The 115,343-nt window shown below is 66.0% G+C and carries 101 protein-coding genes and 1 tRNA gene (1 of these 102 cut by a window edge); 39 read left to right on the plus strand and 63 right to left on the minus strand.

Translation table 11 applies throughout. The features are described 5' to 3' along the window. From nuoN to E1956_RS13300, 21 genes are all read right to left on the minus strand, one after another. A protein-coding gene (gene nuoN / locus E1956_RS13200; RefSeq protein ID WP_134749510.1) for an NADH-quinone oxidoreductase subunit NuoN crosses the window boundary here: on the minus strand, window positions 1–1,212 show its 5' portion. The gene continues 261 nt to the left of window position 1, outside the view; the window shows 1,212 of its 1,473 coding nt (coding positions 1–1,212); the start codon lies at window positions 1,210–1,212; the stop codon falls past the left edge of the window. A gap of 24 nt (window positions 1,213–1,236) precedes the next feature. Next, the gene (locus E1956_RS13205; protein WP_134749512.1) at window positions 1,237–2,736 is read right to left on the minus strand and encodes an NADH-quinone oxidoreductase subunit M; all 1,500 of its coding nucleotides are present in this window, start codon (window positions 2,734–2,736) and stop codon (window positions 1,237–1,239) included. A gap of 20 nt (window positions 2,737–2,756) precedes the next feature. Next, window positions 2,757–4,811 carry an NADH-quinone oxidoreductase subunit L gene (gene nuoL, locus E1956_RS13210; RefSeq protein WP_134749514.1) on the minus strand — a complete coding sequence of 685 codons (2,055 nt, stop codon included), beginning with the start codon at window positions 4,809–4,811 and terminating at the stop codon, window positions 2,757–2,759. Between the two features lie 12 nt (window positions 4,812–4,823). Beyond that, window positions 4,824–5,129, minus strand: a complete 306-nt coding sequence (gene nuoK, locus E1956_RS13215) for an NADH-quinone oxidoreductase subunit NuoK (protein WP_006052894.1) — start codon at window positions 5,127–5,129, stop codon at window positions 4,824–4,826. A gap of 17 nt (window positions 5,130–5,146) precedes the next feature. After that, a complete protein-coding gene (locus E1956_RS13220) occupies window positions 5,147–5,830 on the minus strand; it encodes an NADH-quinone oxidoreductase subunit J (protein WP_134749516.1) in 684 nt (227 codons plus the stop codon). 174 nt (window positions 5,831–6,004) lie between these two features. After that, entirely contained in the window at window positions 6,005–6,493 is a 489-nt protein-coding gene (gene nuoI, locus E1956_RS13225; RefSeq protein WP_028218511.1) for an NADH-quinone oxidoreductase subunit NuoI, read from the minus strand. Between the two features lie 14 nt (window positions 6,494–6,507). Further along, entirely contained in the window at window positions 6,508–7,572 is a 1,065-nt protein-coding gene (gene nuoH, locus E1956_RS13230; RefSeq protein WP_028218512.1) for an NADH-quinone oxidoreductase subunit NuoH, read from the minus strand. After that, entirely contained in the window at window positions 7,573–9,906 is a 2,334-nt protein-coding gene (nuoG, locus tag E1956_RS13235) for an NADH-quinone oxidoreductase subunit NuoG (protein WP_134749518.1), read from the minus strand. 102 nt (window positions 9,907–10,008) lie between these two features. Next, window positions 10,009–11,337 carry an NADH-quinone oxidoreductase subunit NuoF gene (nuoF, locus tag E1956_RS13240; RefSeq protein ID WP_028218514.1) on the minus strand — a complete coding sequence of 443 codons (1,329 nt, stop codon included), beginning with the start codon at window positions 11,335–11,337 and terminating at the stop codon, window positions 10,009–10,011. Next, a complete protein-coding gene (gene nuoE, locus E1956_RS13245) occupies window positions 11,334–11,819 on the minus strand; it encodes an NADH-quinone oxidoreductase subunit NuoE (protein ID WP_028218515.1) in 486 nt (161 codons plus the stop codon). Before nuoE ends, nuoF begins: the two co-directional genes overlap by 4 nt. Window positions 11,820–11,971: 152 nt before the next feature. Next, window positions 11,972–13,225: an NADH-quinone oxidoreductase subunit D gene (locus E1956_RS13250; RefSeq protein ID WP_028218516.1), complete on the minus strand. Its 1,254-nt coding sequence runs from the start codon at window positions 13,223–13,225 to the stop codon at window positions 11,972–11,974. Window positions 13,226–13,234: 9 nt separating this feature from the next. Next, the gene (locus tag E1956_RS13255) at window positions 13,235–13,840 is read right to left on the minus strand and encodes an NADH-quinone oxidoreductase subunit C (protein WP_028218517.1); all 606 of its coding nucleotides are present in this window, start codon (window positions 13,838–13,840) and stop codon (window positions 13,235–13,237) included. Between the two features lie 22 nt (window positions 13,841–13,862). Continuing rightward, the gene (locus E1956_RS13260; RefSeq protein WP_027819582.1) at window positions 13,863–14,342 is read right to left on the minus strand and encodes a NuoB/complex I 20 kDa subunit family protein; all 480 of its coding nucleotides are present in this window, start codon (window positions 14,340–14,342) and stop codon (window positions 13,863–13,865) included. Between the two features lie 72 nt (window positions 14,343–14,414). Beyond that, complete coding sequence (locus E1956_RS13265) at window positions 14,415–14,774, minus strand: NADH-quinone oxidoreductase subunit A (protein WP_133199550.1); 360 nt, start codon at window positions 14,772–14,774, stop codon at window positions 14,415–14,417. Between the two features lie 161 nt (window positions 14,775–14,935). Then, window positions 14,936–15,020 (minus strand) — tRNA-Leu (locus tag E1956_RS13270). Between the two features lie 110 nt (window positions 15,021–15,130). Next, window positions 15,131–15,523 carry a preprotein translocase subunit SecG gene (gene secG / locus E1956_RS13275; RefSeq protein WP_134749521.1) on the minus strand — a complete coding sequence of 131 codons (393 nt, stop codon included), beginning with the start codon at window positions 15,521–15,523 and terminating at the stop codon, window positions 15,131–15,133. Between the two features lie 101 nt (window positions 15,524–15,624). Continuing rightward, complete coding sequence (tpiA, locus tag E1956_RS13280; protein WP_134749523.1) at window positions 15,625–16,407, minus strand: triose-phosphate isomerase; 783 nt, start codon at window positions 16,405–16,407, stop codon at window positions 15,625–15,627. A 178-nt stretch (window positions 16,408–16,585) separates the two neighbouring features. After that, window positions 16,586–17,602 (minus strand): NAD(P)H-quinone oxidoreductase, encoded by a 1,017-nt coding sequence (locus E1956_RS13285; protein WP_134749525.1) that lies wholly within the window; start codon window positions 17,600–17,602, stop codon window positions 16,586–16,588. A gap of 114 nt (window positions 17,603–17,716) precedes the next feature. Beyond that, the gene (gene pnp, locus E1956_RS13290; protein WP_134749527.1) at window positions 17,717–19,864 is read right to left on the minus strand and encodes a polyribonucleotide nucleotidyltransferase; all 2,148 of its coding nucleotides are present in this window, start codon (window positions 19,862–19,864) and stop codon (window positions 17,717–17,719) included. A 353-nt stretch (window positions 19,865–20,217) separates the two neighbouring features. Beyond that, window positions 20,218–20,487, minus strand: a complete 270-nt coding sequence (gene rpsO, locus E1956_RS13295) for a 30S ribosomal protein S15 (protein ID WP_027795476.1) — start codon at window positions 20,485–20,487, stop codon at window positions 20,218–20,220. A gap of 188 nt (window positions 20,488–20,675) precedes the next feature. Beyond that, the gene (locus E1956_RS13300; RefSeq protein ID WP_134749529.1) at window positions 20,676–21,971 is read right to left on the minus strand and encodes a branched-chain amino acid ABC transporter substrate-binding protein; all 1,296 of its coding nucleotides are present in this window, start codon (window positions 21,969–21,971) and stop codon (window positions 20,676–20,678) included. A 198-nt stretch (window positions 21,972–22,169) separates the two neighbouring features. Between E1956_RS13300 and E1956_RS13305 the strand changes: the two genes are divergently transcribed. Next, window positions 22,170–22,712 carry a hypothetical protein gene (locus tag E1956_RS13305; RefSeq protein WP_197732791.1) on the plus strand — a complete coding sequence of 181 codons (543 nt, stop codon included), beginning with the start codon at window positions 22,170–22,172 and terminating at the stop codon, window positions 22,710–22,712. Window positions 22,713–22,872: 160 nt separating this feature from the next. On the opposite strand, the gene E1956_RS13310 is transcribed toward E1956_RS13305, so the two are convergent. The 6 genes from E1956_RS13310 to E1956_RS13335 form a co-directional block, all read right to left on the minus strand. Next, window positions 22,873–24,417 carry a 2-isopropylmalate synthase gene (locus E1956_RS13310; protein ID WP_134749531.1) on the minus strand — a complete coding sequence of 515 codons (1,545 nt, stop codon included), beginning with the start codon at window positions 24,415–24,417 and terminating at the stop codon, window positions 22,873–22,875. Window positions 24,418–24,731: 314 nt separating this feature from the next. Next, a complete protein-coding gene (pssA, locus tag E1956_RS13315) occupies window positions 24,732–25,610 on the minus strand; it encodes a CDP-diacylglycerol--serine O-phosphatidyltransferase (RefSeq protein WP_134749533.1) in 879 nt (292 codons plus the stop codon). Between the two features lie 11 nt (window positions 25,611–25,621). Next, entirely contained in the window at window positions 25,622–26,275 is a 654-nt protein-coding gene (locus E1956_RS13320; protein ID WP_133199542.1) for a phosphatidylserine decarboxylase, read from the minus strand. 138 nt (window positions 26,276–26,413) lie between these two features. Continuing rightward, a complete protein-coding gene (gene ilvC, locus E1956_RS13325) occupies window positions 26,414–27,430 on the minus strand; it encodes a ketol-acid reductoisomerase (RefSeq protein WP_028218528.1) in 1,017 nt (338 codons plus the stop codon). A gap of 121 nt (window positions 27,431–27,551) precedes the next feature. Next, entirely contained in the window at window positions 27,552–28,043 is a 492-nt protein-coding gene (gene ilvN, locus E1956_RS13330; RefSeq protein ID WP_134750605.1) for an acetolactate synthase small subunit, read from the minus strand. Window positions 28,044–28,158: 115 nt separating this feature from the next. Further along, window positions 28,159–29,934, minus strand: a complete 1,776-nt coding sequence (locus tag E1956_RS13335; RefSeq protein ID WP_134750607.1) for an acetolactate synthase 3 catalytic subunit — start codon at window positions 29,932–29,934, stop codon at window positions 28,159–28,161. 434 nt (window positions 29,935–30,368) lie between these two features. On the opposite strand from E1956_RS13335, the gene E1956_RS13340 reads away from it, so the two are divergent. The 10 genes from E1956_RS13340 (at window position 30,369) to E1956_RS13385 (ending at window position 38,626) form a co-directional block, all read left to right on the plus strand. Beyond that, a complete protein-coding gene (locus tag E1956_RS13340) occupies window positions 30,369–30,932 on the plus strand; it encodes an RNA polymerase sigma factor (protein ID WP_134750609.1) in 564 nt (187 codons plus the stop codon). Then, window positions 30,929–31,366: a DUF3619 family protein gene (locus E1956_RS13345; RefSeq protein ID WP_028218532.1), complete on the plus strand. Its 438-nt coding sequence runs from the start codon at window positions 30,929–30,931 to the stop codon at window positions 31,364–31,366. Before E1956_RS13340 ends, E1956_RS13345 begins: the two co-directional genes overlap by 4 nt. A gap of 17 nt (window positions 31,367–31,383) precedes the next feature. Further along, window positions 31,384–32,196 (plus strand): DUF3106 domain-containing protein, encoded by an 813-nt coding sequence (locus E1956_RS13350; protein ID WP_134749535.1) that lies wholly within the window; start codon window positions 31,384–31,386, stop codon window positions 32,194–32,196. A 300-nt stretch (window positions 32,197–32,496) separates the two neighbouring features. Continuing rightward, window positions 32,497–33,027 carry an RDD family protein gene (locus tag E1956_RS13355; RefSeq protein WP_134749537.1) on the plus strand — a complete coding sequence of 177 codons (531 nt, stop codon included), beginning with the start codon at window positions 32,497–32,499 and terminating at the stop codon, window positions 33,025–33,027. Between the two features lie 309 nt (window positions 33,028–33,336). After that, complete coding sequence (locus E1956_RS13360; protein ID WP_134749539.1) at window positions 33,337–34,290, plus strand: UDP-2,3-diacylglucosamine diphosphatase; 954 nt, start codon at window positions 33,337–33,339, stop codon at window positions 34,288–34,290. A gap of 68 nt (window positions 34,291–34,358) precedes the next feature. Next, the gene (locus tag E1956_RS13365) at window positions 34,359–35,390 is read left to right on the plus strand and encodes a glycosyltransferase family 4 protein (RefSeq protein ID WP_134749541.1); all 1,032 of its coding nucleotides are present in this window, start codon (window positions 34,359–34,361) and stop codon (window positions 35,388–35,390) included. Between the two features lie 157 nt (window positions 35,391–35,547). Beyond that, window positions 35,548–36,204, plus strand: a complete 657-nt coding sequence (locus tag E1956_RS13370; protein ID WP_134749543.1) for a diacylglycerol kinase — start codon at window positions 35,548–35,550, stop codon at window positions 36,202–36,204. Between the two features lie 202 nt (window positions 36,205–36,406). Continuing rightward, window positions 36,407–37,138, plus strand: coding sequence for a TetR/AcrR family transcriptional regulator (locus E1956_RS13375; protein ID WP_134749545.1), 732 nt, complete (start codon window positions 36,407–36,409; stop codon window positions 37,136–37,138). Window positions 37,139–37,143: 5 nt separating this feature from the next. Next, window positions 37,144–37,728, plus strand: coding sequence for an LOG family protein (locus tag E1956_RS13380; protein ID WP_134749547.1), 585 nt, complete (start codon window positions 37,144–37,146; stop codon window positions 37,726–37,728). A gap of 151 nt (window positions 37,729–37,879) precedes the next feature. Further along, the gene (locus E1956_RS13385) at window positions 37,880–38,626 is read left to right on the plus strand and encodes an SDR family oxidoreductase (protein ID WP_134749549.1); all 747 of its coding nucleotides are present in this window, start codon (window positions 37,880–37,882) and stop codon (window positions 38,624–38,626) included. 69 nt (window positions 38,627–38,695) lie between these two features. On the opposite strand, the gene E1956_RS13390 is transcribed toward E1956_RS13385, so the two are convergent. The 5 genes from E1956_RS13390 to E1956_RS13410 form a co-directional block, all read right to left on the minus strand. After that, window positions 38,696–39,316, minus strand: coding sequence for a DUF924 family protein (locus E1956_RS13390; RefSeq protein ID WP_134749551.1), 621 nt, complete (start codon window positions 39,314–39,316; stop codon window positions 38,696–38,698). Next, complete coding sequence (locus E1956_RS13395) at window positions 39,313–40,056, minus strand: alanyl-tRNA editing protein (RefSeq protein WP_134749553.1); 744 nt, start codon at window positions 40,054–40,056, stop codon at window positions 39,313–39,315. The genes E1956_RS13390 and E1956_RS13395 overlap by 4 nt, the downstream gene beginning before the upstream one ends. Before the next feature lie 146 nt (window positions 40,057–40,202). Further along, window positions 40,203–40,613: a group II truncated hemoglobin gene (locus E1956_RS13400; RefSeq protein WP_134749555.1), complete on the minus strand. Its 411-nt coding sequence runs from the start codon at window positions 40,611–40,613 to the stop codon at window positions 40,203–40,205. A 129-nt stretch (window positions 40,614–40,742) separates the two neighbouring features. Further along, window positions 40,743–41,054, minus strand: coding sequence for a Zn-ribbon domain-containing OB-fold protein (locus tag E1956_RS13405; protein ID WP_134749557.1), 312 nt, complete (start codon window positions 41,052–41,054; stop codon window positions 40,743–40,745). Further along, window positions 41,051–42,211, minus strand: a complete 1,161-nt coding sequence (locus tag E1956_RS13410) for a thiolase family protein (protein WP_134749559.1) — start codon at window positions 42,209–42,211, stop codon at window positions 41,051–41,053. The genes E1956_RS13405 and E1956_RS13410 overlap by 4 nt, the downstream gene beginning before the upstream one ends. Before the next feature lie 380 nt (window positions 42,212–42,591). Here E1956_RS13410 and E1956_RS13415 point away from each other — a divergent pair, with 380 nt between their 5' ends. The 5 genes from E1956_RS13415 to E1956_RS13435 all read left to right on the plus strand — a co-directional run bounded on the left by E1956_RS13415 (window position 42,592) and on the right by E1956_RS13435 (window position 47,927). Beyond that, on the plus strand, window positions 42,592–43,602 hold the full coding sequence (locus E1956_RS13415; protein WP_134749561.1) for a PDR/VanB family oxidoreductase: 1,011 nt from the start codon (window positions 42,592–42,594) through the stop codon (window positions 43,600–43,602). A 75-nt stretch (window positions 43,603–43,677) separates the two neighbouring features. Continuing rightward, entirely contained in the window at window positions 43,678–44,997 is a 1,320-nt protein-coding gene (locus E1956_RS13420) for an aromatic ring-hydroxylating dioxygenase subunit alpha (protein WP_134749563.1), read from the plus strand. 17 nt (window positions 44,998–45,014) lie between these two features. Beyond that, on the plus strand, window positions 45,015–45,506 hold the full coding sequence (locus E1956_RS13425; RefSeq protein WP_134749565.1) for an aromatic-ring-hydroxylating dioxygenase subunit beta: 492 nt from the start codon (window positions 45,015–45,017) through the stop codon (window positions 45,504–45,506). A 38-nt stretch (window positions 45,507–45,544) separates the two neighbouring features. After that, entirely contained in the window at window positions 45,545–47,173 is a 1,629-nt protein-coding gene (locus tag E1956_RS13430) for an AMP-binding protein (RefSeq protein WP_134750611.1), read from the plus strand. A gap of 31 nt (window positions 47,174–47,204) precedes the next feature. Beyond that, window positions 47,205–47,927, plus strand: a complete 723-nt coding sequence (locus E1956_RS13435) for an SDR family NAD(P)-dependent oxidoreductase (protein ID WP_134749567.1) — start codon at window positions 47,205–47,207, stop codon at window positions 47,925–47,927. Window positions 47,928–47,973: 46 nt separating this feature from the next. Here the strand turns inward: E1956_RS13435 and E1956_RS13440 are convergent, their stop codons facing one another. From E1956_RS13440 to E1956_RS13525, 18 genes are all read right to left on the minus strand, one after another. Then, a complete protein-coding gene (locus E1956_RS13440) occupies window positions 47,974–48,507 on the minus strand; it encodes a MarR family winged helix-turn-helix transcriptional regulator (protein ID WP_134749569.1) in 534 nt (177 codons plus the stop codon). Window positions 48,508–48,648: 141 nt separating this feature from the next. Next, window positions 48,649–48,876: a hypothetical protein gene (locus tag E1956_RS13445; protein ID WP_134749571.1), complete on the minus strand. Its 228-nt coding sequence runs from the start codon at window positions 48,874–48,876 to the stop codon at window positions 48,649–48,651. Window positions 48,877–48,946: 70 nt separating this feature from the next. Further along, window positions 48,947–51,196 carry a xanthine dehydrogenase family protein molybdopterin-binding subunit gene (locus E1956_RS13450; RefSeq protein WP_134749573.1) on the minus strand — a complete coding sequence of 750 codons (2,250 nt, stop codon included), beginning with the start codon at window positions 51,194–51,196 and terminating at the stop codon, window positions 48,947–48,949. 2 nt (window positions 51,197–51,198) lie between these two features. Continuing rightward, the gene (locus E1956_RS13455) at window positions 51,199–51,651 is read right to left on the minus strand and encodes a (2Fe-2S)-binding protein (RefSeq protein ID WP_134749575.1); all 453 of its coding nucleotides are present in this window, start codon (window positions 51,649–51,651) and stop codon (window positions 51,199–51,201) included. 12 nt (window positions 51,652–51,663) lie between these two features. Next, window positions 51,664–52,956: a cytochrome c gene (locus tag E1956_RS13460; RefSeq protein WP_232071151.1), complete on the minus strand. Its 1,293-nt coding sequence runs from the start codon at window positions 52,954–52,956 to the stop codon at window positions 51,664–51,666. 472 nt (window positions 52,957–53,428) lie between these two features. Beyond that, window positions 53,429–55,948: an ABC transporter permease gene (locus tag E1956_RS13465; RefSeq protein ID WP_134750613.1), complete on the minus strand. Its 2,520-nt coding sequence runs from the start codon at window positions 55,946–55,948 to the stop codon at window positions 53,429–53,431. Window positions 55,949–56,127: 179 nt separating this feature from the next. Next, complete coding sequence (locus tag E1956_RS13470; RefSeq protein WP_134749579.1) at window positions 56,128–56,742, minus strand: DUF4126 domain-containing protein; 615 nt, start codon at window positions 56,740–56,742, stop codon at window positions 56,128–56,130. 197 nt (window positions 56,743–56,939) lie between these two features. After that, window positions 56,940–57,260: a quaternary ammonium compound efflux SMR transporter SugE gene (gene sugE / locus E1956_RS13475; RefSeq protein ID WP_134749581.1), complete on the minus strand. Its 321-nt coding sequence runs from the start codon at window positions 57,258–57,260 to the stop codon at window positions 56,940–56,942. A gap of 115 nt (window positions 57,261–57,375) precedes the next feature. Then, complete coding sequence (kdpE, locus tag E1956_RS13480; RefSeq protein ID WP_134749583.1) at window positions 57,376–58,074, minus strand: two-component system response regulator KdpE; 699 nt, start codon at window positions 58,072–58,074, stop codon at window positions 57,376–57,378. Further along, window positions 58,067–60,991, minus strand: coding sequence for a sensor histidine kinase (locus E1956_RS13485; RefSeq protein WP_134749585.1), 2,925 nt, complete (start codon window positions 60,989–60,991; stop codon window positions 58,067–58,069). The genes kdpE and E1956_RS13485 overlap by 8 nt, the downstream gene beginning before the upstream one ends. A 214-nt stretch (window positions 60,992–61,205) precedes the next feature. Continuing rightward, window positions 61,206–61,784, minus strand: coding sequence for a potassium-transporting ATPase subunit KdpC (gene kdpC / locus E1956_RS13490; RefSeq protein WP_134749587.1), 579 nt, complete (start codon window positions 61,782–61,784; stop codon window positions 61,206–61,208). Between the two features lie 34 nt (window positions 61,785–61,818). After that, window positions 61,819–63,930, minus strand: a complete 2,112-nt coding sequence (kdpB, locus tag E1956_RS13495; RefSeq protein WP_134749589.1) for a potassium-transporting ATPase subunit KdpB — start codon at window positions 63,928–63,930, stop codon at window positions 61,819–61,821. Window positions 63,931–63,946: 16 nt separating this feature from the next. Beyond that, the gene (kdpA, locus tag E1956_RS13500) at window positions 63,947–65,752 is read right to left on the minus strand and encodes a potassium-transporting ATPase subunit KdpA (protein ID WP_134749591.1); all 1,806 of its coding nucleotides are present in this window, start codon (window positions 65,750–65,752) and stop codon (window positions 63,947–63,949) included. Then, window positions 65,749–65,841 carry a K(+)-transporting ATPase subunit F gene (kdpF, locus tag E1956_RS13505; protein WP_028218560.1) on the minus strand — a complete coding sequence of 31 codons (93 nt, stop codon included), beginning with the start codon at window positions 65,839–65,841 and terminating at the stop codon, window positions 65,749–65,751. The genes kdpA and kdpF overlap by 4 nt, the downstream gene beginning before the upstream one ends. Further along, window positions 65,838–65,963: a potassium ABC transporter ATPase gene (locus E1956_RS13510; protein ID WP_133199443.1), complete on the minus strand. Its 126-nt coding sequence runs from the start codon at window positions 65,961–65,963 to the stop codon at window positions 65,838–65,840. The genes kdpF and E1956_RS13510 overlap by 4 nt, the downstream gene beginning before the upstream one ends. 258 nt (window positions 65,964–66,221) lie before the next feature. Further along, window positions 66,222–67,196 (minus strand): quinone oxidoreductase family protein, encoded by a 975-nt coding sequence (locus E1956_RS13515; RefSeq protein WP_134749593.1) that lies wholly within the window; start codon window positions 67,194–67,196, stop codon window positions 66,222–66,224. A gap of 47 nt (window positions 67,197–67,243) precedes the next feature. Next, window positions 67,244–67,633: a methylglyoxal synthase gene (locus E1956_RS13520; protein ID WP_028218563.1), complete on the minus strand. Its 390-nt coding sequence runs from the start codon at window positions 67,631–67,633 to the stop codon at window positions 67,244–67,246. A 99-nt stretch (window positions 67,634–67,732) separates the two neighbouring features. After that, a complete protein-coding gene (locus tag E1956_RS13525) occupies window positions 67,733–68,512 on the minus strand; it encodes an SDR family oxidoreductase (RefSeq protein ID WP_133199448.1) in 780 nt (259 codons plus the stop codon). 362 nt (window positions 68,513–68,874) lie between these two features. Here E1956_RS13525 and upp point away from each other — a divergent pair, with 362 nt between their 5' ends. The 10 genes from upp (at window position 68,875) to mnmH (ending at window position 79,149) form a co-directional block, all read left to right on the plus strand. Beyond that, complete coding sequence (upp, locus tag E1956_RS13530; RefSeq protein ID WP_028218566.1) at window positions 68,875–69,525, plus strand: uracil phosphoribosyltransferase; 651 nt, start codon at window positions 68,875–68,877, stop codon at window positions 69,523–69,525. A 603-nt stretch (window positions 69,526–70,128) separates the two neighbouring features. Then, the gene (locus E1956_RS13535; protein ID WP_134749595.1) at window positions 70,129–70,857 is read left to right on the plus strand and encodes a YebC/PmpR family DNA-binding transcriptional regulator; all 729 of its coding nucleotides are present in this window, start codon (window positions 70,129–70,131) and stop codon (window positions 70,855–70,857) included. A 177-nt stretch (window positions 70,858–71,034) separates the two neighbouring features. Continuing rightward, window positions 71,035–72,309 (plus strand): phosphoribosylamine--glycine ligase, encoded by a 1,275-nt coding sequence (purD, locus tag E1956_RS13540; RefSeq protein ID WP_134749597.1) that lies wholly within the window; start codon window positions 71,035–71,037, stop codon window positions 72,307–72,309. 411 nt (window positions 72,310–72,720) lie between these two features. Further along, window positions 72,721–73,683 carry an oxygen-dependent coproporphyrinogen oxidase gene (hemF, locus tag E1956_RS13545; protein WP_134749599.1) on the plus strand — a complete coding sequence of 321 codons (963 nt, stop codon included), beginning with the start codon at window positions 72,721–72,723 and terminating at the stop codon, window positions 73,681–73,683. Window positions 73,684–73,687: 4 nt separating this feature from the next. After that, window positions 73,688–74,476: a nicotinate-nucleotide adenylyltransferase gene (locus E1956_RS13550; RefSeq protein ID WP_232071153.1), complete on the plus strand. Its 789-nt coding sequence runs from the start codon at window positions 73,688–73,690 to the stop codon at window positions 74,474–74,476. A gap of 2 nt (window positions 74,477–74,478) precedes the next feature. Next, complete coding sequence (rsfS, locus tag E1956_RS13555) at window positions 74,479–74,946, plus strand: ribosome silencing factor (protein ID WP_134749601.1); 468 nt, start codon at window positions 74,479–74,481, stop codon at window positions 74,944–74,946. 101 nt (window positions 74,947–75,047) lie between these two features. Then, window positions 75,048–75,518, plus strand: a complete 471-nt coding sequence (gene rlmH / locus E1956_RS13560) for a 23S rRNA (pseudouridine(1915)-N(3))-methyltransferase RlmH (protein WP_028218572.1) — start codon at window positions 75,048–75,050, stop codon at window positions 75,516–75,518. A 95-nt stretch (window positions 75,519–75,613) separates the two neighbouring features. Further along, entirely contained in the window at window positions 75,614–76,237 is a 624-nt protein-coding gene (locus E1956_RS13565) for a Maf family protein (RefSeq protein ID WP_134749603.1), read from the plus strand. 9 nt (window positions 76,238–76,246) lie between these two features. Further along, window positions 76,247–77,716 (plus strand): ribonuclease G, encoded by a 1,470-nt coding sequence (rng, locus tag E1956_RS13570; RefSeq protein ID WP_028218574.1) that lies wholly within the window; start codon window positions 76,247–76,249, stop codon window positions 77,714–77,716. Window positions 77,717–78,063: 347 nt separating this feature from the next. Next, window positions 78,064–79,149 carry a tRNA 2-selenouridine(34) synthase MnmH gene (gene mnmH, locus E1956_RS13575; RefSeq protein WP_134749604.1) on the plus strand — a complete coding sequence of 362 codons (1,086 nt, stop codon included), beginning with the start codon at window positions 78,064–78,066 and terminating at the stop codon, window positions 79,147–79,149. Between the two features lie 331 nt (window positions 79,150–79,480). Here mnmH and E1956_RS13580 read toward each other — a convergent pair whose 3' ends face one another. Together E1956_RS13580 and E1956_RS13585 are read right to left on the minus strand one after the other, a co-directional pair. Continuing rightward, window positions 79,481–79,792, minus strand: coding sequence for a DUF4148 domain-containing protein (locus tag E1956_RS13580; protein ID WP_028218578.1), 312 nt, complete (start codon window positions 79,790–79,792; stop codon window positions 79,481–79,483). 232 nt (window positions 79,793–80,024) lie between these two features. Beyond that, the gene (locus tag E1956_RS13585) at window positions 80,025–81,110 is read right to left on the minus strand and encodes a glycosyltransferase family 4 protein (protein ID WP_134749606.1); all 1,086 of its coding nucleotides are present in this window, start codon (window positions 81,108–81,110) and stop codon (window positions 80,025–80,027) included. A gap of 339 nt (window positions 81,111–81,449) precedes the next feature. Between E1956_RS13585 and E1956_RS13590 the strand changes: the two genes are divergently transcribed. Then, window positions 81,450–82,721 carry an O-antigen ligase family protein gene (locus E1956_RS13590; protein WP_134749608.1) on the plus strand — a complete coding sequence of 424 codons (1,272 nt, stop codon included), beginning with the start codon at window positions 81,450–81,452 and terminating at the stop codon, window positions 82,719–82,721. A gap of 173 nt (window positions 82,722–82,894) precedes the next feature. Here the strand turns inward: E1956_RS13590 and msbA are convergent, their stop codons facing one another. Further along, window positions 82,895–84,646, minus strand: coding sequence for a lipid A export permease/ATP-binding protein MsbA (msbA, locus tag E1956_RS13595; RefSeq protein WP_134750617.1), 1,752 nt, complete (start codon window positions 84,644–84,646; stop codon window positions 82,895–82,897). 355 nt (window positions 84,647–85,001) lie between these two features. Here msbA and E1956_RS13600 point away from each other — a divergent pair, with 355 nt between their 5' ends. Then, window positions 85,002–85,826 (plus strand): glycosyltransferase family 2 protein, encoded by an 825-nt coding sequence (locus E1956_RS13600; protein WP_134749610.1) that lies wholly within the window; start codon window positions 85,002–85,004, stop codon window positions 85,824–85,826. A gap of 102 nt (window positions 85,827–85,928) precedes the next feature. Here the strand turns inward: E1956_RS13600 and dnaE are convergent, their stop codons facing one another. Further along, complete coding sequence (dnaE, locus tag E1956_RS13605; protein ID WP_134749612.1) at window positions 85,929–89,504, minus strand: DNA polymerase III subunit alpha; 3,576 nt, start codon at window positions 89,502–89,504, stop codon at window positions 85,929–85,931. Window positions 89,505–89,872: 368 nt separating this feature from the next. On the opposite strand from dnaE, the gene E1956_RS13610 reads away from it, so the two are divergent. Together E1956_RS13610 and gluQRS are read left to right on the plus strand one after the other, a co-directional pair. Further along, window positions 89,873–90,760 carry a sulfurtransferase gene (locus E1956_RS13610; RefSeq protein ID WP_134749614.1) on the plus strand — a complete coding sequence of 296 codons (888 nt, stop codon included), beginning with the start codon at window positions 89,873–89,875 and terminating at the stop codon, window positions 90,758–90,760. Between the two features lie 7 nt (window positions 90,761–90,767). Beyond that, complete coding sequence (gluQRS, locus tag E1956_RS13615) at window positions 90,768–91,703, plus strand: tRNA glutamyl-Q(34) synthetase GluQRS (protein ID WP_134749615.1); 936 nt, start codon at window positions 90,768–90,770, stop codon at window positions 91,701–91,703. A gap of 234 nt (window positions 91,704–91,937) precedes the next feature. Here the strand turns inward: gluQRS and E1956_RS13620 are convergent, their stop codons facing one another. From E1956_RS13620 to purT, 6 genes are all read right to left on the minus strand, one after another. Next, window positions 91,938–93,428, minus strand: coding sequence for a DEAD/DEAH box helicase (locus tag E1956_RS13620; protein ID WP_134749617.1), 1,491 nt, complete (start codon window positions 93,426–93,428; stop codon window positions 91,938–91,940). A gap of 512 nt (window positions 93,429–93,940) precedes the next feature. Then, a complete protein-coding gene (locus E1956_RS13625) occupies window positions 93,941–95,377 on the minus strand; it encodes an aldehyde dehydrogenase family protein (RefSeq protein ID WP_134749619.1) in 1,437 nt (478 codons plus the stop codon). Between the two features lie 89 nt (window positions 95,378–95,466). Further along, entirely contained in the window at window positions 95,467–97,113 is a 1,647-nt protein-coding gene (locus E1956_RS13630) for an acetolactate synthase large subunit (RefSeq protein WP_134749621.1), read from the minus strand. A 171-nt stretch (window positions 97,114–97,284) separates the two neighbouring features. Then, complete coding sequence (locus tag E1956_RS13635; protein ID WP_134749623.1) at window positions 97,285–97,743, minus strand: MliC family protein; 459 nt, start codon at window positions 97,741–97,743, stop codon at window positions 97,285–97,287. A 148-nt stretch (window positions 97,744–97,891) separates the two neighbouring features. Beyond that, window positions 97,892–98,080, minus strand: a complete 189-nt coding sequence (locus E1956_RS13640; RefSeq protein WP_084688008.1) for a DUF6726 family protein — start codon at window positions 98,078–98,080, stop codon at window positions 97,892–97,894. 251 nt (window positions 98,081–98,331) lie between these two features. Further along, window positions 98,332–99,555, minus strand: a complete 1,224-nt coding sequence (purT, locus tag E1956_RS13645; protein WP_134749625.1) for a formate-dependent phosphoribosylglycinamide formyltransferase — start codon at window positions 99,553–99,555, stop codon at window positions 98,332–98,334. 288 nt (window positions 99,556–99,843) lie between these two features. Between purT and E1956_RS13650 the strand changes: the two genes are divergently transcribed. Next, window positions 99,844–100,512, plus strand: a complete 669-nt coding sequence (locus E1956_RS13650) for an META domain-containing protein (RefSeq protein WP_197732793.1) — start codon at window positions 99,844–99,846, stop codon at window positions 100,510–100,512. Between the two features lie 309 nt (window positions 100,513–100,821). Beyond that, window positions 100,822–106,017 carry a DNA translocase FtsK gene (locus E1956_RS13655; RefSeq protein WP_134749629.1) on the plus strand — a complete coding sequence of 1,732 codons (5,196 nt, stop codon included), beginning with the start codon at window positions 100,822–100,824 and terminating at the stop codon, window positions 106,015–106,017. A gap of 97 nt (window positions 106,018–106,114) precedes the next feature. Here E1956_RS13655 and E1956_RS13660 read toward each other — a convergent pair whose 3' ends face one another. After that, entirely contained in the window at window positions 106,115–107,404 is a 1,290-nt protein-coding gene (locus tag E1956_RS13660) for a lactonase family protein (RefSeq protein ID WP_134749631.1), read from the minus strand. 238 nt (window positions 107,405–107,642) lie between these two features. Between E1956_RS13660 and E1956_RS13665 the strand changes: the two genes are divergently transcribed. The 4 genes from E1956_RS13665 (at window position 107,643) to E1956_RS13680 (ending at window position 111,410) form a co-directional block, all read left to right on the plus strand. Continuing rightward, the gene (locus E1956_RS13665) at window positions 107,643–107,801 is read left to right on the plus strand and encodes a DUF3096 domain-containing protein (protein ID WP_134749633.1); all 159 of its coding nucleotides are present in this window, start codon (window positions 107,643–107,645) and stop codon (window positions 107,799–107,801) included. Window positions 107,802–107,973: 172 nt separating this feature from the next. Further along, window positions 107,974–109,851: a glycoside hydrolase family 15 protein gene (locus E1956_RS13670; RefSeq protein ID WP_134749635.1), complete on the plus strand. Its 1,878-nt coding sequence runs from the start codon at window positions 107,974–107,976 to the stop codon at window positions 109,849–109,851. Window positions 109,852–109,924: 73 nt separating this feature from the next. Continuing rightward, complete coding sequence (locus E1956_RS13675; protein ID WP_134749637.1) at window positions 109,925–110,119, plus strand: hypothetical protein; 195 nt, start codon at window positions 109,925–109,927, stop codon at window positions 110,117–110,119. A gap of 13 nt (window positions 110,120–110,132) precedes the next feature. Continuing rightward, entirely contained in the window at window positions 110,133–111,410 is a 1,278-nt protein-coding gene (locus E1956_RS13680) for a polyhydroxyalkanoate depolymerase (protein ID WP_134749639.1), read from the plus strand. A gap of 128 nt (window positions 111,411–111,538) precedes the next feature. Here the strand turns inward: E1956_RS13680 and E1956_RS13685 are convergent, their stop codons facing one another. Next, on the minus strand, window positions 111,539–112,171 hold the full coding sequence (locus tag E1956_RS13685; protein WP_028219382.1) for a TetR/AcrR family transcriptional regulator: 633 nt from the start codon (window positions 112,169–112,171) through the stop codon (window positions 111,539–111,541). A gap of 359 nt (window positions 112,172–112,530) precedes the next feature. Between E1956_RS13685 and rsxB the strand changes: the two genes are divergently transcribed. The 3 genes from rsxB (at window position 112,531) to E1956_RS13700 (ending at window position 114,769) form a co-directional block, all read left to right on the plus strand. Further along, window positions 112,531–113,508: an electron transport complex subunit RsxB gene (gene rsxB / locus E1956_RS13690; RefSeq protein ID WP_134749641.1), complete on the plus strand. Its 978-nt coding sequence runs from the start codon at window positions 112,531–112,533 to the stop codon at window positions 113,506–113,508. A gap of 43 nt (window positions 113,509–113,551) precedes the next feature. Next, complete coding sequence (nth, locus tag E1956_RS13695; RefSeq protein ID WP_134749643.1) at window positions 113,552–114,196, plus strand: endonuclease III; 645 nt, start codon at window positions 113,552–113,554, stop codon at window positions 114,194–114,196. A gap of 138 nt (window positions 114,197–114,334) precedes the next feature. Then, window positions 114,335–114,769 (plus strand): DUF1841 family protein, encoded by a 435-nt coding sequence (locus E1956_RS13700; RefSeq protein WP_134749645.1) that lies wholly within the window; start codon window positions 114,335–114,337, stop codon window positions 114,767–114,769. Window positions 114,770–114,944: 175 nt separating this feature from the next. Here the strand turns inward: E1956_RS13700 and E1956_RS13705 are convergent, their stop codons facing one another. Further along, the gene (locus E1956_RS13705) at window positions 114,945–115,340 is read right to left on the minus strand and encodes a c-type cytochrome (RefSeq protein ID WP_134749647.1); all 396 of its coding nucleotides are present in this window, start codon (window positions 115,338–115,340) and stop codon (window positions 114,945–114,947) included. Window positions 115,341–115,343 lie beyond the last annotated feature (3 nt).

The following is a 115,343-nucleotide window of genomic DNA, read 5'->3' on the forward strand; positions in this document are numbered from 1 at the left end:
CACGGCGAGCTTCGCGTAGAAGCCAACCGTCGGCGGGATGCCGGCGAGCGAGAACATCATGAGCATCATGACGAAGGCAAACACCGGGCTGCGCTGGTTCAGGCCCTTGAAGTCGTCGATCGTTTCCGCTTCGAAGTCGCGGCGGGTGAGCAGCATGACCACGCCGAACGCGCCGAGCGTCGTGATCAGGTAGACGATGCTGTAGAACATCGCCGAGCTGTACGCACTGGCCGCACCGGTCGCCTTGTTGTCGACGATGCCGGCGAGCAGGCCGAGCAGCACGAAGCCCATGTTCGAGATGGCCGAGTACGCGAGCATGCGCTTGACGTTGCGCTGGACGATACCCGTGATGTTGCCGACGATCATCGAGAGCGCGGCCAGGATGATCAGCATTTCCTGCCAGTCCACGGCCAGCGGCAGCAGACCCATGACGAGGAAACGCACGGCCCACGCGAACGCCGCGACCTTCGGTCCACCGCCGGTGAGCAGCGTCATGGCCGTAGGCGCACCCTGATAGACGTCGGGCACCCACATGTGGAATGGCACCGCGCCCATCTTGAACGCCACGCCCGCCACGATGAACACCACGCCGAACAACAGCACGATGTCGTTGATGTGGCCCGAGGCCACGGCCTTGAACACGTCGCCGAGATCGAGCGAGCCGGTCGCGCCGTACAGCATCGAGATGCCATAGAGCAGGAAGCCCGATGCGAGCGCGCCCAGCACGTAGTACTTCATGGCCGCTTCGTTCGACTGCGTCGCGTCACGGCGCAGCGCGATGACCGCGTAGAGCGAGAGCGACATCAGCTCGAGGCCGAGGTACAGCGTGAGGAAGTTGTTGCCCGAGATCATGACGATCTGGCCGAGCAGCGAGAACATGCCAAGCAGGAAGAACTCGCCCCTGAACATGTCCCGGTCTTCGAGGTACTTGCGCGAGTACACGATCGAGACCGCGTAGCCGAGCGTGACGACTGCCTTCATGGCGCTCGCGAACGCGTCCACCACGTACATGCGCGTGAAGTAGTAGTACACGTGCGGATCGAACGCGATCACCGCGAACCAGATGCCGGCTACGAGCGCCGTGAGCAGCGCGATGAAATAGGTCGTGCGCCGGCCCGAAGGACCGGTGAACGTGTCGTTGAGCCACGCAACGACGGTACCGGCCATCAGTAGCGCGTCGGGTAGCAGAGCGTTCAAAGGGGCGTTTGGCATGATCTATTAGTCCTCCGCTCGGTATTACTGTGACAGCGGCAGTTTGGACACTGCGACGTGGGAGAGGAGGTTTTCCACGGAAACGTGCATCACATCGGTAAAGGGCTTCGGGTAGACGCCCATGAGAAGCGTGAGCAGCGCGAGCACCCCGAGAATCAGGTATTCGCGGCTGCTGATGTCCTTCAGCTCGCGAACATGATCGTTCGCGACGGCGCCGAAGTACACGCGCTTGTACATCCACAACGTATAGGCCGCGCCCAGGATCAGCGTGAACGCCGCCCCGAAAGCGATCCAGAAGTTGAACTTCACTGCCGCCAGAATCACCATGAATTCGCCGACGAATCCCGAGGTGCCCGGCAGGCCGCAGTTGGCCATCGCGAACAGCATGGCCAGCGCCGCGAATTTAGGCATCGTGTTGACGACGCCGCCGTAGTCGGCGATGTCGCGCGTATGCATGCGGTCATACAGCACGCCGATACAAAGGAACATGGCGCCCGAGACGAAGCCGTGCGAGATCATCTGGATGATCCCGCCTTCCATCGCAAGCTGGCCCGACGGGCCGAACATAAAGAAGCCGAGCGTGACGAAGCCCATGTGGGCAATCGACGAGTACGCGACCAGCTTTTTCATGTCCGACTGCACCATCGCCACGAGGCCGATGTAGATCACGGCGATCAACGAAAGCGTGATGATGACCGGCGCCAGGTAATGACTCGCGTCCGGCGTGACCGGCAACGAGAAACGCAGGAAACCGTATGCGCCGAGCTTCAGCATGATCGCGGCCAGCACGACCGAGCCGCCCGTGGGCGCTTCGACGTGCGCGTCCGGCAACCACGTGTGGACCGGCCACATCGGCACCTTGACGGCAAACGCGAAGAAGAACGCGATGAACAGCAGGATCTGCGGCGTCATCGCAAGCTTGGCGTTTTGCCAGGTGGCAAGATCGAAAGTCCCGGTCTCGCGGTACAGGTACAGCAACGCGACCAGCATCAGCAGCGAGCCGGCCAGCGTGTAGAGAAAGAACTTGAACGCTGCGTACACGCGGTTCGGGCCGCCCCAGATGCCGATGATGATGTACATCGGAATGAGCGTGGCTTCGAAGAACACGTAGAACAGCAGGCCATCGGCAGCGCAGAAAACGCCGATCATCAGGCCCGACAGGATGAGGAACGCCGAGTAATACTGCGCGACGTTCTTCTGAATGACCTGCCAGCCCGCGATCACGACGATCACGGTGATGAACGCCGTGAGCACCACGAACCACATCGAGATGCCGTCGATGCCGAGGTGATACGAAATATTGAACCGATCGATCCAGACCGACTTCTCCTCGAACTGCAGCGCAGCCGTGGTGGTGTCGAAGCCCGAAACGAGCGGAAGGGTGACGAGGAAACTAAGCACCGAACCGATGAGCGCGATCCAGCGGTCCGCGCTCGAGCTCCGCAGGGAACCCACTACAAGAACGATGATGCCGAAAAGAATTGGCATCCAAATCGCAATACTGAGAATCGGAGTTGCGTGCATGCGTTTTTTTCCTCGCCTTCTTATTTGCCGCCGAGCGTTACAAACAGGGTAAGGAGGCCAAGCATGCCGATGATCATGGCAAATGCGTAGTGGTAGATATAGCCGGATTGCAGGAAACGAATCACAGTTGCAAACCAGCCGATAAACTTGGCGCTCCCGTTGACGACGCCGTCGATCACGACGACATCACCCTCCTTCCACAGACCACGACCGATAGCAACCGCTCCGCGCGCGAAGACGAATTCGTTGATCTTGTCGAGGTAATACGCATTTGCCAGCAGCTTGTAGACCGGCGAGAACGTGCGCGACACGACGGCCGGCAGATCCGGGCGCTTCATGTAGAAGAACCACGCCACGATCACACCTGCAAGTGCGAGCCACACCGGCAGACCCGAGAACGCGTGCGCGCCCATTGCGGCCCAGCCATGGAACTCTTCGCCAATCTCGGCAAGCGCCGGATGGTTCTGGCCGATGAAGATGACGTCCTGGAACGCCACGCCGTGCGAGAAGAAACCACCGTAAAGCAACGGCTGGATCGCGTAGGCGCCGGCAATTACCGAAGGAATCGCGAGCAGGACGAGCGGCACCCAGATCACCCACGGCGACTCGTGCGGCACGTGCACGTGGTGCTCGTCGTGGCCATGACCATGACCGCTGTGAGCCGCTTGCGCTGCTTCGATGCCCATCGGCGACTCGGGATGCTTCGGATTACGGAAGCGCTCTTCACCGTGGAACACGAGGAAGTACATGCGGAACGAGTACAGCGCCGTCACGAAGACGCTCGCGACCACAGCGAAATAAGCGAAGCCCGAACCGCCCAGGTGCGAGGCCTTCACCGCATCGATGATCGAGTCCTTCGAGTAGAAGCCCGAGAAGAACGGCGTGCCGATCAGCGCGAGCGAACCGACGAGCGAGGTGATCCACGTGATGGGCATGTACTTGCGCAGGCCGCCCATGTTGCGCATGTCCTGGTCGTGGTGCATGCCGATGATGACCGAGCCGGCGCCGAGGAACAGCAGCGCCTTGAAGAACGCGTGCGTCATCAGGTGGAAGATCGCGACCGGATACGCCGAGACGCCGAGCGCCACGGTCATGTAGCCGAGCTGCGAGAGCGTGGAGTACGCGACCACGCGCTTGATGTCGTTCTGCACGACGCCAAGGAAGCCCATGAAGAGCGCGGTAATCGCACCGATCACGACGATGAACGAAAGCGCGGCGTCCGAAAGCTCGAACAGCGGCGACATGCGCGCGACCATGAAGATACCAGCCGTCACCATGGTGGCGGCGTGGATCAGTGCCGAGATCGGCGTCGGGCCTTCCATCGAGTCCGGCAGCCAGACGTGCAGCGGGAACTGCGCCGACTTGCCCATCGCACCGACGAACAGGCAGATGCACGCGACCGTGAGCAGGTTCCACGAGGTGCCCGGGAACGTCAGCGCGGCGATTTCGTGGCCCTTCGCGAACACGTCGTTGTAGTTCAGTGAGCCACCGTACGCGAGCAGCAGACCGATGCCCAGCAGGAAGCCGAAGTCGCCCACGCGGTTCACGAGGAACGCCTTCATGTTCGCGTAGATGGCGCTTTCACGCTTGAAGTAGAAGCCGATCAGCAGGTACGAGACGAGACCCACCGCTTCCCAGCCGAAGAACAGCTGCAGGAAGTTGTTGCTCATCACGAGCATCAGCATCGAGAACGTGAACAGCGCGATGTACGAGAAGAAGCGCTGGTAGCCCTCTTCGTCCGCCATGTAGCCAATCGTGTAGATGTGCACCATCAGGGACACGAAGGTCACGATGACCATCATGAGCGCCGTCAACGAGTCGATCAGGAAGCCGACTTCGAATTTCAGGCCGCCAACCGACATCCATTCGTAGACGGTCGCGTTGAAGCTCGCGCCGTTCATCACGTCGAACAGCGTCATACACGAGAGCACGAACGCAATCGCGACGCCAAGAATGGTGACCGTATGCGCGCCCGCGCGCCCCACCGTCTTGCCAAACAAACCGGCAATGAGAGAACCGGCGAGAGGGGCCAGCGGTACCGCCAGCAATAAGGTTTCGTTGAGTGTCGTTGCCATATACAGCCTGCCTTAGCCTTTGAGCTGATCGAGGTCCTCGACATTGATCGTGTCGAGGCTGCGGAACAGAGTCACAAGAATAGCCAGACCAATCGCGGCTTCCGCTGCCGCAACAGTTAGCACGAAGAACACGAAAATCTGTCCGTGAACGTCACCGAGGTAATGCGAGAACGCGACGAAGTTCGTGTTCACCGCTAACAACATCAGCTCAATCGCCATCAGGATGATGATGACGTTGCGCCGATTGAGAAAAATGCCAACGATCGAGATCGCAAAGAGGATCGCGCCGAGGACGAGGTAATGGGCTAGTGTCAGCATGGTTCGCTCCTTCGCGCTTAGCTCTTCGTTGCCGGCGCGGCGCCCTGGGCAGCGGGGGCCGCTTCGGCCTCCACGGCCTCGGGTGCTTCCGGCACTTCCACGACGGCTTGCATCTTCACGAGGCGCACGCGGTCCTCACGACGCACGCGGACCTGCTTCGAAACGTCCTGGCGCTTGGAGTCCTTGGGTTCGCGCACGGTCAGCGAAATGGCCGCGACGATCGCCACCAGCAGCACGAGGCCGGCAACTTCGAACGCGAAGATGTAGTCGGTATAAATGATCTTGCCGATCAGGTGCGTGTTCGACACCGATGCAGCGGCCGCGGCCGAAGTGTCCGGCACGGGCGAGGTGGTCGCGCCGTAGCCGTGCCACAGGATCAGCGCGGTCTCGATCACGATGATCGCGCCCACGATGGTCGCCACCGGGACGAAGCGCTTGAAGTCGCGGCTCAGCACGTCGATGTTGATGTCCAGCATCATCACCACGAACAGGAACAGCACCATCACCGCGCCCACGTAGACGAGCACCAGCAGGATCGCGAGGAACTCGGCCTCGAGCAGCATCCACACCGCGGCCGCGTTGAAGAACGCGAGCACGAGGAAGAGTGCGGACGAGACAGGATTGCGCGAGGTGACCACCTTCAGCCCTGATAGCGTGAGCAGCAGCGCGAAGATGTAGAACAGGACGGTCGTGAATTCCATGATTACTGGTTCATCGTTGAGGCCATCGTAAGGCGGATTGCGCGGCGCAGACTGGCGGCCAGACCAGGGAGCGTCGCGCCGCGGTTCCCGGGCTGCGGCGGCGCGGTGTTTTCAGGCACACGCGTTCCCCACAGCCGGCCCGAACCGCGGGCCGATGCAGCGTCAAACTGAAGATCAACGGTACGGTGCATCTGCTGCCTTATTTGCCGCGATCTGCGCTTCGTAGCGGTCGCCCACGGCCAGCAGCATTTCCTTCGTGAAATACAGATCGCCGCGCTTCTCGCCGTGATACTCGAGAATGTGCGTCTCGACGATCGAGTCGACCGGGCAGCTCTCTTCGCAGAAACCGCAGAAGATGCACTTGGTCAGGTCGATGTCGTAACGCGTCGTGCGGCGCGTGTTGTCTTCGCGCACTTCAGACTCGATCGTGATGGCGAGCGCGGGACACACGGCCTCGCACAGCTTGCACGCGATGCAGCGCTCTTCGCCGTTCTCATAGCGGCGCAGTGCGTGCAGGCCGCGAAAGCGCGGCGACATCGGGGTCTTCTCTTCCGGGAACTGCACCGTGAACTTGCGCTTGAAGGCGTAACGGCCCGTCAGCGCAAGACCCTTGAGCAGCTCGGTCAGGAAGAACGTCTTGAAGAAGTTTTGGATAGCGGTCATGTTTCGTTCGCCCCTTATTTCCAGATGCTCAGCGGCGACATATACCAGAAGCCGATCACGATCAGCCACACGACGCAGACCGGAATGAACACCTTCCAGCCAAGACGCATGATCTGGTCATAGCGGTAGCGCGGGAACGTCGCGCGCGCCCAGATGAACACCGACAGGAGACAGAAAACCTTCAGTACGAGCCAGAATACGCCCGGGATGAAATCGAGGAAGCCGAACGGTGCGCTCCAGCCGCCGAGGAACAGCACCGAAGCCAGCGCCGAGATCACGATCATGTTGATGTACTCGGCGAGGAAGAAGAGCGCGAAGCCCATACCCGAGTAATCGACCATGTGACCCGCGACGATCTCCGACTCCCCTTCCACCACGTCGAACGGGTGGCGGTTCGTTTCCGCGATGCCCGAGATGAAGTAGACGACGAACATCGGCAGCAGCGGCAGCCAGTTCCACGAAAGGAACGTGATCCCGAAGTTCGCGAACATGCCACGCATCTGGCCTTCGACGATGTCCGAGAGGTTCAGGCTGCCCGAAACCATCAGGACCACGACGAGCGCGAAGCCCATCGCGATTTCATACGAGACCATCTGCGCCGCGGCGCGCATCGCGCCGAGGAACGCGTACTTCGAGTTCGAGGCCCAGCCCGCGAGAATCACGCCGTACACGCCGAACGACGAAATCGCCATCACGTAGAGCAGACCCGCGTTGATGTTGCCGAGCACCGCGCCCGCCTGGAACGGAATCACCGCCCAGACCGCGAAGGCCGGCACCACCACCATGATCGGCGCGACCATGTAGACCCAGCGGCTCGCCTGGGTCGGCTGAATGACTTCCTTGAGCAGCAGCTTGAGCACGTCGGCGATCGGCTGCAACAGACCCGCGGGACCGACACGGTTCGGGCCGAGACGCACGTGCATCCAGCCGATCAGCTTGCGCTCCCACAGGATCAGGTACGCCACGCACAGCAGGATCACCACCGCGACGACGAGAATGCGCACCAGCGCCCAGACGGTGGGCCACGCCACGCCGAGCAACTGGCTGCCGCCTGCATTGATCGTATCGAACAAGCTCATTTACGCCTTCTCCACCAGCAGTTCACCGAACAGGCTGCCGAGCTGCGCGGCGGCCGGCGTTGCCGCCGACACGCGCACCACCGTCGGCGCAAGATTCGCATCACGCGTTGCGGGCGCAGTCACCGAGAGCTCGCCCTGGCGCACGCGCACGGCGTCGCCTTCCTTCAGGCCGAGCTGGTCGAAGAGCGCGGCCGGCAGGCCGATGGCGTTCGCCACGCGGGCCGCCGTCGTGAGTTGCAGCGCTTCGCCGCGGCGCACGAGTTGATCGGCGCGATAGATGGGCACGTCCGAGATGCGCTCGAAGCGGCCATCGGCTGCCTTCGCGAGGCTGCCGCGTGCCACGGTGGCGCCGGTCTTGTTCGACAGACGCGCTGCGAAGCTGCCGTCGCCGAGCGCCTTGCGTCGCACGTCTTCCGACGTCTCGTACTCGAAGCCCTTCGCGCCGAGCAGCGTGCCGAGCACGCGCAGGACCTTCCAGGCCGGACGCGTTTCGCCGAGCGGACGCACGACGCCGTTGAACGTCTGGACCGTGCCTTCGGCGTTGACGAACGTGCCCGAGGTCTCCGTGAACGGCGCGATGGGCAGCAGCACGTCGGCGTAGTCGAGACCCGTCTTGAACGGCGAGAACACGGCGACCATCTCGGCCTGCGCGAGCGCGGCACGCGCGGCGGCCGGATTGGCCGTGTCGAACTCGGGTTCGAAGTTGAACAGCAGATAACCCTTGCGCGGCTGCTCGAACACTTCGCGAGCGTTCAGACCGTCGCGGCCCGGCAGTGCGCCCACGAGGTGCGCGCCGACCGTGTTGGCGGCTTCCGTGAGGAAGCCCAGCGTGGCACCGGTCGTTTCCGCAATGAGCTGCGCTGCGGCGTGCAGGCGCGAGAATTCCGGATGCTGGACGGCACCGTTGCCGAGCAGCACGAAGCGGCGCTCGCCACTCGCAAGCGATGCGGCCACCTGCTTCGCGGCGTCGTTCGCCTGTGCGCCTGCAAAGCCCTCCGGCAATGCAACGCCCTTCGCTTCAGCAACGGCGGCGGCGATCGAAGCCAGCTCGTCGAACCAGGCCGAAGGCGCGGCGACGATGCGCTGGGCATTCGGGATCAGCGAGCCGTCAGCCGATGCCTGGAGGAACGAGACTTGCGCGCCACCCTTGGCCGCCTGGCGCAGACGTGCGGCCAACAGCGCGTGATCGCGGCGCAGGAACGAGCCGATCACGAATGCCGAGTCGGCATACGAAAGGTCGGCGATCTTGGCGCCGAGCCACGGCGCACCCTCGAGCGGCGCCGAGAAGTCGTTCTGGCGCAGGCGGAAGTCGACGTTCGGCGTGCCGATCGCGTCCGCGAACTGCTTCGCGAGATAGAGCTCTTCGCTCGTGCTATGCGGGCTCGCGAGCAGCGCGAGCTGGTTCTCGCCATGCTCGTCGGCGATACCCTTGATGCCCTTGACCACGTAATCGAGCGCGGTCTGCCAGTCGGTCTCGACCCACTGGCCGCCCTGCTTGATCATCGGGCGCGTGAGGCGGTCTTCGGCGTTCAGGCCTTCGTACGAGAAGCGGTCCTTGTCCGAGATCCAGCACTCGTTGATGGCTTCGTTCTCGAACGGCAGCACGCGCATCACGCGGTTGTTCTTCACCTGCACGACGAGGTTCGCACCCGTCGAGTCGTGCGGGCTCACCGACTTGCGGCGCGAGAGTTCCCACGTGCGCGCGGAGAAGCGGAACGGCTTGCTCGTGAGCGCACCGACCGGGCACAGGTCGATCATGTTGCCCGAGAGCTCCGAGTCCACCGTCTTGCCGACGAACGAGGTGATTTCCGAATGCTGGCCGCGGCCGAGCATGCCGAGCTCCATCACGCCGGCGATCTCGTCGCCGAAGCGCACGCAGCGCGTGCAGTGGATGCAGCGCGTCATCTCTTCCATCGAGATGAGCGGACCGACGTTCTTGTGGAACACGACGCGCTTTTCTTCGCTGTAGCGCGACGCCGACTTGCCATAGCCAACCGCGAGATCCTGAAGCTGGCATTCGCCGCCCTGATCGCAGATCGGGCAATCGAGCGGGTGGTTGATCAGCAGGAATTCCATCACGGCTTGCTGGCCCTGCACGGCCTTATCCGACATCGTGCGCACGACCATGCCTTGCGACACCGGCGTCGCGCACGCAGGCACGGCCTTCGGCATCTTCTCGACATCGACGAGACACATCCGGCAGTTGGCCGCGATGGACAGCTTCTTGTGATAGCAGAAGTGCGGAATGTACGTGTCGACCCGCTGCGCAGCCTGGATCACCATGCTGCCCTCGGGCACCTGCACCTTCTTGCCGTCTATTTCAAGTTCAACCATGATGGTTAATCGTCCCTAACCTGTTACCGCTCAATTTCACAGCGGCTCACCCCGTTGCTTCGTGCCACGCGGCCCCGCACACAACGCGCTCTCGCTACACCCTCAGGCGGCCACCGTTTCCGAGGCCGCGTGCGAGCCGGCATGTCCGCCGACGAGGCAACGCTTGTTGTGCACGTGATATTCGAATTCGTCCCAGTAATGCTTGAGCATGCCGCGCACCGGCATGGCCGCCGCGTCGCCGAGCGCGCAGATCGTACGGCCCATGATGTTGCCGGCCACCGAGTTCAGCAGATCCAGGTCTTCCTGGCGGCCCTGGCCGTGCTCGATACGGTTCACGACGCGATACAGCCAGCCCGTGCCTTCGCGGCACGGCGTGCACTGGCCGCACGACTCTTCATAGTAGAAGTACGACAGGCGCAGCAGCGAGCGCACCATGCAGCGCGTTTCGTCCATGACGATGACCGCGCCCGAGCCGAGCATCGAGCCCTGCTTCGCGATGGAGTCATAGTCCATGTCGGTCTGCATCATCAGGTCGCCCGGAATGACCGGCGCCGACGATCCACCCGGAATCACGGCCTTGAGCTTCTTGCCGCCACGCACGCCACCGGCGAGCTCCATGAGCGTCGCGAACGGCGTGCCGAGCGGAATTTCGTAGTTGCCCGGACGCTCGACGTCGCCCGAGATCGAGAAGATCTTGGTGCCGCCGTTGTTCGGCTTGCCGAGCTCCATGTACGTCTGCGGACCGACGCCCAACAGGAACGGCACCGCAGCAAAGGTCTCGGTGTTGTTGATCGTGGTGGGCTTGCCGTACACGCCGAAGCTCGCCGGGAACGGCGGCTTGAAGCGCGGCTGGCCCTTCTTGCCCTCGAGCGACTCGAGCAGCGCCGTTTCTTCGCCGCAGATGTACGCGCCATAACCGTGGTGCGCGTGCAGCTGGAACGAGAAGTCCGTGCCGAGAATGTTGTCGCCGAGATAGCCCGCCTGGCGCGCTTCTTCAAGCGCGGCCTCGAAGCGGCGATAGACCTCGAAAATTTCGCCGTGGATGTAGTTGTAGCCCACGGTGATACCCATCGCATACGCGCCGATGGCCATGCCCTCGATCACCGAATGCGGATTCCAGCGCAGGATGTCGCGGTCCTTGAACGTGCCCGGCTCGCCTTCGTCCGAGTTGCAGACGAGATACTTCTGGCCCGGGAACTGACGCGGCATGAAGCTCCACTTCAGGCCCGTCGGGAAGCCCGCGCCACCGCGGCCACGCAGGCCGCCGGCCTTCACGTCGGCAATGACCTGCTCGGGCGTGATCTTCTCTTCGAGGATGCGGCGCAGCTGCTTGTAGCCGCCACGCGCGACGTAATCTTCGAGATGCCAGTTCTCGCCGTTCAGGCCCGCGAGAATCAGGGGTTTGATGTGACGGTCGTGCAACGAAGTCATTTCGAAAGCTCCTCGAGCAACTGGTCGATCTTCTCGCGGCTCATGAAGCTGCACATGCGATGGTTGTTCACGAGCAGCACCGACGCGTCACCGCATGCCCCCATGCACTCGCCCTCTTTCAGCGTGAATTTGCCGTCGGGCGTGGTTTCGCCGAAGTCGATACCGAGCTTCTGCTTCAGATAGTCGGCGGTCGCTTCCGCGCCGCCATCCGGGCCGAGCTGGCACGGCAGGTTCGTGCAGAGCGTGATCTTGTACTTGCCGACCGGGCGGGTCTCGAACATCGTATAGAAGGTGGCGACTTCCTGGACCGCGACAGGCGGCATGCCGAGGTAGTCGGCCACGAACTGCATGAGTTCGGGCGACAGCCAGCCATGCTCTTCCTGAGCAACGGCCAAAGCCGCCATCACGGCGGACTGTTTCTGATCGGCGGGGTACTTCGTCAACGCGCGATCGATTTCTTTCAGGCCTTCAGCTGAGATCATTTTCAGACACGACTCTTTCATTTCCTACCGTTGCAATTCCCGCCACACAAACACCCACCGCGCGTTAGCCTACCTGCTCGCTGCGACAGACGTGGCGTTCCCGGTATTTCGCCGTGCGCCCTTCTTGACCGGGCGCACAGGCAACTTGCTGCTTAGCGGTCGATTTCGCCGAACACGATGTCCTGCGTGCCGATGATCGTGACCGCGTCGGCAATCATGTGACCGCGCGCCATTTCATCGAGCGCGGACAGATGGGCATAACCTGGCGCACGGATCTTCAGACGATACGGCTTGTTTGCGCCATCCGACACCAGGTAGATGCCGAATTCACCCTTCGGATGCTCCACGGCTGCGTAGGCTTCGCCCTCGGGCACGTGGAAACCTTCGGTGAAGAGCTTGAAGTGGTGAATCAGCTCTTCCATGTTCGACTTCATGTTCACGCGCGACGGCGGCGCAACCTTGTGATTGTCGATCATCACGGGGCCGGGATTCTTGCGCAGCCACTCAATGCACTGTTTCGCGATGCGAGTGGATTGGCGCATTTCCTCGACGCGCACGAGATAACGGTCGTAGCAGTCGCCGTTCACGCCCACCGGGATATCGAAATCCATCTGGTCGTAGACCTCGTAGGGCTGCTTCTTGCGCAGGTCCCACTCGATGCCCGAGCCGCGCAGCATCGCGCCGGTCAGACCCAGTTGCATGGCGCGCTCGGGGCTCACCACGCCGATGCCCACGAGACGCTGCTTCCAGATGCGGTTGTCGGTGAGCAGCGTTTCGTACTCGTCGACGCAGCCGGGGAAGCGCGTGAAGAAGTCGTCGATGAAGTCCAGCAGCGAGCCCTGGCGCGCCTCGTTCATCTTGGCGAGCGCCTTCTCGTTGTGGATTTTCGACGCCTTGTATTGCGGCATCGCGTCGGGCAGATCGCGGTACACGCCGCCCGGACGATAGTAGGCCGCATGCATGCGCGCGCCCGAGACCGCCTCATAGACGTCCATCAGGTCTTCGCGCTCGCGGAACGCGTAGAGGAACACCGCCATCGCGCCCACGTCGAGCGCGTGCGAGCCGATCCACATCAGGTGATTGAGCACACGCGTGATTTCGTCGAACAGCACGCGGATGTACTTCGCGCGCACCGGCACTTCGATGCCGAGCAGCTTCTCGATCGCGAGCACATAGCCATGCTCGTTGACCATCATCGACACGTAGTCGAGACGGTCCATGTACGGCACCGACTGGATGAACGTCTTGTTCTCGGCGAGCTTTTCGGTCGCGCGATGCAGCAGGCCAATGTGCGGATCGGCGCGCTGGATCACTTCGCCGTCGAGCTCGAGCACGAGGCGCAGCACGCCGTGCGCTGCCGGGTGCTGCGGGCCGAAGTTGAGCGTGTAGTTCTTGATCTCTGACATGCGACCCTCTTAGTGTTTCCTCAGACCACCGTAGCGATCCTCGCGGATCACGCGCGGCGTGATTTCGCGCGGCTCGATCGTGACCGGCTGATAGACCACGCGCTTCTGTTCCGGGTCGTAACGCATTTCGACGTAGCCCGAGATCGGGAAGTCCTTGCGGAACGGATGGCCGATGAAACCGTAGTCGGTCAGGATGCGGCGCAGGTCGGGGTGACCTTCGAAGACGATGCCGAACAAGTCGAACGCCTCGCGCTCATACCAGTTGGCCGAATTCCAGATCTCGACGAGCGAGGAGACGATGGGCACGTCGTCGTCCGGCGCGAACACGCGCAGGCGCAGACGCCAGTTGTTCGTGATCGAGAGCAGATGCGACACCGCCGCGAAGCGCGGGCCTTCCCATGCGCCGTCGCCGTACGTCTGATAGTCGACGCCGCACAAGTCAATCAACTGCTCGAAGCGGAGCGACGGATTGTCGCGGAGCTCCGTGGCGACGCTGAGGTAATCTACTGATTTTATGACCAAGGTCAACTCACCGAGCGATTCGGTGAGGCTGACGACGCGCGCACCAAGGGCCGCTTCGAGGTTCGCTTTCAGGGTCTCGAGTTTGCTTGCCATATTGTGGGGAGGCGCTCGGCCTTTATTGACGGGCGATGGTGCTAGTGCGGCGAATCTTCGCCTGCAGCTGGATCACCCCGTACACCAGGGCTTCCGCTGTCGGCGGGCAACCCGGCACATAGACGTCGACCGGCACGATGCGATCACAACCGCGCACGACCGAATACGAATAGTGGTAGTAGCCGCCGCCGTTGGCGCACGACCCCATCGAGATCACCCAGCGCGGCTCGGCCATCTGGTCGTAGACCTTGCGCAGCGCGGGCGCCATCTTGTTGCACAGCGTGCCGGCCACGATCATCACGTCGGACTGGCGCGGGCTCGGGCGGAACACCACGCCGAAGCGGTCGAGGTCATAGCGGGCCGCGCCCGCGTGCATCATCTCGACCGCGCAACACGCAAGCCCAAACGTCATTGGCCACAGCGAGCCAGTGCGCGTCCAGTTGATCAGCTTGTCAGCCGTGGTGGTGACAAACCCTTCCTTCAAGACCCCTTCGATACTCATGTGCTTTCCACTCCAGACGGACGGCCTGCAGTGTGTCCGCAGTGCCGCCCATGCTATCCGGCGATTAACCCCTTATTCCCAGTCGAGACCGCCCTTCTTCCAGATGTAGGCGAAGCCCAGCAGGAATTCGAGCAGAAACAGCATCATCGACAGGAAACCGGGCCAGCCGATGTCGCGCAGGGCAACGCCCCACGGAAACAGGAATGCCGTTTCGAGGTCGAAGATGATGAAGAGAATGGCCACGAGGTAGTACCGTACATCGAACTTCATGCGCGCGTCTTCGAACGCTTCAAAGCCGCACTCGTACGGTGAATCTTTTTCGCTGTTGGGCCGGTTGGGACCGAGGATCTTGCCAATTGAGACCAGCGCTACGCCCAGACCAATACCTACCAGAAGGAACAACAGGACGGGGTAATAGGTAGCGAGATTCAAGGCTATCCTCTATCGGTTGGTTCTGAGGTTCCGCAGGAACTTCAAGTCGCTCTGCGGGAATCACTTTACGTACTTCGCGCTGCGATCGAAACGAACACGACGTATAAAGCAAAAATGCCAGCCGAAGCTGAAGCAAGCGGCTGGCATTTTTTAGATAACATTGGTGCCGACGGCGAGACTCGAACTCGCACAGCTTTCGCCACTACCCCCTCAAGATAGCGTGTCTACCAATTTCACCACGTCGGCACTACATGCAATCCGGGACAACATTTACTGAAACCCGCGAATCGCTTCAAGACTTAAATTCTAACTTGTTCCCGCTGTTTGTTCAACGCACAAAAACAAGTTTTTCAGAATTATTTCGGCACATCATTACCGGGGTTCGACGCCGCCGCAGCCGGCGCTGCCGCCGGAGCGCTTGCCGCGGAAACCGCAGGAACCGATGCAGCAACGGGAGCCGAAGCAACGACCGGAGCCGCGGCGCCAAGCAAGCCTGCCGAAGGCTTCGAATGATACGACCCCAAGTAAGTTAATGCAAGCGTCGAGACGAAAAAGACCGTTGCGAGGGCTCCCGTAGTGCGCGACAGGAAGTTCGCGGAGCCGCTCGCGCCGAACAGGCTGCCCGACGCGCCACTGCCGAACGCGGCGCCCATATCGGCGCCCTTGCCGTGCTGCAGCAGAACGAGGCCGATCACCCCGAGCGCCGACAGAATCTGGACGACGATAATCAACGTTTTCAAATACAGCATCACACTCACCTGAGTCCTTGTTGAACGCCGCCTCCCCGGAGGCATGCGCAAATGCAGCCGGCACGGGCCTCACGTGAGGCGCCATGCCCAAGCCTTGTTTTTTATCCCGCGACGCTCGCGCCCGCCGCAGCGGCCACGCAAATCGCGAGGAAATCCCCTGCCTTCAGCGCCGCACCACCAATCAGGCCGCCATCGATATCGGCCTGACGGAAGAGCTCCGCCGCATTCTCCGGCTTCACGCTGCCGCCGTACAGCAGCGGCACGTCCGCCACCTGCGCGCCCTTCGCGGCAAGCCGCGCACGCAGGAAAGCGTGAACCTGCTGGGCCTGCTCCGAAGTTGCGCTCTTGCCCGTGCCGATCGCCCAGACCGGCTCGTAGGCGACGACGATGCGCGCCGCCTCCTGAACCGACAACGCCGCCAGCACTGCATCGAGTTGCGCGCCGACCACCTGCTCGGTCGCGCCGCTTTCACGCTGCTCCAGCGTCTCGCCCACGCAGACGATCGGCGTGAGGCCGGCCGCAAGCGCGCGCTGCGCCTTCAGGGCGACGAGCTCGGAGCTTTCACCGTGGTAAGCGCGACGCTCCGAGTGACCGACGATCGCGAGACCTGCTTCGAAGTCGGCGACCATGCCTGCAGCGACTTCGCCCGTATAGGCACCCTGCTCGTGCGCCGACACGTCCTGCGCGCCCCAGACCACCCGGCTGCCGCCGAGCAGCGCCTGAGCCTGCGCAAGATACGGAAACGGCACGCACACGCCAACACGCACATCCGACGGCAGCGCCTGCGCGCCCTGCGCGACGCCTTCGAGCAATGCAGCATTGGCCGCGAGGCGGCCATGCATCTTCCAGTTACCGACTACGAGCTTCGATCGTTGATTCGTCATTGTTCCGGTTGCTGTTAAAAGCGGACGCAAAACATGGAATTTTACTGCGTGAAATCGAAGTGGGTCAAACCGGGCCGCTCAGAACGCGCAAAAAAGACGTCAAAAAAGCCCGAAAAATCAAGCACGAACCCGCTGCGAAACCGTGCAACCGGCTACAGCGGGCCTGCTGGCAGCGTCATCAGGCCGTCTGGCCCCAATCGAGCATGATCTTGCCCACGTGCTCGCTGCTTTCCATCAACGCGTGCGCCTCGGCGGCCTGCGCAGCGGGAAAGACGCGGAATACGACCGGCTTGATCCGGCCCTCTTCGAGCAGCGGCCAAACTTTCGCCTTCAGTTCCTGCGCGATCTGTGCCTTGAACTCGACCGAGCGTGCGCGCAGGGTCGAACCGGTGATCGTCAGGCGCCGGCGCAGGATCTCGCCCATGTTGACCTCGGCCTTCGAGCCGCCGAGCGTCGCGATCAGCACGATGCGGCCGCCGGTGGCGAGCGCGGAGAGCTCGCGCGGCACATAGCCGCCCGCGACCATGTCGAGGATCACGTCCACGCCACGGTCGTTCGTGAGCGCCTTCACGACATCCACGAAGTCCTCGGTGCGATAGTTGATCGCACGTTCCGCGCCCAGTTGCTCGCAGGCCCGGCACTTGTCGTCCGACCCCGCGGTCGCGAAAACCCGAAAGCCGAGCGCATGCGCGATCTGGATCGCCGTCACGCCGATCCCGCTCGAGCCGCCCTGCACGAGCAGCGTCTCGTTCTCGCCGCCCTCGCCCTTGCCGAGCAAAGCACGCTGAAACACATTGCTCCAGACCGTGAAAAAAGTCTCGGGCAACGAAGCCGCTTCGATGTCGGTAAGGCCTTTCGGCACCGGCAGGCACTGGCCGAGCGGCGCGACCGCATACTCGGCGTAGCCGCCGCCCGCGATCAACGCGCACACGCGATCGCCAACCTTCAGCCCGAACGGATTGTTCTTTTCGTCGAGCGTCCCGCCGATGATCTCGCCCGCCACCTCGAGCCCCGGCAAATCGGAAATGCCCGGCGGCGGCGCGTACGAACCCTTGCGCTGGAACACGTCAGGGCGATTCACGCCGGACGCGCTCACCTTGATCAGCACCTCGCCGGCCTTCGGCTCGGGCATCGGGCGTTCGGTCAGCTTCAGCACGTCCGGTGCACCGAATTCGGTAATCTCGACAGCCTTCATCTCACGTCTCCGTAGGGCCTGCAGTTGCCTTCAATTACACCTGTCTCAATCCCACATTTTCATAAAAAAACGGCCGGCGCGCTCATCGCGTGCCGGCCGTTTCTGTGAACCGTCTTACTGCTGCGGTTCGCCCTGCGGTGCGCCGTTAGCGGCTGCTTCATTGAGCAGCGCCTTGGCGGACAGGCGCACGCGGCCCTTCTCGTCCGTCTGGATGACCTTGACCTTCACGATCTGGCCTTCCTTCAGGTAGTCGTTGATGTCCTTGATGCGCTCGTTGGCGATTTCGGAGATGTGCAGCAGGCCGTCCTTGCCCGGCAGCAGGTTCACGATCGCGCCGAAGTCGAGCAGCTTGAGGACCGCGCCTTCGTACACCTGGCCCACTTCCACTTCGGCCGTGATGTTCTCGATGCGCTTCTTCGCTTCGGCCATGCCTTCGCTCGACGTCGAAGCGATGGTCACAACGCCGTCGTCCGAGATGTCGATGGTCGTGCCGGTTTCTTCGGTCAGCGCGCGGATCACCGAACCACCCTTGCCGATCACGTCGCGGATCTTCTCCGGGTTGATCTTGATGGTGATCATGCGCGGAGCGTACGCCGACATCTCGGTGTTCACACCCGCAACCGCCGAGGTCATCTTGCCGAGGATATGCATACGGCCTTCCTTCGCTTGCGCGAGGGCGACTTGCATGATTTCCTTGGTAATGCCCTGGATCTTGATGTCCATCTGCAGCGCGGTCACGCCAGCTTCCGTGCCCGCGACCTTGAAGTCCATGTCGCCGAGGTGATCTTCGTCGCCAAGGATGTCGGTCAGCACCGCGAACTTGTTGCCTTCGAGGATCAGGCCCATCGCGATGCCCGCGACGTGCGCCTTCATCGGCACGCCGGCGTCCATCAGCGCGAGGCAGCCGCCGCACACCGAAGCCATCGACGACGAACCGTTCGACTCGGTGATTTCCGAGACCACGCGGATCGAGTAGCCGAATTCTTCGGCGCTCGGCAGGCAGGCGACGAGCGCACGCTTGGCGAGACGGCCGTGGCCGATTTCACGGCGCTTGGGCGAGCCCACGCGGCCCGTTTCGCCGGTCGCGAACGGGGGCATGTTGTAGTGGAGCATGAAGCGGTCGCGGTACTCGCCTTCGAGCGCGTCGATGATCTGCTCGTCGCCCTTGGTGCCGAGCGTCGCGACAACCAGCGCCTGCGTTTCGCCGCGCGTGAACAGCGCCGAACCGTGAGTGCGCGGCAGGACGCCCGTGCGGATCTCGATCGGACGCACGGTGCGCGTGTCGCGACCGTCGATACGCGGCTCGCCGTTGAGGATCTGCGAGCGGACGATCTTCGCTTCGAGGTCGAACAGGATGTTGCCGACCGAGGCCTTGTCGGCCGCCGTCGTGCCGGCCGCCGATGCTTCTTCTTCGAGCTTCGCCGAGGTCGACGCGTAGACTTCCTTCAGCTTCGTCGAGCGTTGCTGCTTGTCGCGCAGCTGGTAAGCCGCGTGGAGGTTGCCGTGGGCGATGTCCGTGACGCGCGCGATGAGCGCTTCGTCCTTCGCCGCCGGCTGCCAGTCCCATTCGGGCTTGCCGCCGTCGCGCACGAGTTCGTGGATCGCGTCGATGGCCGTTTGCATCTGCTCGTGGCCGAACACCACGGCGCCGAGCATCACGTCTTCGGGCAGCTGGTCGGCTTCCGATTCCACCATCAGCACTGCGCGCTCGGTACCGGCCACGACGAGATCGAGGCGCGATTCCTTGATCTGTGCGCGCGTCGGGTTCAGCACGTACTCGTTGTTGATGTAGGCAACACGCGCCGCGCCCACCGGGCCGTTGAACGGCAGACCCGAGATCGCCAGCGCAGCCGATGCGCCGATCAGCGCGGGGATGTCAGCCGGGACTTCCGGATTGATCGACAGGACGTGGATCACGACCTGGACTTCGTTGTAGAAGCCTTCCGGGAACAGCGGACGCAGCGGACGGTCGATCAGGCGCGAGATCAGCGTCTCGCCTTCCGACGGACGGCCTTCGCGACGGAAGAAGCCGCCCGGGATCTTGCCGGCCGAATAGGTCTTTTCGATGTAATCGACGGTGAGCGGGAAGAAGTCCTGACCCGGCTTCGCGGTCTTCGCGCCAACGACGGTCGCGAGCACGACCGTATCTTCGACGTCGACGATGACGGCGCCGCCCGCCTGACGGGCGATCTCACCGGTTTCGAGGCGCACATTGTGCTGGCCCCATTTGAATTCCTTCGCGACTTTATTGAACATGGTCATGGTCACTCACTCCTTACTCATTTGTTATGCGTTGCCCGCACACGCGGGCGACACGGCAAGACAGAATCCGGCACCGCGCAGGTAGAGGAGTGTTATGCCATTCCAGCGGATCGCGCGGCTGCGACGATAACGCTGCACGTGCGTGACCTGTTGTCGCGCACGATTCGATGGAATGACACAAAGCTCTGCCCCGAGGCCCGGCCCTGCTGCTTTTACGGCTATTTACAGCTATCGACTGCGTTCTTTGCTGCTGGTGCTGCTATGCGGCACGCATCGCATGAAGCGTACCGTTCAAAAACAAAATGCCTGCATCAGTGGAACTGACACAGGCATCTTTTTGCAAGACCTTGCGATTACTTGCGCAGACCCAGCTTCTCGATCAGTGCGCGGTAACGATCTGCGTCCTTACCCTTCAGGTAGTCAAGCAGCTTGCGGCGGCGGCTCACCATGCGCAGCAGACCGCGGCGGCTGTGGTGATCCTTCGCGTGCGACTTGAAGTGGCCGGTCAGTTCATTGATACGCGACGTCAGGAGTGCAACCTGAACTTCGGGCGAACCCGTGTCACCGGTGCCGCGCGCGAATTGCGCGACGATGTCGGACTTCTTGATATCTGCTACGGACATTTGCTTTTCCTTTAAAACAAACAAGCGGTCACGGAAGAAAGGCCGTGCCGTGATTGGTTGTTGCTGACTTGCCGTGGATTACGACAAGGGGCGTATTGTAGCACAGGCCCGATTCGCCGCGAAACCGGCCTGTGCGAACCAGTTCGTGGGGCGGTGCAGGAACCGTTCCGCCCCCACCCCGGCCGTGCTCACGGACGCTTCATCTTGCAGACGGTCGCCGGCGCCGTGCGCTCCGCCGGCAGCGCCAGCACGGTGCGAAAGCCATAGCCCGAGCCCTCGTTGTCGTAGCGCACACCGGGCGTGCCCTGCTTGTCCATCTGCATCACGTAAAGGGGCTGGATCACCTGGTGATCGTCGGCGCGCATCCACATCGGATGGAAGCCATTGTCGAAACGCATGCCCTCGAGCGCCCTCGCGACCGCCTCCGGTTGAGCCGATCCCGCCTTCGTCATCGCCTGGGCGAGCATCTCGACGAGCATCTCCATGCGCAGCACCGGATAGTCGTCCTGCGCCGCCGGGTAGCGGGTGCGGAACGCCGCATACCAGGCGTCGGAGGCTGCGCCGCCCGCGTTCGGGTGCCAGTCGGCCACGGCGATCACGCGCTTGACGCCCGCCTCGCCGAGCGCCGCCGGCGCGCCGAGGCTGTTGCCGTAGAACGTGTAGAACTTGGTGTCGAGGCCCTGTTCGCGCGCGGCCTTCACGAGCAGCGTGAGGTCGTTGCCCCAGTTGCCGGTGATGACGGCGTCCGCGCCCGCCGCGCGAATCTTGGCGATATACGGCGCAAAATCCTTCACGCGGCCGATCGGATGGAACTCGTCGCCCACCACCGCAATGTCCGGACGATCTTTCGCCAGCGCCGCGCGCGCAAGCGTGCTCACGTCGTGGCCGAAACTGTAGTCCTGATTGAGCAGGTAGACCTTCTTGATGGACTGATCGGCGGCGATCACATCGGCGAGCGCGTCCATGCGCATGCCTGCGTGCGCGTCGAAGCGGAAGTGCCAGAAGCTACAGTTCGCGTTGGTGAGCGCAGGGTCGTCCGCCGAGTAGTTGAGGAACACCTCGCGGTTCTCGGGCTCGCGCGCGTTCTGGCGATCGATGGCCGCCACGAGCGCCGCCGCCACCGCCGAGCTGTTGCCCTGCAAGATGAAGCCGATGTGGCGGTCGGCGGCCGCGCGCAGTTGCATCAGCGCCGCTTCGGTGCTGCCCTTGCTGTCGAGCACGACCAGTTCGAGCGGATGGCGGCCGTCCGCCAGCGTCACGCCACCGCGTGCGTTCACGCGATCCACGCCGAAACGCAGATTGCGCTCGACGGCCGCGCCCGCGTCCGCGAACGGTCCGGACATGCCCTCGATCAGCGCGAGCTGGATCGGCTTGCCCGCGCTCGCCGGCGTGCTCGCGGCGTGCGCGCCGCCGGTCGTCAGTGCCGCGCCCAACCCTAGCGCCGCCAGCACGGCCACCGCCGCGCGCGTCCATCGTCCCTTCATGGGCCTGTTCCTCTTCTGTGTGAGCCGTATCGTATGAAGCGCGGATCATAGGACGGGCATGCGCACGGCCGCAAGCCGCCGCAACCCCGACGTGTCAAAATAACGGTTCCAGAGAGGGTTCGAGGCACTTCGATCCCAGCTTCGCATCCGCACGGCGCCCATCGCACACGTGCACAGACGTGCAATCGGGGGGACTTCATGCTCAACCGTCTTTCATCCGCCATCGCGACGCGCCTGCCGCGCGCCACGCGCCGGGCGCTCGTCGCCGGCATGGGCGCGCTCGCCCTGGCCGGCTGCGTGCAGCCGTGGCAGCAATTCCATGCGGGCGACGACGCCCAGGCCGTGATCGCCCGCTTCGGCCAGCCGCGCGAGGTCTACGACCTGCCCAACGGCGGCAAGCGCCTGATGTGGCCCACCCAGCCGATGGGCGAAACCACCGTGGCCGCCGACATCGACGGCAGCGGCAAGGTCGTCAGCGTGCGCCAGGTGCTGCAGCCCAACGAGTTCTATAAAGCCGAGATCGGCACATGGACGCGCACCGACGTGCTCGTGAACTTCGGCCGCCCGGAAGAGACCGCCTACTTCCCGCTGATGAAGCGCGAGGCCTGGACCTATCGCTACCTCGAGGACGGCGTCTGGTACATGCTCTACAGCTTCTATTTCGACGACCAGGGCATCCTGCGCCTCACGCAAAAGACGCCCGATCCTCTGCACGATCCCGACCGGCGCAGCATTTTCTGAGCGCCAAAGGCGTTGGCACGCATCGCCAGCCAGACGCCAGACAAGACAAAGCCCCCGCGCTCTCGCGAGCACGGGGGCTTTTCATTTGACCGGCGCGAAGCTGGACAAAGCGGCGCAAAGCGTGGGCAAAGCGGGACGGAACGCCCCGCTGCCCTTGCGCTTACGAGCGCTGCGGGTTGAGCTTGTCGCCCGAGTAGAGCTTGTTGAGCGCCGAGATATACGCCTTGGCCGAAGCCGCGACGATATCCGGATCGGTGCCCACGCCGTTGACGATACGCCCGGCCTTCGACAGACGCACCGTCACTTCGCCCTGCGCCTGGGTGCCCGTCGTGATCGCGTTCACCGAGTACAGCAACAGCTCCGAGCCGCTGCCCACTTCGGTTTCGATGGCGTTGAGCGTCGCGTCCACCGGGCCGTTGCCCGCCGCTTCGCCCGTCACTTCCTTGCCGTCCGCCGAGAACACGACGCGTGCGTGCGGACGCTCGCCCGTCTCCGAGTGCTGCGCGAGCGAGACGAACTTGAAGTGCTCCTTCTCCTGCGCCTCGGCCGATTCCTCGGTGACGATCGCGATGATGTCTTCGTCGAAAATTTCCGACTTGCGGTCGGCCAGCTCCTTGAAGCGCGCGAATGCCTGGTTCAACTCGGCTTCGCTGTCGAGCTGAATGCCGAGTTCCTGCAGGCGCTGCTTGAATGCGTTGCGGCCCGAGAGCTTGCCGAGCACGATCTTGTTCGCGGTCCAGCCCACGTCTTCCGCGCGCATGATCTCGTAGGTGTCGCGCGCCTTGAGCACGCCGTCCTGGTGGATGCCCGACGCGTGCGCGAACGCGTTCGCGCCCACCACGGCCTTGTTCGGCTGCACGACGAAACCGGTGATCTGCGAGACGAGCTTCGAGGCCGGCACGATCTGCGTGGTGTCGATGCCAAGGTCGAGGCCGAAGTAGTCCTTGCGCGTCTTCACGGCCATGACGATCTCTTCGAGCGAGGTATTGCCCGCGCGCTCGCCCAGACCGTTGATCGTGCACTCCACCTGGCGTGCGCCGCCAATCTGCACGCCGGCCAGCGAGTTCGCCACCGCCATGCCGAGGTCGTTATGGCAGTGCACCGAGAACACGGCCTTGTCCGAGTTCGGGATGCGCTCGCGCAGCGTCTTCACGAGGTTGCCGTAGAGCTCCGGAATGCCGTAGCCGACCGTATCGGCGATGTTGATCGTGGTTGCGCCTTCGTTGATCACGGCTTCCAGCACGCGGCACAGGAAGTCCATGTCCGAGCGGCTGCCGTCTTCGGGCGAGAATTCCACGTCGTTCGTGAACTTGCGCGCGTAGCGCACGGCCAGCTTCGCCTGCTCGAGCACCTGCTCGGGCGACATGCGCAGCTTCTTCTCCATGTGCAGCGCCGAGGTGGCGATGAACGTGTGGATCCGGAAATGGTCGGCGGGCTTGAGCGCGTCGGCGGCGCGCTGGATGTCCTTGTCGTTCGCGCGGGCGAGCGAGCAGATCGTGCTGTCCTTGATCATGCCGGCGATCGTCTGGATCGCGTCGAAGTCGCCGTTCGAGCTGGCTGCGAAGCCCGCTTCGATGACGTCGACCTTCATGCGCTCGAGTTGCTTCGCAATGCGGATCTTCTCTTCTTTCGTCATCGACGCACCGGGCGATTGTTCGCCGTCACGCAACGTCGTATCGAAAATGATGAGCTTGTCTGCTGCCATTTCGGGTCTCCAGGGGGACTTGTTCAGTGTCTAAAAACGGATTTTGGGTGTTCGCGCCACCGGTGGCGACGCTGACAATGAACGAAGCTAACGGAGGGCGAGCGAGATCAGCGCGGCAGGCGCGCTAGCGCTAGCGTGCTTAGCAGCGCGCCGGCTTGAAGAAGAGAGGGGGAGAACTGGATGGTGTCCATGCCGCCGACTATAGCCGGAATCCGGCGATAGCGCAATTGGCGCGGGCCTGCACTCGCGGTGGACAAAATAAAAAGGGCCGCGCTCGCGCGCAGCCCTTCGTCCGTTTGCCTGACTTCGGCGCCCTAGCGCTCGCGCGGCGAGGAGCGCGCCGGGTTCGTGCGCCCGCGCACGCCCTGCCAGGCCCAGAACACATAGCCCGAGAGACCATAGAGCACGAACAGGCCAAACAGCATCAGCGGCGGATCGGACGAGACCAGCACGAACGCCACCACCACGAGCAGCGTGGCCGCGAACGGCACGCGGTGCCGCACGTCGAGCGCCTTGCCGCTATAGAACGGCGCGTTCGAGACCATCGTCACACCTGCGTAGATCGTCAGCACGAAGGCCACCCACGGCAGCCAGGCGAGCTTCACGGGCACGCGGTTGTCGGTCGTGAGCCAGACGAAGCCGGCGATCAGCGCCGCCGCGGCCGGACTCGGCAGGCCCTGGAAGAAGCGCTTGTCCACCACGGCAATATTGGTGTTAAAGCGCGCGAGGCGCAGCGCGGCGCCCGAGCAGTAGACGAAGGCCGCAAGCCAGCCCCAGCGCCCGAGGTCCTTGAGCACCCACTCGTACATCACGAGCGCGGGCGCGACGCCGAACGAGACCATGTCCGACAGGCTGTCGAACTGCTCGCCGAACGCGCTCTGCGAATGCGTCATGCGCGCGACGCGCCCGTCCATGCCGTCGAGCACCATCGCCACGAAAATGGCGATGGCCGCCACTTCGAAGCGCACGTTCATCGCCTGCACCACCGCGAAAAAGCCGCAGAACAGCGCCGCGGTCGTGAACGCATTGGGCAGCAGGTAGATGCCGCGCTTTTTCAGGAAGTCCTGGCGCGCGGCGCGGCGGCTCGCCGCCGCGCCCACCACGGGCTCCTGCACCGCCTTGTTGCGGCGAAACGGGCGCGGTAGCGGCGCGCCAGCGGGATTACGGGGTCGACGCGGTTTGAATCCGGCCATCGCTGCCCTCCTTATGCGGATTGCGTAGGCAGTTCGGCGAGGATCGTCGACGAGGCGGAGACCTTTTCGCCGATCGACACGCGCGGGCGGCTGCCCACCGGCAGATACACGTCCACGCGCGAGCCGAAGCGGATGAAGCCGTAGCGCTGGCCGCGCGAGAGCGGCTCGCCGGCGCGCACGTAGCAGAGAATGCGGCGCGCGATGAGGCCGGCGATCTGCACCGAGGTGACGGCCGTGCCATCGGCCATCGTGAGCACGACGGCGTTGCGCTCGTTCTCGGTCGAGGCCTTGTCGATGGCGGCGTTCAGGTAGGCACCCGGGAAGTATTCGACCTTCGCGACGGCGCCGTCCACGGGCGAGCGCTGCGAGTGCACGTTGAACACGTTCATGAACACGCTGATCTTGAGCGCTTCACGGTTGGCGTACGGGTCGTGTGCGGTTTCGACCGCAACGATGCGGCCGTCGGCCGGGCACAGCACGGCGTTGGCCTGGGTGGGAATCGGGCGCGGCGGATCGCGGAAGAACTGGACGACGAAGACCAGGATCAGCCAGAACGGCCATGCAAGGCCGAAGCCTGCGACCGCATGGATCAGGAGCGCGACGACGGCCGCAATGGCGATGAACGGCCAGCCTTCGCGCGCGATGATCGGATGAGGGTAATTCATGGTGGCTTCGCTGTTATTTTAAAAACCGTAGGATAGCAAAAGCCGCCCAGGGTTCATCCCACCTGGGCGGCTTTCTTTGATACTGCGTGCCGTGCGACGGGAAAAACCCGCACGCACGGGCAGAACGGCACCGTCAGATTAGTTCTTCGACTGGTCGACGAGCTTGTTTGCGGCGATCCACGGCATCATCGCGCGCAGCTTGGCACCGACCGTTTCGATCTGGTGCTCGGCGCCCAGGCGGCGGCGCGATTGCAGCGTCGGCGCGCCAGCCTTGTTTTCAAGGATGAAGCTCTTCGCGTATTCGCCGGTCTGGATGTCCTTCAGGACGTCCTTCATGACCTTCTTCGTCTCGGCCGTGACAACGCGCGGGCCCGTCACGTACTCGCCGTACTCGGCGTTGTTCGAGATCGAGTAGTTCATGTTCGCGATGCCGCCTTCGTAGATCAGGTCGACGATCAGCTTCAGTTCGTGCAGGCACTCGAAGTACGCCATTTCCGGCGCGTAACCTGCTTCGACCAGCGTTTCGAAGCCAGCCTTGATCAGCTCGACCGTACCGCCGCACAGGACGGCTTGTTCGCCGAACAGGTCAGTTTCGGTTTCTTCGCGGAAGTTCGTTTCGATGATGCCGGCACGGCCGCCGCCGTTCGCTGCTGCGTACGACAGGGCGATATCACGCGCTGCGCCCGACTTGTCCTGGTGGACAGCGATCAGGTGGGGCACGCCGCCGCCTTGCGAGTAGGTGCCGCGAACCGTGTGGCCCGGCGCCTTCGGGGCGATCATGATGACGTCCAGATCCGCACGCGGGATCACCGCGCCGTAGTGCACGTTGAAGCCGTGTGCGAACGCGAGCGCTGCACCGTTCTTGATGTTCGCGTGGACTTCCTTCGCGTAGACGTCGGCGATCTGCTCGTCCGGCAGCAGCATCATGACAACGTCGGCGCTCTTCACCGCTTCGGCCACTTCCTTGACCTGCAGACCGGCGTTCTCAGCCTTGCTCCACGATGCGCCGTTCTTGCGCAGACCGACCGTCACGTTCACGCCGCTGTCCTTCAGGTTCAGCGCGTGGGCGTGGCCTTGCGAGCCGTAACCGATGATCGTGACCTGCTTGCCCTTGATGAGGGAGAGATCGGCGTCCTTGTCGTAGAAAACTTTCATGTTGGTTCCTTGGCGAGAGTCTGGGTGAATTCGTTACTGCTATTAGCTTTGCTGCACCGGATGCCGCGCCCGGGGGCGCAGCATCCGGTCAAGTTCCGGTGCAAGATCGACTGGGGTCGGGTCACACCTTCAGAATGCGCTCTCCGCGCCCGATGCCCGAGCCGCCCGTACGGACGGTTTCGAGAATGGCGGCGGCGTCCATCGCTTCGATGAACGCGTCGAGCTTGTCGCTCGCCCCCGTCAGTTCGATCGTATAAGTCTTTTCGGTGACGTCGATGATGCGGCCGCGGAAAATGTCCGCCATCCGCTTCATCTCCTCACGTTCCTTGCCGACCGCCCTTACCTTGATCAGCATCAGCTCGCGTTCGATGTGGGCGCCCTCGGTAAGGTCGACCACTTTCACCACCTCGATCAGGCGGTTCAGATGCTTCGTGATCTGTTCGATCACGTCGTCCGAGCCAATGGAAACGATGGTCATGCGCGACAGCGAATGGTCTTCGGTCGGTGCCACCGTCAAGGTTTCAATGTTGTAGCCGCGTGCGGAGAAGAGGCCGACCACGCGCGAGAGTGCGCCCGGCTCGTTTTCCAGCAAAACGGAAATAATGTGTCTCATGATGGGTTCCACGATTTATCCAGTTTGACGAGGCTGCCGCCCTTCCCCGCGAACCCGCGCGCCCGTTGTGTGGACGCGCGCCGCGCGAGGTTGCTGCGGCGCCGTGCAAATACCGTTAGAGGTCTTCCGAGCCGAGCAGCATCTCGGTGATGCCCTTGCCGGCCTGTACCATCGGCCAGACATTCTCGGAAGGGTCGGTCTGGAAATCGAGGAACACCGTGCGGTCCTTCAGGCGCAGCGCTTCCTTGAGCGCCGGCTCCACATCAGCCGTCTTTTCGATCCGCATGCCAACGTGGCCATACGCTTCGGCGAGCTTCACGAAGTCGGGCAGCGCATCCATGTACGAATGCGAATAGCGCTTGCTGTATTCGATCTGCTGCCACTGGCGAACCATGCCGAGGTAGCGGTTGTTCAGCGAAATGATCTTCACGGGCGTGTCGTACTGCTTGCAGGTCGACAGCTCCTGAATGCACATCTGGATCGAGCCTTCGCCCGTGATGCACAGCACGTCGTCGTCGGGGTGCGCCATCTTCACGCCCATCGCCGCCGGCAGGCCGAAGCCCATCGTGCCGAGGCCACCGGAGTTGATCCAGCGGCGCGGCTGGTTGAAGCGGTAGAACTGCGCGGCCCACATCTGGTGCTGGCCGACGTCCGAACACACGAACGCATTGCCGCCCGTGAGCTCCCACGCCTTTTCCACCACGTACTGCGGCTTGATGATTTCGCTCGAACGGTCGAACTTCAGGCAGTTCTTCTCGCGCCAGCCTTCGATGTCCTTCCACCAGTCGGCGAGCGCTTCCGTATCGGGGCCGTGCTCGGCGTGCTGGAGCTGCTCGATGAGCTCCTTGAGCACTTCCTTGACGTCGCCGACGATAGGAATATCGACCTTCACACGCTTCGAGATCGACGAAGGGTCGATGTCGATGTGAATGATCTTGCGCGCACGCGAGGCGAAGTGCGCCGGGTCGCCGATCACACGGTCGTCGAAGCGTGCGCCGATTGCGATCAGCACGTCGCAGTGCTGCATCGCCATGTTGGCTTCGTAGGTGCCGTGCATGCCGAGCATGCCGAGGAACTTGCGGTCGCTCGCGCGATAGCCGCCCAGACCCATCAGCGTGTTCGTGACCGGGTAGCCGAGCAGGTCGGCGAACTGGTTCAGCTCGCGCGACGCATCCGCGAGGATGATGCCGCCGCCGGTGTAGATGTACGGACGCTTGGCCGAGAGGAGCAGCGAGACCGCTTTGCGGATCTGCCCCGAGTGGCCCTTGGTGACCGGGTTGTACGAGCGCAGCGAGACGCTCTTGATCGGTTCATACGTGCACGGCGTCTTCGACACATCCTTCGGAATGTCGATCAGCACGGGGCCGGGACGGCCGGTGCGCGCAATGTAGAAAGCTTTCTTGACGGTGGCGGCGAGATCGCGCACGTCCTTCACGAGGAAGTTGTGCTTCACGCAGGGACGCGTGATGCCGACCGTGTCGCACTCCTGGAAGGCGTCCTGACCAATCGCGGCGGTAGGCACCTGGCCGCTGATGATCACCATCGGGATCGAGTCCATATAGGCCGTCGCGATGCCCGTCACCGCATTGGTGACGCCAGGCCCCGAGGTCACGAGACACACGCCGACCTTGCCGGTCGAGCGCGAGTAGGCATCGGCCGCGTGCACGGCTGCCTGTTCGTGGCGCACGAGAACGTGCTGAATTTTGTCCTGCTTGTACAGCTCGTCGTAGATGTAGAGTACCGAGCCGCCGGGGTAGCCCCAAATGAATTCGACCTGCTCGTCGGCGAGCGCCTTCATCAGCACGGTTCCGCCGATGGACGTATGAGCTTGGGGGTCAGATTCTTGCGAAGGGGGGACCGACGTGGAGAATTCCGCGCTGGGCATATTCATCATTCACCTTTCGAATTTTCGGCAAAAAATTGATCGGGTGCTCTCTGCCGGGCTTGTGGCTCGGGTTCAAGCGGCGCGTCCAGTTGACAGATGAGCCTCATGGGCCACACCTGAATTGAGACAAGTCACTTATGTTGCGAACCATCGACGATATCGTTTCATCATGGTTCGGTCAAGCGATAATTGCCGCTTTTTAGAGCAGCGGGCATAAACGTTGCGTATATGCCCAACTCGCGCGCAACCCGCTCGCCGGCTTGCGCGAGCGATGCCCGCAACAGCCCGTCCAGCGGCTTTCGCGCGGCGCACGGCACGGTAACTTGATGTAGCGCACATGCCGCCGGCTACCCCTCTCGCGCGAAAATTTGCTAGCATCCGCGAGTTTTACGACATTTTTCAAACGATTACGCGTCCCACCTGGCGGCGCCCTGCAACGGATGGCATCAGATAAGGAACTCGCCGATTTTCTGGCGGGCGTCGAAAGACGCGCGTTCAAGCAAACGGTCTACGCCGTGCGCGACGACGACGCGTCGCTCGATATCGTGCAGGACGCGATGATCAAGCTCGCGGAAAAATACGGAGACCGCCCCCCCGCCGAACTCCCCCTGCTCTTCCAGCGTATTCTGCAAAATACGATGCACGATTATTTTCGTCGGCAGAAAGTACGCAATACTTGGGTGAGCCTCTTTTCCTCGCTCGGCAACTCGGAGGACGAGGAATTCGACATCCTCGAGACCTTCGAGGCAGAATCGGGATCGGCGGGCGCGGAAAGCAGCGAGCAGCAGCTCGAGCGCGCGCAGGTGCTCAACCTGATCGACGAAGAGATCCAGAAATTACCGGCACGTCAACGGGAGGCGTTTCTCATGCGTTACTGGGAGGATATGGATGTCGCCGAAACCGCCGCCGCCATGGGTTGTTCCGAAGGGAGCGTGAAAACGCACTGCTCGCGGGCCACCCACACGCTGGCTCAAGCGCTCAAGGCCAAAGGAATCACGCTATGAGCTCCGCCCTCGAAAATAAAGATTTAGAGTTCGTGCAGGCGATGCGCCGCGCGCTCGACGAGAGCGCCGCGAGCCTGCCTGCCGCCACGACTGACCGTCTCGCCGCCGCCCGCAAGGCCGCGCTTGGCCACAAGAAGGCCGAGCAGCCGGTGTTCGTGCGCGTGCCGTCGTTTGCCGCCGCGGGCGTGGGCACGCTGCCCGGTGCCGCGCAGGGCGGTCTCAAGGCGCCGCGCCGGCGTTCGGCGCTTGCGCGCTTCGCGCTCGCCTGGCCGCTCGCGGCACTCGTGGCGGGCCTGTTCGCCATTGCGTATTTCGAAGACCAACAACGCACTGCGGAACTCGCCGATATCGACGCGGCCATGCTGAGCGACGACCTGCCGCTCACGGCCTACCTCGACCACGGGTTTAACGCGTACCTGTCACGCGCGCACTGAAGCGGGAGATTCACGGGGTGAGTTACAAGCGCGGCCTGGCCGTTGTCATTGGATCTGTGGTCGCGGCACTCGTGTCGTATGCGGCGACGTATCCGCGCTTTCATCCCGAGCCGGCGGCCGAGCCCGCTGCGGCAGCGGCGCCCGCGCAAGCCCAGGCGCCCACCGCTGAAGCCACGCCTGCCATACCGTTGCCCGGCAGCGTCAGCCCGCTGTCCTGGGCGCGCCTCTCGGACGCGCAGCGCGTCGCGCTCGCGCCCTTCGTCAGCGAATGGGATACCTTCAGCGACGCACGGAAACGTAAATGGCTAAAGATCGCCGCGCGTTACCCGAAGATGTCGCCTGATGAGCAAAAGCGCCTGCAGGAACGCATGACCGAATGGGTACGCATGACGCCTGAGCAACGGCGCGTCGCGCGCGAGAACTATCAGGCGTCCAAGGAGATGACCGCCCAGGCGCGTCAGCGCGCCTGGAAGGCCTACCAGCAACTCTCCGAAGAACAGAAAGAGCGCCTCGCCGCCAGCGAGCGCAAGCGCCGGACCGTGGTCAGTGCGCCGCCGAGCGGCAACAAGAGCGAAATCCGCGACATCGAGCGGCTCGTGAACGAACGCGAGCACCGCGTGCGTGCGCGCACGGCTTCCGGCGCCTCGGGTGCGCCTGGCGTGCCCTCGTCCGCGCCCGCGATGCCGGGGCAGCCCGGCACCTCCGGACAGCTCGCCACGCCGCCCGCCTCGGCCTTCGCAGCCAGCATCCCCGCGGCAGACAGCTTCGAGCCGGCCATTCCCGTGCCCGTGTCGCCCGCCGAGGCGCCCGCGGCGTTCAAGGGGTCCTGAGCGCACAGCGCTTCGGCTTGCGTTGCTCCGCGCGCGGTGCGCTTGCGCGTTTTCGGGCTCGCCCGGGCGCATCGTCGCTCGCGCCGCCCCAGCGCGTTTTCCTGCATTTTCCCGCGTTACTCATCGCCGCCCTTCGCGGTGGCCGCCACTTGCGGTTATCCTCACGGTGTCCCGTCCCTTATCGCCTCTCCGCCAGTGCGACGCCGCCCCGTGACCGAACACGTCAGTGCCACCGAGACCGCCGTGAGCCTTGCGCAACGCTCGCCATCCGCAAACGGAGCGCCGCCTGATGCATCGCCCGTGGCACACGCAGAGACCGGCTTCCAGGAGCCAGCCGAAACACCCGCCTCTGCCCTGGCGCCCGTCACCGTGCGCCGCAGGCTCGCCGCGCTCCTCTACGAGAGCGTGCTGCTCTTCGGCGTGATCTTTGTCGCCGGCCTCGCGTTCAGCCTCGTCCTGCAGCAACGCAACGGCTACACCCACCATCGGCTGATGGCTGCGTGGATCGCTCTCGTGGCCGGTGTCTATTTCGTCGGCTTGTGGCATCGCGGCGGGCAGACCCTGCCGATGAAGACGTGGCGCCTGCGCGTGATCGGCCCCGACGGCGCCCCGCCCTCGCTCGCCCGCGCCACGCTGCGCTACCTCGCTGCGTGGCTGTGGTTCCTGCCGCCGCTCGCGCTGCACCCGCTCCTGAACCTCACGGTGCCGCACACGCTCGTGCTCGAAGCCTTCTGGTTCGCGGCGTGGACCGCCAGTGCGCGCTTCACACCCGGGCGCCAGTTCCTGCACGATCGCATCGCCGGGACGCGCATCGTCTCCGTGCCGAGGTAAGCAAAGAGGGCCGCAGGGCCAGCCCGGATCGCCACGCGCAATCAAGGGCAATAGAGAGCGATCACGCGCACTCACACGCAATAGCGCGCAGTCGAGCGTCTGCGCGCCGCAACGTCATCAAATCGTCACGTCACAGCGCGAGCGCGCCGCCGTTCGCGCGAGGCAGCCACGCCGGCGCCAGCCCCCACGCGGCTTCGCGCCCCCTCCTCGCATCTCGCAAGGACTGCGTAACAAGACCTTCTTGTGACTGTCACGGCGACGTCATGCCCCCATGGCGCAATGCGCGTATTGCAACCTGCCGCGCGAGCCATGGCCCAGAAGACGTCCGCGACCTCATTACTCCGGCAGACCACCGGTCCGGGCGCCGATCCCGCCGCCTTCCATCCCGGTCCGGGCGCCGCGACGCCCACCCTGCCCCTGCCATTGCCGCTGAATGACGCGCCTTCCCCGAGCGCCCGCGACGACGATCATCCCGCCCCGCATCGTTACCGCACGATCTGGCTCTCCGACATTCATCTCGGCACCAACGGCTGCCAGGCGAACTATCTGCTCGACTTCCTGCGCCACAACGAGTCGGAGTATCTGTATCTGGTGGGCGACATCATCGACGGCTGGCAGTTGCGCAAGGGCTGGAACTGGCCTCAGGCGCACAACGACGTCGTGCAAAAGATCCTGCGCAAGGCGCGCAAGGGCACCCACGTGACCTACATCCCCGGCAACCACGACGAAGGCGCGCGCCAGTTCTGCAACCTCGCGTTCGGCGACATCCACGTGCGCGAAGAAGCGTTCCATACGACTCTCGCCGGCAAGCGCCTGTGGGTCGTGCACGGCGATCTGTTCGACGGTGTGATTCAGCACGCCAAGTGGCTCGCCTATCTCGGCGATTCGGCCTACACCGTGATCCTCGTGCTGAACCGCTGGTTCAACCGCGTGCGCGCGAGGCTGGGATTCCAGTACTGGTCGCTCTCGCAGTACCTCAAGCACCAGGTCAAGAACGCCGTGAACTTCATCTCGTCATTCGAGCGCGTGATGACCGACGAGGCGCGCCGGCGCGGCTGCGACGGCGTGGTCTGCGGCCATATCCACAAGGCCGAGATCCGCGAGATCGACGGCATCCTCTATTGCAACGACGGTGACTGGGTGGAGAGCCTCTCGGCGCTCGTCGAAACCTTCGAGGGCGAACTGCGCATCGTCTACTGGACGGTGATGCAGGCCCCCGAGGCGCAGGGCGTGACGCGCAAGACCCGCGTGAGCGCGGCCTGAATCACCTGAGCCGCCTGAGTGAATCACGCGAGCCATCCCAACACACCAAACCCGAGGGCCGACGACCGATGAAAGTCATGATCGTGACCGATGCATGGGAGCCGCAAGTCAATGGCGTGGTACGAACGCTGAAGAACACGACGCGCGAGCTCATCGCGCTCGGGCATCAGGTCGAACTGCTCACGCCGCTCGAGTTCCGCACCATACCGTGCCCGACCTACCCGGAAATCAAGCTCTCGCTGTTTCCGAAGCGCCATCTGCACACGCGCATCAACGCCTTCCGCCCCGACGCGATCCATATCGCCACCGAAGGCCCGCTCGGGCTCGCCGCGCGCCGCTACGCGATCGACCACGACCTGCCGTTCACGACCGCCTATCACACGCGCTTTCCCGAATACGTGCAGGCGCGCTTCGGCATTCCGCTCTCGGCCACCTACCGCTTCCTGCGCTGGTTCCACAAGCCTTCGCTCGCGGTGATGGCGCCCACGCCCGTCGTGAAGACCGACCTCGAGAAGTTCGGCTTCACGAACGTCGTGCTGTGGACGCGCGGCGTCGATCTCGAGATCTTCGAGCCGATGGAGTCGAAGGTGCTCAACACCGCGCGCCCGATCTTCCTCTACGTGGGGCGCGTTGCCGTGGAGAAGAACGTCGAAGCCTTCCTCAAGCTCGATCTGCCGGGCTCGAAGTGGGTCTGCGGCGAAGGCCCCGCGCTCGCCGAGCTCAAGTCGCGCTACCCCCAGGCCAATTATCTGGGCGTGCTGAGCCAGCCCGAGCTCGCCAAGGTCTACGCCGCCGCAGACGTGTTCGTGTTCCCGAGCCGCACCGACACGTTCGGCCTCGTGCTGCTCGAGGCGCTTGCCTGCGGCACGCCGGTGGCCGCCTACCCCGTCACGGGTCCGATCGACGTGCTCGGCGCGGGCGGCGCCGGCGCGATGAACGAGGACCTGCGCGAAGCCTGTCTCGAGGCGCTCAAGATCGACCGCGGCACGGCGCGCGCATGGGCCGAGCGCTTCTCGTGGACGGCCGCGTCCGAGCAGTTCGCGTCGCACCTGAAGCCGCGCGCGCACACGACGATGCAGGAATCGGGCGCAACCGCCTGAGCGCGGCCTGCGGCCAGCAACGAAGCCGATGACACGCCCCACCCCCGCTCCCGGCACCGAAGACGAAGACAACGGCGATGCCGCAGTATCGCTTGCAGCCACGCCCCGCGCAGTGGGGCAGGACGCATGCGATACTGCGGCATCGACTCCGATTGTTATGGCCCCACGTCCTTCGTCACCCTCCAAAGCGTCCGCAGCGCCGCGCGATAGCGACGCGCCGCAACCCGCTCGCCCCGATGCACGCCAGAGCGCACACGGCGGCGCGGCGCCCGTGCATGCGGGCGCCGCCGCGAACGCGCCGCGCACGAGCGCCAGCGTGCCCCAGCAGCAGCCCGGACCGCCCGAGCCGCCGGAACCCGCGCATCTGCACGAGCCGCTCGGCCCGGACGATCCGCTGGCCCCGCTGCCGTTCAACCCCTACAAGGGCAACCGCGGCATCATGCGCGCCTGGAACGCGCTCAAATATTCGATCAAGGGTTTTCGCGTCGCCATCCGCGAAGAAAGTGCGTTTCGCCAGGAGCTCACGCTCGCGGCCATCCTCGTGCCCATCGGCGTGTTCGTGCCGGTCGAACCGGTCGAGCGCGTGCTGCTGCTGGGCTCGGTCATGCTGGTGCTGATCGTCGAGCTGCTCAATTCGAGCATCGAAAACGCCGTCGACCGCATCGGTCTGGAGCGCAACGAGCTTTCGGGCCGCGCCAAGGATCTCGGCAGTGCCGCGGTGACGGTCGCCCTCCTCACCTGCGTGATGGCATGGGGCTTGATCCTCGTGCCGCGCTTCGGCCCCGCCCTGCTGCACTGGCTCGGCCTGCGCTGAGCCCCAGGCCTCCCGCCAACGCCAGGGGACGCGCCTCGCAGCGCTCATACCCTGCGTTCCAGACAGGCTGGCTTGGCGCCGGGATCGTCGGTTTATAATCGAACGACAGTCTTAAAAAACGACCACCCGCGTCCGGGCCGGCGGCGCTTCGCAGATGCGGCAGCGTTGCAGGCCCGACGCCGCACCTCCAAGGCCGGACGACATGGATTCCAAACCTCCCCGCCGTACACGCGAACGGATTCTTGAGCTGTCGTTGAAGCTGTTCAACGAGATCGGCGAGCCCAACGTCACGACGACGACCATCGCCGAGGAAATGGAGATCAGTCCAGGCAACCTGTACTACCACTTCCGCAACAAAGACGACATCATCAACAGCATCTTCAGCCAGTTCGAGCAGGAGATCGAAAAGCGTCTGCGCTTCCCGGACGACCATCGCGCCACCATCGACGAGATGTGGGCGTATCTGCAGTACATGGTCGATTTCACGTGGCGCTACCGCTTCCTCTATCGCGACCTGAACGACTTGCTCGCGCGCAACCGCACGCTCGAGATGCACTTCAAGCAGATCATCAGCCACAAGGTGCACTTCGCGAAGCAGTTCTGCGAGCAGCTCGTGGAAGACGGCGAGATGGTCGCCACGCCCGCCGAGATCCACGTGATCTCGACCAATATCGGCGTGATTGCGACCTACTGGCTCTCGTACCAGTTCGTGATGAATCCGCGCAAGTACAACGACCAGGAAGCGATCCAGGAAGAGCTGCACCAGGTGAGCGTGCAGATCGTCTCGCTGATGGCGCCTTATCTGCGCGGGCGCGCGCGCCAGCTGTTCGACGACCTCGTCTCGGGCAAGCTCGAAAAGCGCGAGTTCTACGACTACCTGCCGCCGCGCGAGGGCACGACGGGGGGCGCGAGCGCGAAGGACAACAAGGATTGATGCGAATGAAAGCAGTCTGCGTATATTGCGGCTCCTCGATGGGAGCCCGACCGGTCTACAACGAGGCGGCGCAGGCGTTCGGCCGCGCGCTCGTCGATGCCAACCTCGCGCTCGTCTACGGCGGCGGCAAGGTGGGCCTGATGGGCGTGATCGCCGACACCGTGATGGCGCATGGCGGCCGCGCGATCGGCGTGATTCCCGAGCTGCTGGTGGACAAGGAAGTGGGCCACAACGGCCTCACGGAGCTGCACGTCGTGCCCGACATGCACCAGCGCAAGAAGATGATGGCCGATCTCTCCGATGCCTTCGTCGCGATGCCTGGCGGCGTGGGCACGCTCGAAGAGCTGTTCGAGGTCTACACGTGGGCGCAGCTCGGCTATCACCACAAGCCGGTGGGCGTGCTCAATATCGACAGCTTCTACAACCCGCTGATCGCGCTGCTCGAGCACACCGTGAGCGAAGGCTTCATGCGCCAGGCCTATCTCGATCTGCTGCAGATCGATAGCGATCCCGCCGCGCTGATCGGCAAGCTCAAGCGCTACCACGCGCCCGCCAAGGACAAGTGGGCGGATCTGCGCGAGAACGTTTGAGCCCGGGTGACTCTGCGGCTGCGCGCCCTTCGCTTCGCGAGGCGCGCGTCCAGAAGCTTTGCGTGGGGCCCGGTGTTCCGCCGAGGCTCGGAGGCAACACTCCGGCCGGCACCTGAAGCACCCGGTCCCGTCGACAGGAGGTGACACACAGATGGGCAAGGTCGTTCTCATCACCGGCGCGAGCCGCGGCATCGGCCGCGCGTGCGCGCAGCTGCTCGGCGCGCACGGCTGGACCGTGGGCGTGAATTATCTGCATAACGAACCAGCTGCCGAAGAAACCGCGGCCGAGGTCGGCCGCGCGGGCGGCCACGCACGCGTGCTGCGCGGCGACGTGGCCAGCGAAGCCGATGTGCTCGCGATGTTCGACACGCTCGAATCGGCGTACGGACGCATCGATGCGCTCGTGAACAACGCCGGCATCGTGGCGCCCTCGTCGCGCGTCGCGGACATGGACGCCGAGCGCCTCAAACGCATGTTCGACGTGAACGTCTACGGCGCCTTCCTGTGCGCGCGCGAAGCGGCGCGGCGCATGTCGAAGGACCGTGGCGGCGATGGCGGTGCGATCGTCAATGTGTCGTCGGCGGCCTCGCGGCTCGGCTCGCCCAACGAGTACGTCGACTACGCGGCTTCCAAGGGCGCCATCGACACGATGACGATCGGTCTCGCCAAGGAGCTCGGCCCGCAGGGCGTGCGCGTGAACGCGGTGCGGCCAGGACTCATCGACACGGAGATCCACGCGAGCGGCGGCCGGCCCGAGCGCGCGGCCGTGCTCGGCGCGCAAACGCCGCTCGGACGCCCGGGCAGCGCCGACGAAGTGGCACAGACGATCGTGTGGCTCTTGAGCGATGCGGCATCGTACGTGACGGGCGCCCTGCTCGATGTGAGCGGAGGGCGCTGAGCGAGCGCCGGGAAAAACGCCGGGCAGTTGCGAAAACCGCGCGGCGCGCCGCGTCACGGCGCGTTTTCGCTAGAACGACGAGCCCGGCTCGCGCAGGAATGCGGCTTCGGCGTCGCTGCTCGGGCGGCCAAGCTGCGCGTTGCGGTGCGGGAAGCGCCCGAAGCGCTCGATGACGGCGGCGTGGCGCAGCGCGTAATCGTAGTACCCCTTGGCTTCCGGATCCTTCGCAAGCTCGCCGAAGAGCCGCAGCGACTCGCGCTGCGCATCGGCCGATTCCGCATGCTCGAACGGCAGATAGGCGAACACGCGATGCTGGAGGCTCGGCAGGCGCAGATCGGCGCCGCTCGCCACCATCGCGCGCGCGATGCCAAGCGCCTTGTCGTCCGCCGAAAACGCGTGCGGCGTGCCACGATGGCAATTACGCGAGAACTGGTCGAGCAGGATCACGAGGGCCAACGCGCCTTCGGGCGTGCCGCTCCACGCATCGAGTTCGCCTGAGCGCGCGGCGTCGAGCAACGCACCGAAGCGCTCGCGCAAGGACGTGTCAAACGCCTTGTTCTTGCGGAACCACATCTTGCGCTCACGGCCGAACGCTTCCGAACCTGGCACACCGAACCAAAAGTCGAGCACCTCGCGGGCGCGCGGATCGAGCGCCTCGTGAACGTGGGCGGGGTTCGGCGCGACGCTCATTCGGCCAGTTCCAGCACGAGCCGGCGCGTGCGTGCACTCTTCTTCTCGAGCTTCGCCACACGCAACCGGCCGATTTCTTCGGTATTGCGCACGTGCGTCCCGCCGCACGGCTGCAGATCGATGCTCTCGATGCGCAAGAGGCGCACGCGCCCGAGCCCCATCGGCGGCTTCACGCTCATCGTGCGCACGAGCTCGGGGCGCTGCAGCATTTCGTCGTCGGTGATCCATTCGGTGGCGACGGGATGCGCCCCCGCCACCAGCTCGGCCAGACGCGCCTCGACCATTTCGCGCTCGATCGGCTCGACGGTCGCGAAATCCAGACGCGCGTAGTCCGTCGTGATGCTGCAGCCGTCCACCGCGTAGGGCAGCACCGCGCACATCAGATGGCTCGCCGTGTGCAGGCGCATGTGCCGATGACGGCGGGCCCAGTCGATCTCCGCGCGCACGCGCTCGCCGGCAACGAGGCGCGCGAGCAGCGCCTCCTGGCCGGGCGCGGGGACGTGCAGCGCGTCGTCGGGCGTCGCGCCTTCGAACTTGGCCTTGCGCGTGTCGGCGATCTCGATGCGCGTGCCGTCGGCGAGCACGAGTGCGCCGGTGTCGCCGGCCTGGCCGCCGCCGAGCGGGTAGAACACGGTCTGGTCGAGCCGCACGCCGTCCTCGCCTATGGCGATCACCGTGGCGTCGCACTGCGTGAGATAGGCGTCTTCGCGAAAGAGTGCACGGGTGGGAGATGTCGTCATGGTGATCTGATCCTCGCTTGGGTCCCGAATCCTGCATTATGGCGACGCACGCACCGGCCCAAAATGCAGACTGTGCGCGCGGCACCACCGGACTGTACCAGCGCTTTTACCGGAACAATCGGTTCAATCGCTGCTCAGGCCCTGCATCAGCCCGGACGATTGCGCATCCAGTCCGCCGTATCGAAGAACGAATTCAGCAGGTGCTCGCGCAGCGCCTCGGGCAGCCCGACGTCGTCCATCGCCCAGGCCATGCAGCGCAGCCACTGGTCGCGCTCGGATGACGCGATAGCGAACGGCAGGTGACGCGCGCGCAGGCGCGGATGGCCGAAGCGCTCGATGTAGTGGTCCGGGCCGCCGAGCCAGCCGCACAGGAACCAGAACAGCTTGTCGCGCGAGCCGTCGAGCGTCTGCGGGTGCATCGCGCGGATGCCGGCAAACTCGGGCTCGAGGTCCATCAGGTCATAGAAGCGGTCGACGAGCTCGCGCACGCGCGCCTCGCCGCCGACGAGTTCGAAGGCCGTGGGCTGCTGCGGCGCTTCGTCGGCTGGATCGGTCATACGGTTCAATCGCTACAAAAACTCAGGCGGCAAGACGCGTGGCGCCTTGCCGGGGAAAGCTGCATTTTCGCACGGCGGCGCAGACGCCGCGCGCGCTGCCCTTTCCCGCGCCATGCGCGCCACGGGCGTCTAGCGCACTCGCGCCCACACCCGCATGGCGTCGTCGATGGCGAGCGCCACCGGGTCGCCCACACGCAGCGCCGTTTCGCTGCGCGCGATCACCACCGGTCCCGCCTGCGTGCGCACGCTGACGAGGTACACGTCGCCCGCGCCCTCCGCTCCCACGCGATGCCGCACCACCGTGCATTCCTCCACGGTGCCACCGGCCGCGGGTTCGCTCGACCAGTGCGCCGCGCCGCAGCGCGGGCAGCGGTACCGCGCCGGAAACACGGCCTCGCCGCAGGCATTGCAGCGCTGAATCGCCAGAGCCGTCTCGCTCATGCTGGCCTCCTCTCGAGCACGACGGCATTCGCACACATGCCGTAGCGATACTGCACCATGCCATAGCCGCTCACGAGCGCGAGCCGCGCCTCGTCCACCTGACGCGCGCCCGCCTCGCCCTGCAACTGGCGGATCGCTTCCACGAGCCCGTGCATGCCGGCCGCCGCGCCCGCCTGCCCTGCCGAAAGCTGACCGCCCGAGGTGTTCACCGGCAATTCGCGCGACGCGATGCGCGCAATCAGCGCGCGCAGATCGCCGTCGGGCGCGAAGCCCAGATCGGCGAGCTGGATCAGCGTCATCACCGGATAGTCGTCGTAGACCGAGATCACGTCGATGTCGGCGGGCGTGGCTCCGGCCTGCGTCCAGAGCGGCTCGGCAAGCGCGGCGAGGCCGGTCTCCAGGCCGTCGCCCGCTTGATGATCGGGGTTGTAGCGGCATTGCAGCGCGCGCACGTGGAGCGGCGCACGCGCCTGCGTTTTCACGAGATCCGCGCGCGCCACCACGACGGCGTTCGCGCCGCACACCACGGGCACGCAATCGAAGCGCCCGAGCGGGTCGGCCACGCGCGGCGCCGCGAGATAGTCCTCGAGCGTGAGCGGCGTGCGGTACACCGCGCCCGGATTGAGCCCGGCCCACTCGCGCTGCGCCACGCACAACGCGCCGTAGTCGCGCGCGTCCAGCCCGTGGCGCCGCGCGTGGCGCTGCGTGAGCATCGCGAAGAGGCTGTTCGGTCCGCCGTTCTCGAGCGGCCGCAGATACGTGCGCGTCGTGAGGTTGTAGTGCTCGACCAGTTGCCGGAAGTCGGCGGCCTCGAAGCGGTCGCCGGACAGCAGGACGATGACCGAGGCATCGCCGTGCTGCACCGCGCGAATCGCGTGCTGCAACAGGTTGATCGCGCTCGCGCCGCCGTGGCAGTCGTCCATGCACCAGCGCGGGCTGATGCCCAGCCGCCAGGCCATGTCGATCGCGTGATCGGGCGCGAGCGTGAACGACGCCACGCCGAGCCCATCCACCTCACGCGCATCGAACCCCGATTGCGCGAGCGCCAGTGCAAACGCCTGTGCGAGCAGGTCGCCGGTCGTGTGCTCCGGCGCCTGGCGGCGGTAGGGCACCTCCACGCCGCAGACCACGGCCGCGCCGTCGAAATCAGATTGCATGTCCCCTCCTCGCGCGGCATGCCGCCGTGCGCATCCTGTCCCTGTTCATCTTGCCTCGACTCCTCCGCGGTTGCCCGCCGTCTCCACGTTGTCCGACGCGTCGCACTGCTTCGCCTCGGGAGCGCCCGCCTTGACAGCCGGTTTTTTTCATTATCCAATAAAACACATGAATTTTCATATTTTCGAATCTAAAGGGTTTACGCGCAGACCGCTTTCGCGACGCGCCAGTCCCGACGATCGAAACACGTAGCGCCACCTCGCCACGCGAGCCGCACACGGCGGCCGCCACGGCTTCGTGGACCGCTCAGGAGACACCGCATGACCACTTTCATGACACCCCGAACTGCCCGCTGCCGCGCTTGCGCACAAGGAGCCTCGAAATGAGCGCCGCGCCCGTCACCGATGCGTTCGACGTCATCGTCGAGTCCGTGGAGCCGCTCAGCTCGCACATCACCTCGTTCCGCCTGCGCGCGCCCGACGGCCGCGCGCTGCCCGGCTTCGCCGCGGGCGCGCATATCCGCGTCCAGGTGGGCGAAGGCAGCGACGAGTGGCGCGCCTATTCGCTCGTCAATCTCGCGTCCGACGCCTGCGCCGCGTGCGAGCGCGCGCCCGATCACTACCTGATCGCCGTGCGCCGCGAGGACGCGGGCGCGGGCGGCTCGCTGTGGATGCACTCGCAGGTGCGCGCGGGCAACACGCTGCGCATCGCGCCGCCCGTGAACGCGTTCGCGCTCGAGCACGGTGATGCGGGCGCCAACGCCGTGCTGATCGCAGGCGGCATCGGCATCACGCCAATCGCCTCGATGGCCGCCGCGCTCGCCGCGCGCGGGTGCCGCTACGGCTTGCACTACACCGGGCGCTCGATCTCGCAACTCGCCTTCGTCGACGCACTGCGCGCGCTCGCCGGCGAGCAGTTGCATCTCTACGGCGACGACGAAGCGAGCGAGGCCAGCCGCTTCGACCTCGAGCGCCTGTTCGCCACGCTGACGCCGGGCCAGCCGCTCTATGTGTGCGGCCCGCAAGGCCTGATCGACGCGGTCATCGCGCTCGCCACGCAACGCGGCTGGCCGCGCGAGCGCATCCGCTCCGAGCTGTTCGCGGCCGCAACGCCCCAGGCCGGCGACGCCGCGTTCGAAGTCGAGCTGCGCCAGACCGGCATGACGCTCAGCGTGGCCCCCGCGCAGACGATCCTCGACGCGATGCTCGACGCCGGCCTCGATCCGCTCTACGACTGCAAGCGCGGCGAATGCGGCGTGTGCCAGGTGGGCGTGATCGAAGGAGAGGTCGAGCACCGCGACTATTGCCTGAGCGAGACGGAAAAGCGCTCGGGGAAGGTCATGCATATCTGCGTGTCGCGCGCCCGCGCGGCGCGCCTCGTCATTGACGCATAGGCGCGACGCATAAACCCGACGCATAAACGCGCGACCCGCAACACAACGCACCCAGCCCCAGCCAAGGAGCCCACCATGCCCCGCTATCGCGAAGACGCCGCAGCGCTTGCCGCGCTCGTCGAGCCCGATCAGGTTCACCGCGACGTCTATCTGGATCAGGAAGTGTTCGACCTCGAGATGGAGCGGCTCTTTCACCGCACCTGGGTCTATCTCGGCCACACGAGCCAGGTGCCCAACGCAGGCGACTACCTGACCGTCGATATCGCGAAGGAGCCGCTCGTGATGGTGCGCCAGGCAGACGGCAGCGTGCGCGTGCTGAAGAACCGCTGCGCGCACAAGGGCGCGAAGCTCGTGAGCGCACCCAACGGCAACACCGGCAAATTCTTCCGCTGTCCTTACCATGCGTGGACCTACAAGACCGACGGCAAGCCGCTCGCGATTCCGCTGAAGAACGGCTACGAAGGCACGCGCATGAGCGAATGTCCCTCGGGGCAAGGCCTCGCCGCCGTCGCGAACGTAGAGACGTATCGCGGCTTCGTGTTCGTGCGCCTGTCCGACGAAGGCCCGACGTTCAGCGAGTATTTCGGCGACTCGCTCTCGTCCATCGACAACATGGCCGACCGCTCGCCCGAAGGCGAGCTGGAAATCGCAGGCGGCTGCCTGCGCTACGTGCACAACTGCAACTGGAAGATGTTTGTCGAAAACCTCAACGACACGATGCATCCGATGGTGGCGCACGAGTCGTCGGCGGGCACGGCGAAAAAGCTCTGGGACGGCAAAGGCGCCGACGAGCCGAAGCCGATGGCGATCGAGCAGTTCGTGCCGTTCGTGTCCGACTACGGGTTCTTCGACGGCATGGGCGTGCGCGTGTTCGAGAACGGGCACAGCTACACGGGCGTGAACTTCTCGATCCATTCGAGCTATTCGGCGCTGCCCGAGTACGAGCAAAAGCTCACCGCCGCCTGGGGCGAAGAAAAGGCGAAAGAAGTGCTCGGCACCGCGCGGCATAACACGGTCTACTACCCGAGCCTCACGATCAAGGGCGCCATTCAGGCGATTCGTGTGGTGCGCCCGATTGCACCGGACAAGACGCTGATCGAATCGTGGACCTTCCGCCTGAAGGGCGCACCCGACGTGCTGCTGCAACGCACGCTCACGTATTCGCGCCTCATCAACTCGCCGATGTCGGTGGTGGGCCACGACGACCTGCATGCGTACCGCGCGATCCAGGAAGGGCTCGCGGCGAACGGCAACGCATGGGTGAGCCTGCACCGCGACTATCGCGCCGACGAAAGCGAGGCGCGTGACCTCACCGTCAATGGCACGAGCGAGATCTCGATGCGCAACCAGTTCCGTGCATGGGCGCGCTACATGGCGCCGCAAGCGGCGAAATAATTCCAGGGGACCCAGCAATGACGACCGCAACACATGACCCCGCCCTGCGTGAGACGCTGATCGACTTCGTCTACCGCGAGGCGCGCCTCATCGACGAGAAACAGCTCGACGCGTGGTACGAGCTGTTCGCCGAAGACGGCCTCTACTGGATCCCGCTCGCGCCCGATCAGCGCGACGGCCTCAATCATGCCTCGCTGATGTACGAGGACCGCCTGCTGCTCAAGCTGCGCATCGAACGCCTGAAGCAGCCGCGCGCCTACTCGCAGCAGCCCGAGAGCCGCTGCCAGCATGTGCTGCAACGCCCTGAGATCGAATCGGCCGGCGCCGATGGCTATCGCGTGCGCACGCCGTTCTTCTACGCCGAAGCGCGCGGCGACGAGCAACTGGTCTTCACCGGGGTCGTGCGCCATCACCTCGTCGAGGAGGGCGGCGCGCTGCGCATCCGCGAAAAGCGTATCGACCTGCTCAATTGCGACGCGGCGCTGCCGTCGGTCCAGCTCTTCATGTGAGGCACGCGGTGAACCACGAACCACGCCATCCCGATCCGTTGCCTTATCCGTCCGTGTATGGAGCCTTTGCAGCAAGCGCCGCGCGTTATCCCGATCACGACTTCCTCGTTGTCCTGCCCGAAACCGCGCAGATCTACGGCATCGACGCGCAAACGCTGCGCTACGGCGTTGCGCTCGCCCGCGTGGACGCCCTCGCCGCGCGCTACCGTGCCGCGGGCTTCGGGTCCGGGCATCGCGCGGGCCTGATGCTCGAGAACCGCCCCGCGTTCTTCCTGCACTGGCTCGCGCTGAACGCGCTCGGCGTCTCGGTTGTGCCGCTCTCCACTGAGCTGCGCGCGGCCGAACTCGAATACATCACGGGCCATAGCGAGCTCGATCTCGCCATCGCGCCCGCAGCACGTCATGCCGATTTGCGCGCGGCCGCGCAGGCCGCACAACGCAGCGTCGCGATCTGCGCAGGCGATGCCGATGGCACAGCCATCCCGCACGCCGCCACCGCACCGCGCGCGCACACACCCGACGCCGATACCGAATGCGCGCTGCTCTACACCTCGGGCACGACGGGCCGCCCGAAAGCCTGCGTGCTGCCCAACGAGTACTTCCTGCTCGCGGGCCTCTGGTACAACCGCATCGGTGGCCTGTGCACGCTGCGGCCCGGCGTCGAGCGCCTCATCACGCCACTGCCGATGACGCACATGAACGCGATGGCCTACTCGACCATGGCAATGATCCTCGCGGGCGGCGCCATCGTCGCACTCGACCGCTTTCATCCGCGCAGCTGGTGGGAAAGCGTACGTGACGCGCGCGCGACCGTGATCCACTATCTCGGCGTAATGCCGGCCATGTTGCTCGGTGCGCCGCAAAGCGCGCACGACCGCGAGCACGCGGTGCGCTTCGGCTTCGGCGCAGGCGTCGACAAGACCCTGCATGCACCGTTCGAAACGCGCTTCGGCATTCCGCTGCTCGAAGCGTGGGCGATGACCGAAACCGGCGCGGGCGCCGTGGTGATCGCCAACCGCGAGCCGCGCAACGTTGGCATGTCGTGCTTCGGCAAGCCCGAGGCGGAGCTTCAGGCGCGCATCGTCGGCGACGATGGGCAGCCCGCGCCCGCAGGCGAGCCTGGCGAGCTGCTCGTGCGTGCAAACAGCGATAACCCGCGCCGCGGCTTCTTTCGCGAATATCTCAAGGATCCCGAAGCAACGGCGGCAGCGTGGGAAGGCGGCTGGTTCCATACCGGCGACATCGTCCGGCAGGACGCCGACGGCCAGATGTATTTCGTCGACCGCAAGAAGAACGTGATTCGCCGCAGCGGCGAGAACATCTCGGCGGTCGAGGTCGAGAGCGTGCTGCGCAAGCATGCATGTGTGGCCGACGTGGCCGTCGCGGCCACGCCCGATGCGGTGCGCGGCGACGAAGTGCTCGCCTGCGTCGTTACACGCGAGCCGCTGCGCGAAGCCGAACGCGCCGCGCGCGCCGCCGAGCTCGTGCAGCTCTGCCTCGAGCAACTCGCCTATTTCAAGGCACCCGGCTATGTCGCGTTCGTCGATGCGCTGCCGCTGACCGGCACGCAGAAGGTCCAGCGCGCCGCGCTCAAGGACCTCGCGCGCACGCTGCCGGGCACGCCGCGCTGCATCGACACGCGCGCCATGAAGAAGCGCCAGGACTGATATGACGCACACTCTCGCCAAGGAAAACGCCATGAACCGCGCAGCCATCGTCACCGGCGGCAATGCCGGCATCGGCCGGGCGATTGTCGAGCATCTGCTCGAAGCCGGCTATGAAGTGATCTCACTCGACCTGCGCGCCGACGCGCCGAGCCACGCGCGCCTGTCGACCGTCGAGGTCGATCTCTGCGACGCGGCCGCCACGCGCGAAGCCGCGGCCGAGATCGCCGCGCGCCATGCGCCCACCACGCTGATCCACAACGCCGGCGCGATCCGCCCTGCGCTGCTGCCCGACGTCGCGCACGAGGACCTGCTCGCGCTCACGAACCTGCATCTCGCCGCGCCCATTGCGCTCGCGCAGGCGATGCTGCCCGCGATGCGCGCACAGCGCTTCGGCCGTCTCGTGCTGGTTTCGTCGCGTGCGGCGCTCGGGCTCGCCACGCGCACGGCCTACTCCGCGACGAAGGCAGGCATGCTCGGCCTCGTGCGCACCTGGGCGCTCGAGCTCGGGCCGCTCGGCGTGACCGCGAACGCCATCGCGCCCGGCCCGATCCAGACCGAGATGTTCCACGAGATCGTGCCCGCCAACAGCCCGAAGGTCGCGCAAATCGCCGCCGGCATCCCGGTCGGGCGCCTCGGCCAGCCCGACGACATCGCGCGCGCCGCGATGTTCTTCGCGGCGCCGGAAAACGGCTTCGTCACGGGGCAGACGCTTTACGTGTGCGGCGGCACGAGCACGGGCAGCCTCGCGCTCTGATGCGCATGTGATGGACCAAACCCGCGTGCCCGCTTTGGCGCGCGCCTTACTTCGAATGCTGCGCGATCAGTTGCCGCAGAACGTCGAGAAAGATCTTCGCGGTCTCGGGCGCAAATGGCAGCAGCACCGATGCCTCGTGCTCCAGTGCGAGCACCACGAGATCCGCGGCGAGCTCGCTGCCACGCGGCGTGAGCGCGACGAGCGTGCGGCGGCGGCTCGCCGGATCCTCCTGGCGCTCGACCAGCCCCGCAGCCTCCATGCGATCGATCAGCTTGCTCACGGTGGGCTGCTTCGCGAGGATCACGCGGCCAAGATCGCCCATCGGCAGCGAACCGTCGGAGAGGCAGGCAAGCACGCGCCATTGCAGGACCGGAATCTTCTTGCGCGCGAGCGTGGCGTGGAATTCGTCAGAAATGAGGCTGCTCGCGCGCGCGAGCAGCGCGGCGAGATAGGTGTCGAGAAAGCGCAGCGGCGCGGCTTCGGGCGCTGACTGGCCCGTCTGCGCGGAAGCCGCGTCCGGCTTCGCCGTGTGCGTGGTGGTGCGCCGTGGAGCGCGCTTGGGTGTCGATTCGTTGGTCATGGCATCGGCAAGTAGAGCCCCGGCATCATATGCCGAAAATCATGCCGCTGGCACGCCCGCCACATCAACGGACAGCCGATCAGGCGCATGCGCCCCGCTCTTCTCGCGGGCGCTCGCGCACTGCACCAGCGCGAAAGCCGGCTAGAAGCGCTGTTGCAAACCGAGCATCGTGCCAAACTGGTTCGCGCCGGTCATGACAGTGCCGCCGGAAGCAACCGGATACGCGGCCAGTTGTCCGTTGAGCAGGTAGCCCACCGAAAAATAAACCTTCGTGCGTGTCGAAAGCTGATAATCGGCGCGCGCGACCAGCAGCGTCGCCGACTCCTGGTGCCGTTGAACATAGCGGCTCACCTGCGTGGTGATCGTCAACGCAGGCGTCGCGGGCCAGGCACCGCCCGCAAAGACGATATCGGACTGAACGTGCGTTGCGCTTGCGAACTCAGAGCGACGCGCCCAGATTCGTCCCAAACGGCATCGCCCTGAAAGCGGTGCCGGTCGCTTTGCGCAACGCGCTCGCAAGCGCCGGAGCGACGACCGCTGTGGCCACCTCGCCGCAACCCTGAGGAGGCCGCTCGCTCGCCACAATGACCACTTCGACCTTGGGCATTTCCGCGATTCGCAGTAGCGGATAGGTATTGAAGTTGCCCTCGACGATTGCCCCATCGGCGAAATGGATCGCGCTGTGCAGCGCCGTGGTCAACGCGAAGCCGATGCCGCCTTCGACATTCGCGGCCACGAGATTCGGGTTGATGACTTTGCCGCAATCGATGCCGCACACGGCCCGCACCACGCGCACGCGCCCCGATTCCACCCGCACCTCGACGATGAGCGCGAGATAGCTCGTGAACGCATCATTGCGGCCAACCCATTGATTCACGGCGAGGCCCCGGTAATGCCCCTTCTGCGCTGGCGAATTCCAGCCGGCTGCGCGAGCGGTCTCGTCGAGCACGCGCACAGTCTCTGGTGAATCCGCGAGCAGCGTGCGCCGATACTCGAGTTCGTCGATGCCCGCCTTTGCGCTGAGTTCATTGATGAAGCTTTCGAGAAAGAACACGCTCGCGACGCTGCCCACGCCGCGCAAATAGCTCAGCGCAATCGGCTGCTCGACAATGCCCGCCTCCACATGCAACGCGGGAAATTTATAGACCGGCGCGTACATGCATTCGACCATGCTTTCGTCCCAGCCGCCCGCCTTCTCGACCGTCTCGCGGCGCATTTGCCAGAACAGCGACTGACCGGCGTAGCGCGCCCAGATCGCCGTGGGATAGCCCTTGCTGTCGAGCGCCGCGCGATAGTGGCTGACACACGGCGGGCGAAGGTAATCGTGTCGAATGTCGATCTCGCGTGGATAAATCACCTTGACCGGCTTGCCTACGGCTTTCGAAGCAAAAGTCGCGTGAATGACCGCATCGGGCAGATACTTGCGCCCGAAGCTGCCGCCGAGAAATGTCGTGTTGACCACGACGTCCTCGGGCTTCAGCCCGAAGATCCCGCTCAACGCGGTGCGCACCATGTCCTGCCCCTGGAACGGCCCCCAGGTTTCGATCGTGTTGCCGCGGAAGCGGCTGGTGGCATTGCACGGCTCCATCGATGCGTGCGCAACGTAAGGCGCTTCGTAGCGGGCCTCATGAAAGCGGGACGCGTCGGCCCGTGCCTCCTCGATCAAGCCACTTGCGCCGCCCCTGTTCACGACCTGAGCCAACTGGCTCTGCTCCAGCGCGGCCTGGTTGGCCGAGTCGATCGCAGCGCTTGCGACCGTGGCGGCGTCGCCGTGCTCATATTCCACATCGAGAAGATCCGCCGCCTTCTTCGCCTGCCAATAGCTTTGCGCCACGACGATAACGGTGTTGTGCCGCCGGTCCTTGTCGATCCCCATCATGTTCAGCATGGACAGATGGCGCGTCATCACGAGGTCCACGATGCCGGGCATACGGCGAATCTCGGCCTCGTTCCTGATGTCGAGGACGACACCGGTCAGCGATGGCGTGATCCACGGCACGCCGATCAACATGCCGGGCACCTCGACGTCGATGCCGAAGATCGCGGTCCCGTTCACTTTTTCAGGCGTGTCGATACGGTGGACGTATTTGCCCACCAAGCTATTGCGGGCGTCGGCAGCGCTCTTGAGCACGGGCTTGGGATTCAGCGCAACGCGCGGCGCGTAGGCCACGAGTTCACCGTAGCCGACGCTGCGTCCGGACATCCTGTCGAACACACGTCCCTTCTCGGTTCTGCACTGCAGGGCCGGCACGTTCAGATGGAGCGCGCCGGCCTGCAAAAAGAACTCGCGCGCCTGCGCACCGGCCACCCGCATGCGCTCGTAGAACTTCGTCATCGACGTGGATGCGGCGACGAACTGCGAAAACGATTCGCCGCCCGCGAGTTGCCGGTAAGCGTCCTTTCCCGTCACGAAACGCACGACGATGTGCTCCCAGTCCGCGTCCATTTCATCAGCCAACACTTGCGGCAGCCCCGTGTAGATGCCCTGCCCCACTTCACACTGCGAGACGCCAATGACGACGCGTCCTTCACGGTCGATCCAGACCCAGTCGCTCACCGCTGCGTCCGCGACGGGCGGTTCGAGCGACTGGGAGAAGATTGCCGCGCGCACAGAAGGGGCGACAGGAATGAGCATCGAGCCGATAGCAAGGGCGCCGCCCTTGAGGAACTGCCTGCGGTCGAGGGCCATCGTCACGCTCCGCCTTCGTTGCTTGCGCGGTGTATCGCGGCCCGAATCCGATGATAGGTCGCACAGCGGCACAGATTCGTGAGATTCGCGTCGACCTCGGCGTCCGATGGCTTGGGATGCCGCTTGAGCAACGCGACGGTCGCCATGATCATGCCGGACGGGCAGTAGCCGCATTGCGGCACATCTTCGGCGATCCACGCCTGCTGGACCGGATGGCTGCTGTCCTTCGAGAGGCCTTCGATGGTCGTGACGCGCTTGCCCTTCACGAGCGCCAGCGGATAGCAGCACGAGCGCACCGCCTCGTCTTCGACGTGCACCGTGCAGGCGCCGCAAGCGCCTATGCCGCAGCCGAACTTGGTGCCGGCCAGCTTGAAGTGCTCGCGTATCACCCAGAGCAACGGGGTATCTGGCTCGCCGTCGAAGCGCACGGGTTTGCCGTTCAATACGAATTCCATTTCGGTTCCTCCTCAATCGGGCTGTCGCGCATCCTTGCGCGAGTGACGGCCGCGCACGCGCGCCAGCCAATACCCAATAGCAATGACGATCAACAATCCGAGCGCTGCCATCATGTAGGGCAACCAGGCGATAGCTGGCGTCGGACCGCCTTTGCGCAGCGTGGCGACGTCGTCAGCCGAGACGTGCGTGAGGCGGCGGCCGAAACGCATGCCGACGTAGTTCACGAGGTCGGCGACCTGAGCGTCGTCGAGCGTCTGGCCAAACGCCGGCATCCACACCGTGACGTTCTCGCCGCGGCGCTCGACGCCGTACAGGATCGTCATGATCAGATTGTTGGGCTTGTCCGCGCCAACATCGGAATTGCGCGTGAGCGACGGAAAATAGCCGTCGTAGGCGCCCTGGCCGCCCAACCGATGGCAAGTCGCGCATGCACTGGCGTAGAGCGCCGCGCCGGGAAGCGAGGTCGATGCGCCCGCCTGCGCAAGCGCCGTATCGGCGGCTTGCGCAGGCGATGCGCCGTCCGGCGTGCCCATCGCGGGCGTCTGCTTGAGATAGGCGGCGATCGCGTTCAGATCGGCCTCGTCGAGATGGCGCAGGCTGTACTCAACGGCTTCGGCCATCGGCCCTGCCGCTTGCGCCTTGTTCCGAACCTGGCCGCTTCGCAGGTACTGAACGAGCTCCGCCTGGGTCCAGTTCCCGATCCCGCTTTCGGGATCCGACGTGATGTTCGGCGCATACCAGCCATTCACCGCGCCTCCGGACAGATAGCGGTTGCGGTTGTCTTCGGCCATCAGCCAGTTTCGCGGGCTATGGCACGCCGAGCAGTGGCCAAGCGCGTCGACCAGATATCGGCCGCGCTCGAGTTCCGGAGAAAGCGGTTTGGCCGCTCGTGTGTCGTCGAGAAAAAGCGCGTTCCAAACCCTCATCGACGAGCGAATCGAGAATGGAAAATCGAGGCGCGTTGGCGGCGGCCTTCGATCGTCCGGCGGGACTGCGTTCATAAAATAGGCATAGAGCGCGTGGATATCGTCGTCGGTCAGCTTCCGGTACGCGGTATAGGGCATCGCGGGATAAAGCGGCATGCCGCCCCGGCCGATGCCGTCTTTTAGCGCGCGCCTGAATTCTTCTTCCGTATAGGCGCCAATGCCAGCGGACACGGAAGGCGTGATATTGCTCGCAATAATCTTTCCGAGCGGAGAAACAATCGCAAGCCCGCCCGCATAGGGCGCCGCATCGGCCACTCCACGGTGACAAGACGCACAGTCGGCGGCTACCGCGAGATAGGCGCCGCGCCGGATCAGCATGGCATTACCGGCATCGTTCGACGACGGACTCGGCCATGTCGATGTCGAAACGCAACCGATAAGCATGACTAAGCATACTGAAAGCCAGTATTGGAATTTCATAGCTCGATGGACACAGGGTTCGTTCGCTTCAAAGCTCACGAAAATCATTCGATGAGCGCGCAAACAATCGACTCATCGGATTTTCATCGCCACGCAATGCCGCCTGGAGGGCAATTGATCTCGTCGCTTGAAACGCTTTAGTGGATTTATTCTACTGACTCAGCGGTATCGAGCCGGGCGATATTCAGATTTATCTGATGTCTCGATCAAATTTTGTCGCGATTTATTCGATGAACTACAGTGCGATCAGAATAATCGTACAAAGACCCGGAATCGTGAGCCGTTGTGAAGATTGCGGGCGTCCCAAAACGTTGTGTGCTCAACAACCGCGACGGCAAGACTTGTGCCCTGCCAACACCGGCAGTCGGCCCTACGCGTCGCGCAACGACTGCAGCGCGGGCCGCGCGAGCACGTGCCGCAGGCTGATCCACCCGCCCACGCCCGCGCAGGCCACGCCCACCGCGATGCCCGCGGGCACGAGCCACGGATCGAAGGCGAGATAGAAGTTGAACACGCGCGTAGCGAGCACCGATCCCACGATCTGCGCACCCAGCGCCGCCATCAGCCCCGCGAGCGCGCCCACGGCGATGAACTCCGCCACCTGCACCGAGCGCACCTGTGCGTGCGATGCCCCCAGCGCGCGCAACAGCGCCGACTCGCGCATGCGCTCGTCGCGCGTGCCCGCGAGCGCCGCGTAGAGCACGAGCACGCCCGCCGCCAGCGTGAAGAGAAACAGGAACTGCACCGCGCCGATCACCTGCTCCAGCATGCGCTGGATCTGCGCGAGGATCGGGCCGACGTCGATGGCGGTCACGTTCGGATACTGCGCGACGAGCCCGTCCACCACGGCGCGCTGCGTTTCGGGCAAGTGGAAGCTCGTGATGTAGGTGGCCGGGAAGTCGCGCAGCAGCGCGGGCGGCATCAGCACGAAGAAGTTCACCTTGAACGAGCCCCAGTCGAGCTTGCGCACGCTCGTCACCGGCGCCGTCACTTCGAGACCGGTCACGTCGAAGGTCAGCACGTCGCCGGGCTTCACGCCGATCAGCTTCGCGAGCCCCTGCTCGATCGAAAGCTGGGGCGCGCTCGAATCCCCATACCACGCGCCCGCCGCGATACGGTTGTCGTCGGGCAGTTGCGTCGTGTACGAGAGATTGAACTCGCGATCGACGAGGCGGCGCGCATCCTCGCTCTTGTAGTGCGCGGGGTCCACGGGCTTGCCGTTGATCGTGACGAGACGCCCGCGCACCATCGGCTCGAGATCGGGGCTGGCAATGCCGTGTGCCTTGAGCCACGCGGCCACGGCGTCGTGCTGGGCGGGCTGGATGTCGATGAGGAATTCGTTGGGCGCGTCGGGCGGCGTGGACTTGCGCCAGCCCTCGATCAGGTCGTTGCGCGTCATCGCGATGAGCAAGAGGCACATCAGGCCGATCGCGAGCGAGGTGATCTGCAGCGCGCTCGCGCCAGGCCGCCGCTCGAGTGACGCGAGCGCGTAGCGCCAGCCCACGCCCGCGCGCGCCTCGAGGCCGTTGCGCTGGCTACGCGCCACGCGTGCGGCGCCCCAGAGTGCGAGCCGCGCCACGGCCGCGAACACGACGAGGCCCAGCGCAAAACCGCCCGCGACGATGCCGCCGAGCTTGAGCTCGCCCGCCGCGAGCACGAGCAGCCCCGCGAACAGCGCGATGCCGATGGCGTAGGCGGCCCACGCGGTGCGGCTCTCGTCGCCCCACTCGCGGCGCAGCACCCGCACGGGCGGCACGCGCGTGAGCGGCAAGAGCGGCGGCAACGCGAAACCGAGCAGCAGCACGAGGCCCGCCGCGAGGCCTTCGAGCGCGGGTAGCGGCCCGGGGTACGGCAGCACGACTTCGATCAGGGTGCCGAGCCACGCGAGCAGCGCGAGATGGCCCGCATAACCGAGCGCCACGCCAATCGCGCCGCCCGCGAGCCCGAGGCCCGTGAATTCGAGCACGAAGAGCGCGCGCAGCGTGCGCTGGCTCGCGCCGAGGCAACGCATCGCGGCGCAGCCATCGAGATGCCGGCGCATATAGCGGTGCGCGGCCATCGCGATCGCCACGGCCGCCAGCAGCGCCGTGAGCAGCGAGACGAGCGTGAGGAAGTGGCGCGCCCGGTCGAGCGTCTCGCGCACCTGCGGCTGGCCGTCCTGCAGCGATTCGAGACCGACGCCGCGCATCTTGCCGCCGTCGACGCGCGCGTGCGCCCACGCGGCGAACTGCGCGACGGCGGGATCGGCGCCGGCCACCAGCAGCCGGTAGGTCACGCGGCTGCCGTAGCCCGTGAGGCCTGTGGACGGCAGATCCGCGGCGTTGAGCATCAGGCGCGGCGAGAAGTTCACGAACGAAAAGCCGCGGTCGAGCTCGCGCGTGATCAGCGCGCCGACTGTGAAGGTGCGCGTCCCGACCCTCACCTGGCTGCCCACGTGCACCTTGAGCGCGTCGAGCAGTTGCTGGTCGACCCAGACGGTGCCGGGCGGCGGAACGCCCTGCGCCACGTGGTCGGGGGCACCGGGCGCGGAGGCGATGCGCAACGCGCCGCGCAGCGGATAGCCGGGCGAGACCGACTTGACCGCGGCGAGACGCGTGGGCGTCTGGCCGTCCGGGGCACCCGGCGCCGCATCGGCGCTCACCATGCTCGGAAAGATGGCCGTGGTCGCGCTATGCAAGGCGAGCGACTGCGCCTCGCGCGCGAACGACGGATCGACGGGGTGATCGGCGCGCACGATGAAGTCGGCGGCAATCATGCCGCGTGCGTCGCGCTCCAGCCCGCGCTGGAGCCGGTCGGCGAGGAATCCCACGCTCGAGAGCGCCGCCACGGCCAGCACGAGCGCCAGCAGCAGCATGGTCAGCTCGCCCGCGCGCCAGTCGCGTGCGCTCATGCGCGCGGCAAGGCGCACGAGATCGGACCAGCCGAGCGTGGCGCGTGCGACGGCAGGTGGAATCGCGCCTGCGCCGCCGCGCGGCGCCTCACCGCCCGAGCTGGGCGGCGTGGCCGTTGAGCGGCCGGGATGGCCGCCGGCTGCGGCGTTCGATGGAGACGAGGAAGGCCCGGCGCCGCTCAATCGTGACGGCTCCGCAGCGAGAAACGCGACACCATATGGGTCGCCATGCCCCGAAAACCGCCCTGCACGCCGCGCCACAGGCGCGGCAGCGCCCACGCGGCCACCAGCAGGAAGGCCGCGAGCAGCACCAGAAACAGCAGCGGCGCGAAAAGCGCGAGCAGCACGCCGACGAAGGTCATACCGTCTTCCGCGCCGGAGGTGACGACATTCGACACCGGCTCGGGCGAGAGATTGATGAGCGCGCGCGTGCCGGCCTTGGCCAGATGCGCGGTGCCGGCGAGCGTGCCGCCGGCGAGCGCCGCGACGGTGAGCAGCGCCGGATCGGCGTGGCCGAGTGCGCCGGCTGCCAGCACCGCGCCGGCAGGAATGCGGATGAAGGTATGCACGGCGTCCCAGAGCGAATCGAACGCGGGGACTTTATCGGCGAGGAATTCGAGCACCGTGAGCGCGGCGGCGACGCTGATCACCCAGGGAGAAGCGAGGATCGCCAGCGTGTCAGGTAGATGGATGAAGCCGAGACGTTGCAGCACACCGGCCATGAGGACCGTGAGGTAGAGACGCAGACCGCTGCCCCAGGACAGGCCTGCGGCAAGCGAAAGGGGTTCCAGCATGACTGCCTCCTCGCGCGAGGCGCGCGCGGCGCGCTTCCCCACGAATCAGGCCTGGCGCGACGCAAAGGCATGCGTGCCAGGCGTTATCGGGCGCGGAGTGTTATCAGGGTTGGGGGTAATGACCGTTCCATTATAGCCACGCTCCCTGCGGCACCGCACCCGTGTTGCGCGGGCGCGCCACACGGGGGAAAAAGGCTTCAGGCCCCCGATGAGAGCTTGAGCCCGATGAGTCCGAGCACGATCAGCGCGGCGCTGGCCACGCGCGCGACGCTAGCGGCCTCGCCCATCACGACGATGCCGAGAATGAACGCGCCCACCGCGCCGATGCCGGTCCACACCGCGTACGCCGTGCCGAGCGGCAGCTGGCGCATGGCGAGCGCGAGCAGCCAGAAGCTGCCGAGCGCCGTCACGAGCGTGAAGGCCGACCAGCCGGGCCGCGTGAAACCTTCGGAAGACTTGAGACCGGTCGCCCAGGCGACTTCGAGCACACCGGCGATCAGGAGATAAATCCAGGCCATGAGAACGCTCCCCTTGGAAAGTGGGGCCGTCCCCATTTGAAGATGAGACGCAAGGTCGTCCTTACGTTTCTGTAAGTATATCACGAGCGACCTGTAGCCGCCCGCCACGGCACCGCTACTGTACGCCCACCAGCCGATACCCCACGCCCGTCTCCGTGACGATGTGCTCGGGCTGCGCGGGATCGCGCTCCAGTTTCTGCCGCAAATGCGCCATATAGATGCGCAGATAGTGGCTGCTCTCCACATGCGAAGGCCCCCAGACCTCGCGCAGCAGTTGCCGGTGTGTCAGCACACGGCCCGCGTCGCGTACGAGCGTCGCGAGCAAGCGGTACTCGATCGGCGTGAGGTGCACGGGTGTGCCGCCGCGCGTCACCTGGCGCAGCCCCAGGTCGACGATCACCTCGCCGAAGCTCACCTGCGGCGCCTCGTTCGCGCCGCCCCGGTTGCGGCGGCGCAGATGCGCGCGGATGCGCGCGAGCAGCTCGGACACGCCAAACGGCTTCGTGAGGTAGTCGTCGGCGCCGGCGTCGAGCGCGGCGACTTTTTCGCTCTCCTGAGTGCGCGCCGAGAGGACGATCACGGGCAGATCGCTCCAGCCGCGCAGCTCGCGGATCACGTCGAGGCCGTCCGTGTCGGGCAGGCCCAGATCGACGATCACGAGGTCGGGCTTGCGCGTGGCCGCCTCGACCAGACCCTGCTTGCCGGTCTCGGCGTCGTAGACGGCAATGCCCTCCCCCTCCAGCGACGCGCGCACGAAGCGGCGGATCTGCTTTTCGTCTTCGATCAGGACAACGGCGAGGCTCGGATCACTCATGGGCGGGCTTGGCGGGTTGGGGTTCCACAGCGGGTTGGGGTTCCACGGCGTGCGCTTCGTGGATCTCGTGCGCGTCGGGCACGGCATCCCCTGTCTGGTCGGCTTCGTCGAACTCGGCCGCATCGGCCGGCAGCGGCGGCGGCGCCTCCACCGGCAGCGCGAACCAGAACGACGCGCCTTCGATGTGGCCGTCGGCGGCCACGCGGTTGGTCGCGCCGATTGTACCGCCGTGCGCCTCGACGATCGCGCGGCAGATCGCGAGCCCGAGCCCAATGCCGGGCTTCGCCGATTCCTTCTCGCCACGCGTGAACTTCTCGAACACGCGCTCGCCCATGCCGTGCGGCAGGCCCGGGCCGTTGTCGTCGATGCTCACGCGCACGAACGGCTGGCCGTTCTCCTCGATGCGGCGCGCGCCGATCGTGAGCGGCGTATCGGGCGGCGTGTACTTCGCCGCGTTTTCCAGCAGGTTCGAGAAAAGCCGCTCCATGAGCACGGCGTCGAGTTGCAGCAAGGGCAAGCCCTCTTCGAGTTTCACTTGCACCGGATGGCGCGCCAGCACGCGGCGGCACGCGGCCAGCGCCGCGCCCACGGTTTCCTCGAGCAGCGTCCATTGCCGGTTGAGCTTGAGGCTGCCCGCTTGCAGCCGTGCCATGTCGAGCAGATTCGTGACGATGCCGGTCATGCGCAACGCCTCGTCGTGGATCGCCTCGATGAGCTCGCCCGCGCGGGCATTGTGCACGTCGGCCGGTGTGCCGGGCTCGTGCGTCTGCGCGAGCATCGAAGAAAAGCCGACGATGGCCGTGAGCGGCGTGCGCAGGTCGTGCGAAATGGCCGAGAGCAGCGAGTTGCGCAGCCGTTCGGACTCCATGTTGACGAGCGCATCACGCGCGATTTCCACGTAGTGCACGCGTTCGAGCGCGAGCGCGATCTGCGCGGCGAACGCGTCGAGCATGCGCTGCTGCTCGGGCACCAGCAACTCGCGCGCGTCGCGCGTGACCACGGCCAGCACGCCGCGCGTGCGCATCGGCGCCTTGAGCGGCAGGTAGAGCGCCGCCGCCGCGGGCAGCGTGTCGGTGCCGCGGCCCGCCGGCTTTTGCTGGTCATAGACCCACTGGCCCACGTCGATGTCGAGGCTGCCGGGCTCGAGCATGACCTTCGGGTCGGGGTCCTCGATCTTCTGCTGGACCTTGTCCGCGCTGTCGGGCAAGAGCATGGCCACGCGCGCGTTGAACACCTCGTTCACGTGGCGGCTGCCGATCGCCACGATCTGCTCGGTCGCGAGCGCGGCGGCCAGCTCGCGCGCCATCGCGTACATCGCACCCGTGCGCTGCTCGCGCCGCTGCGCGACGCTCGCCTCGCGGCGCAGGCTCGAGGTGAGATGGCTGATCACGAGCGAAGTGAGCAGCATGCCGACGAACGTCAGCAGGTATTGCGTGTCGCTCACCGAGAACGACATGCGCGGCGGCACGAAGAAAAAGTCGTAGGCGGCCACGCTCGCGAACGAGAGCAGCACGCCCGGTCCGCGCCCAAGTTTGGTCGCCGTGAAGATCACGCCGAGCAGATACAGCATTACGAGATTGGCGAGCGCGATGCGGTCGAGCAGCGTACTCGCGAGCACCGTAATGCACGCGCAAATCACGAGCGCCGCCGCATAGGCGCGCGGCGGCGAGCGGTGCGCGGCGCTATCGGCGATGGCGGCGCGCCAGGCGTTGGCGGCGCGCGCGGCGGCCGATGCTTCGCGTGGGACGCCGCCGGCGAGCCGGTCGTTATCGGTGGCGCTCGCGCGCACCAGGGTCAAATCGACATCCTCGGCCTTTTCCGCCAAGCGCTCGCCGAACGGCCGGCGCCACCCGCGCATCCACCACGCCGAGCCGCTGCGCGTGGAGGCGCCGGCCACGAGCTTCGACACGTTGCGCAGCCGCGCATAGCCCGCGAGCGTGACGGCGGCGTCCTCGCCCGCGAGCGTGGCCGTTTCCGCGCCCAGCTCGGACGCCAGCTTGAGCGCGCCGAGCGTGCGCTGGCGAACCTCGTCGGGCAGGCGCTGGAGCTTGGGCGTTTCTACATAGACGGCGATCCAGTCGGCCTTCAGGCTCGCCGCGAGCCGCGCCGCCGCGCGTACAAGCGCAGTCGCCTCGGGGCCCGGACCCACGCACGCGAGCAGCCGCTCGCGCGCCTGCCACACGTGCTGAATCGAGCGGTCGGCGCGGTACTCGTGCATCTGCGCGTCGACGCGGTCGGCCGTGCGACGCAGCGCCAGCTCGCGCAGCGCGATCAGGTTGCCCTTGCGAAAGAAGTTGCGCACCGCGCGCTCGGCCTGCGCGGCCAGATACACCTTGCCGTCGCGCATGCGGTCGAGCAGCTCCTCGGCGGGCAGGTCGACGAGCGTGACTTCGTCGGCGCTGTCGAACACGCGGTCGGGCACCGTCTCCCAGACGCGGATGCCCGTGATCTGCCCCACCACGTCGTTCAGGCTTTCGAGGTGCTGGACGTTGACGGTCGTGTAGACGTCGATGCCCGCGTCGAGCAGCTCGTAGACGTCCTGCCAGCGCTTCATGTGGCGCGCGCCCTGCACGTTCGAGTGGGCCAGTTCGTCGACGAGCACGAGCTGCGGCTTGCGCTCGAGCGCGGCGTCGAGGTCGAACTCCTCGAGCGTGCGCCCGCGATAGGCAATGCGCTGGCGCGGCAGCACTTCGAGACCGTTCGTGAGCGCGGCGGTCTCGCTGCGCCCATGCGTCTCGACGATGCCGACCACGACGTCCACGCTTTCTTCGGCACGGCGGCGCGCGGCCTGCAGCATCGCATAGGTCTTGCCGACGCCCGCCGACGCGCCGAAGAAAATCTTCAGCTTGCCGCGGCGGCGCCGTTCTTCGTCGCGCTGGAGCCGGTCGAGGAGTTCGTCGGGATCGGGGCGGTTCATGCGGATTTCATAGGGAGTGGCGCGTGCCTGACGCATCGGGGTCAGGCACCTGGAACGCTACGGAAGATCGTCTCACCGCGGCGCGGAATAAGCAAACAGCAAGCAAATAGCAAGCAAATAGCAAGCAAACACGAGCAGACACGAGCAAATGCGGGCACCGCATGCGGCCCAAGCGGCATGCGGTGCCCGGTTGCCTTCAGTCTTCAGCCAACGCTCAGGTCGCCTCCTTACCGTCGAGCGCGAGGTTCAGCTCGAGCACGTTCACGCGCGGCTCGCCGAACACGCCGAACTGGCGGCCCTGGGTATAGCGGTCCACGATCTTCTGCACGTCGCTGGGCGCCATGTTGCGCGCCTTGGCCACGCGCGCCACCTGGTAGGCGGCGGCGGCCGGCGAAATCTCGGGGTCGAGGCCGCTGGCCGACGAGGTCACGAGATCGGCGGGAATCGGCTGCGAAACGTCGGTGCCGGCGGCCTTGAGCGCGGCGATGCGGCCTTTGACTTCGTCGGCGAGCGCCGGGTTGGTCGGGCCGAGGTTCGAGCCGCCCGAGTTCGTCGCGTTGTACGGATTGGGCGAAGTGGCCGAGAGACGGCCCCAGAAGTACTGGGGCGCGTCGAACTGCTGGCCGATCAGCGCGCTGCCCACCACCTTGCCGTTCACCTCGACGAGGCTGCCGTTCACCTGGCGATGGAACACCGCCTGGCCGAACGCGGTCATCACGGCCGGATACACGAGACCCGTGACCACCGCGAGCACGGCGAAGATCACGATGAGAGGTCGAAACTGCGCTTTCATTTTGGTTTCCTATTGATCTGGCGACGCGTGTGGATCAAGCCCAGCCGAACGCGGTGAGCACCATGTCGATCAGCTTGATGCACGGGAACGGCAGCAGGATGCCGCCGAGGCCGTAGACCAGCAGATTGCGGCGCAGCAGCGTCGCGGCGCCGAGCGGCCGGTACTTCACGCCCTTGAGCGCGAGCGGAATCAGCATCACGATGATCAGCGCGTTGAAGATCACCGCCGAGAGAATCGCCGACGACGGCGAGCTCAGATGCATGACGTCGAGCACGCGCAACTGCGGATACGTCGTGGCGAACGCGGCCGGAATGATCGCGAAGTACTTGGCCACGTCGTTGGCGATCGAGAACGTCGTGAGCGAGCCGCGCGTCATGAGCATCTGCTTGCCGATCTCCACGATCTCGATCAGCTTGGTCGGGTTCGAGTCGAGGTCGACCATGTTGCCCGCTTCCTTCGCGGCCTGAGTGCCCGTGTTCATGGCCACGGCCACGTCGGCCTGTGCGAGCGCCGGGGCGTCGTTGGTGCCGTCGCCGGTCATCGCCACGAGCTTGCCCTGGGCCTGGTGCTCGCGGATCGTCGCGAGCTTGGTCTCGGGCGTCGCTTGCGCGAGGAAGTCGTCCACGCCCGCTTCGGCCGCGATCGCGGCGGCGGTCAGGCGGTTGTCGCCCGTCACCATCACGGTCTTGATGCCCATCTTGCGCAGCTCGGCGAAACGCTCCTTGATGCCGCCCTTCACCACGTCCTTCAACTCGATCACGCCGAGCACGCGCGCCACCTTGTCGTGCATCTCGGCCACCACGAGCGGCGTGCTGCCGCGGCGCGCGATGTCGTCCACGGCCGTGTCCACTTCGCTGGGGAAGCGGCCGCCGTGCGTTTCCACATACTGCTTGACCGCGTCGGCGGCGCCCTTGCGGATCTCGCGGCCATGCGTGCCGGGGGCCGTGCCCTCGGGCGAGAGGTCCACGCCGCTCATGCGCGTCTGCGCGCTGAAGGCGAGGAACACCGCGTGCAGCGCGCCCATGTCGCGCTGGCGAATGTTGAAGCGCTGCTTCGCGAGCACGACGATGCTGCGGCCTTCCGGCGTTTCATCGGCGAGCGAGGCGAGCTGCGCGGCGTCCGCGAGCGCTTCCTCGTTGACGCCCGGCGCCGGCACGAAGGCCGAGGCCTGGCGGTTGCCGAGCGTGATCGTGCCGGTCTTGTCGAGCAGCAGCACGTCCACGTCGCCAGCCGCTTCCACGGCGCGGCCCGAAGTGGCGATCACATTGGCCTGCATCATGCGGCTCATGCCCGCCACGCCGATCGCCGAAAGCAGCCCGCCGATGGTGGTCGGAATCAGGCACACGAGCAGCGCCACGAGCGCCGTGATCGTGACCACGTGGCCCATCTTCGCCGCTTCGACCGAGAACATCGAGAACGGCAACAGCGTTGCGGTCGCGAGCAGCAGCACGATGGTCAGCGCGACCAGCAGGATCGTCAGCGCGATCTCATTGGGCGTCTTCTGGCGCTTGGCGCCTTCGACCATCGCGATCATGCGGTCGAGGAAGGCCTCGCCCGGATTGGCCGTCACGCGCACGACGATCCAGTCGGACAGCACGCGCGTGCCGCCCGTCACCGACGAAAAGTCGCCGCCCGACTCGCGGATCACCGGCGCCGATTCACCCGTAATGGCCGATTCGTCCACCGAGGCCACGCCGTCGATCACCTCGCCGTCGGCGGGGATCGTGTCGCCGGTTTCCACCAGCACCACGTCGCCGCGACGCAGGTCGGTCGCGGTCATGATGCGGATGGGCGACTTCGGATGCGGCTCGTTGAGCTTCTTCGCCATCACATCGCGCTTGGCCTGGCGCAGCGATGCGGCCTGCGCCTTCGAGCGCCCTTCGGCGAGCGCCTCGGCGAAGTTCGCGAACAGCACCGTGAACCACAGCCACAGCGCGATCGCGAGAATGAAGCCCGCGGGCGCCTCGGCCTGGCCCATCAGCGCCGCGATCCAGAGGATCGTCGTGAGCACGGAGCCCACGTAGACGCAGAACATCACGGGGTTGCGCAACTGCGTGCGCGGGTTGAGTTTCCTGAACGAGTCCACGATGGCCGGACGCAGGAGCGCCGGATCGAACATGGACCGTGTTGCACTATGTTGTGTCATTTGATGAAGTCCCGGTTCAATGCACGCCCATCATGATCAGATGCTCCACACCCGGGCCGAGCGCAAGCGCCGGCACATAGGTGAGCGCGCCTACCAGCAGCACGGTGCCGAGCAGCAGCACGACGAACAGCGGCCCGTGCGTGGGCAGCGTGCCGCCCGTCACGGCGATGCGCTTCTTGCTCGCGAGCGACCCGGCGATGGCGAGCACCGGCACGATGGTGCCGAAGCGGCCGAACCACATCGCGATGGCGAGCAGCCAGTTGTAGAACGGCGTGTTGACCGAAAGGCCCGCGAACGCACTGCCGTTGTTGTTCGCGGCGGAGCTGAACGCGTAGAGAATCTCCGAGAAACCATGCGCGCCCGGGTTGGAGATACCGGCCTTGCCCGCGTCGGCGAGCACGGCGATCGAGGTGCCGAGCAGCACGAGCATCGGCGTGAGCAGGACGACGATCGACACCATCTTCATTTCGAACGATTCGATCTTCTTGCCCACGTACTCCGGCGTGCGCCCGATCATCAAGCCCGCCACGAACACCGCCAGCAGCGCAAACACCAGCATGCCGTAGAGGCCCGAGCCCACCCCGCCGAAGATCACTTCGCCCAGTTGGATGAAGAGCATCGGCACGAGGCCGCCGATCGGCGTGAGCGAGTCGTGCATCGCGTTCACCGCGCCGCACGAGGCCGCCGTGGTGGCCACGACGAAGATGCCCGTCTGCGCCATGCCGAAGCGCGTTTCCTTGCCTTCCATGTTGCCACCGGCCTGCAGCGCGCTCGCGTGCTGATCGACGTTCAGGCTCGCGAGCATCGGATTGCCGGCCTGCTCCGCCGAGAGCTCGACGCCCACCGCGACGGCAAACGCGATCGTCATCACCGCGAGCACCGCCACGCCCTGCCTGCGGTCGCCCACGATATTGCCGAACACGAGACACAACGCCGCCGGAATGATCAGGATCGCCAACATTTCGACGAAGTTCGAGAACGGCGTGGGGTTCTCATACGGATGCGCCGAGTTCGCGTTGAAGAACCCGCCGCCGTTGGTGCCGAGCATCTTGATCGCTTCCTGCGAGGCGACCGGGCCCATGGCGAGCGTCTGCGTCGTCACTTTGGTGTCGACGGTGACGGGATTGCCCTTCGCGTCCTTGACCGGATTGCCCTGCGCGTCGAGCTTGGGCGCCGCGTAGGTCGTGGTCTGCAGCGTCGGCACGTCCTGGTAGGACTTGAAGTTCTGGATCATGCCCTGGCTCATCAGCAGCGCCGCGATCAGTGCCGACATCGGCACGAGAACGTAGAGCGTCGTGCGCGTGAGATCGACCCAGAAGTTGCCGATGGTCTGCACCGAGTGACGCGCGAAGCCGCGAATCAGCGCGATCACCACGACGATGCCGGTGGCCGCCGAGAGGAAGTTCTGCACGGTGAAGCCGAGCATCTGCGTGAGGTAGCTCACGGTCTGCTCAGGCGTGTAGTCCTGCCAGTTCGTGTTGGTGACGAAGCTCACGGCCGTGTTGAACGCGCCGTCCACCGTCATCGCGCTGAACTGCTGCGGGTTGCCGGGCAGCCAGCCTTGCACGCGCAGCAGCACGTAAAGGAAGCCCACGCCCAGCACGTTGAACGAGATGGTGGCGAGCGCATAGCGCTTCCAGTTCATCTCGGCGCTCGGGTCGACCCCGGCGATGCGGTAAAGCAGGTTCTCGAGCGGCGCGAACAGCCGCACGACGCGCGAGCGCCCGTCCAGCACACGCGTGATATAGCCCGCGACGGGCACCGCGAGCGCCAGCAGGACGACGATGAAAATCCCCGTCTGGAGCAGATTGTTGGCGTTCATTCGATCTCCTCCGCGCGCAGGAGCGCATGGACGAGATAGACGAACAGCAACAGCGTCGCCGCCCCCGATAGCCAGAAAATCCAGGTCATGAGCGCGCTCCCGTCGCGGTCTGATCGGCGCGGCGGTACTGCATGAGCTTCTCGCAGCCGGCGATCAACGCGTAAGTGAGCGCGGCGAAGACCGCCAGCCCCCCGATATACAGCACATCCATTGTCGTGTTCTCCATTCGCGGATGACGGATGGCGGTAAGGTACTGGTTATCGCGTTAAATCCGGATCAAAGGTATTGGCACGCGTATAAAAATCGCGTAAACGCGGCGGCATGCGAAGTGGATCGGCAGCCGGGACGGCTGGCCCATGGCGGCTAGCCAGGCTCGAAGGAAATCGTCGGGAGATCAACGGCAAATAAAAAGGCGCGCGTGACTGACACGCGCGCCTCGGTCGAACGAAGCGATTTCGACGCCGCGAAGTTACGGCAGCAGAATGGTCGAGCCCGTCGTGCGGCGCGCTTCGAGATCGGCGTGCGCCTGGCCCACGTCCTGCAGCGCATAACGCTGGTTGATCGAGGTCTTGACCTTGCCCGAGGCGATCACCTCGAACAGCTCGGCGGCCATCGCTTCATAGTCGGCGCGCTTCGCCATATAGGTAAAGAGCGTCGGGCGAGTGAAAAAGAGCGAGCCGCGCCCCGCGAACTCCGAAGAGTCGATGGGCGGCAGCGGCCCCGACGCATTGCCGAAGCTCACGAACATGCCAAGCGGCGCGAGGCAGTCGAGCGACTTCGTATACGTGTCCTTGCCGATCGAGTCGTACACCACGGGCACGCCCGCGCCGTTCGTGATCTCGCGCACGCGCGCAGTGAAGTCCTCGCGCGTATAGACGATCGGGAAGTCGCAGCCGTACGCCTTCGCGACTTCGGCCTTCTCGTCCGAGCCCACCGTGCCGATCACGGTTGCGCCAAGCGCCTTGGCCCATTGGCACACGATGAGGCCGACACCGCCCGCGGCCGCCTGGATCAGGATCGTGTCGCCGGCCTTCACGCGATACGTGCGGCGCAGCAGATATTGCGCGGTCAGCCCCTGGAGCATGGCCGAGGCGGCCTGCTCGTCGCTGATCGCGTCGGGCAGGCGGATCACCTGGTCCGCGCGCAGCACGCGCTCCTGCGCATACGCGCCCGGCGGACGCGCGACGTAGGCCACGCGATCACCCGGCTTCACGAGCGTCACGCCCTTGCCCACCGCCACGACTTCGCCCGCGGCCTCCATGCCGAGCCCCGCGGGCAGCGGCTGCGGATAGAGCCCGGTGCGAAAGTACACGTCGATGTAATTGAGTCCGCATGCGCTCTGCTTCACGCGGATCTCGCCCTCGCCCGGCTCGCCCACCGTGACGTCCACCCACTTCATCACTTCGGGGCCGCCGGTCTTGTCGTAACGGATTGCCTTGGTCATCTTGCCTCCTGTGTCCTGTGAGTCCTGTGAGTGGCGCCGTAATGCGCTCAGATCTCGTCTTTCATGCGCAGCGTGAGCACGTCGAGGATCATGCGTGCCGTCGAGATGTTGGTTGCGCACGGCACGTCGTGCACGTCGCAGGCGCGCACCAGCGCGTTGATGTCGGGTTCGTGCGGCTGCGGGGTCATGGGGTCGCGCAGGAAGATCACCACATCGACATTGCCTTCGGCGAGCTGCGCGCCGATCTGCAGGTCGCCACCATGCGGGCCCGAGAGCATGCGTTCGACGTTCAGGCCGTGCGCCGCGGCGATGCGGCCGCCGGTCGTGCCAGTCGCGAGCAGCTCGCAGCGGCGCAGCGTGTCGACGTATTCGCCGCTCAGCCTGACGATATCGTCCTTCTTGTGGTCGTGCGCGATGAGCGCGACGCGGGTGGGCATGGCCATCTTCCTTCTTTCGGTGAGGTTGAGTGTGTCGTTCATGCGCATGGCGGCGCGCTCATGCATTGCGCCGCCATGCGCGCGTGAGAACGTACCGGATCAGAACGTGCCCGGATAGGCGCCGCCATCGATCAGCCAGTTTTGTCCCGTGATATAGCCCGCATGCGTGCTGCACAGAAACGCGCAGGCGCTGCCGAACTCCTCGGGCGTGCCGAAGCGCCCCGCCGGAATCGACTTCATGCGGCGCGCACGCACTTCGTCGAGCGAGAGGTTGCTCGCCTTCGACTGCGCGACGATGGTGGCCTGGATGCGGTCGGTGTCAAATGCGCCCGGCAGCAAGTTGTTGATCGTCACGCCCGTGTTCGCGACCTGGCGCGCGATGCCCGCGATGAAGCCCGTGAGGCCCGAGCGTGCGCCGTTCGACAGGCCGAGCACGTCGATGGGCGCCTTCACCGAGGAGCTCGTGATGTTGACGATGCGCCCGAAGCCGCGCTGGCTCATGGCGTCGATGGTGGCCTGGATCAGCGCGATCGGCGTGAGCATGTTCGCCTCGAGCGCGGCGAGCCAGGCTTCGTGCGTGTAGGTGCGGAAGTCGCCCGGCGGCGGGCCGCCCGCGTTGTTCACGAGAATGTCCGGCGACGGGCAGGCGGCGAGCGCCGCGGCGCGGCCCGCCTCCGTGGTGATGTCGCAGGCCACGGCCTTGACCTCGACGCCGGTTTTGGCGCGAATCTGCGCGGCGGTCTCCTCCAGCGTTTGCGCCGTGCGCGCGACGATCGTGACGTTCACGCCCTCGGCCGCGAGCGCCTCGGCGCAGCCGCGCCCCAATCCCTTGCTAGCCGCACACACCAGTGCGCTGCGTCCTGCGATGCCCATGTCCATCGTTTAAGGTCCTCGTGGTTGGCGTGACGATTCGGTGACGGCGGAGCAACGGCGGCGAGCGCGGTGCGGCTTTGCCCGATTTCGCCTGCTTGCCCGTCCGATTTTTGCGATTCTAGAAGAATCGGGCCGCGCGCGTGGGACGCCGCGGATCGTGGGTCGCAAAACGCGACCGGGCGGCAGGAACGTATGCACCGCTGCCATTCGCCCCCGTCCAGTCCGAGTCCCGCTCAATTCCCGCCCGGTTCTCGTATACTTGCGCCTGTAGCGCGGCCCAGCGCTCCCGCGAGCCACACCGGACCCAACCGTCCGGCTGCGGCACGACCGATACCCCGATTTCCCCTTGCAGCCTCGTGCGCCCCGCCATGAAACAGGACAGCCGCTTTCCGAATCTTTTCATCCTCGATCACCCGCTGATCCAGCACAAGCTCAGCCACATGCGCGACCGGGACACGTCCACGCGCACGTTCCGCGAGTTGCTGCGCGAGATCACGCTCCTGATGGGCTACGAAATCACACGCGAGCTGCCCGTCACGACGCGCCGCGTGCAGACGCCGCTCGTCGAGATCGACGCGCCCGTGATCGCCGGCAAGAAGCTCGCGATCGTGCCCGTGCTGCGCGCGGGCGTGGGCATGTCCGACGGCCTGCTCGAGCTGATCCCGTCAGCGCGCGTGGGCCATATCGGCGTCTATCGCGCCGACGACCACCGCCCCGTCGAGTACCTCGTGCGCCTGCCCGACCTCGAGGACCGCACCTTCATCCTGTGCGATCCGATGGTCGCGACTGGCTACTCGGCGGCGCACGCGATCGACGTGCTCAAGCGCCGTGGCGTGCCCGGCGAGCGCATCCGCTTCCTCGCGCTGGTGGCCGCGCCCGAGGGCGTGGAAGTGTTCCAGCAGGCGCATCCGGACGTGCGCCTCTACGTGGCCTCGCTCGACTCGCACCTGAACGAGCACGCCTACATCGTCCCGGGTCTCGGCGACGCCGGCGACCGCCTGTTCGGCACCAAGAACTGATGCCGCCGGGGGGGGCGGCACTCCCAGCCGCCCCTCAAGCCTTTCCTCGCCCTTCGCTTTCCTCCGAACTTTGTCCGCGCACGCCCGCGCGGCGCCCGCGAAATCCCCACTCAATCGCACCGACGGCTGAGGCCGGGCGAGCCCGGCGTGATAAAATTAAGGTCCGCCTGCTGGTCACGAAGCGGTCCCGGGGACGTCGCGAAGCATGCCGCATAGCGCCTGACGCGGCACCGGGCGGCTCGGGAACGATCCTGGCCGGCCCACCGGCACTTGCCAGCCTGCGCGAGTTGCGCCGTGCATCCGGCGCACGCGCCAGGCGAAACTGCAGCGCCCTGCGCCACCCTGCAAGCCCGGCCGCGAGCGCCAGCAGCGCCAGGCACCGGCCACGGGCGACCAGCATCGAGCGGATAAACCCGGTCGGGCAGACCCGGTCGGGCAGAGCCAGTCAGGAAGACTCGGGCGGATAGCTACCATGGGCACACCGGCATGAAGCCACTAGCCGCGCACGTTCGAGCGCGACATGCCGCGCCCTGACAAACGTATTGAAAACTGCAGCAACGACAACTGCACCATGCACGCTAAAAGCGTGCGACGGAGAAAGGTATGGCGGGTCATTCGAAATGGGCCAACATCAAGCACAAGAAGGCGGCGGCTGACGCCAAGCGCGGCAAGGTCTGGACACGGCTCATCAAGGAAATCCAGGTTGCGGCGCGCATGGGCGGCGGCGAGGTCGACTCGAACCCGCGCCTGCGTCTGGCCGTCGACAAGGCCTATGACGCCAACATGCCCAAGGACAACATCAACCGCGCGATCCAGCGCGGCGTGGGCGGCGTGGACGGCGCGAACTACGAGGAAATCCGCTACGAAGGCTACGGCATCGGCGGCGCGGCCGTCATCGTCGACACCATGACCGACAACCGCACCCGCACCGTCGCGGAAGTGCGCCACGCGTTCTCGAAGTTCGGCGGCAACATGGGCACGGACGGCTCGGTGTCGTTCATGTTCGATCACGTCGGCCAGTTCCTGTTCGCGCCGGGCACGGCCGAAGACAAGCTGATGGACGCCGCGCTCGAAGCGGGCGCCGACGACGTCGTCACGAACGACGACGGCAGCATCGAGGTGATCTGCCCGCCCAACGACTTCCAGAAGGTCAAGGACGCGCTCGAAGGCGCGGGCTTCAAGGCGGAAATGGCCGAAGTCACGATGAAGCCGCAAACGGAAGTCGAATTCACGGGCGACGACGCAGTGAAGATGCAAAAGCTGCTCGACGCGCTCGAAAACCTGGACGACGTCCAGGAGGTGTACACCAACGCGTCGATCGACGAGGAATAAGCGGCATCGGCGCGAGCGAACGCGGGCGAGACGGGTGACGGGCCGTGCAACGGCCGCCGCCCCTGGTTAGCCACCCGGCGGGTGGCCGCCCGCGGTTCGCCGCCCTTACGATTTCACGGCCGGCGCATGGTTGCGCCGGCCGCAACTGTTTCTGGTTCTGGTCTTTCGGGGATTTACATGAAGTTACTCGTCGTCGGGTCTGGCGGCCGCGAACATGCGCTGGCGTGGAAGCTTGCGCAGGCGCCGCGCGTCCAGGTCGTCTACGTCGCACCGGGCAACGGCGGCACCGCGCAGGACGAGCGGCTCGCCAACGTCGACATCACGGACATCCATGAGCTCGCCGATTTCGCCGAGCGCGAGCAGATCGCCCTCACCGTGGTCGGGCCGGAAACCCCGCTCGCGGCCGGCATCGTCAACGTGTTCCGCCAGCGCGGCCTGAAGGTGTTCGGCCCGACGAAGGAAGCCGCGCAGCTCGAAAGCTCGAAGGACTTCGCGAAGGCGTTCATGAAGCGCCACAACATCCCCACGGCCGCCTACGAGACCTTCTCGGACGCCGCAGCCGCGCACGCCTACGTCGAGAAAAACGGCGCGCCCATCGTGATCAAGGCCGACGGCCTCGCCGCAGGCAAGGGCGTGGTGGTGGCGATGTCGCTCGAAGAAGCGCATCAGGCCATCGACATGATGCTCGCCGACAACAAGTTCGGCGACGCCGGCGCGCGCGTGGTGATCGAGGAATTCCTCGCGGGCGAGGAAGCGAGCTTCATCGTCATGGTGGACGGCAAGCACGTGCTCGCGCTCGCCTCGAGCCAGGACCACAAGCGCCTGCAGGACGGCGACCAGGGCCCGAACACGGGCGGCATGGGCGCCTACTCGCCCGCGCCCATCGTCACGCCGCAGCTGCATGCGCGCGTGATGCGCGAAATCATCCTGCCGACCGTGGCGGGCATGGAGAAGGAAGGCATCCGCTACACGGGCTTCCTCTACGCCGGCCTGATGATCGACGCGCAGGGCAACCCGAAGACGCTCGAGTTCAACTGCCGCATGGGCGACCCGGAAACGCAGCCGATCATGGCGCGCCTGAAGAGCGACTTTTCGAAGGTCGTGGAGCACGCCATTGCGGGCACGCTCGACCAGGTCGAGCTGGACTGGGACCGCCGCACGGCGCTGGGCGTGGTGATGGCCGCGTACAACTACCCGGAGACGCCGCGCAAGGGCGACCGCATCAGCGACATCCCCGCCGAGACCGACGCTTCGGTCACCTTCCACGCGGGCACGCAGATCGTCGACGGCAAGCTCGTCACCTCGGGCGGCCGTGTGCTGTGCGTGGTCGGCCTCGCCGATTCCGTGCGCAGCGCGCAGAACGTCGCGTACGAGACCGTGAACCGCATCTCGTTCGACGGCATGCAGTATCGCCACGACATCGGCTATCGCGCCGCCGGGCGCAAGCAGTAAGCCCGTGCAGGACAGGCGCGCGCGGCTTGCGAGCCCGCGCGCTGCCGGTACGCGGCCTGGCGCGATGCGTGATATGGCATGGCTGCTCGCCGCATCGCGGCACATCGGCCTGGCGGACCACCGGCCCTCGGCCGATCGGCCAGCTAGCCCAAAGGCCAGGCGCAGATCGCCGAGCCGCGTCGCACTGAAACCGCCGGTCGCACTATGCCAAACGGGCTACCCGCTGCGCGCGCATCGCATACGCAGCGGGCGTCGCGGCGGCTCCATGCGGTGCAAAGCATGGGCGGCATAGCCGCGAAGCCGCGCCGAACGGCGTAAACTTGCCGTTAGCGGGCGCGCCGCGCGTTCCGTACCCCGAATCCGAACCCAATCCTGGCGCAGTGCCGGCCCCGCCGCCTCGCCCGCCCACCGATGACCGAACCGATTCAAAACGGCCCAACCCGCCTGACGCCCGAGGGCGCGAACCATGACAGCGCAGTCGTGCGCGCCTGGCTCTCGGGCCTGCAGACGCAGATCGCCGACACGCTCGGCGCCTTCGACGGCACGCCCTTCGCGACCGACACGTGGCAGCGCGAGCCCGGCGAGAAGCTGCGCGGCGGCGGCTGCACGCGCATTCTGGAAGGCGGCCAGTTTTTCGAGCGCGCGGGCATCGGCTTTTCCGACGTTTCGGGCGACGCCCTTCCGCCCTCGGCCACGGCCGCGCGCCCCGAGCTCAACGGGCGCGGCTTCGAGGCGATGGGCGTCTCGCTCGTGCTGCACCCGCGCAATCCGTACTGCCCGACCGTGCACATGAACGTGCGCATGCTGCTCGCCACCAAAGCGGGCGAGGCGCCGGTGTTCTGGTTCGGCGGCGGCATGGACCTCACGCCCTACTACGGCTTCGAGGAAGACGCGCAGCATTTCCACCGCGTCTGCCGCGACGCGCTCGCGCCCTTCGGCAGCGATTTGTATCCGCGCTTCAAGCGCTGGTGCGACGAGTACTTCTTCCTCAAGCACCGCAACGAGGCGCGCGGCGTGGGCGGGATCTTCTTCGACGACTACGCCGAAGGCGGCTTCGAGCAGGCATTCGCGATGCTCAGGAGCGTGGGCGAAGGCTTCCTGAAGGCGTACCTGCCGATCATCGAAACGCGCCGCGCAACGCCTTACGGCGAAGCCGAGCGCGAATTCCAGGCGTACCGGCGCGGCCGCTATGTCGAGTTCAACCTCGTCTGGGACCGCGGCACGCACTTCGGCCTGCAAAGCGGCGGGCGCACCGAGTCGATCCTGATGTCGATGCCGCCCTCCGCCAGCTGGCGCTACGACTGGCAGCCGCAGCCAGGCACGCCGGAAGCGCGCCTGTACTCGGACTTCCTGCCGGCGCGCGACTGGGTCTGACGCCGTGACGCAAGACTTGACCGTCCCCGCGACTGCGCCAACTAGCGCGCCAGGCAACGAACCCGGCAGTGCACCCAAAAGCGCACCCGCTGCCGCGCTCGCACGCCGCGTCGGCCTGCTCGGCGGCACGTTCGATCCGATCCACGAGGGTCATCTCGCGCTCGCGCGTCAGTTCGTGCGCGTGCTCGGCCTCACCGAGCTGATCCTGCTGCCTGCCGGCCAGCCCTGGCAGAAGCCCGAGGTGAGCGCCGCGAAGCATCGCCTCGCGATGACGCGTGCGGCGGCCGCCTCGCTCGTGCTGCCGGGCGTGACGGTCAGCGTCGGCACCGACGAGATCGAGCACGACGGCCCGACGTATACGGTCGAGACGCTGCGCCGCTGGCGCGCGAAGAGCGCAAGCAACGCGCAGGCGGCGCTCACGCTCCTGATGGGCGCCGATCAGCTGCTGCATCTCGATTCGTGGCACGAGTGGCGCGAGCTGTTCGCGCTCGCACACCTGGGCGTAGCGAGCCGCCCAGGCTTCGATTTCGCGGCGCTGCCGCCCGCCGTGGCCGCCGAAGTGGCCGCGCGGCGCGCCGGCGCCGCGACGCTCGCAGCCACGCGCTGCGGGCACTTGCTGATCGACGAAACGCTCGCGCTCGACATCTCGGCCACCGAGATCCGGCGCGAACTCAAGACCTGCGTGGAAACGCGGGTAGCAACAGCACAACGCGGCGGCACCGCCGCCGAAAAGATTCCCGCGGCAGTGTGGGACTATATCCTTCAACATCATTTGTACAGGCACCACGGGTAAACATGGACATCCGCAAACTTCAACGCGCCATCGTCGACGGTCTCGAAGACGTCAAGGCACAGGACATCCGCGTCTTCAACACGAGCCATCTGACTGAGCTGTTCGACCGCGTGGTCGTCGCCAGCGGCACCTCGAACCGCCAGACCAAGGCCCTCGCCAACAGCGTGCGCGAGAAGGTCAAGGAAGCCGGCGGCGACATCGTCAGCACCGAAGGCGAGGACATCGGCGAATGGGTGCTGGTCGATTGCGGCGACGCGGTCGTCCACATCCTGCAGCCCGCGCTGCGCCAGTACTACAACCTCGAGGAAATCTGGGGCGACAAGCCGGTGCGCGTGAAGCTCGCGAACAACACGGGCTTCGTGGGCGCGCGCCCGAGCGAGCCGATCGACGGAGACGACGAGGACGAGCTCGACGCGCCCGCCGTGAAGAAGCCCGCGCGCAAAGCCGCATCGCGCCGCAGCGCGAAGTAAGTCCGTCACAAACGCGAAGTGGACGCGCATGGCGCACGAGCCAGGTGCACCGCGAGCGCACAACGTGCTCGCAAGCGCGCCACACGCAATCGTTTAGCACAATGAAACTGCATATCGTCGCCGTTGGCCACAAGATGCCGGACTGGGTGGCAGAGGGCTTCGAGGAATACACGAAGCGCATGCCGCCCGAGCTGCGCATCGAGTTGCGCGAAGTGAAGCCCGAGCAGCGCTCGTCGGGGCGTTCCGCGGAAAGCGTGATGGCCGCCGAGCGCACGCGCATCGAAGCGGCGTTGCCGAAGAACGCGCGCATCGTCGCGCTCGACGAGCGCGGCAAGGACTGGACCACGATGCAGCTTGCCCAGGCGCTGCCCGGATGGCAGCAGGATGGGCGCGACGTGGCGTTCCTGATCGGCGGCGCGGACGGGCTCGACCCGCAGCTCAAGGCGCGCGCCGACACGCTGCTGCGCCTGTCCTCCCTCACCCTGCCCCATGCGATGGTGCGCGTGCTGCTTGCCGAGCAGCTTTACCGCGCGTGGACCATCACGCAGAATCACCCCTATCATCGCGTTTGAAGCGGGCCCGAATGGCGCCCGCCGGATTGCGTCCGTCGTATGTGTGAACCCGCGCGAGCCCGATTTCCGCCTCAACAAGACGTAAAAACGCCCCGATGACCACTACTGCGCCCTATCCGTTCGTCTATCTCGCCTCGCAGAGTCCGCGCCGGCAGGAGCTGCTGCAGCAGCTCGGCGTGCGCTTCGAACTGCTGCTGCCGCGTCCCGACGAAGACGCCGAATCGCTCGAAGCCGTGCTCCCCGGCGAGTCCGCCGCGGTCTACGTCGAGCGCGTGTGCGCCGCGAAAGCCGATGCCGCGCGCGCCCGGCTCGTCGCGGGCGCGCACCAGTACGCGCCGATCCTCACCGCAGACACCACCGTGAGCATCGACGGCCATATCCTCGGCAAGCCGCACGACGCGGCCGATGCCTATGCGATGCTCGAACGGCTCGCGGGACGCGAGCACGAAGTGCTCACCGCGGTGGCCGTGGTCAATGCCGAGGGCGTCTGCCTGCCGCTTGCGCTCTCGCGCTCGCACGTGCGCTTCGCCGCCGCGATGCCCGCGGCGCTCGCACGCTACGTCGCGAGCGGCGAGCCGTTCGGCAAGGCCGGTGCATACGGCATCCAGGGGCGCGCCGCCGAGTTCATCGAGCGAATCGACGGGTCCTATTCGGGTATCATGGGTCTGCCACTTTTTGAAACGGCCGCCCTCTTGCGCGCCGCTGGCATCGACTTTTAAAAAGCAATCATGAACGAAGAAATCCTGATCAACGTCACGCCTCAGGAGACGCGTGTCGCGTTGGTCCAGCAAGGCGCAGTCCAGGAGCTTCATGTCGAGCGCACGCTCTCGCGCGGGCGAGTCGGCAACGTCTATCTCGGCAAGGTCGTGCGCGTGTTGCCGGGCATGCAGTCCGCATTCATCGACATTGGCCTCGAGCGCGCCGCGTTCCTCCATGTAGCCGACATCTGGCATCCGCGCATCGCTGGCGAAGCGCATGCCCCCGTGCATCATCAGCCCATCGAAAAGACCGTATTCGAAGGGCAGACGCTGATGGTCCAGGTCGTCAAGGATCCGATCGGCACCAAGGGCGCGCGGCTCTCGACCCAGGTGAGCATCGCGGGCCGCACGCTTGTCTATCTGCCGCAGGAGCCGCATATCGGCATCTCGCAGAAGATCGAGAGCGAGGCCGAGCGCGAAGCCGTGCGCGCGCGCCTGACCGCCGTGCTGCCCGCCGACGAGAAAGGCGGCTACATCGTGCGCACGATCGCTGAAGACGCCACGAGCGAGGAACTTGCGGCGGACGTCGCCTACCTGCGCAAGACCTGGACGACGATCCTCGCGCAGGCGCAGCGCATGCCTGCCACGAGCCTGCTCTATCAAGACCTGAATCTCGCGCAGCGCGTGCTGCGCGACTTCGTGAACGACGAGACCTCGCGCATCCAGGTCGATTCGCGCGAAACGTTCCAGAAGCTCACCGAGTTCGCCACTGAATTCACGCCCGCAGTGCTGCCGACGCTGCATCACTATACGGGCGAGCGGCCGCTGTTCGACCTCTACAACATCGAGGCCGAGATCCAGCGCGCCCTCTCGCGGCGCGTCGATCTGAAGTCGGGCGGCTACCTCGTGATCGACCAGACCGAGGCGATGACGACAATCGACGTGAACACGGGCGGCTACGTGGGCGCGCGCAACTTCGACGACACGATCTTCAAGACCAATCTCGAAGCGGCGCACACCATCGCGCGCCAGTTGCGGCTGCGCAATCTGGGCGGCGTGATCATCATCGACTTCATCGACATGGAGAACATCGAGCACCGCGACCAGGTGCTCGGCGAGTTGAAGAAGGCGCTCTCGCGCGACCGCACGCGCGTGACCGTGAACGGCTTCTCGCAACTCGGGCTTGTGGAGATGACACGCAAGCGCACGCGCGAGTCGCTCGCGCATGTGCTGTGCGAGCCCTGCCCGACGTGCCTCGGCAAGGGGCAGGTGAAGACTGCGCGCACCGTGTGCTATGACGTGTTGCGCGAGATCCTGCGCGAGTCGCGCCAGTTCAATCCGCGCGAGTTTCGCGTGGTGGCGTCGCAGCAGGTGATCGACTTGTTCCTCGAGGAAGAGTCGCAGCATCTCGCGATGCTGATCGATTTCATCGGCAAGCCGGTGTCGCTGCAGGTGGAGTCGAATCTGAGTCAGGAGCAGTACGATATTGTGCTGATGTGAACGGTGGGTGAATCAGCAACGAAGCTCTTGAACGGGCTTCGTTGCGGCCTCAACGGCTTATATTGCTCAGTGCCGTTTCCTGTCTGCACCCCAATCCTTTCGTGCCGGCTGCGCTCAATACCGGCTCTTCCCTCCTCCACGCTGTCGACGGCCGACTCTCCATATATCATTCGCTATCGGCCCGTCTCGCCCCCAGTGCGCTGCAAAATGGGGTACGGGAACCGGAATACGCGCAATGCCTCTCCCAGCCGACCGATTTCCGGAGAGGTTTGCTTAGTACACCGCTAAACCACGGCGTCGCGCCCACCCCGCGCGAAGCCGTCGCACGCACCACCGGAGCACCGCAGTTGAATCACCAGCGCGCCACCCTTTCCCAACTGGGCGAGTTCGACGAGATCGTCGACGTGCGAACGCCGCTCGAATACGCCGAGGACCACGTGCCCGGCGCGATCAATGCCCCCGTGCTCAGCAACGAGGAGCGCGTGATCGTCGGCACGCTGTACAAGGACTCGCCCTTCGAGGCCACGCGCGTGGGCGCGGCGATCGCCGCGCGCAATATCGCCATGCATCTGGACACCACCTTCGCCGATCGTCCGCGCAACTGGCGCCCGCTCATCTACTGCTGGCGCGGCGGCAAGCGCTCGGGCTCGATGACGGCCATGTTCAACATGATCGGCTGGCGCGCGCGGCAGCTCGAAGGCGGCTACAAGACCTACCGGAGCGGCGTGCTCGAGACGCTCGGCACGCTGCCCGCGCAGTTGCGCTACGTCGTGCTCGCCGGGCCCACGGGCAGCGGCAAGACGCGCCTTCTGCACGCGCTCGGCAAGGCCGGCGCGCAAACGCTCGATCTCGAGGCGCTCGCCGCGCATCGCGGCTCGCTGCTCGGCGCCCTGCCCACGCGCGCGCAGCCCTCGCAGAAGTCGTTCGACACGGCGCTGGTGCAGCAACTCCATGCGTTCAACCCCGCGCAGCCCATCTTCGTGGAGGCGGAAAGTCGGCGCATCGGCGCGATCACGCTGCCGGTCGCGCTCGTCGATGGCATCCACGGCGCACCCTGCGTCGTGGTCGAGGTGGCGCGCGAAGAGCGCGTGACGCTGCTGCTCGAAGAGTACGGCCACCTGCTCGGCGACCAGACCTACTTCCGGGAACAATTGCTCAAGCTCACGCCGCTGCATGGGCGCGAGCGGATCGAGTCGTGGTGCCGTCTGCTGGTGGAAGGCCGCCACGCGGAGCTGTCCGAGGCGCTCGTGACCGAGCACTACGATCCCGCGTATGCACGCAGCACGCGCAAGAACTATCCCAAGCTGTCGGCTTCGCCGCGCTTCGTGTTCCATCCGATGACGGGTGCCCCGATCGAAGAAGCACGCGCGCTGCTCGCGCAACTGCACGGCGAAAATCTGTCTGGAGAGAGGTTGGGGCAATCGCCCGGTTGAACCATCGGGCGACGCTCGCCCGATGGCTGGCTGTCCCGCGGGCAGCCCACCCGTCCGATTTCCAGCCCGAGAACGGCCGCCCCACTGTTGACCACCCACAGCTCGCTGTCCATGGATGACTGCGCCACGGATTGCCGCCCACAGGAAAAAGCGCCCGGGCACCCATTCCGTGCCCGGGCAAAGCCATCGGAATCCCGATGGTGGAGGTTTCTTCCTGGGCAGGCTGCGTTTCGCAGCGGCATTGCACCGCTCGACTACCCGCCCGCTGCGTGCGCCTCGTCGCCCTCCCTCGGCGCGACGCTCAATGGCTCATTTGTGTCGAACTAGCGGCTTAGGGATGCGCGTACATCGCATTCCAGTCTTGCGCCGACACCGTGGCACCACGCACACCCGATTCCGACGCGTTCGCGACACCGCCATACGCGCTATTGCCGCTTTGAGCGGCCACCTTGGCTTCGGCGGCCTGGATTGCGTCCGGGTAGTGCGCTTGATCACCGTCACCGACGTGGTAGCCGACCTTCTGCAGTTGCACGAGTTCTTCGCGCACCTGGGCGCGGGTGATGGTCGACTGCGACTGCGCGAACGAAGCGACGGGGACGACGAGTGCAGCGGCAACGGCAACGGCTTGAATCAGGGACTTCATGGTTACGACCTCCAGTTTGTTCAGGACTGGCCGACGTGCGACTGTGTGTATGTGCATGCGACCGATGTACGCATCGTATGCCTGTCAGTCTCCAGGGTTAACCCTTGAAATCCAATGGGACCTTTCCAGATTACGGAAGAATGGCCGTGAGCGGCGCAGGGCGGGGGTTTGCGGCGAAATTGCCCGCTCTGGCGCTGGCCGGAGCGAGCGCAAAGCGGGCGCAAGGCGCAAACTAGCGGGTCGGGGAAATGTCCGTCACGAGTTCGAGGAGCGCGTCCACGTGGGCTTGCACGCTCGCGTCGTACAGAACGGCGGGATGAGCGCCTGAAGGATTGCCAGGTTCGGCGGCGGATTCGACGCGCCTGCCTCGCGCCGCCACCGCCGCTTCGATCACGCGCCGCAGATCGGCGGCGTCGCCGGGCCGGAACAGGTACTTGGCGCTATCGGCGATGGCGTCGCAGCAGCCGATATTCGAGGAAAAGATCACCGGTGTGCCGCACATGACCGACTCGATGCCGACGAGCCCGAACGGCTCGTAAGTCGACGCGAGAATCGAGTAGTCGGCCGCGCGATAGGCATTTTCGAGGTCCTTCACATAGCCGATGTAGCGCACGCGCGCGCTCGCGCGTCCGGGCGCGCGGCCCGCCACGGCCACCACCACCGGAAGATCCAGCGCCTCGACCACCTGCTCGATGAGCGGCAAGCCCTTGCGATCGTGGCTGCTCGATGCAAAGAGCAGCACCGTCTCGTGGTCGGCGAACCCGTATTGCCTGCGCAGCGCGGCGCGCGTGCCGGCGTCCACGGGCGAGAAGCGCTCGCCATCCACGGGGGGGCAGAGCACGCGGATTTTCCCTTCGTCCACGCCGTAGAGTTCGCGAAGTTCGGCGCCCATGAGGTCGGAATGCGCGACGATCACGCGCGATCGCGCATATTGCTGGCTTTCGAGCGCGATCTGCCGGCTGTCGGAGCCACGCTGCGTGCGCCCCGTCGCGCGCAGAAAGCCGCGGTGCGTGCCGCCGCAGATGGCGATCTCCGAGGAGTCGACCCGGTTGCAGCCGATCAGCACGTCCACGCCAGCCCGGCGGCGCAAGGTGGTGAGCCGCCGCGAGAACCACATGTCGCGCAGCTTGCCCGGCAGCAACGAGACGTTGATGCGGTGCGGCTCCACGAGCGCGTATTCAGGGACTGATGGATCGAACTTGCGCGCGAAGAACACGGGCCGCACGCCGCGCGCGGCGAAACCGCGGATGAGGTCCATCGCGTAGCGTTCCAGGCCGCCGCTGTGCTTGAGCGCGTTGCAGGAGATTCCAACCTTCATGACCCGTCCGACTTGTAAATTATTGTGCGCAGTTCTCGCGTGGGCCGATTATAAAGCGCCAGTTCCCTCCAGCGCCGAAGCCCCCCCACTCGCCCACGTCGGCGCACGCCACGGCACACCGTTCATTTACGCGAAAAGTTCGGGAATGCGCCTCGCGCGCCCCCCTGTCAGAGCATTCCGCATACCCAAAATGCCCTCCGGTATAATCGACCGGCTTACGGGCCATAGAGCCAGTTTCCCCTATGACAGGCTTGCGATGGCCGCGCGGCGCGCATTGGCGCAACTGCCCGGCTACATCGACATAACAACTGACTGCCCGTCCGATTTGCGCCGGCCGACATGAATCACGATACGACGACCTATCCTCGCCGCCTGGCTCCAATCGTTACCCTGCTGCTCCTGCTTGGCCCCGCCACGAATCTGGTCTGGCGCGGCGGTACGGGTTACTGCTTTTTCCTGCTGCTGGCGTTCGCGCTTTATGGCGCCTACGCGTACCGCAAGGACAGCACTTATTTCGCCCCGTGGCGCGAATACCGCTGGTACACCGCCGCCATGCTCGCCCCGCTCGCCGTGGTCGTGGTCCAGCAGCTGCTGCTCGGCTACTGGGCGCCGCACCAGTTCGACGCGCTCTCGCGCCTCACGCTCGCACTGCCGATCTTCCTGCTACTCGCCCGCCTGCCGTCGCGCCGCCTCACGGTCCTCGGCTGGGGCTGCGCGCTGGGCGCGCTCGCGGCAAGCGCCTGGGTGATCGTCGACCGGCCGCCCGGCGGCTGGAGCGACACGGAGCGCCTCTCGAACTACTACACGAATGCGATTCCGTTCGGCGACACCGCCCTGCTGTTCGCGTTCCTCGCGGTGTTCACGTTTGGCTGGGACCGCAAGCTGCGGCCGCTGGCGCTCGTCGTCAAGCTCGCTGCGCTCGTCGCGGGCGGCTTCGTCTCGTATCTCTCGGGCACGCGCGGCGGCTGGATCGCGGTGCCCGTGTTCGCGCTGCTGCTCGGCGTTCAGTATGGCTGGTTTTCGCACTGGAAACGCGTGGTCGTGACGCTCGCGCTGCTTGCCGTGGCGGCCGGCGCGTTGTTTTCGACGAGCGGCATTCGCCACCGTGTGGCCGAAGCGGGCTCCGATTTTGCCCTCATGCAGCGCGGCGACAAGGACACTTCGGTGGGCCTGCGCCTGCAACTGTGGAATGCCTCGGTGACGCTGTTCGAGCGCCATCCGGTCTACGGCGTGGGCAAGGGACATCTGGAACAGGCGCTCGGCGAGCTCGCGCAGCACGGCGAGGCGAGCCAGCAGATCGTCAATGAGCGCGCGCACAGCGACTTCTTCTCGGCCATCGCCGAAATGGGCGCCGTGGGCGCGGCGACCCTCTTGCTGCTCTATTTCGGAACGTCGATCTATTTCTGGCGGGCGTGCCGCGCCGCCGACACCGTGATCCGTACCGCCGGCTGCAGCGGCCTCGCGGTGTCGTTCAGCACGATCCTCTTCGGGCTCACGATCGACGTGCTGGTGCCGATCCAGGTCGTCGTCCTGATCGCCCTGCTGACCGCCACCTTCCTCGCGGTCATCGTGTCGCGCAAGCGCGAACTCGAGAACGGCGCCGCGGACTGAACCCGCAAGCTCTATCACAAACCTGCTCTTAAGCCTGAGGCACCCTTCTGGGTGCCTCAGGCCAGGTCGCGCCAGCGGCCGCTACACACCGCCCGCCGGACCCGCCGGCTCAGAGCTCAGAGCGCAGAGCACCGAGGAGCGTCCCCGGACAGCGGGCGCCCCTCTCCCACTACTCAGGCCGCGTTCTGCTGGAACTGGATCTTGTGCAGGTGCGCGTACAGCCCGCGCTGCTCGAGCAGTTGCTGATGCGAGCCGCGCTCGACGATGCGGCCCGCTTCCATCACGAGAATGCGGTCCGCGCGCTCGATGGTCGAGAGGCGGTGCGCGATCACGAGCGTCGTGCGGCCCTTCATCAGCGTTTCGAGCGCCGCCTGCACGTGGCGCTCCGACTCCGAGTCGAGCGCGGAAGTCGCCTCGTCGAGAATCAGGATCGGCGCGTCCTTGTAGATCGCGCGGGCGATCGCCAGACGCTGCCGCTGCCCGCCCGAGAGCTTCATGCCGTTGTCGCCGACCAGCGTGTCGATGCCGTCGGGCAGCGCCGCGATCGTGTCCCAGAGGTTGGCCGCGCGCAGCGCTTCTTCCACGCGTGCCGGGTCGGCCTGCTCGCCGTAGGCCACGTTGCTCGCGACCGTGTCGTTGAAGAGCGTCACGTCCTGGCTCACCATCGCCATCTGGCTGCGCAGCGCGTGGATGTCGTACTCCGGCAGCGGCACGCCGTCGACGAGAATCTCGCCGCCGCTCGGATCGAAAAAGCGCGGCAGCAGGTTCACGAGCGTGGTCTTGCCGCTGCCCGACGGGCCCGCCAGCGCGATCATCTCGCCGGGCGCCGCGCTGAACGTCACGTTTTCGAGTATCGGCCTGCCGTTTCCATAGTCGAACGACACGCTGCGGAACTCGATCTCGCCACGTGCGCGCTCGAGCGGCTTGCCGCCGCCTGTGGGCTCGGCAGGTTCGTCGATCAGCCCGAAGATGAGCTCGGCGGCCGTCATGCCGCGCTGCAGCGGCTGGTTCACGTCGATCAGGTGCTTGAGCGGGGAAATCACGAGCAGCATCGAGGTGACGAAGGCGACAAAGCCGCCCACGGTCGTCTGGTCGTGCGAGGCCTGCACCACCGCGATCGTGATGACGATCGCCAGCGCGATCGAGGCGAGGAACTGCGTGAGCGGCTGGGCGAGGCCGCCCGAGATCGTCATGCGCATCTGATAGCCGCGCAGGCGCTTGCTCATCTCGCCGAAGCGGTCCATTTCGTACTGCTCGCCGTTGTGAACCTTGACGACCTTGTAGCCGCCCACGGTTTCTTCGACGATGTAGGACAGCTCGTTCGTGAGCGCCTGGTGCTCGCGGTTCAGGCGGCGCAGGCGCCGGTTGATCTTGCTGACGAGCCAGCCGATGGCCGGCAGCAGCACCGCCACGATCAGCGTGAGGCGCCAGTTGAGGATGAACAGGTAGCCGAGCAGGAAGACGACCGTGAGCGAGTCGCGCACGGCAGTGACCAGCACGCTCAACAGCACGCCGAGGATCTGGTTGACCTCGAACACGATCGCATTGATGACGGTACTGGCCGTCTCGCGCTGGAAGAAGCCGACGCTCGCATGGATCATGCGCTCGAACATTTTCAGGCGCAGCTCGAGCAGGATCCGGTTGGACACGTACTGGAGCAGGTAGCCGGACGCGTACTGCGCGAGGCCGCGCACCAGCGAAAGGCCGATCACGGCGCTGGGCACGATCCACTTGGCGCTCGGGCTGCCCTTGGTGCCAAAGCCGTGGTCGAGCAGCGGCTTGAGGAGCGCCGGAATGCCGGCCTCCGTCGCGGCCACGATGGCCAGCGTGAGGATGGCTGCGATCGACACCCAGATGAGCGGCTTGATATACGGCCACAGGCGCCGTCCAACCGACGCGGGATTCGACTTCGCGCCGGTGCCGATCGGCTTGCTGAGGGTGGATTGTCGGGACGTCTCGCTCAAGGAATCCTCTGGAAAGCGGGTGCTGAAAATGCGGGTATCAATGCGGGCGCAACTGGGCTGCCTGCCGGGGCTGCCTGCCGGGGCTGCCTGCCGGGGCTGCCTGCCAGGGCGGCCGGCCCGGGCTGCCTGCCGTTCCGCGGCAGCCGACCGTCTGACGGACGGTCCGGCGGCGCGGTACGCATTGTATACGCTTGGCGCAGGCGCGCCCGACGCGAAGCGCATCGTCTAGAATACGCACCTTCGCGTCAGGCCGGTCCCAGGCGGGCGCGGCGCGGCTCACCGCTTCCGACATTCCTCCAGAACAGGCGTCCCTTCCATGTCCGACGGACTTTCTCCGACCCGCCCAGGCCGCGAAGCCAGCGGCACGCCGCGCGCCACGCTTTCGGTCATCGTGGTGGCAATGAACGAGGCGCACGACATTCGCGACTGCCTCGAATCGGTGCGCGGGCTCGCGATGGAAACCATCGTGTTCGACTCCGGCAGCACCGACGGCACGCCAGATATCTGCCGCGCGCTCGGCGCGCGCGTGTTCGAGACCGACTGGCCCGGCGACGGCCCGCAGAAGAACCGGGCACTGGCCGAGGCGCGCGGCGACTGGGTCATCTGCCTCGACGCCGACGAGCGCCTGAGCCCCGAGCTGCGCGCCGAACTCGAGCGCCTGCTCGCCGAAGGCACGACGCACGCCGCGTTCAGCACGCCGCGCCGCTCGAGCTTTTGCGGGCGCTTCATGAAGCACTCGGGCTGGTGGCCCGACCGCATCGAGCGCCTGTTCCGGCGCGGCAGCGCGCGCTTCACCGACGTGCGCACGCATACGCACCTCGAAATTCAGGGCACGATCGGACGCTTCGACGGCCCGATCATCCATATTTCGATGCCGGACCTGCACGAAGCGCTCGAAAAGACCAATGCCTACTCGACGGCCGGCGCGCTGACGATGGCCGAGAACGGCAAGCGCTCGTCGCTTGGCAAGGCGCTCGGCAAGGGTTTCTGGGCGTTCTTTCGGACCTGGGTGATTCGCGCGGGCTTTCTCGACGGCGCCGAGGGGCTAATGCTCGCGATCAACAACGCCGAGACGACGTACTACCGCTACGCCAAGCTCGCGCTGCTCACGCGCGACGGCAAGGTCGCAAAAAAACGCTGAATCCGGGGGAGGTATGGGCGTTCGGCGCCGCATGAGGCCGAACGCGAGGAAGCGGCGCACACGGCACGAGCGGCCAGTGCCGCACATGCCGCGTAGACACCGTCAATAGACGATCTCGATGGAGCTGCCTGCGAACTCGCCGCGCAGCGCGGCGATGAGGTCGTCGGTGGGCTTCACGCGCCAGGCGTCGCCCAGACGCACTTCACCTTGTGCGCGTTCATTGCTATAGACGATCTGCACCGCGAGGCCGTTCGGAATGGCCACCTGCTCGCGCTCGCGGCCCCGGCCACCGTAACCACCGCCGCCATCGCGCCCGCCACGCCCGCGCGTTTCCACCACGGGCGCGGGCAGCGAGTCGTCGGGCTTCGCGCGATGCGCCTCGAGCACCGTGCGCAGCGCACTCGCATTGGCGTTGCCGTTCATCTGCACCTTCACGGCCTGCGCGTAGCGGCTGCGGGCGCGCTCCAGATCCATCACGGTGTCCACCGTGAAGCGGATGCCGCCCGTGAACGCGTCGTTGCGCGCCCCGCCCTGCACGACCAGCAGCTCGTCCTCCTTGAAGAGCGCCTTGTGCGCCTCGTATTGCTCGTTGAACACCGTCACTTCGCACTGGCCGGTGCCGTCGTCGAGCAGCGCGATCAGCATCTTGCCGCGCTGGGTCATCTGCGTGCGCAGCGAGGCGATCACCCCCGCGACGAGCTTGTCGCGTCCTTCCTTGAGCTCGCCGATCTTCTGGCGCACGAAGCGCCGCACTTCGTCCTTGTAGGCGTCGAAGAGGTGACCGGACAAATAGAAGCCGAGCGCGCCCTTCTCTTCCTGCAGCCTGCGCTTGTCGCCCCAGGCGGGCTCGTCCACCAGCTCGTGCGCGGCCAGCGGCGCGTCGCCCATGTCGAACAGACCCGCCTGCATGGCGTTGGCGCTCGCCTGGTCGGCGGCCTCCATCGCCATCGGCACGGAAGCGAGCAACTGCGCGCGATTCGCGTGCATCGTGTCGAACGCGCCCGCGCGAATCATCGCTTCGATCGTGCGGCGGTTCACGAGACGGCGGTCGATGCGCTCGCAGAAGTCGAACAGATCCTTGAAGAGGCCGCCTTCTTCGCGCGCGCGCAAGATTTCTTCGATGGCGTTCTGGCCGCTGCCCTTGATCGCGCCGAGGCCATAGCGGATCGTGCGCGAACGCTTGCCTTCGGCCACATTGGCGTCGGACACCGGCTCGAAGCGATACGCCGATGCGTTGACATCAGGCGGCAGCACCTTGATGCCGTTCGTGATGCAGTCTTCGAAGAGGATCTTGACCTTGTCGGTATCGTCCATGGCGAGCGACATATTGGCCGCCATGAATTCAGCCGGATGGTGCGCCTTGAGCCAGGCCGTGTGATACGCGAGCAGCGCGTAAGCGGCCGCGTGCGACTTGTTGAAGCCGTAGCCCGCGAACTTCTCCATCAAGTCGAAGGTCTCGTCGGCCTTCTCGCGCGTGAGGCCGTTCTTCGCCGCGCCTTCCGCGAAAATTTCGCGGTGCTTGGCCATTTCCTCGGGCTTCTTCTTGCCCATCGCGCGACGCAGCAAGTCGGCGCCGCCGAGCGAGTAGCCGCCGATGATCTGCGCCATCTGCATCACCTGCTCCTGGTAGACCATGATGCCGTAGGTCTCTTTCAGAACAGGTTCGACGCGCGGATCGGGATACTCCACCACTTCGCGGCCGTGCTTACGCGCGCAGAAGCTCGGGATCAGGTCCATCGGGCCCGGACGGTACAGCGCCACGAGCGCAATGATGTCCTCGAAGCGGTCGGGCTGCGCGTCCTTCAGCATGCCCTGCATGCCGCGGCTTTCCAGCTGGAACACGGCAACCGTGTTGGCCTTCTTGAGGATCTGGAACGACGGCGCGTCGTCGAGCGGCACCTGCGCGAGCGACCAGTCTTTTTTCGACGGATCGAGCATGCGGATATAGCGCTCGGCCCAGTCGAGAATCGTGAGCGTGGTCAGGCCCAGAAAGTCGAACTTCACGAGGCCGACGGCTTCCACGTCGTCCTTGTCGTACTGGCTCACGACGCCGCTTTCGTCGCCCTGCGTGTAGAGCGGGCAGAAGTCGGTGAGCTTGCCCGGCGCGATCAGCACGCCGCCCGCGTGCATGCCCACGTTACGCGTGAGACCTTCCACGAGCTGCGCGAGGTCGAGCAGCTGGTGCACTTCGTCTTCGTTGTCGTAGCGCTCTTGCAGGAGCGGCTCTTCCTTCATCGCGTCGGCAATCGTGACGTGCTTGCCCGGCTTGAACGGGATGAGCTTGGCCACGCCGTCTGTGAAGTTGTAGCCGAGATCGAGCACGCGGCCGATGTCGCGCACGGCCGCCTTTGCGGCCATGGTGCCGAAGGTGGCGATCTGCGAAACCGCATCGGCGCCGTACTTCTCCTTCACGTACTGAATGACGCGGTCGCGCCCGTGCTGGCAGAAGTCGATGTCGAAGTCGGGCATCGAGACGCGTTCCGGATTCAGGAAGCGCTCGAACAGCAGGTTGTAGCGCAGCGGATCGAGGTCGGTAATGCCGAGCGCGTACGCGACGAGCGAGCCCGCGCCGGAGCCCCGGCCCGGCCCCACCGGCACGCCGTTGTTCTTGGCCCAGTTGATGAAGTCCGCGACGATCAGGAAGTAGCCCGGGAAACCCATCTTGATGATGGTCCCGCACTCGAAATCGAGACGCTCGTAGTAGCGCGCGTGTTCTTTCTCGCGCTCGGCTGCATCGGGATAAAGCTGCACGAGGCGCTTTTCGAGGCCCTCTTTCGAGAGCTGCACGAGGTAGTCGTCGAGCGACATGCCGTCGGGCGTCGGAAAGAGCGGCAGCTTCGGCTTGCCGAGCTCCAGCGTGAGGTTGCAGCGCCGCGCGATTTCGATGGTGTTCGCGATGGCCGAGGGAATGTCCGCGAACAGCGCGGCCATTTCTTCCTGGGTCTGAAAACGCTGGTCGGTCGTGAAACGCTTCTGGCGGCGCGGGTTCGCGAGGATGTCGCCTTCCGAGATGCACACGCGCGCTTCGTGCGCGGTGTATTCCTCGTGCGTCATGAACTGCATCGGGTGCGTAGCCACCACCGGCAGCTTCAATTCCGCCGCGATGGCGACGACCTGCTCGACATACTGCTCGCTGCCGGGCTGGCCGCAGCGCTGCAGTTCGATGTAATAGCCGTTCGGGAACAGCGTTGCCCAGCGCTGCGCGTGGCGCTTCGCGCTTTCAGCGTTGCCCGCGGCGAGCGCGAGGCCCACGTCGCCCTGCTGCGCGCCCGAGATCGCGAGCAGGCCTTCGGCGAGGCCGGCTTCGAGCCATGCGACGTCGACTTCCGCGCGGCCGCGATACTGATTCGTGAGCCACGCCTTCGAGAGCAGTTCGCAAAGATTCAGGTAGCCGCGTTTGTCCTTCACGAGCAGCAGCAGACGCGAAGGCTTGTCGCGGTCGTCCGGATTCATGATCCAGACGTCGCAGCCGGCAATGGGTTTGACCCCTTTGCCACGGGCTTCCGTGTAGAAACGAACGAGGCCGAATGCGTTGCCGAGGTCGGTGAGCGCGAGCGCGCCCTGGCCGTCCTTGGCCGCCGCCTTGACGAGGTCGTCGAGGCGCACGATGCCGTCGGCAATCGAGAATTCGGAGTGGACGCGGAGATGGACGAAGCGGGGATCTGACATGGGCGTCATTGTAACTCTACGGTCCGGCGATTTTTGCCGCCGCCTGCGCGTATGACCGCGTGTCGCGATATGCCGGCCACGCGACCCGGTCCACACGGCGCGGGCCAAACAGCCTGTGCTATCCGGCCACGGCCTTGCGCGCCATCAGCAACGCGCAACATGCAACACGACGAACACGGCGCGCACGCGGCGCGGCAGCGCCCGGTTGAGGGATAATAGCGGATTACGCCCGCCGCGCAGCTTGTCGTCATTTGGCACTTTGGTCCCATGTCACGCCTCATGCCGCGCCTCCCGCGCTGTTACCCCGATTTCGCCGCTGGCTGAATCGGCGCGCGGCATTCAGGCGGGTCCGTCCGATTCAGGTTTTCAAGTTGGCCATGCGTATTCTCAATCTCTCCGCCTACCAGTTCGCGACACTCGACAAGACCGCCGAATGGCGTCCGCTCGTGCTCGAACGCTGCAAGTCGCTCGATCTGCGGGGCACCATTCTGCTCGCGCCGGAAGGCATCAATCTGTTCGTCGCGGGCGATGAAGGCAACGTGCGCGCCTTCATGGACTACATGAACCACGATCCGCTGTTCGAAGGCAAATTCGCGACGCTGCAGTTCAAGGAAAGCTTCTCTGAAACGCGCCCCTTCAACCGCATGCTCGTGCGCCTGAAGCGCGAGATCATCACGATGAAGAAGCCCGCGATCCGCCCCGAGGAAGGCCGCGCGCCGTCGGTCGCGCCGGTCGTGCTCAAGGCGTGGCTCGACCGCGGCTTCGACGATGCGGGCCGCCCCGTCGTCATGCTCGACACGCGTAACGCGTTCGAAATCGATGTCGGCACGTTCGACAAGGCGCTCGACTACCGCATCGACAAGTTCAGCGAATTCCCGGGCGTGATCGAAGCGAACCGCGCCGACCTCGAAGGCAAGACCGTGGTGTCGTTCTGCACGGGCGGCATCCGCTGCGAAAAGGCGGCCATCCACATGAAGGAAGTGGGGATCGAGCACGTCTATCAGCTCGAAGGCGGCATTCTCAAGTACTTCGAGGAAGTGGGCGGCGCGCACTACACCGGCGACTGCTTCGTGTTCGATCAGCGCACCGCGGTCAATCCGCAGCTCGAGCCCACCGACACCGTGCAGTGCTTCGCGTGCCGCGCCGTGGTCTCGCCCGCCGAGCAGGCTTCGCCGCTCTACGTCGTGGGCAAGAGCTGCCCGGCATGCCATCCGGAGCGCGCACAGGGCGGTGCAAGCGCGCAGGCTCCGGCTCAAGCCGCCTGATTCGCGCGTGAGCGCACCGGCTCGCCCGCATCAGGGCTATCGCGGGCGCTTCGCGCCCTCGCCCACAGGACCGCTTCATTTCGGCTCGCTCGTCTCGGCGCTCGCGAGCTGGCTCGACGCGCGCGCGCACGGCGGCACGTGGCTCGTGCGCGTGGAGGACATCGACGGCCCGCGCACCGTGCCCGGCGCCGCCGAGGACATTATCGCGACGCTGGAGCGCTTCGGCTTTCAGGCCGACGAGCCGCCCGAATGGCAAAGCCGCCGCATCGACTTGTATCGCGCGGCGCTCGACCAGTTGATCGCAGCGGGCCACGTCTATCCGTGCGGCTGCACGCGCAAGGAAATCGCCGATTCGCTGCTGCATGCGCACCGGCGCAACACCACACTGATCTATCCCGGCACCTGCCGCGGCGGCCTGCACGGCAAGCCCGCGCGTGCGTGGCGCCTGCGCGTGCCGGACGATGATCCACAAGCTGATGAAAACCCCGCGCTGATTCGCTTCGACGACCGCTGGCAAGAACTACAGCAACAGGATCTCGCGACCGAAGTGGGCGATTTCGTGCTGCTTCGCGCGGACGGTCAGTGGGCGTATCAACTCGCCGTGGTAGTGGACGACGCCGCGCAAAACATCACGCACGTCGTGCGCGGCGCCGACCTGCTCGACTCCACGGCGCGCCAGATCTGGCTGCAGCAATGCCTGGGCGTGCCGACGCCCGCGTATCTTCACGTACCCGTCGTGACCAACGAGGAAGGCGAAAAGCTTTCGAAGCAGACCGGCGCACTGGCGCTCGACGCCACGCGGCCGCTCGAGGCGCTGCTTCCCGCCGCACGACATCTGGGCCTGGATCTTCGTGATCCCACTCCCGCGACGCTCGAGGCATTCCACGCCGACGCGATCGATGCATGGAAGCGGCGGCTCGCGCATATGCGCACAGCGGCTTGACCGCGACGCAAATCTGACGCTGACGTTGCGCTGGGTACGCAATCTGGGGAAAAACGGGGAAAGCTGTCGCAGAAAGGACAAAGGGCGCCGAAGCGCCCTTTTTCGCAGCGCGGCTGGCTTGTCATCACCATGTTGCCGCACTGGCTTCTTCGACGCCGCAGCGGAAGAAGTCTCCGAGGAACATCTTGCGAGGCACGAGGCGACTATATCACGACGCCTGATGCCCCACGCTTGTCAGGACGACGAAGACGACGTCGGCTTGTTGCGCCACGACGAGCCCAGGCCGCCGAGCAGCGCCGCGAGCGGCTGCTTCTGCTTTTGCGGCGTGGTTGCCGCCGGCGCGGGATTATCGTCGGCCTTGCTGCGCGCGCTCGGCGACGGCTCGTAAGGCTTCAGGAAGAAGTCGTCGACGGGCTGCGCGGAACGGTGATGATGCGGCCGCTCGTAGGCGCCGGCGCGGCGGTGGCCGACGCGCTCGCCGCGCCCTTCGTGGCTGTCACGCCCATCGCGCCCATCACGTTCCCGGCGGCGGCTGCCGCCTTCGTGGTGCGCGACCGGCACGTCGACCACGAGGTGCTCGACGGTCAGCGGACGCTTGATGAGCTTTTCGATATCGGCGAGCTGCTTCTTCTCGTTCGGGCTGCACAGCGAAAGCGCATCGCCCGAGGCCCCCGCGCGGCCCGTACGGCCAATGCGGTGCACGTAGTCTTCGGCGTTGAACGGCAGGTCGAAGTTGATCACGGCAGGCAGCTCGGCGATGTCGAGGCCGCGCGCGGCCACGTCGGTGGCCACCAGGGCCTCGATCTCGCCGCGCTTGAACGCGTCGAGCGCCTGCATGCGCTCGTTTTGCGAGCGGTCGCCGTGAATCGCGGCGGCCACGATACCCTGCTTCTCGATCTGGCGTGCGAGACGGCTCGCGCCGATCTTGCTGTTGCAGAACACGATCACCTGCTTCAAGCCGCGATCACGGATCAACTGCACGACCGCGCCGGTCTTGTCGCCCTCATGCACTTCGTAGACGATCTGGGTGACGTTGGTGGCCGTGGAGTTGCTGCGCGCCACTTCGATGGTCTGCGGGTTGCGCAGGTAGGTCGCGGCGAGCTTCTTGATTTCCGGCGAGAACGTGGCCGAGAACAACAGCGTCTGGCGCTCCTTCGGCAGCAGGTTCAGGATGCGCTGCAGATCGGGCAGGAAGCCCATGTCAAGCATGCGGTCGGCTTCGTCGAGCACGAGCATCTGTACCTGGCCGAGTTGCGTGGTCTTCTGCTGCACGTGGTCGAGCAGGCGGCCCGGCGTCGCGATCAGGATTTCCACGCCGCGGCGCAGCTCGTCCGATTGCGGATTCATGTCGACGCCGCCGAACACCACCGCGCTGCGCAGCGGCGTGTGCTGCGCGTAGGTGCGCACGTTGTTGGCCACCTGGTCCGCCAGTTCGCGCGTGGGCGTGAGGATCAGCGCGCGCACCGGATGGCGGGCGGGCGAGGCGCTCGTGCTCGCCAGCGGCAAGAGGCGTTGCAGGATCGGCAGCGAAAAGCTCGCCGTCTTGCCGGTGCCGGTCTGCGCGGCGCCCATCACGTCGCGGCCCGTGAGAACCACGGGAATGGCCTGCGCCTGGATGGGCGTCGGCGTCGTGTAGCCCTGCTCCTTGATCGCCTTGAGGATCTCGGGCGCGAGGCCGAACTGATCGAAGGTCTCGGTGCTGGGCTTGACGGCTGTGTCGGACATGGTGGCTTCGCTATAAAGGCGCTATGCGCGTGAGGCGCGGCGCGCCTCTGGGTAATCACTGCGGGTTGCTGCCGGCTTGCAGCGTAATGTGCTCGCAAACCTGGCAAACGCTTTCGGGAGCCGCGCGGCCGCTGCGGCTTGGTGCCCGGACTGCCGGCCGCGGCAGCCGTCCGGCGGACGGCTCGCGGAAGATGCCCGGCATTTTCGCGGGAACGCCCTCCATCAGAGGTGCGCAGGGAGCGCTGGCTGCCCGGCCGCGCTCGACCCGCTCGTTCCCTTATTTCCAGCCGGTGCGCCGCGGTGCACCTTGGGTGCGCCTGGGTCCGGCCGCTTCAAGAACCCGCCACGAGGGCGGGCGCAATTCGGCGAAAGGCCGGTATTGTAGCACCTTGGCATAAATCCCTATGGCCGCGCGGACCGGCTTCTGTCACCGGGAGCGGCGCTCAAGCCGGATCACATCCGGCCCTTTGCGCCGAACCTCCATCCGCATACTACCTACACGCCGCCCGCGCTCACCACGTTTCGCGCATCACCATGAGCCGCAGCTCGGTCATGTCCTCGATCGCATAACGCACGCCTTCGCGCCCGAGGCCCGAATCCTTCACGCCGCCATACGGCATGTTATCGACGCGAAATGACGGAATATCGTTGATCACGACGCCGCCCACCTCGAGCCCGTCCCAGGCGCGGTGCGCGTTCGCGAGCGAATCGGTGAAAACGCCCGCCTGCAGGCCGAAATCGCTGTCGTTGACGACGGCGAGCGCCTCGCCGAAGTCGTTGAAGCGCTCGAGGATCGCCACCGGCCCGAACGCCTCGCGCCGGTAAAGGTCGGTGTCGCGGCCCACGTTTTCGAGCAGCGTGGCCTCGAACATCGCGCCATCGACCTGGCCGCCCGCGACGATCTTCGCGCCGGCCAGCACCGCCGCCTCCATCCAGCCCGCCAGCCGTTTCGCCTCGGACTCGGAGATCATCGGTCCGACGAAGGTCTTCTCGTCCTTCGGGTCGCCCATCTTGAGCGACTTCACCTTGGCGATCAGCTTCTCGCGCAGCGCGTCGTACAGCGACGCGTGCACGAGAATGCGCTGCACGCCGATGCAGCTCTGCCCCGACTGGTAATACGCGCCGAACGCGAGCCGGTCGACGACATAGTCGAGCTTCGCGCCCTGGTCTGCATCGACCACCGCCGCCGCGTTGCCGCCCAACTCCAGCACGACCTTCTTCTTGCCCGCCTTCTTCTTGAGATCCCAGCCCACGGCGGGCGAGCCCGTGAACGAGAGCAGCTTGAAGCGCTCGTCGGTGGTGAACAGATCGGCGCCGTCACGGTGCGCGGGCAGGATCGAGAACGCGCCCTTGGGCAGGTCCGTTTCCGCCAGCACCTCGCCGATGATGAGCGCGCCCACCGGCGTGCGGCTCGCGGGCTTCAAGACAAACGGCACGCCCACGGCGAGCGCGGGCGCGACCTTGTGCGCTGCCAGATTGAGCGGGAAGTTGAATGGCGAAATAAACGAGCACGGCCCGATCGGCACACGCTTCACATAGCCGTGATAGCCCTTCGCGCGCGCCGAGATCTCCAGATTCACGATGTCGCCGTCGATGCGCACGCTCTCCTCGGCGGCCACGCGGAACGTGTCGATCAGGCGCGTGACCTCGCCGCGCGAATCGTTGATCGGCTTGCCCGCCTCGATGCACAACGCCATCGCGAGTTCATCGAAGCGCTCGCGAAAGCGCGCGACACAGTGGTCGAGCACGGCCTGACGCTTGAAGGGCGGGAATGCGCGCATGGCGGGCATCGCCGCTTCGGCCGCCGCGATCGCCTGATCGATCGCCTTTGCGTCAGCCATCGCGACGCGCGTGGCGACTTCGCCGCTGTACTTGTCGGTGACTTCGAGATCGGTGTTGGCAGCGACGGCCTCGTTGGCCAGGTAGTACGGATAAGTCGCTTTGAGCATGACGCGTTCTCCGGAAATGCGGGGCGTGCAACAACGCACGCGCCCGTTCATTGCACAGCACGGACGCCGCAGCGCTTCAACGAAGCGCCTCAGAGCTGCGCGCTCAGCCGCTTGATCTCGCGATTGAGCACGCGCTCGTTGTCCGAATAGTCGACGGGCACGTCGATCACGTGCACGCCCGGCGTCGCGAAACACTGCTCGATGAGCGGCTTGAGCTGATCCGCCTCGCTCACGCGATGGCCGTGCGCGCCGTAACTCTGCGCGTAGTCGACGAAATCGGGGTTCTGCAGCGTCATCCCGTAATCGGGGAAATTCATGTTTTCCTGCTTCCAGCGGATCATGCCGAAGGCGTCGTCGCGCAGGATCAGCACGACGAGATCGAGCTTCAGGCGCACCGCCGTCTCCACTTCCTGCGAGTTCATCATGAAGCCGCCGTCGCCGCACACGGCCACCACCTTGCGCTCGGGGTGCACGATCTTCGTCGCGATGGCCGAAGGCAGCCCCGCGCCCATGGAGGCGAGCGCGTTGTCGAGCAGAACCGAATTGGGCTCGCGCGCACGGTAGTAGCGCGCGAACCAGATCTTGTACATGCCGTTGTCGAGGCAGAGGATGCCGTCCTCGGGCATCGCGCTGTAGACGTCGTGCACGAGCCGCACCGGATACATCGGAAAGCGCGGGTCGTGCTGGCCCTTGGCGAGATGCGCGTCGAAGTGGCGCTTGATCTCCTCGAAGCGCGCGAAATCCCATGCGTGCTCGCGCGCCTTGAGGCGCTCCTTCAATTGCCAGACGGCATTGGCGATATCGCCCACCACTTCGATCTGCGGGAAATAGACAGGGTCGACCTCGGCACCGAGAAAATTCACGTGGATCACCGTCTTTTCTTCGGCGCTGCGCATGAAGAACGGCGGCTTTTCGATCACGTCGTGGCCGACGTTGATGATGCAATCGGCGTGCTCGATCGCCCGGTGGACGAAGTCGCCGTCCGAGAGCGTGGCGTTGCCGAGCCATAGCGGATGCGATTCGTCGATCACGCCCTTGCCCATCTGCGTGGTGAAGAACGGGATGCCGGTCTGGTCGACGAACTCGCGCAGCACGTTGCGCGTGGTCTTGCGGTTGCCGCCCGCGCCGATCATGAGCAGCGGATGGCGCGCCGTGCTGATCGCCGCCACCGCGTGCGCGACGGCCTTTTCCTCGGCGATGGGGCGGCGGCTGAAGCTCTTCGGGATGGGCTTGCCGTCGCCCTCTTCGTCGGCGACGTCCTCAGGCAGCTCCAGGTGAACCGCGCCCGGCCGCTCCTGCTCCGCCTGGCGAAACGCCTCGCGCACGAGCGCCGGAATATTGCCGATGGAAACGATCTGGCGCGCGTACTTGGTGAGCGGCTCCATCATGCGCACCACGTCGACGATCTGGAAGTGGCCCTGCTTGCTGGTCTTGATGGGCTTCTGGCCCGTGACCATCAGCATGGGCATGCCACCCAGCTGCGCGTAGGCGGCGGCGGTCACAAAATTGGTCGCGCCCGGCCCGAGCGTCGCGAGGCACACGCCGGTGCGGCCCGTGAGCCGGCCATAGGTGGCGGCCATGAAGCCCGCGGCCTGCTCGTGGCGCGTGACGATCAGACGAATCTTCGAGCGCCGCAGGGATTCGAGCAGATCGAGATTCTCCTCGCCCGGAATGCCAAACACGTACTCGACACCCTCGGCTTCGAGCGCCTTCACGAACAGATCAGATGCTTTCATCGGCCACCTCGCGGTTCAGCGGACGCTGTGCAATGCCGTTGCGTATGTCGTGACGTACGAATTACGCAATCCGCATGAAGCGTGCGCGACGACCGCCAGATTACGCCGGTGGCGCGGATCGCGTCGGCAAGCGTGCAATCCGGCCGGAGTAGCGCGTGCGGCGCGCGGCCTCTAGCGCATGATCGTGGCGCAGCCGGAGACGATCGGCTTGGGGCTGTCTTCGTTCGTGGCGTCGTAGAGATCGGCGCCGGGGCCCTTGGTCCACCAGGTATAGCGGTCGGCGACATACCTCACGCCGGACGCCGCAATCACGCCGACAAAGAGCAGATTGCGGCCCTCGACCGGAACGAGCGCGAAGCTTTGCCCGTTGGTGCCGTTGATATAGGTGACCTTGAAGGTCTTGCCGGCCGCGCAGGTATAGCGGAATGTGTGGCGCGACTGGGTCTGGATCTCGCGCACGTCGAGCGAGGCGGCCTGTGCGGGCGACACCGTCAGGCTCACCCCGGCAACCGCGCCGAAAACGGCGAGCGCGAGCGCGCAGGCGGCGAAGCGACGCGGCAGCGCACGAGCGGCGCCAGGTGCGCCGAAGTGGATGGCAAAGCGGCGCGCGGCGCTGCGTCGACGAGTCATGGCGTGTTCTCCGGCTGTCTTTGTGTTGAGTTGGCGTGTTGCGCCGCCGTTGCGTCGATCGCCGCGCCGCGCGCGGTAAGGGCGTTGCGTGGATTGCCCGGACGCTACGCACAGGCTTGCCGCGCTAGCCTCACAAGCCGATCGTGCCTCAGGGGTCGATCACATCGGCGCAGGCGTCGGTGGGCGCGGCGGCCACGTGCCCGACCAGCGGCACGATCTTCAGGCCCGCGGATGCCACGCGGCACGGCGCGGCTGCGAGGCCACAGCCCGACAGCGCGCAGGCGCACAACACCACAAGCAGCGCTCGCGGCCGAAACAACGCAATCGACTTCATCATTCCCACCTTCCTGCAGTTGCGTGACACGATAACCCGACAGGCACCGCGGCGCCTTGCGAATGCGCCGCTGCGATCGTCCGCCGCGCGCCGGAAAATCGAAAGACCGGGATTATCCGGCGTCGGACGTGCGGCGTGCATGCGGCAGATGCGCACCGCCGCGCTCCCGATCGCAGCCCGCGCGCCGGCTCGTGAGTTCGTTATTGCACGGCCAAGCGGACATCCGCCCGATGCCCCCCGCCGCGCACGAGCGATTATTGCGACGCGTCGCCCGGCACGGGACGCACCGCCGCCGCCGCGGTGCGTGCACGCGAGCGCGCCTCCTCGACGTCCGCGCCCGTCGCGAGCGCCACACCCATGCGGCGCTTCACGAAACTCTCGGGCTTGCCGAAGAGGCGCAGGTCCGCGCCCGGCACGGCCAGCGCCTGCGCCACCCCTTCGAAAGCGATGCCGCGCGCGTCCATGCCGCCGTAGATCACCGCCGACGCACCCGGACCGCGCGCCGTCGTATCGACGGGCAGGCCGAGAATCGCGCGTGCGTGCAATTCGAATTCGGAGAAACGTTGCGACGCGAGCGTGACGAGGCCCGTGTCGTGCGGACGCGGGCTCACTTCCGAGAACCAGACGTCGTCGCCGCGCACGAACAGCTCGACGCCGAACAGGCCACGGCCGCCCAGTGCCGCAGTCACCTTGTGCGCGACCTCGCGCGAGCGCTCGAGCGCCTTCGGGCTCATCGGCTGCGGCTGCCACGACTCCACATAGTCGCCGTCCACCTGGCGGTGGCCGATCGGATCGCAGAAGTACGTCTCGATGGTGCCGCTCGCCGGATCGGTCGCGCGCACGGTGAGCTGCGTGATTTCGTATTCGAAGTCGATGAAGCCCTCCACGATCACGCGGCCATGATTCACGCGCCCGCCCGCGAGCGCGTATTGCCAGGCGCGCTCGACATCGGCGTCGCTCTTGAGCACCGACTGCCCCTTGCCCGAGGACGACATCACCGGCTTCACCACGCACGGATAGCCGACCTTCGCGATGCCGGCCTTCAGCTCGTCGAGCGAGTCGGCGAACGCATAAGGCGAAGTCGGCAGGCCCAGCTCCTCGGCGGCGAGACGCCGGATGCCTTCGCGGTTCATGGTGAGCTGCGCGGCGCGCGCGGTGGGGATCACGACGGCTGCTCCTTCCGCTTCGACGGCAGCGAGCGCATCGGTAGCGATGGCCTCGATCTCGGGCACGACGAGGTGCGGACGCTCGGCGTCGATGAGCGCGCGCAGCGCCTTGGGATCGGCCATGTCGATGACGTGGGCGCGATGCGCGACCTGATGGCCGGGCGCGTTTTCGTAGCGGTCGACGGCGATCACTTCGACGCCGAGGCGCTGCAGCGCGATGATCACTTCCTTGCCGAGCTCGCCCGCGCCGAGCAGCATGACACGGGTGGCGGAAGCGGAAAGCGGCGTGCCGATGCGAGTGCCGGTCTGCATGATGTCTCCAGGTATGACGGTGAGGCAGCGCGCGATCCTGATTGACGCGCGCTTCGGGCCAGGCGAATGCGAGGGAGCGCCGATGTTAACACCGCGGGCGTCGGCCCGTGCCGCCTGAATGTGAATCGCGTGCGAAATCCGCATGAAATGCGCGTCGCCCGCCCCGGCAATGCCACGCGATCGTGTGCGCGAAGCACGCGTTTGTGAATTTTTGACGAACGTTTGCGCTCGCATGCCGCCCCTTGGTGCGTTACGCTTACGCCTTCGCCAGTTATGAGGAACGATGCGATGCCCCACCGCTCGAGCACACGCCCCGCCGCACGCAATCTTGCGCGCCTGCTCGCCTCACGTGTCTCATGCGCCGCGCCGTTCGCGGCCGCCGCAGCGGCTGCACTTGTGCTTGCCGCCTGCAAGCTGCCGGTTCATCAGGACACATCCGCGCCGCCGCCCGACCCGTTCAATCCGGCGGCAACGCAATTGCTCGACAACACCCAGTGGCAGCTCGTCGAATGGAAGCGCGCCGACGGTACGCTGCGCGCGGTTCCTGGCGCGAATACCGACAGCGGCGCCGCCAACGGCGCGACTGCGGGCGCCCCCGAGGCGCGGCCCGTCACCCTCGATCTGTCCACCGCCAGCGGCCAGCGCCGCGCGAGCGGCTTCTCGGGCTGCAATCGCTACATGGGCAGCTACACGCTCAAGGACGGGCTGCTCTCGTTCGGCCGGCTCGCCGGCACGCTGATGGCCTGCGCCGGCTCGGGCGGCGAAATCGAAGGCCCGTATCTCGACGCGCTCGCGCATATCCAGCGCACCGGCGTGCAGATGCGCGAGCCGCAGTCGCTGCTGCTGATTCTCGAAAACGGCGATCGCCTGACCTTCACGCATCCGGGCCCGTCCGCTGCCACCGCTGCGCCGGCCGGCGCGTCCGCCACCGCCGCACCGGCGAAGCAGGGCGAGTGAGGCGCCATGCCGTCCGCAGCCGCGCCCTTGCACGGCGCGGCTCTTTTTTGGCGCACGCGGCTGCGCAATGGGCTCACGGCGTGGCGCACCGGGTTGCGGCCCGCGCCGGCACAGCTTTAGTCCCGCACGCTATTCCCGCCCGAGGCCTACGCGAATGGCTGCCCTGCCCGCCGGTCCTGCTTCATGCCTGACTGGCGCGGCGGCCATCGTCAAGCCGGCTGCAGCGCCGCGGCAACGCGCTTTGCAGTGCGGTAGGGCCTGGCGGTTACACTCGACACGTTGCACCTCTTTTAATCGTTGATCTCTGGCATGCACACGGTAGTCCCTGGCTGGTTCGGCTTATCGGCCGTCTGGTTCATCCCTCTGATCTGGCGTCTCGTGAAGTCGGTGCTGCCCGGCGGCGCGGGCTTGCGCGGCCCGGGCACGATCCGGCTCTGGCTCGGCTTTGTCTGCGTGTTGCTGGCGAGCTGCACGCTCGAGGCGACGCTCCTGCACATCGAAGGCTTCGATGCGCTCGGGCACGCGCTCGCGAACGGGCTCGGCAAGCTGCTCGGGCATACTGCCGCACCGCTCGTCATGACGGCGCTGCTTTTCGTGAGCCTGCCATGGCTCATCGACTTCCGCTGGCGCAACTTCTTCGCGTGGGCCGACGACTCGCTCGGACTCGGGCTGAATATCCGCCCTGCTCGCCCTTCAAGCAACGACGACGACGGCGAGCGCCCTGGCCGCCGCGCCTCCAGACAGGACGCCGCGCAGCCGCAAGGCGCGTCGCGCTCGGGTCTGGCCGGACTGGGTAGCCTCGGCAAGCTGGCGAGTGGATTGGGTAGCAGCCTTGGAATCGGGAGCGGTGGACTGGGCTCCGGCACGGGGCCGAGTGCCGGCTCGGGCGGCGGCACGGCTGAATCGCTCGACGGCACGCGCCGCAAGCGACCAACCGTGTGGCGTCCGCAGATGCCGGGCAAACGCGCGGCGAGCGCCGCTGGAATGGGTGCCGCAGGTGCAACAGCGAGCGCCGCGGCGCAGAGCACGGAGCGTGCATACGCTGCGCATGGCACAACGCGTAGCGGTACCACGCCGTGGCGCGCTGAACCGGATTTCGCGTCGCCGGAGCCCAGCCCCGCTGCCGCGTGGGCACGCACCGAACCGACCGCGCCGGCCGGCTGGCTGCGCGACGGCCAACCGGCCGCGCGTACTCCGATGCCCGCCGCACCTGGACCCAATGCGCAGCCAGCCGATGCGTGGCGCAATCCGGCTGCGGGCCTGAACGGCGTACCGCTACCGCCATCGACTGGCGCTTCGCGCGCTGGCGTGCCGGCCGACGCGCGAAGCGCTCCGGCTATGGGCGCGAACGGCGCGCCGACGCCATCGACACCTTCGACGCCCTCGACGCCGCCGTCCAGCTTCCCCGCCGACACCCGCCGCCAGCCCATTGGCGGCATCGGCGGCGGTGCGGCGGCCGGCATGGCCGCCTCTGCGGTGGCGGGAGCGCACGCAGGCACGGCATTGGGTGGCGCTGCATCAGGCGGCGCTGCGCTTGCTGGCGCGGCCGGCAGCCCGGCGCCGTGGCGCGCGGCGCCGGCACGCCCGGCGACAACGCCCGCGGCAGCCCCGCTCTCGTCTCCGTTCTCTTCCCCGGTTTCGTCCCCGATGTCGCCCTCGCTTTCGCCTATGAGCGCATCGACTGTGCGCCCGGCAGCGGCATCCGCCGCGCACGCCGCAGCGCTCGCATCGACGGCCGCCGTCACGCCGCGCGGCTCGTCGGCGCCGCGTGACCCGCTGGTTTCGCCCTTTGCGCAACCGGCCCCCGTGCGCCGCAGCGCGCCGCCGCCCGTCGCGGGCAGCACGGCCGCGCGCGCGGCCGCCGCGGCCGCGCCGCAAGCACGTCAGCAAAAGCCGCAGCGTCCGTTCGTCTGGCCGACGAAGAGCACGCCCACGACGGCGCAACGGACGCCCGGAACACGGTTCGGCACGCAATTCGGTGCGTCCGCAACCGCACCGCTCACGGACACCAACCAGGTCACGCCGGCCTATTCCCGCCCGACGCACGGTGCGGCATCCGCGCCGCAGGCGCCGCTTTCGACGAGCGTGCTCGAAACCTTGCGCTCGATCGAGGAAAACGCGGCCCGCTGGACGACGCTCGCGGGTGCGAGCCTCGCACGCCGCAACAGCGTCGACCAACCCGCTGCGCTCACCGACGTGCCCGCCCATGCCGGCGCAGCCGCCGCGCCCGACAATGCGAGCACTCTCCCTGCGCACGCGCAGTTTCCGCTCAACGCACCGCAGATCGCGCGCCCGCCCGAGACGGCGGCGCTCGACCAGGCGGCCCCGGCTGATGCAGCAGGCGAAGATTCCGGAGTGGCCTCTGCCGCTGCTTCGGACGCCGCACCGGCGCAATTCGCTCAAGAACCCACGAGCGTGCGCAACGATGCGTCGCTCGCTTCGCCGCCGGCTACGCAACAGGCTGAATCCGTCTTTGCGCCGATTACGCCTGACTTCCCGATGGCGGCGGTTACACCACTCGACACCTCCGAGTCCGGGGAACCGTGGACTTACGCCGACGACGCCTCGACCCCGATCGCCCTGCCCTCGTTCCTCATCGACACGCAAGAAGACGACGCGCCGCCGGCTGCTGTCGCGTCTGCACCGGCATTCGCCGCGCCCGCCGCGGCCGACAGAACGCCTGCGGAAATCGCACCTGTCGCCACGGTCACACCTGTTGCCCCTGTTGCGCTCGCCGCAACGGTAACGCCGCGCGCCGCGACACCACCGGCAGAGCCACCCGCAAGCTCGCCGATCACCTGGCCGAGCTTCGACCAAGGCATGCCATGGGTCTTGCTCGACGACGAGCCCGACGCAGCAGAACCGGCAATCAAGGCCCCCGACGAAGCCGCCGCGACGACAGAGCAAACGCCTCACGTGGCGGCTCTTACGAAGCCTGAGAGCATTGTCGCGACTAGCGCCGGGCAGTCACCCGCGACGCCCCGGCACGACGATGCCGCAACCATCACGCACGTGCCGCGGTGGGAACTATCGCCTCGTGTGGCCGACATTCCGGCGCCTGAAGACATCGCCGAGACTCATGCCGTGCAGTCGCCCGTGCCTCCCCGGCACGACGATGCAGCAACTGTCACTCACGTGCCGCGGTGGGAGCCATCGCCTCACTTGACCGACCTTCCGGCGCCTGAACACATCGCCGAGACTCATGCCGCGCAGTCGCCCGCGCTGCCGCAACAGGACGACGCCGCAACCGTCGCACACGAACCGCCGCCGCCAGTGGCAGCGCTCGACGCATCCGAACCGGAAAGCGCCGAAAACGTCATCCGCTTCCCGCGCATTGCGACCGAACCGTTGCACGTTGCCCGGTCCACACCGGCTGACGCCAGCGCCACCGTGCAGGATCCGCCTGAGAGCGCCGCGCAGCCCGACGAGGCTCCGCTCGACCACGACGCTCCAACGCTCACGCCGCATGCCAGCGCGTTCACGCCGGCGCCCCTCGTTGAAGTGCCGTCGTTCCTCTCCGCCGTGCCGAGCGCCACGCAGCCGACGCCCGTGGCGCCGGCAAGCTTCGCGCCTTGGTCGAAGCCGGAAGAACCGTGGCAGCCGAGTGCTGCGACACCGAACGCCAGCACGGCAACGCCTGCATCCGCAGCAGTTGGCCCCGCAAGCGCGCCCGCCGCAACCACGACTCAGGCGCCGGGACACACGCCGGGCGCGACGTCGTTCGTTGCACCGGCCACCGGAGCTGAACCCCAATCCGCCGCGCCTGTGACAACCACCACGCATGAAGCAACCGCGGCCGAGGCGCACGCGAGCATCTCAGCAGGCGGCCACATCAGTGCGACCCCGCCGTGGGCGCAGCCGCAACCGGCCGTAACCACAACCGCAACCCAACCGCCCGCCGCGCCGGTGGCCCACGACAACAGCGCGCAAACCGCGCCTGACACGCCCCAGCCCGAAGCGGCGCCGCGCCAGCCCGTGCGCGGCCATGCGCCGACCTCGTTCGAGTTCCAGCCGCTCACCGCCTCGGCGGTCGAGCTGCCCGGCCTCGATCTGCTCGAACGCGCCTCGTCGGAAATCGAGCCCGTCTCCGAGCAAAGACTCGCCGAAACGAGCCAGCTGATCGAGCAGCGCCTGCAGGAGTTCAAGGTGCCCGTCACCGTGGTCGGCGCCTCGGCGGGTCCGGTCATCACGCGCTTCGAGGTCGAGCCCGCGCTCGGCGTGCGCGGCAGCCAGATCGTCGGCTTGATGAAGGACCTCTCGCGCGGCCTCGGCCTCACGTCGATCCGCGTGGTCGAGACCATCCCCGGCAAGACCTGCATGGGGCTCGAACTGCCCAACGCGCGCCGGCAGATGATCCGTCTTTCGGAGATCCTCGAATCGGCGCCCTACCACCGCTCGCAGTCGAAGCTCACGATCGCGATGGGCAAGGACATCGTCGGCCACCCGATCGTGACCGACCTCGCCAAGGCGCCGCACATGCTCGTCGCGGGCACCACCGGCTCGGGCAAGTCGGTGGCGATCAACGCGATGATCCTCTCGCTCCTCTACAAGGCCACGCCCGAGGACGTGCGGCTCATCATGATCGACCCGAAGATGCTGGAGCTGTCGGTCTACGAAGGCATTCCGCATCTGCTCGCGCCCGTGGTCACCGACATGAAGCTCGCCGCCAACGCGCTGAACTGGTGCGTGGGCGAGATGGAGAAGCGCTATCGCCTGATGTCGGCGGTGGGCGTGCGCAATCTCGCGGGCTTCAACCAGAAGATCCGCGACGCCGCCGCACACGAGAAGAAGATCGGCAATCCGTTCTCGCTCACGCCCGAAGCGCCCGAGCCGCTCTCGCCCCTGCCGATGATCGTGGTGGTGATCGACGAACTCGCCGACCTCATGATGGTCGCGGGCAAGAAGATCGAAGAGCTGATCGCGCGTCTCGCGCAAAAGGCGCGCGCCGCCGGCATCCACCTGATCCTCGCGACGCAGCGTCCTTCGGTCGACGTCATCACGGGTCTCATCAAGGCGAACATCCCGACGCGCGTGGCGTTCCAGGTGTCCTCGAAGATCGACTCGCGCACGATTCTCGACCAGATGGGCGCCGAGTCGCTGCTCGGCCAGGGCGACATGCTGTTCCTGCCGCCGGGCACCGGCTATCCGCAGCGCGTGCACGGCGCGTTCGTCGCCGACGAGGAAGTGCATGCCGTGGTCGAGTATCTGAAGCAGTTCGGCGAGCCCGAGTATATCGAGGGCATCCTCGACGGACCGGCCGGCGAAGGCGCGCCGCAGGACCTCTTCGGCGACTCGCCCGACGCGGAAGCCGATCCGCTCTACGACGAGGCCGTGGCGTTCGTCGTGCGCACGCGGCGCGCGTCGATCTCCTCGGTGCAGCGGCAGTTGCGCATCGGCTATAACCGCGCGGCGCGCCTCGTCGAGCAGATGGAAGCGGCGGGGCTCGTCTCGCCGATGGGCATCAACGGCAGCCGCGAAGTGCTCGTGCCGGGCCAGCCCGAGTAAGGCTCGCGGCAGTCGATCGAGCCACGCAAAAACGCCGTGCCGGATTCGTCCGGCACGGCGTTTTTCTTTTGTCCGCGATAAACCGCTTACAGAGCGATCAGGGTGTGACGAACTTGAAGTCGACGGGCGAGCCGATATCGATACGCTTCGGATTCGGCTCGAGGAGGCCCGTCTCCTGGTTGCGGCGGAACACGTAGGCCGTATCGCTGTTCTGATTGCCGACGATGAGCCACTGGCCGCTCGGATCGATCGCGAACTCGCGCGGCGACTTGCCGAGGCTCGACTGACGGCCCACACGCCTGAGCTTGCCCGAGTGCGCGTCGACGGCGAAGATCGAGATGTCGTTGGCATCGCCGCGGTTCGAGACGTACAGGAACTTGCCGTCCGGCGAGAGGTGCAGCGCCGCGGCGCCCACCGTGCCCTTGAACCCGGGCTCCGCCAGCTTCTCGACCTGCTCGAGCGTCAGGCGCCCGTCGTGGTAGCCGAACACGCTCACCGTGGCGGCCAGCTCGCTCGTGAGGTACGCGAAGCGGCCATCGTTGCCGAAAATGAGGTGACGCGGGCCCGAGCCGGCCTTCACGTCGGTGTAGCGCCACTCGGCCGGACTCACGAGGCCGCGGCTGCCGTCGGGCGTGTAGCGGTAGGTCCAGAGCTTGTCGGTGCCGAGATCCTGGGTGAAGAGGTAGTGACCATCCGGCGAGAACACCGTGGAGTGCACGTGCGCGTTGTCCTGGCGTCCCTTCACCGGACCGCTGCCCTCATGGTGCACGGTGAGCACCGATGCCCCAAGCTTGCCGTCCTGCTCGATGGGCAGCACCGCGAAGCTGCCACCGGGGTCCGCCGCCACCGAGTAGTTGGCGACGAAGAGATAGCGGCCGTCCGGCGAGAGTTTCAGATAGCACGGGTCGTTGCCCTGCGCGGAAACCTTGTCGAGGAACGTGAGCTGGCCGCTCGCGGCGTCGAAGCCGAACGCGCTCACGTCGCCGCGCAGGCTCGCCGGGCCGTTGTCGCCGGGCAGCTCGTTCACGGCGTAGACGAAGCGCTTGTCCTGGCTCACCACGAGATACGACGGATTCACCGTCTTCGCGACGCTCACCTGCTGGGCGTCGCCCGTCTTCGAATCGAAGCGATAAACGTAGATGCCCTCGCTCTTGCCGCCGGTATAGGTGCCGACGAGCAGGTCATACACGCCATTGGCTGCCGTGTCGGCAGTGCCCGCGCTGGTTTGAGCGAACGCCCCGGTTGCGGCGAGCGTTGTGGCGACTGAGGCCATGATGGCAATACCCTTGATGATCTGATGAATGAGGCTGCGCTTTTTCGCGCGCGGCGTACTGTGCCGATGCGCAGGCACGGGCATGGCGATTGCGGCGTCATGGGCCTGAAACATGTCGACCTCCTTATTGCTTGTCGAAGCGGGAGCGGATCGGCAGCGCGCGGCGGCGCGAGTCGATGCAAGCGAGCGTTGCGCGAACACCGATGTGCCGGCGCCAAAGTTATGAGGGTTTGAAGCCCAGTATAAGAGAGCTTCCGCGTGGCTGGGCGTTGGGCGCGCAGCGCGCCTCTCACCCTCCAGCCTCGCAACATCGGCTTCGCAACACTGGCCTTGCAACACCCAGGGAGAAAACATGGACATCCATCTCGCCATCGGCCCGCTCGTTTCGCTCATCGCCGGCATCCTGATTCTCGTGGTGCCGCGCCTGCTCAATTACATCGTCGCGCTGTATCTGATCATCATCGGTCTCATTGGGCTCTTCGGCGCGAACGGGCATCTCGGGCATTTTTGATGCCTGCGGCCACAGCTTTGGAATCTTCGCGAAAGTGCGGTGAAAGTTCCCGCACGAGTGATTTGTGCGCGACAGGCAGTAAAACGCGTTGCACGAGCCCCCCCGCACCCACTAATCTTGTGCGTGCCCGTGCCGTCTCCGCTCCAGGAGCAATGCTGTCAATCTGCTTACCATGCCTGCACTCATCGAAGACTATGCAATGATCGGCGACGGCCACACGGCCGCGCTCGTGTCCCGCGAAGGCTCCATCGACTGGCTCTGCTGGCCGCGCTTCGACTCCGGCGCGTGCTTCGCGGCGCTGCTCGGCACCGAAGAGAACGGCCGCTGGCTGATTGCGCCGGCCCCGCCCGCCGACGGCTCCAAAGCCGAAGTCAAGACCACGCGCCGCTACCGCGGCGACACGCTGATCCTCGAAACCGACTTCGAGACGCCCGACGGCGCCGTCACGCTGATCGACTTCATGCCGCCCGGCAATGGCTGGAGCGAGCTCGTGCGGCTCGTGGTGGGCCGGCGCGGCACCGTACGCATGCAGTGCGAGCTCGTGCTGCGCTTCGACTATGGCTTTTCGGTGCCGTGGGTGAGCCGCCTCGCTTACGAGAGCGGCATCAAGGCCACCGTCGGCCCGGACACGGTCGTGCTACGCACGCCCGTCGACCTGGAAGGCGAGAACATGCGCACCGTCGCCGAATTCGACGTGAGCGCGGGTGAGCGCGTGCCGTTCTCGATGGCCTACGCGGCCTCGCATCTGCGCCCGCCGCCGCCGCGCGACCCGTTCACGGCGCTCGCGCGCACCGAGAACTTCTGGGAGGAGTGGTCGGCGCGCAGCACCGTCGAGGGCCGCTGGGCCGAGCCCATCCGCCGCTCGCTCATCACGCTCAAGGCGCTGGCCTTCGAGCCCACCGGCGGCATCGTCGCGGCCCCCACCACCTCGCTGCCCGAGCAGCTGGGCGGCTCGCGCAACTGGGACTACCGCTACTGCTGGCTGCGCGACGCCACCATCACGCTGCTCGCGATGATGCGCGGCGGCTACTACGACGAGGCGCGCGCCTGGCGCGCGTGGCTCGGCCGCGTGATGGCGGGCTCGCCCTCGCAGTTGCAGATCATGTATGGTCTCGCCGGCGAACGCCGCCTGCCCGAGTTCGAGCTCGACTGGCTGCCCGGCTACGAAGGCGCGAAGCCGGTGCGCGTGGGCAACAACGCGGTCGGGCAATTGCAGCTCGACGTTTATGGCGAAGTGATGAACGCGCTGCACCTCGCGCGCGTGGGCGGCCTGCAAGCCGACGAAACCGCGTGGTCGATCCAGTGTGCGATGCTCGAGCATCTCGAAACAATCTGGACGGAGCCCGACGAAGGCATCTGGGAGACGCGCGGCGGGCGCCAGCACTTCACCTTCTCGAAGGTCATGGCGTGGGTGGCGTTCGACCGCTGCATCCGCTCGGCCGAGAAGTTCGACCTGCCGGGCCCGCTCGAGCACTGGCGCGCGCTGCGCGACACCATCCACGCGACCATCTGCGAGCGCAGCTTCAATCCCTCGCTCAACTCGTTCACGCAGATCTACGGCGGCACCGATCTCGACGCGAGCCTCCTGCTGATGCCGCTCGTGGGCTTTTTGCCGGCGTCGGACCCACGCATCGCGGGCACGGTCACGGCCATCGAGCGCGACCTGATGTGCGAAGGCTTCGTGATGCGCTACCGCACCACCGACTTCAACGACGGCCTGCCGCCCGGCGAAGGCACGTTCCTCGCCTGCAGCTTCTGGATGGTGGACAACCTCGCGCTCCAGGGCCGCATGGACGACGCGCGCACGATGTACGAGCGCCTGCTCGCGCTCGCCAACGACGTCGGGCTGCTCGCCGAGGAATACGACCCGATCGCGGGCCGGCTTGTGGGGAATTTCCCACAGGCGTTCTCCCATGTGGCACTCGTTCATACGGGGCTGAATTTGATGCGCCATGAGCAGGAGATGGCCCGGGCGACGGGGCATCCGGCGGATGGCGGCGTTCCGCCGATCGATTCCGATCTGACAGCGGCGACCAATACAGCATCGTAAAAGTACGAAACCGCACGCAAAGCCCCCATACAGCGGCGTCAAGTGCGCTACACTTGGAGTCTGGGTTGCTGCGTTGCACAACGAACTGGAATTCGCCGGTGGTCAGCTTGCTGATTCCGGCACGAGGATTCTCGTTCGCGCGCGGCAAGCCATAGCCGCGCCGCTGAACCGGCCGGCCCCAAAGCCGATAAACAGGCTGACCGACCAACTGCTGGCCCGCTTCTGCGCCGCGCTTTCCCTGCGCGGCCCGGGGGCGAACCGCCCCTGATGCTGGAGCATCCATGCTCTACCAAATCCGTGAATTTCAGCGCGCCTTGCTGAGCCCGCTTACCGCGTGGGCGCAGGCCGCCTCCAAGTCGTTCTCGAATCCGTCGAGCCCGTTCTCGCTCGTGCCGGGCGCCACGCGCCTCGCCGCGGGCTACGAACTGCTCTACCGACTCGGCAAGGACTACGAGAAACCCGAGTTCGACATCCGCCAGATCGAGAAGGATGGCTTCAACATCCCGATCGTCGAGCAGACCATTATCGAAAAGCCGTTCTGCCGGCTGCTGCGCTTCAAGCGCTTCGCCGACGATCCGTCGGCCGTCTCAGCGCTCAAGGACGAGCCCGTGGTGCTCGTGTGCGCGCCGCTCTCGGGCCACCACTCGACGCTCCTGCGCGACACCGTGCGCACGCTGCTGCAGGACCACAAGGTCTACATCACCGACTGGATCGACGCGCGCATGGTCCCGCTCGAAGCCGGTCCGTTCCATCTGGACGACTACATCGCGTACATCCAGGAATTCATCCGCCATATCGGCGCGAAGAACCTGCACGTGCTTTCGGTGTGCCAGCCCACGGTGCCGGTGCTCGCGGCCATCTCGCTGATGGCGAGCCGCGGCGAGCCCACCCCGCTCACCATGACGATGATGGGCGGCCCGATCGACGCGCGCCGCTCGCCCACGGCGGTCAATTCGCTCGCCACCGAGCATTCGATGGAATGGTTCGCGAACAACGTGATTCACACGGTGCCCGCCAACTATCCGGGCGAAGGGCGCGAGGTCTATCCGGGCTTCCTGCAGCACGCGGGCTTTGTTGCGATGAATCCGGGCCGTCACACCAGCGCGCACTGGGACTTCTACAAGAGCCTGTTGCGCGGCGACGAAGAGGACGCCGAAGCACATCGCCGTTTCTATGACGAATACAACGCGGTGCTCGACATGGCCGCCGAGTACTACCTCGAGACCATTCGGACGGTGTTCCAGGACTTCAGCCTCGCCGAAGGCACGTGGGACGTCGCGGGCGAGCGCGTGCGGCCGCAGGACATCCGCGAGACGGCGCTCTTCACGATCGAAGGCGAACTCGACGACATCTCGGGCTCCGGCCAGACGCGCGCCGCGCACGACCTGTGCACGGGCATCCCGGAGCACGAAAAGCATCACTTGACGGCGGAAAAGTGCGGTCACTACGGCATTTTCTCGGGCCGCCGCTGGCGCACGATCATCTATCCGCAATTGCGCGACTTCATCCGCCAGCATCAACTCACGAAGCGCAATGCGAAGGAAAGCGCCGTAGCCTGAGCCGCAACGCTTCAGGGGTGCCAACCAGGCGCGTAGCCTGATGCAAAGGTCAACGCAGCACGCAACGCCAAACGCCGCGCTCTGTTCACACAGAGCGCGGCGTTTTTCATTGGACCGTCAATTGCCGCTCACTTGCGCATCAGGAACGCGAGCAGCATCTCGGTATTGAGCTGGATGATCTCGGCGCGCTCGGCACTCGTGCTGAAGTCGCGTCCGAGCGTGGCGTTGAGCGTGTAGCGGTTGGACACGATGTAGTAGCCCATGCCCGAGAGCGTCACGTACAGGCGCAGGGGATCGACGTTCGCGCGAAAGAGACCCGCTGCCTCGCCGCGCGCGAGGATGGAGCCGAGCGTGGCGACGATCGGCGAAATCATCTCGTGGATGCGCGTGGACTTCTGCATGTAGCGCGCCTCGTGCAGGTTCTCGTTGTTCACGAGGCGCAGGAGGTCGGGATGATCGCGGTAGTAGTCCCAAACGAAATGCGCGAGCCGCGTGATGGCCTCCACGGGTGCGAGCCCGGCGAGGTCGAGTGCGCGTTCGGCTTCGTTCAGCGCGCCGAATGCATGCTCCAGCACGGCAGTGAACAACTGCTCCTTGCTGCCGAAGTAGTAGTAGAGCATGCGCTCGTTGGTTTCCGCGCGGCGCGCGATCTGGTCGACGCGGGCGCCGAACAGGCCACCGCTTGCGAACTCCTCCGCTGCGGCAAGCAGGATGCGGCGGCGTGTGCCTTCAGGATCTCTTTTGATTTTCGTCTGATTCATGGTGGCAGGATCGCTCGATAGGCGCGCCGCTTACCATTTTGCGCTGCCGGGCCTCTCCTAACCCATCGTGCGGCAGCGTGGCATGGAGCGCGCCGGGTTAATGGACTGACACCCTTCGCTTCCCGATCTTTCTTTGTTTGCAGTCGTCTTGACCCCTCGCCCGACGCTGCGTATTTGACGCCGTCCTGCGGACTCGATCCGATGTCGTGCGCGAGGTGGTGCAACTGCGGCAAGCGCGGCCCGAACATTCGAATTAAGCGCTTTGATTATGGCACATGGCCCGCCGATGGCAATGCGGGAAATCGGCGATAATGCGGGCTTTGGCGGCGCGTTTGCGAGCCCGCCCAGATATCGCAACCGTGAACGATTCCAAGACCCTCGCAGACCGCATCGAAGATCTGCTGCCCCAGACGCAATGCACCAAGTGCGGCTACGACGGCTGCCGGCCTTATGCCGAAGCTGTTGCCGCCGGCACCGCCCACTACAACCAGTGCCCGCCGGGCGGCGCCGAGGGCGTCGCGCGCCTCGCGAAGCTGCTTGGCAAGCCGGTCATCCCGATCAATCCCGTGAACGGCGTCGAGCGGCCGCGCCCCGTGGCCTTCATCGACGAGCAGTTGTGCATCGGCTGCACACTGTGCATGCAGGCGTGTCCCGTCGATGCGATCGTCGGCGCGCCCAAGCAGATGCACACCATCGTCAAGGACGAGTGCACGGGTTGCGACCTGTGCGTCGCGCCGTGCCCCGTGGACTGCATCGCGATGATTCCGGTGACCGGCGAGGCAACGGGCTGGGACGCCTGGAGCCAGCAGCAGGCCGATGCAGCACGCGTGCGCCACGACCGCCGTCAGGCGCGGCTCGCGGCCGAGCGCGACGCGGCCGAAGCGCGCGCCGCGGCACGCCGCGCGGCCGCGGCGTCCACGGTTGCCGCAGCGAGTGCGCCCGCTGCCGGGGCTGCGGCGGTTACTGCGGCCGCGCGTGCGCCTGCAGGCGCCGACGATGCCGAAGCGAAGAAAAAAGCGATCATCCAGGCCGCGCTCGAGCGCGCACGCCGCAAGAAGGCAGAGCTGGCCGAGCACGGCGTTGCCCCGCGCAATACCGAGCACGTGAGCGCCGACGTGCAGGCGCAAATCGACGCTGCCGAGGCACGCCGCAAGCGCCTCGGCATTGGCGCCGATGCCGGTGCGCCGGCGCAAGCTGCCGGCGGCGAAATCGCGGGCGCCGCCACGGCCCCCGCCGCATCCGAACCGGGCGCGCCGAACGCGTCGGATGGCGGCCAGCAAGAACGCCAGGGCCGCAGCGAGCACGACAACCACCCGCACGACGACAAACCCGCCTGAGCCGCATGAACTGCATCAAGCGGACGGCCCTCGCACACCAGTCATGAACGCCACCAAGCGCCGCGCCATCTACGAAACGCTCCAGAGCCTCAACCCGAACCCGACGACCGAACTGGAGTTCACGACGCCCTTCGAACTCCTGATCGCCGTGATGCTCTCCGCACAGGCCACCGACGTCTCGGTGAACAAGGCCATGCGCAAGATGTTTCCGGTGGCCAACACGCCGCAGACGGTGCTCGCGCTGGGCGAGGAAGGCGTTGTCGATTTCATCAGGACGATTGGCCTCTACCGCACCAAGGCGAAGAACGTCATCGCCACCTGCAAGATCCTGATCGAGCAGTACGGCGGCGAGGTCCCGCAGACACGCGAAGCGCTCGAGGCGCTGCCGGGCGTCGGGCGCAAGACCGCGAACGTGGTCCTCAACACCGCGTTCGGCCATCCGACCATCGCCGTGGACACGCACATCTTCCGCGTCGCCAACCGCACCGGTCTAGCGCCCGGCAAGGACGTGAAGGCCGTGGAAACCGCGCTGGAGAAGGTCACGCCGGCCGAGTTCCGGCAGGACGCGCACCACTGGCTGATCCTGCACGGCCGCTATGTCTGCAAGGCGCGCCGCCCGGAATGCTGGCATTGCGTGATCGAGCCGCTCTGCGAATTCAAGCCGAAGACGCCGCCGCCCGAGCTCTGACGCGCCCGCCGGCGCGCCGGCGCCGGTGCGCGCACGCGCGTAGAATTGCCGTTTGAGCCACCGCATCAGGCGAATTGGCGCCGATCCGGGCCCTCGCCAACCCGCCCTCACCCACGCACGTTTTCAGCACGATTCACGATGTTCAATCCCAGCCGCGACGAAGTCCGCCGCTTTTTCACCGAGACCTGGCGCAAGCAGCGCGCGGGCGAAATCCTCACGCCGCTCGAGGCGATCGCCGCCGACTGGATCGTCGAGCACCCCGAGTACCACACGCAGCTCGCCGACGCCGAAGCGGCCGCCGCCGAGGACTACTCGCCCGAGCGCGGCCAGAGCAATCCCTTTTTGCATCTGTCGATGCATCTCGCGATCAGCGAGCAGCTCTCGATCGACCAGCCGCCGGGCATCCGCGCCGCGCACGACCGGCTCGCGGCACGTCTGGGCTCCACGCACGACGCGCAGCACGCCATCATGGAATGTCTCGGCGAGACGATCTGGGAGGCGCAACGCACCAACACGCCGCCCGACACCGACGCTTATCTCGCCCGCATCGAGCGGCGCGCCACGCGCGACTGAGCGGCGGCCGTGCGCTACCCGCGGTTTTGAACGGGCATGAAAAAACACCCCGTGCGAGGCGCCTGGGCGCATCTCGCACGGGGTGTTTCGCATTTGCGTTCCTGTTCGCGCGCGAGCGCGCCATGCATATCGCATGACGCCTCCGTCATCGGGACGCGCAGCGCGCCCGGTGCGCTTACTTCTTCTCGACCAAATCGCCCTTGAGCGATTCGACGTAGGCGGCCAGATCCTTCAGGTCACGCTCCGAGAGGCTCTGCACCTGCGCCTGCATGATCGGATTGCTGCGGCCGAAGTTCGGGTTGCCGGTGCCCATCTGATACTGGCGCAGCGCCCAATAGATGTAGTCGGCGTGCTGGCCCGCGAGCTTCGGATACTCGGGGCTCACCGGCTTGTTCAGGTTCACGCCGTGGCAGGCCGCGCAATTGTGGCTGTCGGCGAGCACCTTGCCGTTGGAGGCGTCGGCGGCGTGCGCCGGCTGCAGGGCCACCGCAAGCGTGAGCGCTGCGGCGGCGCAAACCCCCGAGGCGGTCTTCAGAAGCGAGGCGCGCTCGGCCGTGTAGGGCTTGTTCATGGA

It is taken from the genome of Paraburkholderia pallida, from assembly GCF_004524855.1.
In the GTDB taxonomy this organism is placed as follows: Bacteria; Pseudomonadota; Gammaproteobacteria; order Burkholderiales; family Burkholderiaceae; genus Paraburkholderia; species Paraburkholderia oxyphila.

Excerpts from the sequence above, each read along its gene's own strand:
- kdpE (WP_134749583.1), bottom strand. The coding sequence starts at position 58,074 with ATGAGTGATCCGAGCCTCGCCGTTGTCCTGATCGAAGACGAAAAGCAG.
- E1956_RS13435 (WP_134749567.1), top strand. The coding sequence starts at position 47,205 with ATGAACCGCGCAGCCATCGTCACCGGCGGCAATGCCGGCATCGGCCGG.
- nth (WP_134749643.1), top strand. The coding sequence starts at position 113,552 with ATGAACGCCACCAAGCGCCGCGCCATCTACGAAACGCTCCAGAGCCTC.
- purD (WP_134749597.1), top strand. The coding sequence starts at position 71,035 with ATGAAGTTACTCGTCGTCGGGTCTGGCGGCCGCGAACATGCGCTGGCG.
- nuoK (WP_006052894.1), bottom strand. The coding sequence starts at position 5,129 with ATGCTGACACTAGCCCATTACCTCGTCCTCGGCGCGATCCTCTTTGCG.
- E1956_RS13455 (WP_134749575.1), bottom strand. The coding sequence starts at position 51,651 with ATGGAATTCGTATTGAACGGCAAACCCGTGCGCTTCGACGGCGAGCCA.
- E1956_RS13520 (WP_028218563.1), bottom strand. The coding sequence starts at position 67,633 with ATGCCCACCCGCGTCGCGCTCATCGCGCACGACCACAAGAAGGACGAT.
- E1956_RS13250 (WP_028218516.1), bottom strand. The coding sequence starts at position 13,225 with ATGTCAGAGATCAAGAACTACACGCTCAACTTCGGCCCGCAGCACCCG.
- rpsO (WP_027795476.1), bottom strand. The coding sequence starts at position 20,487 with ATGTCCGTAGCAGATATCAAGAAGTCCGACATCGTCGCGCAATTCGCG.
- E1956_RS13660 (WP_134749631.1), bottom strand. The coding sequence starts at position 107,404 with ATGTTTCAGGCCCATGACGCCGCAATCGCCATGCCCGTGCCTGCGCAT.
- E1956_RS13305 (WP_197732791.1), top strand. The coding sequence starts at position 22,170 with ATGCTCAACCGTCTTTCATCCGCCATCGCGACGCGCCTGCCGCGCGCC.
- E1956_RS13420 (WP_134749563.1), top strand. The coding sequence starts at position 43,678 with ATGCCCCGCTATCGCGAAGACGCCGCAGCGCTTGCCGCGCTCGTCGAG.
- purT (WP_134749625.1), bottom strand. The coding sequence starts at position 99,555 with ATGCAGACCGGCACTCGCATCGGCACGCCGCTTTCCGCTTCCGCCACC.
- E1956_RS13700 (WP_134749645.1), top strand. The coding sequence starts at position 114,335 with ATGTTCAATCCCAGCCGCGACGAAGTCCGCCGCTTTTTCACCGAGACC.
- hemF (WP_134749599.1), top strand. The coding sequence starts at position 72,721 with ATGACCGAACCGATTCAAAACGGCCCAACCCGCCTGACGCCCGAGGGC.
- nuoH (WP_028218512.1), bottom strand. The coding sequence starts at position 7,572 with ATGAGCTTGTTCGATACGATCAATGCAGGCGGCAGCCAGTTGCTCGGC.
- nuoG (WP_134749518.1), bottom strand. The coding sequence starts at position 9,906 with ATGGTTGAACTTGAAATAGACGGCAAGAAGGTGCAGGTGCCCGAGGGC.
- kdpF (WP_028218560.1), bottom strand. The coding sequence starts at position 65,841 with ATGACCTGGATTTTCTGGCTATCGGGGGCGGCGACGCTGTTGCTGTTC.
- pnp (WP_134749527.1), bottom strand. The coding sequence starts at position 19,864 with ATGACCATGTTCAATAAAGTCGCGAAGGAATTCAAATGGGGCCAGCAC.
- rng (WP_028218574.1), top strand. The coding sequence starts at position 76,247 with ATGAACGAAGAAATCCTGATCAACGTCACGCCTCAGGAGACGCGTGTC.
- E1956_RS13565 (WP_134749603.1), top strand. The coding sequence starts at position 75,614 with ATGACCACTACTGCGCCCTATCCGTTCGTCTATCTCGCCTCGCAGAGT.
- E1956_RS13400 (WP_134749555.1), bottom strand. The coding sequence starts at position 40,613 with ATGACCGATCCAGCCGACGAAGCGCCGCAGCAGCCCACGGCCTTCGAA.
- E1956_RS13345 (WP_028218532.1), top strand. The coding sequence starts at position 30,929 with ATGAGCTCCGCCCTCGAAAATAAAGATTTAGAGTTCGTGCAGGCGATG.
- E1956_RS13440 (WP_134749569.1), bottom strand. The coding sequence starts at position 48,507 with ATGACCAACGAATCGACACCCAAGCGCGCTCCACGGCGCACCACCACG.
- E1956_RS13465 (WP_134750613.1), bottom strand. The coding sequence starts at position 55,948 with ATGAGCGCACGCGACTGGCGCGCGGGCGAGCTGACCATGCTGCTGCTG.
- E1956_RS13405 (WP_134749557.1), bottom strand. The coding sequence starts at position 41,054 with ATGAGCGAGACGGCTCTGGCGATTCAGCGCTGCAATGCCTGCGGCGAG.
- E1956_RS13685 (WP_028219382.1), bottom strand. The coding sequence starts at position 112,171 with ATGAATCAGACGAAAATCAAAAGAGATCCTGAAGGCACACGCCGCCGC.
- E1956_RS13680 (WP_134749639.1), top strand. The coding sequence starts at position 110,133 with ATGCTCTACCAAATCCGTGAATTTCAGCGCGCCTTGCTGAGCCCGCTT.
- E1956_RS13635 (WP_134749623.1), bottom strand. The coding sequence starts at position 97,743 with ATGACTCGTCGACGCAGCGCCGCGCGCCGCTTTGCCATCCACTTCGGC.
- dnaE (WP_134749612.1), bottom strand. The coding sequence starts at position 89,504 with ATGACGCCCATGTCAGATCCCCGCTTCGTCCATCTCCGCGTCCACTCC.
- E1956_RS13485 (WP_134749585.1), bottom strand. The coding sequence starts at position 60,991 with ATGAACCGCCCCGATCCCGACGAACTCCTCGACCGGCTCCAGCGCGAC.
- E1956_RS13535 (WP_134749595.1), top strand. The coding sequence starts at position 70,129 with ATGGCGGGTCATTCGAAATGGGCCAACATCAAGCACAAGAAGGCGGCG.
- E1956_RS13525 (WP_133199448.1), bottom strand. The coding sequence starts at position 68,512 with ATGGACATGGGCATCGCAGGACGCAGCGCACTGGTGTGTGCGGCTAGC.
- E1956_RS13220 (WP_134749516.1), bottom strand. The coding sequence starts at position 5,830 with ATGGAATTCACGACCGTCCTGTTCTACATCTTCGCGCTGCTGCTCACG.
- E1956_RS13310 (WP_134749531.1), bottom strand. The coding sequence starts at position 24,417 with ATGGCAGCAGACAAGCTCATCATTTTCGATACGACGTTGCGTGACGGC.
- E1956_RS13260 (WP_027819582.1), bottom strand. The coding sequence starts at position 14,342 with ATGAGTATCGAAGGGGTCTTGAAGGAAGGGTTTGTCACCACCACGGCT.
- E1956_RS13585 (WP_134749606.1), bottom strand. The coding sequence starts at position 81,110 with ATGAAGGTTGGAATCTCCTGCAACGCGCTCAAGCACAGCGGCGGCCTG.
- E1956_RS13510 (WP_133199443.1), bottom strand. The coding sequence starts at position 65,963 with ATGGATGTGCTGTATATCGGGGGGCTGGCGGTCTTCGCCGCGCTCACT.
- secG (WP_134749521.1), bottom strand. The coding sequence starts at position 15,523 with ATGCTGTATTTGAAAACGTTGATTATCGTCGTCCAGATTCTGTCGGCG.
- E1956_RS13425 (WP_134749565.1), top strand. The coding sequence starts at position 45,015 with ATGACGACCGCAACACATGACCCCGCCCTGCGTGAGACGCTGATCGAC.
- rsfS (WP_134749601.1), top strand. The coding sequence starts at position 74,479 with ATGGACATCCGCAAACTTCAACGCGCCATCGTCGACGGTCTCGAAGAC.
- E1956_RS13620 (WP_134749617.1), bottom strand. The coding sequence starts at position 93,428 with ATGTCCGACACAGCCGTCAAGCCCAGCACCGAGACCTTCGATCAGTTC.
- kdpC (WP_134749587.1), bottom strand. The coding sequence starts at position 61,784 with ATGAAAGCGCAGTTTCGACCTCTCATCGTGATCTTCGCCGTGCTCGCG.
- E1956_RS13705 (WP_134749647.1), bottom strand. The coding sequence starts at position 115,340 with ATGAACAAGCCCTACACGGCCGAGCGCGCCTCGCTTCTGAAGACCGCC.
- E1956_RS13205 (WP_134749512.1), bottom strand. The coding sequence starts at position 2,736 with ATGCACGCAACTCCGATTCTCAGTATTGCGATTTGGATGCCAATTCTT.
- E1956_RS13460 (WP_232071151.1), bottom strand. The coding sequence starts at position 52,956 with ATGCTGATCCGGCGCGGCGCCTATCTCGCGGTAGCCGCCGACTGTGCG.
- pssA (WP_134749533.1), bottom strand. The coding sequence starts at position 25,610 with ATGGCCGGATTCAAACCGCGTCGACCCCGTAATCCCGCTGGCGCGCCG.
- E1956_RS13285 (WP_134749525.1), bottom strand. The coding sequence starts at position 17,602 with ATGAAGGCTGTCGAGATTACCGAATTCGGTGCACCGGACGTGCTGAAG.
- E1956_RS13670 (WP_134749635.1), top strand. The coding sequence starts at position 107,974 with ATGCCTGCACTCATCGAAGACTATGCAATGATCGGCGACGGCCACACG.
- E1956_RS13370 (WP_134749543.1), top strand. The coding sequence starts at position 35,548 with ATGGCCCCACGTCCTTCGTCACCCTCCAAAGCGTCCGCAGCGCCGCGC.
- nuoL (WP_134749514.1), bottom strand. The coding sequence starts at position 4,811 with ATGGCAACGACACTCAACGAAACCTTATTGCTGGCGGTACCGCTGGCC.
- E1956_RS13640 (WP_084688008.1), bottom strand. The coding sequence starts at position 98,080 with ATGATGAAGTCGATTGCGTTGTTTCGGCCGCGAGCGCTGCTTGTGGTG.
- E1956_RS13470 (WP_134749579.1), bottom strand. The coding sequence starts at position 56,742 with ATGCTGGAACCCCTTTCGCTTGCCGCAGGCCTGTCCTGGGGCAGCGGT.
- E1956_RS13410 (WP_134749559.1), bottom strand. The coding sequence starts at position 42,211 with ATGCAATCTGATTTCGACGGCGCGGCCGTGGTCTGCGGCGTGGAGGTG.
- E1956_RS13390 (WP_134749551.1), bottom strand. The coding sequence starts at position 39,316 with ATGAGCGTCGCGCCGAACCCCGCCCACGTTCACGAGGCGCTCGATCCG.
- upp (WP_028218566.1), top strand. The coding sequence starts at position 68,875 with ATGAAACAGGACAGCCGCTTTCCGAATCTTTTCATCCTCGATCACCCG.
- ilvC (WP_028218528.1), bottom strand. The coding sequence starts at position 27,430 with ATGAAAGTTTTCTACGACAAGGACGCCGATCTCTCCCTCATCAAGGGC.
- E1956_RS13610 (WP_134749614.1), top strand. The coding sequence starts at position 89,873 with ATGCGTATTCTCAATCTCTCCGCCTACCAGTTCGCGACACTCGACAAG.
- tpiA (WP_134749523.1), bottom strand. The coding sequence starts at position 16,407 with ATGACGAATCAACGATCGAAGCTCGTAGTCGGTAACTGGAAGATGCAT.
- E1956_RS13380 (WP_134749547.1), top strand. The coding sequence starts at position 37,144 with ATGAAAGCAGTCTGCGTATATTGCGGCTCCTCGATGGGAGCCCGACCG.
- E1956_RS13300 (WP_134749529.1), bottom strand. The coding sequence starts at position 21,971 with ATGAAGGGACGATGGACGCGCGCGGCGGTGGCCGTGCTGGCGGCGCTA.
- nuoE (WP_028218515.1), bottom strand. The coding sequence starts at position 11,819 with ATGATCTCAGCTGAAGGCCTGAAAGAAATCGATCGCGCGTTGACGAAG.
- E1956_RS13630 (WP_134749621.1), bottom strand. The coding sequence starts at position 97,113 with ATGAAAGCATCTGATCTGTTCGTGAAGGCGCTCGAAGCCGAGGGTGTC.
- E1956_RS13415 (WP_134749561.1), top strand. The coding sequence starts at position 42,592 with ATGAGCGCCGCGCCCGTCACCGATGCGTTCGACGTCATCGTCGAGTCC.
- E1956_RS13590 (WP_134749608.1), top strand. The coding sequence starts at position 81,450 with ATGAATCACGATACGACGACCTATCCTCGCCGCCTGGCTCCAATCGTT.
- E1956_RS13385 (WP_134749549.1), top strand. The coding sequence starts at position 37,880 with ATGGGCAAGGTCGTTCTCATCACCGGCGCGAGCCGCGGCATCGGCCGC.
- E1956_RS13255 (WP_028218517.1), bottom strand. The coding sequence starts at position 13,840 with ATGGCAAGCAAACTCGAGACCCTGAAAGCGAACCTCGAAGCGGCCCTT.
- E1956_RS13395 (WP_134749553.1), bottom strand. The coding sequence starts at position 40,056 with ATGACGACATCTCCCACCCGTGCACTCTTTCGCGAAGACGCCTATCTC.
- E1956_RS13580 (WP_028218578.1), bottom strand. The coding sequence starts at position 79,792 with ATGAAGTCCCTGATTCAAGCCGTTGCCGTTGCCGCTGCACTCGTCGTC.
- nuoI (WP_028218511.1), bottom strand. The coding sequence starts at position 6,493 with ATGACCGCTATCCAAAACTTCTTCAAGACGTTCTTCCTGACCGAGCTG.
- kdpB (WP_134749589.1), bottom strand. The coding sequence starts at position 63,930 with ATGACACAACATAGTGCAACACGGTCCATGTTCGATCCGGCGCTCCTG.
- rlmH (WP_028218572.1), top strand. The coding sequence starts at position 75,048 with ATGAAACTGCATATCGTCGCCGTTGGCCACAAGATGCCGGACTGGGTG.
- E1956_RS13650 (WP_197732793.1), top strand. The coding sequence starts at position 99,844 with ATGCCCCACCGCTCGAGCACACGCCCCGCCGCACGCAATCTTGCGCGC.
- ilvN (WP_134750605.1), bottom strand. The coding sequence starts at position 28,043 with ATGAGACACATTATTTCCGTTTTGCTGGAAAACGAGCCGGGCGCACTC.
- E1956_RS13320 (WP_133199542.1), bottom strand. The coding sequence starts at position 26,275 with ATGAATTACCCTCATCCGATCATCGCGCGCGAAGGCTGGCCGTTCATC.
- E1956_RS13375 (WP_134749545.1), top strand. The coding sequence starts at position 36,407 with ATGGATTCCAAACCTCCCCGCCGTACACGCGAACGGATTCTTGAGCTG.
- sugE (WP_134749581.1), bottom strand. The coding sequence starts at position 57,260 with ATGGCCTGGATTTATCTCCTGATCGCCGGTGTGCTCGAAGTCGCCTGG.
- E1956_RS13600 (WP_134749610.1), top strand. The coding sequence starts at position 85,002 with ATGTCCGACGGACTTTCTCCGACCCGCCCAGGCCGCGAAGCCAGCGGC.
- E1956_RS13360 (WP_134749539.1), top strand. The coding sequence starts at position 33,337 with ATGGCCCAGAAGACGTCCGCGACCTCATTACTCCGGCAGACCACCGGT.
- kdpA (WP_134749591.1), bottom strand. The coding sequence starts at position 65,752 with ATGAACGCCAACAATCTGCTCCAGACGGGGATTTTCATCGTCGTCCTG.
- E1956_RS13515 (WP_134749593.1), bottom strand. The coding sequence starts at position 67,196 with ATGACCAAGGCAATCCGTTACGACAAGACCGGCGGCCCCGAAGTGATG.
- E1956_RS13335 (WP_134750607.1), bottom strand. The coding sequence starts at position 29,934 with ATGAATATGCCCAGCGCGGAATTCTCCACGTCGGTCCCCCCTTCGCAA.
- E1956_RS13655 (WP_134749629.1), top strand. The coding sequence starts at position 100,822 with ATGCACACGGTAGTCCCTGGCTGGTTCGGCTTATCGGCCGTCTGGTTC.
- E1956_RS13340 (WP_134750609.1), top strand. The coding sequence starts at position 30,369 with ATGGCATCAGATAAGGAACTCGCCGATTTTCTGGCGGGCGTCGAAAGA.
- E1956_RS13665 (WP_134749633.1), top strand. The coding sequence starts at position 107,643 with ATGGACATCCATCTCGCCATCGGCCCGCTCGTTTCGCTCATCGCCGGC.
- E1956_RS13450 (WP_134749573.1), bottom strand. The coding sequence starts at position 51,196 with ATGGCCCTCGACCGCAGGCAGTTCCTCAAGGGCGGCGCCCTTGCTATC.
- E1956_RS13365 (WP_134749541.1), top strand. The coding sequence starts at position 34,359 with ATGAAAGTCATGATCGTGACCGATGCATGGGAGCCGCAAGTCAATGGC.
- E1956_RS13625 (WP_134749619.1), bottom strand. The coding sequence starts at position 95,377 with ATGCTCAAAGCGACTTATCCGTACTACCTGGCCAACGAGGCCGTCGCT.
- nuoF (WP_028218514.1), bottom strand. The coding sequence starts at position 11,337 with ATGACTTCGTTGCACGACCGTCACATCAAACCCCTGATTCTCGCGGGC.